The following is a 112,831-nucleotide window of genomic DNA, read 5'->3' on the forward strand; positions in this document are numbered from 1 at the left end:
ACCCGAAGTGTCGGGCCACCAGCAGACCCAGTTCGGCACGGCTGACCGCGTCCGCTCCAGCCACGTTGAGCGGGCCGGCGTCATCGCCGCCGACCAGTTCCAGCACGGCGTCGGCCAGGTCGGTGACGTCGATCGGACAACGGATCATGTCGCTGAACAGGACCGCCCGGCCGGCGAGGGCCTCCCGGCAGAGCTGGATCTGCTTGCTGCCCTCCCCCAGGATCAGCGACGTACGCACCAGTGCCGCGCCCGGGTCGATCGCGCGAACGGCGGTCTCGGCGGCCGCCTTCGCGGCACCGTACGCGTTCATCGGGGTGGGCGCGTCGTCGTCGGCGTACGGCGTGGGACGGCCGGCGTGCAGCGCGTCACTCGACACGTGCACCAGCCGGGCGCCCACCTCGGCGGCGGCGAGGGCCACGTGCGCTGCCCCGTCGGCGGTGACCGCCCAGTCCCCGTACCGGTAAGGGGTCCCCACCACTGCGTCCGGAAGCACCTGCGCGACGAGCGCACGCACGGCGGACCGGTCGGTCACGTCCAGCCGACGCGCGTCGACGCCCGGCACGGCGATGTCACCGGAGTGGAAGGTCCCCACCACCGAGAACCCGCCGTGAACGGCCCGCCGACAGACCTCCCGCCCCAGAAACCCGCTGCCCCCGACGACAAGCACCCGCATCCCCACCACTCCCCCGCAGACGATCAAGAGGTTGCGTCATCTCGCCGGGCGAGCATGACGCAAACCTCTTGATCAACCAAGCAGGGCGCGGGGGGTCAGACCGGGTCTGCCACCGGGGCGGCGGGGCCGGCGGTGCCGGCGTGGGGGGTGGCTGCAGGCTTGGGCTTGGCGTCGATGCCGGCCTCGGCGCGCTGCTGGCCGGTGATCGGCGTCGGCGCGCCGGTCAGCGGGTCGAAGCCACCCCGGGTCTTCGGGAAGGCGATGACCTCACGGATCGAGTCGGCGCCGGCGAGCAGCATGCAGACCCGGTCCCAGCCGAAGGCGATGCCGCCGTGCGGCGGGGCGCCGTACTTGAACGCCTCCAGCAGGAAGCCGAACTTGTCCTGCGCCTCCTCGGGAGTGATGCCGAGCAGGTCGAAGACCCGCTTCTGCACGTCACCCCTGTGGATACGGATCGACCCGCCGCCGATCTCGTTGCCGTTGCAGACGATGTCGTACGCGTACGCGAGGGCCCGGTCCGGCGCCTCCTCGAACCGGTCCACCCACTCGGCGTTCGGCGACGTGAACGGGTGGTGCACGGCCGTCCAGCCGCCCTCGTCGGTCTTCTCGAACATCGGCGCGTCGACCACCCAGCAGAACGCCCAGGCGCTCTCGTCGACCAGGCCGGTCCGCTTGGCGATCTCCACGCGGGCCGCACCCAGCAGCTCCTGCGCCTCCCGCGTGTTGGTGCTGGCGGCGAAGAAGACCGCGTCGCCCGGCTTGGCCCCTACCGCGTCGGCGAGGCCACCCAGGTGCTCGGCGGAGAGGTTCTTCGCCACCGGGCCGCGTGCCTCGCCGGTCTCGGCGTCCAGCACCACGTACGCCAGGCCCCGCGCGCCGCGCGCCTTGGCCCAGTCCTGCCAGCCGTCCAGCTCCTTGCGGGTCTGCGACGCACCACCAGGCATGACGACCGCGCCGACGTAGCCACCCGCGTCGATCGCCCCGGCGAACACCCGGAACTCGGTGCCGCGCAGGTACCCGGTCAGCTCGGTCAGCTCCACGCCGTACCGCAGGTCCGGCTTGTCCGAGCCGTACCGGGCCATCGCGTCGTGCCAGGTGATCCGCGGGATGGGCCTGGTGATCTCGTGCCCGGCCAGGTCCTTCCAGAGCGCCGAGACGATCGCCTCGCCGAGGTCGATCACGTCGTCCTCGGTGACGAAGGACATCTCGATGTCGAGCTGGGTGAACTCCGGCTGCCGGTCGGCGCGGAAGTCCTCGTCGCGGTAGCAGCGGGCGATCTGGTAGTACCGCTCCATGCCGCCGACCATCAGCAGCTGCTTGAACAGCTGCGGCGACTGCGGCAACGCGTACCAGCTGCCCGGCTGCAGGCGCACCGGCACCAGGAAGTCCCGGGCACCCTCGGGCGTCGAACGGGTGAGCGTCGGCGTCTCGATCTCCAGGAAGTCCCGCTCGTGCAGCACACCCCGGGCGAGCTGACTGGCCCGCGACCGCAGCCGCAGCGCGTTCGCCGGCCCACTGCGACGCAGGTCCAGGTAGCGGTACTTGAGCCGGATGTCGTCACCGGCCTCGACCTGGTCGTCCACCGGCAGCGGCAGCGGGGCCGCCTCGGAGAGCACCTCCAGCTCGGCGGCGGTCACCTCGACCTCGCCGGTGGGCAGCTCCGGGTTCTCGTTGCCGTCCGGCCGGCGGGTCACCTCACCGACGACCTTCACGCAGAACTCGTTGCGCAGCGCGTGCGCGTCCTCCTCGCGGAACACCACCTGGACCACGCCGGAACCGTCGCGCAGGTCGACGAAGATGACGCCGCCGTGGTCACGCCGGCGGGCCACCCACCCGGCGAGCGTCACCGTCGTGCCGGCGTCCGTCGCGCGCAAGCTGCCGGCATCATGGGTACGGATCACGACGTGCGTCTCCTCATCTGCGGTGCGGTCTGCCTCCGCATTCTGTCAGGAGTGCCGGAAACCGTCCGCGCCACCCGTCGACCCGGTCCGTCGATCCGGGCGGCTCGACGGGCGGCGCGGCCGGTCGGTGCGCGTCAGTTGTCCGGGATGTTCCAGGCCGTGGCACGGATGACGACCGTCCGGTCGTTGTTTATCGAAATGACCTCCATGAGCACCATCCGCCACTCGTCACGTCGTTCCCGGGCGGCGGCGTAGTTGGTGCTGAGGCAGAGCCACGCCCCCTTGCGCAGGGGCACCTCGGCCCCCTCGGCGATCGGAGACGAGCGGATGGCGTTGTAGCACTCGCCCGGCTTCATCGCCGCCGTCGTCTCACTGCCTTCCACCCCGTCGCTCAACGTGATGTTGGGAGTACCACCCTGACAGCCGGGATCGAGGCTGAACTCCCATCCGTTCGTCCCCACGTTCGCCCGGGGTTCGTCGAGGTCGACGCGCATCTTCGTGAAGCAGTCCCCCGGCCTCAGCGTCAGGCTCTGGTTCTCGTACTCCACCTCGTAGACGGCCGTTTCGGGGATGTCCGGCGGGGTTCCGGGGTCACGCGGCGAATCCTCCGGTATCGGGGACGTCTGCGGTGCGTCGCTCGGCGGGGCCGGGTCGGAGGGCGCCGGAACGCCGCCGGTGGAGCCGACCGGCCCCCGCGCGGACGCGATGTCCCGCGCGGTCTGCGCCTGGTCCAACGCGCGCCAGGACAGGATGGCGGACCCGAGGGACACCAGCAGCGCCAGGGCTGCCACGGCGATCACCACGAGATTCAGCCGGCCGCGCCGCGCGCCGGACGCCGGCGGGTCAGCCGGCCCGGGGGCCGCCGGAAACGACGGCGGTGGGCCACCACCCGGCGGCGGTGCGGTGCCGCCCGGAAACGACTGTGCCGCCCCACCGACCGGCGGGGGTCCGCCGCGACCCGGCGGTGGTGCTGTGCTGCCACCCAGGAGCGGCGGCGGGCCGCCGCCCGGAGGGGGTGACGGTGCGGCGCCGCCGCCCGGAGGGGGTGACGGTGCGGCGCCACCCGCAGGGGGCGGGGGTGGGGTGGGGGCGGGCTGCTCTGCGCGCGGATCGGGTTGGCTCACCGCTAGAACCTCCTGCATCGGCAGAAGTCAACGTCGGATAGGAGTTCGGCTCGGGATCGGCACGTTATCAGTAACTCGCCACTGCTCGGGAGAGAGTATTCTTCGCCGACGCGATCTGACCGAAGGCCGTCAGATATCAGCGGCCCGGTCCCGACGTCACTGGTGGAGTGGTAGATGCCGGATATGCAGGATTCGAGCCAGGCACCGACGCCAATGCCCGCCCGTCGCGGCGCGCAGACGGTCGTCGTTCTCACGGCGCTCGGGGTGCTCATCGCGGCGGCCTCCCTGGCCGTGACCGTCTTCGACTGGAAGGTCGGGCCGGACGGGCCGGCGACGAGCGCGTCGAGCCCCGGGAGCGCGCCGACGACGCCGTCACCGGCCAGCTCGGTCGGGAGCGCGTCGCCGACCCCGGCCCCCGTGTCGTCCGTCCGGCTGGACACCCTGGCCGTCGAGGCCGGGGCGGCCAATCTCGGGAAACTGCCGCGTCAACTCACCGGCCAGCCCGGGTACGACCGTCCGGTCGTCATCGACTGCCCGAAGAATGCCGGCCCGGACAAACAACGCGACGTCACGTATCGGCTCCAGCGCCGATATCTCGATCTCACCTCGACCGTACGACCATTCTTCTCGTCTACCGACGATCGCGACGGCATCGTTCTCGTCTATGCGCAGGTGGGGATTCGCCAGCGGGATGGGACGATCACCCGAGTGACCCGGGGGCAGCAGTTCGACGCGCGCATGGACAATCCGCAGAAGCTCGTCGCCGATGTGGAGGGGGCCGACGAGCTGACGCTGCGGGTGCAGTGCCAGTATCCGGGCGGGTCTGTCGTTCTCACCGACGCCACGGTCAGCGCGGGCTGACAGCCGGGGCGAATCCGATTCAACCGACCGTCTCGCCAGTTACCGTGGCGAAATGCGCGCCGTACCGAACTGGGCCGTCGCCACGGCGGCGGCCGCGCCCGTGCTGCTGGTGGGGGGTTGGACAGTCGCGCAGGCTCGCCAACCCGCCGGGTACGACCCGATCCGGGACACGATCAGCGAGCTGGCGGGGCAGGACGCCACCGACGCCTGGATCATGATCGTGGCCCTGGTGCTGCTCGGCTGCTGTTACGTGTCGGTTGCCGCGGTGCTGCACGCGGCCGGCCTGCCCAGCCGGTTTCTGCTCGCGGTCGGCGGGGTGGCCACCGTCGCGCTCGTGGCCTTTCCCCGGCCGCCGGTGGGTGGTTCGCTCAGTCACGGCATCGCGGCGACGGTGGCGGTGCTGGCGCTCGCGCTGTGGCCGGCCGGGTCGGCGTTGCGGCTGCCGCGCGGCCCGGACACCGCGCATCCGGATGCTCCGCAGCCGCCGTGGGCGTTCCGCCGGACCGTGGGGCTGAGTGCCACAGTGGTGCTGCTCGCCCTGTTCGGCTGGTCGGCGTTCGAGGTGACAAGTGGATCGCGGACGGGGCTGGCGGAGCGGGTGACGGCGGTGGCCGTGTCGCTCTGGCCACTGCTGGCGGTGCTGTCGGCCCGGCGGGCGCACCTGGCATCGACGGCAGCCGTCACAGCTGTCGGGCCGGCCCTGCCCGGTGTCGTACCCCCGGATCCTCTGCGGCCCGCGGACGGCCCCGACGGCCTCGCGTGAACCGGGCCACGGACGCGACGCGGGCCGCCGGAGTGTTCCGGCGGCCCGCGTGCGGTGGATCGATCAGAAGACGCTGACGCCGTAGCGGCTCAGGGCCTCGGTGACCGGCTGGAAGTAGGTGGTGCCACCGGAGGAGCAGTTGCCGCTGCCGCCGGAGGTCATGCCCAGGGCGGTGCTGCCGGAGAAGAGCGAACCGCCGCTGTCGCCCGGCTCGGCGCAGACGTTGGTGCGGATCAGGCCGGAGACCGAGCCCTCGGCGTAGTTCACCGTGGCGTTGGTCGCGTTCACCGAGCCGCTGCGCAGGCCGGTGGTGCTGCCGGAGCGCTGCACCGACTGGCCGACGGAGGCGTTTCCGGAGCCGGTGATGTCGCGGTAGCTGCCGTTGTAGAGGTAGACGTTGCCGGCCGCGTTGGCGGAGTTGCTGTGCCGCACGATGCCGTAGTCGTTGCCCGGGAAGCTGGTGCCGGTACGGGTGCCGATCAGCGAGGTCTGGCCGGAGTTCGAGTACCAGCTCGACGAGATGTTGGTGCAGTGCCCGGCGGTCACGAAGTAGTAGGTGCTGCCGCTGCGCACGTTGAAGCCGAGCGAGCAGCGCCCGCCGCCACCGGCGTAGATGGCCTGGCCACCGGAGATCCGGGTGCTCAGCACGCCGGCCTCGGCCTCGACCCGCACCGCGCCGTTGGCCCGCGCGGCGGCGGCCTTCACCCGCTCCAGCTTCGCACCGGTGACGGTGCTGTCGACGGAGACGACGACCTGGTTGGTGACCGGGTCGCTCCACCAGGCGGTGCCCGGGATCTTCGCGGAGCGCTCCAGCTCTGCGGTGGCCCGGTTCAGCTCGGCGGCGCCGCGGGTCACGTACTTGACGGTGGCGCCGGCCTTGCTCGCCTTGCGGGCGGCGGCGGCGTCGGTCACGGTGACGACGGACCGGCCGCTGGCGTCGATGTACGAGCCGGCGGACTTGTCACCGAGCTGAGCGGAGAGGGCGGCAGCGGCGTCGGGCGAGGCTGCGGGGGCAGCCTGGGCGGGTGCGCCGATGAGCGTGCCGACGACCAGGCTTCCGGCCACGGCGACGGTGGCCGCAACACGGAACGAGGACCTCGTGGGTCGCATGTAACAAACCTCCTGGGCGGGGGATACGGGTCACGCCGGGGGCGGCCGACCCGAGGGCAACCCGGCCGATCAGGGGAAACCGGCCGGGTGAACTGAAGTATTCACATGCTTAAGATCATTAACAAGACTTGGATTCGCCCGGATTCGCCGATCCTCACCGGCCACATGCCCGCAACACCCCCGACACGCCCGCCGACACCGGCCGTCACACCGAACAGGCGCCGGATCCGTTTCGGACACGCATGAGCATCGATGTCCCAGCGGGTCACGCGACAAGCGGGCGCCGGTCCGCCCGGCGATAGGCCTCAGGGGGTACGGCGGTGGGCGCCCGGACCCGGGCGGGGCAGTACGTCGCGGGGCTCGCCCACCTCGTGCCCGTCGGCGCACCGCAGCGTGACGCGCACCTCGGCTCCGCAGTCGCGGTGCCCCACGCTCAACGGCGAGCCCTCCGGATCGGCGAGGTACCTGTCACCCCAGCCGAGCACGGCGACCAGCACCGGCCACAGGTCCAGGCCCTTCTCGGTCAGCCGGTACTCGTGGCGCAGCCGGCTGCCCGGCTCCCGGTACGGCTCGCGGCGCAGCACGCCCTGCCCCACCAGAGCGGTCAGCCGATTGGTCAGCACCTGACGAGGGATGCCGGTGCGCACCCGCATGTTGTCGAAGCGCCGGACGCCGTTGAACACCTCGCGGAGCACCACAAGCGTCCACCGCTCGCCGAGGATCGCCATCGCGCGCGTGATGGTGCAGTTGTCCACCGACCAGTCCAGTGCCGCGGGTCTCATCCGCCCAGGCTAGGTCTCATTGACAGACTCAGCAACGGGCTGCCACGCTGCGTCCATGACACAGACGCAGGAGCCGGCCCGCAGCCGTACCTTCACCTGGTCGGACCCGGCGACCAACGCCGCCCAGGTCGGTCGGCGCAGCGGCCTCGAGATGCTCCGCGCGATGATCGCCGGCGAACTGGCCGGGCCGCCGGTGATGAACCTGATCGACATGGGGCGGATGGAGGCCGACGAGGGCCGGGTCACCATCGAGCTGGTCCCGCAGGAGTTCCACTACAACCCACTGGGCACCGTCCACGGTGGTGTCATCTCGACACTGCTGGACACCGCCGCCGCCTGCGCCGTGCACACCACGCTTCCCGCCGGCGTCGGGTACACCTCACTGGACCTGAACGTGAAGTTCCTGCGCCCCGTCACGGTCGACAGCGGCACCCTGCGGTGCGAGGGCACAGTCCTGCAACGCGGTCGCCGCACAGCCCTGGCCGAAGCCCGCCTCACCAGCGCCGACAACCGCCTGGTAGCCCACGCCACAAGCACCTGCCTGATCCTCCCCCTCCCCTAACCCCCGCCACCCTCTCCCCGCGACCGGTTCCCGTGGTCGATCATGAAGTTATTGCCGTGACACGCCGACGCGAGTGACAACAACTTCATGATCAACGGGGGGTGGGGGCCCCGGGGGCGGGGCGGGGTGGGGTGGGTGGGGTTTAGCGGAGGGCCAGGCGGGCTGCTCGGGCGTCGCGCTTCTCCTCGAAGCGGCGGGCGGCGTTCTCCAGGGTCTCCAGCTGGGCGGCCAGCTGCTCGCGGGCCGCCTCGCCGTCGGCGTTCAGGCCTGTCACGTTGAACACGTCCCACTGGCGCAGCACCGGCTGGAGGACCTCGTCCCGGTGCTGGCGCAGGTCGTAGATCCCGGCCAGGGCGATCGCCACCGACTTGCGGGCGAAACCGTCGATGCCGTTGCCGGGCATCTGGAAGTCGGCCACCACGTCGGCGACGGCCCGCATGGCCTGGCTCGGGGCCAGCTCGAAGGCGGCGGCGAGCAGGTTGCGGTAGAAGACCATGTGCAGGTTCTCGTCGGCGGCGACGCGGGCCAGCAGCGCCTCGCAGACCGGGTCGCCGGTGGCCTTGCCGGTGTTGCGGTGCGAGATCCGGGTGGCCAGCTCCTGGAACGAGACGTACGCCAGCGAGTGCAGCACCTCGTCGTCGTGCGCGTTGACGTACCCGGCGGACATGTGCGTCATCCGGGCCCGCTCCAGCGCCACCGGGTCGACCGCCCGGCTGACCGTCAGGTAGTCACGGATGGCCGTCCCGTGCCGGCCCTCCTCGGCGGTCCACCGGTGCACCCACGTGCCCCACGCGCCGTCGCGGCCGAACAGGGTGGCGATCTCGTGGTGGTACGAGGGCAGGTTGTCCTCGGTCAGCAGGTTCACGATCAGCGCGGTGCGCGCCACGTCGGGGATGGTGGAGTCGGTGGGTGACCATGCCTCGCCGCCGAGCGGCCCGTCGAAGGTCCGCCCCTCGCTCCACGGCACGTACTCGTGCGGGAACCACTCCTTGGCCAGTGAGAGGTGGCGGTCGAGGTTGCGGGCAACCACCGGCTCCAACTCGACGAGGAGTGCGGTCTGGCTGAGTGTGGTGCTCATGGTCACGAGAAGCTCCCTACGGTGGCGTAACTTACGCTACCGTAGGTCCCTGCGGCCGTACGCGCCAGTCAGGAAGCTCAGCCAACCGTCGGAGTCAGGTCCTCGCGGGGCGGCATCCACTCCCCCGCGACGGCCGTGACCTGCTCACCCGAGCGGATGTCCTTCACCTCGTCCGGCGCGCCGTCGGCCCCCGGGAACCAGACGTACGGGATGCCCCGCCGCTCGGCGTAGCGGATCTGCTTGCCGAACTTCGCCGCGCTCGGCGACACCTCGGTGGGCACCCCGCGCCGCCGCAGCGCCTCCGCCACCCGGTTGCTTGCCGTACGCCGCTCCTCGCTGGTCACCGCCACCACCACGGCCGTCGGCACCTCCCGGGAAACCGGCAGCTGCCCCGCGCCGAAGAGCAGCCCGAGCAGCCGGGTCACCCCGATCGAGATGCCCACCCCGGGGTACGAGGTGGCGCCCGCGCTGGCCAGGTTGTCGTACCGGCCGCCGGAGCAGATCGAGCCGAACCGCTCGTAGCCGCGCAGCTGGGTCTCGTAGACGGTGCCGGTGTAGTAGTCCAGCCCGCGGGCGATGCGCAGGTCCGCCAGGCAGAGGCCGGGCGAGTGCTCGGCCGCGGTCTCCACCACCCGGACCAGTTCCTCGATGCCCTCGTCCAGCAGCGGGTCGGTGACCCCCAGCGCGCGGACGGCGTCGGCGAACGAGGCGTCCGGCGCGGAGATCTCGGCAAGCGCCAGACACGCCTTGGCCTGCGACTCGCTCGCCCCCGCGGTCTGCGCCAGCAGCTCGGCGACCTTCGCCGGGCCGATCTTGTCGAGCTTGTCCACGGTGCGCAGCGCCGCCTCCGGGTCGGTCAACCCGATGCCCCGGTAGAAGCCTTCGTTGATCTTGCGATTGTTGACCTGGATGGTCACCGGCGGGATCGGCAGCGAGCGCAGCGCGTCGCCGATCACCAGCGGCATCTCCGCCTCGTGGTGCGGCGCCAGAGTGTCCCTGTCGACGATGTCGATGTCGGCCTGGACGAACTCCCGGTAACGCCCCTCCTGCGGCCGCTCGCCGCGCCACACCTTCTGGATCTGGTAGCGGCGGAACGGGAAGGCCAGCTTGCCGGCGTTCTCCAGCACGTACCTGGCGAACGGCACGGTCAGGTCGAAGTGCAGCCCGAGCTGGTCGTCGCCGCCGCCCTCGGCGTCGGCGTGCAGCCGCCGGATCACGTAGACCTCCTTGGAGGTCTCCCCCTTGCGCAGGAGCTGATCGAGGGGCTCCACGGCGCGGGTCTCCAGCGGGGCGAAGCCGTACAGCTCGAAGGTCGCCCGGATCCTGTCGAGCACGAACTGCTCGACCATCCGCTGACCGGGGGTCCACTCCGGGAAACCGGAGATGGGCGTGGGCTTGCTCATCGGCGTACTCCTTGCGGTGCCGCGCCCACACGGCGCGGTGATGTCGTGGGTCCGCGCGCGGCGCGGACGAAGAACTAGAGGCCCCGGGTGGGCGCGGCCGGCGACGTGCCGGCCACCTCGACGAGGTACGGGTTGCTGGCGCGCTCGCGGCCGATCGTGGTGCTCGGGCCGTGGCCGGGCAGGACGACTGTGTCGTCGGCCAGCGGGAGGATCTTGTCGCGCAGGCTGGTGAGCATGGCCGGCATGCTCCCGCCCGGCAGGTCGGTGCGGCCGATCGAACCGGCGAAGAGCACGTCGCCGGAGAGGCAGATCTCGTCCGCCTCCCAGCCCGAGCCCGCGCCGGGCAGCCGGAACAGCACCGACCCGCCGGTATGGCCCGGGGCGTGGTCGACGGCGATCTCCAGGCCGGCCAGCGTCAGGGTGGCGCCGTCGGTCAGCTCCGCCACGTCCTCCGGCTCGGTGTAACTCAACCGGCCGCCGAAGAGTGACGTCAGGTCGGTGGACAGGCCCTTGGCGGGGTCGGCAAGCATCTCCCGGTCGCCGGGGTGCACGTACGCGGTGATGCCGCGCGCGCCACAGACCGGCGCGACCGAGAACGTGTGGTCGAGGTGGCCGTGGGTCAGCAGGACGGCGGCCGGATGCAGGCGGTGCTCGGCGAGCAACGCGTCGAGCTGGTCGAGCACCCCGATGCCGGGGTCGACCACCACGCACTGCTCCCCCGGCGCGGTCGCCACCACGTAGCAGTTGGTGCCGAAGGCGTCGGCGGGAAAGCCGGCCACGAGCACGGGCGCTGTCCTTCCGTCGAACTGTCGTCCTGCCCAGCAGCCTATCCGGCCGGCCGAACCGGTTTGTCGCGTCCGTCCCGCCCGCCCCGTCCGGCACAGTGACATCGCCCGATAAACGCTGCTCGCGGAGGGGTGGACCTCGTACACCACATTCCCAGTCGCTAGCCGTACACTCTGGCGGGCGTGTGGCGCGGCACACGTGACGCCCGGACGGGCCGGGACGCCCGGCCGCCGGCGACGACCTGGCGAAGGAGAGGGGAGCACCTGTGGCTTCCAGCAGGGACCGGCAGCGCAAACTGGCGCGTGCCAAGCTCGACCGACAGTTGGCCCGCCGGGCAGCCGCCACGCGGCGGCGTCGGCAGATCCAGGCCGGTGTCGGTGCCGCGCTGGTCCTCGTGCTGATCGTGGCCGGCTCGGCGTGGGCGCTGGGGGCGTTCGACTCCGACCCGAAGCAGAACACGGCCGCGGAGGACACCTGCCTCTGGACGCCGCAGGACGCGACGGCCAACACCAACCTCAAGGACGTCGGCACGCCGGAGACCAACGGCCTGCCGACCGCCGGCACCCGGGCGATGACCGTGACCACCAACCAAGGCGCGCCCATCACCGCCGAGCTGAACCTCGCCAACTCGCCGTGCGCGGCGGCGAGCATCGCCCACCTGGCGAGCCGGTCGTTCTACGACAACACCAAGTGCCACGAGATCACCGCCGACGGGGCGCTGCGCTGCGGCGACCCCAGCGGCACCGGCCTGGGCGGGCCCACCTACTCGTTCTACGACGAGGAGGTGCCGACCGTGCCCTCGGCGTCCCCGTCGGCCAGCCCGGCGCCCGGCCAGCCGCCCACGTACCCCAAGGGGACCGTGGCGATGATCTCCAACCCACCGGGCAGCAACGGCAGCCAGTTCCTGATCTTCTTCAAGGACTTCACCACCACCGACCCCAAGTACCCGGTGGTCGGCAAGGTCACCGGCGGTCTGGACGTGGTCGAGAAAATCGGCGCCCTGCCGACCGTGGACAATGGGACCGGGGCGAAGGTCAAGCCCAAGACCGATGTGGTGATCCAGAGCCTCACGGTCGGCGAGCCGGCCACCGGGGCGGCAGCGTCGCCGTCCGGCGCCCCGGCCAGCAGCCCGAGCGCCGGCTGACCGGTCGCACCACCCACCCGAGCGGCACCCGGAAACAGACAGCCAGGAGGATCCAGGCGTGACGTCCACCAGAGAGCGGCAGCGCGCGGCGGCACGCGCCCGACTCGAGAAGGAGATGGCCGAGCGGGCGGGCAAGGCCCGCAAGCGCCGCCAGACGCAGGCGATCGTCAGCGCGGCCGCCGTGCTGGTGCTCGTGGTCGCCGGCACCGTCTGGCTCGCGACCACCCTCGGCGGCGACGACGACAAGACCGACACCGCCGCACCGGCGGCCGGCGCGGCCGAGTGCGTCTACAACGAGCTGCCGGCCGACCAGCGGTCCCCGCAGATCAAGGATGTCGGGCTGCCGAGCAACCAGCAGTCCGCCAAGGGTGTGCAGACCATGACGATCACCACGAACCTCGGCCCGATCACGGCCAAGGTCGACAGGTCGTTGGTGCCGTGCACGGCGGGGGCGTTCACGCTCCTCGCGGACAAGAACTTCTTCGACAACTCCAAGTGCCACCGCCTGGTGACCGAGGGCATCAAGGTGCTCCAGTGCGGTGACCCGAGCGCCACCGGCAAGGGTTGGCGGGACACCGACGGCACCGGCGGCCCGAGCTTCCGGCTGCCGGAGGAGAACCTGCCCACCGACAAGCGCCCGCCGTACCCGGAGGGCGTCATCGCGATGGCCAACTCCGGGCAGCCGGGCAGCACCGGCAGCCAGTTCTTCATCGTCTACGGCGACTCGCCGTTGGACCCGGCATACACGGTGCTGGGCACCGTCACCGGCGGCATGGACCTCGTCAAGGACGTGGCCAAGGCCGGTGACGACGGAGCGTTCGCCCAGCAGGCCGGTGGTGGACACCCGAAGAAGGAGGTCGTCATCACCGACCTCACCATGGGCCCGCCGCAGGGCTGACACCAGCGCAGACGACGAAGCGCCCGCCGGCTGAGCCGGCGGGCGCTGTCGTGTCCGGGGTACGCCTCAGGCGCCCGAGGTGACCCGGTACGCGTCGAACACGCCGTCGACCTTGCGGACCGTGGCCAACAGGTGGCCCAGGTGCTTCGGGTCTGCCATCTCGAAGCTGAACCGGCTCACCGCCACCCGGTCGCGGGTGGTCGTGACGGTGGCGGAGAGGATGTTGACCCGCTCGTCGGAGAGCACCCGGGTGACGTCGGCCAGCAGCTTGTGCCGGTCCAGGGCCTCGACCTGGATGGCGACCAGGAACGTCGAGGCGGACGTGAGCTTCCAGCTCACCTCGACGACCCGTTCGGCCTGCGCCCGCAGGTCCTCGGCGTTGGCGCAGTCGTCGCGGTGCACGCTCACCCCGCCGGAGCGGGTGACGAAGCCGAACACCGAGTCCGGTGGGACCGGCGTGCAGCAGCGGGCCAGCTTGATCCAGACGTCGCTGACGCCCCGGACGACGACACCGGGGTCGCTGCTGCTCTGCCGGCTGCGCGGCGGCCGGGTGGCGACGGCGGTCTCGGCGATGTCCTCCGCCGCGCCCTCCTCGCCGCCGTACGCGGCCATCAGCTTCTGCACGACCGACTGGGCGGAGACCTGGCTGTCGCCGACCGCCGCGTACAGCGACGCCACGTCGGCGAGGTGCAGGTCCCGGGCGATCGACATCAGCGCGTCGGAGGTGAGCATCCGCTGCAACGGCATGCCCTGCTTGCGCATCGCCTTGACGATCGCGTCCTTGCCGGCCTCGATCGCCTCCTCGCGGCGCTCCTTGTTGAAGTACTGGCGGATCTTCGTCCGGGCGCGGGGGCTCTTGACGAAACCCAGCCAGTCCTGCGTCGGGCCGGCCGTCTCGGACTTCGACGTGAAGATCTCGATCACGTCGCCGTTGGACAGCGTCGATTCCAGCGGCACCAACTTGCCGTTGACCCGCGCCCCGATGCACTTGTGCCCCACCTCGGTGTGCACCGCGTACGCGAAGTCCACGGGCGTCGAGCCGGTCGGCAGCGGGATGACGTCACCCTTGGGGGTGAAGACGTACACCTCCTGGCTGGACAGGTCGAAGCGCAGCGCGTCCAGGAACTCGCTCGGGTCGGCCGCCTCGCGCTGCCAGTCCAGCAGCTGCCGCAGCCAGGTCATCTCGTCGATGTGCGCCGGTGGGCCGACGATCTGGGTGCCCTTGTGCTCCTTGTACTTCCAGTGCGCGGCGATGCCGAACTCCGCGGTGCGGTGCATCGCGTACGTGCGGATCTGCATCTCCACCGGCTTGCCGGTGGGCCCGATGACAGTCGTGTGCAACGACTGGTACATGTTGAACTTGGGCATCGCGATGTAGTCCTTGAAGCGGCCCGGCACCGGCTGCCAGTTGGCGTGGATGACTCCCAGCGCCGCGTAGCAGTCGCGCACCGTGTCGACCAGGATCCGCACACCCACCAGGTCGTAGATGTCGTTGAAGTCGCGACCCCGCACGATCATCTTCTGGTAGATCGAGTAGAGGTGCTTCGGCCGCCCTGTCGTCTCCGCCTTGATCTTGGCGGCCTTGAGGTCGGTGCCGACCTTCTGGGTGACCTGGCGCAGCAGCGACTCCCGCTGCGGCTGGTGCTCCCCGATCAGCCGGTTGATCTCCTCGTAGCGCTTCGGGAACAGGGTGCCGAAGGCGAGATCCTCCAGCTCCCACTTGATCGTGTTCATACCGAGCCGGTGCGCGAGCGGTGCCAGGATCTCCAGCGTCTCCTTGGCCTTCTGCTCCTGCTTGGGGCGGGGCAGGAAGGTCAGGGTGCGCATGTTGTGCAGCCGGTCCGCCAGCTTGATCACCAGCACCCGCGGGTCCTTGGCCATCGCCACGACCATCTTGCGGATCGTCTCGGCCTTCGCCGCGTCGCCCAGCTTGACCTTGTCGAGCTTGGTGACGCCGTCGACGAGCAGGGCGACCTCGCCGCCGAAGTCGGCGCGCATCGCGTCGAGCGTGTACTCGGTGTCCTCGATGGTGTCGTGCAGCAGCGCGGCGACGAGCGTGGTGGTGTCCATGCCCAGGTTGCCCAGGATGGTCGCCACGGCGAGGGGGTGCGTGATGTACGGGTCACCGGACTTGCGGTACTGCCCGGAGTGCCACCGCGCGGCCGTGTCGAAGGCGCGCTGCAGCAGCCGCGCGTCGGCCTTCGGGTGGTTTTCCCGATGGCTCGCGATGAGCGGCTCCAGGACCTCGCTGACCTGCGAGGTCTGCCACGGCGCGTTGAACCGGGCCAGCCGGGCGCGGACCCGGCGGCCGGTGGGCGCGTTGGACAGCCCGAAGCCGCCGCTCGGAGACGGGTCGACACCGGCGTCGGTCGGGAACGGGACGACGACCCCGTCGGCACCCGCCTCCGCCGCCTGCGGAGCGCTGGCCGGGAGCACCGCGCTCTCGCCCGGGGCTCTGCCGTTGCCGTTGCCCGTCACCCGGGCCGGCGTGTCACCCGTCCGCTCGGTCACCGAGCCGTCAGCGTCGCCTGTCGGATGCACCGTGCCCTCCACCGGAGGGACGACATCGTGGGACACCGGCCTCCTCACCGCTCGCCGGAAACACACCGGCCGAACACCGGCCGGCCTGGTCTCGTGCCGCCGGACGGGGTACCGCCGGCGTCAGCAAAGGGCAATGCTACCCGCACGGACGGTCCCCTGCCGCTCCGCCGGACGGTCGACGCCCGGCCCGACCACCAGGCTCGGGCTCAAACGGTCAGCAGGGCATGGACGGGACGCGGGGCCAGCCGCTCCCGGCCGCCCAGGAAGGCGAGTTCCAGCAGCACCGTGAAACCGGTGACCGTACCACCGGCCCGCTCGACCAGATCCAGCGTCGCCTCGGCGGTGCCGCCGGTGGCCAGCACGTCGTCGACCACGAGCACCCGATGCCCGGCGGTGAACGCGTCCTCGTGCACCTCGAGGGTCGCCTCGCCGTACTCCAGGGCGTAGGAGACCGAGTGCGCCACGCGGGGCAGCTTGCCGGCCTTGCGCACCGGCACCACACCCACCCCTGCCGCGTACGCGACAGCCGCCGCGACGACGAACCCCCGCGCCTCGATGCCGACCACGACGTCGAAGCCGTCCCGCCCGTGGTACCCGACGATCCCGTCGACCACCTCGCGGAACACCTTCCCGTCGGCGAACAACGGCATCAGGTCCTTGAACAGGACGCCGGGCTGGGGAAAGTCGGGTACGTCCAGCACCCGGCTGGCGACCAGCCGGGCGGTCTCCGGGCCGCTGTCCCCGCGCGCGGCGGTGCTGTGGGTCTCCGTCACGACTGTTCCGTTCCCTTTCGACGACGACGGCGTCCGGCGATGCTGCTCGCACAGCATGCCGGACGCCGTTCGGGCGTTTCCTCCCGGGGCGGTCCCGGGGGGCCGGTCAGCGCCTCTTGGCGCCACCCGGCCGGTTGCCGCCGCCACCGGGGCGACCGCCCCGGGCGCCGGTCGGCCGCTTGCCCGCCGGCCGCGCGCCCACCTTCGGCGCGGCGCCGGCCAGCGCGGCCGCGTCCGGGTCGGGCTCGGCGGCGGTGCCGTCGGACTGGGTCGGGCTCGGTGCGCCCTTCGGCGTGACCTCACCGCGGGCCAACGCGCCCCGGCGGGCCAGCACCCGCTTGTTGTGCGCCTGGATCCGCGGGTCGTAGTTCTTCAGCAGCGCCAGCAGCGGCGTCGCCACCAGGATGGAGGTCAGGAACGCCACCGCCATACCGACGAACAGCACCAGGCCGAGGTCCTTCAGCGTGCCCGCGCCGAGCAGGCCGGCACCGATGAAGAGCAGACCACCGACGGGCAGCAGCGCCACCACTGACGTGTTCAGCGACCGCATGAGGCTCTGGTTGACGGCCAGGTTGGCCGCCTCGCCGTACGTCTGGTTGTTGTTGGCGGTGATACCCCTGGTGTTCTCCTGCACCTTGTCGAAGACCACCACCACGTCGTAGAGCGCGAAGCCCAGGATCGTGAGGAAACCGATGATCGTCGACGGGGTGACCTCGAAGCCGACAAGCGAGTAGATGCCGGCGGTGAGGATCAGGTTGGTGATCAGCGAGGCGACGGCTGCCACGGCCATCCGCCACTCGAAGCGCAGGATCAGGTAGACCATCACCAGCGCGATGAAGATGACCAGACCCAGCACGGCCCGCTCGGTGACCTGGCTGCCCCACGCCTCACTGACCTGGTTGCTGCTGATCTCGTCGACGTTGATGCCGAGGTCCTGGGCGATCTGGGCCTTGACCGCGGTGGCCTGATCGGCGCTGAGCTGCGGCGTACGCAGCTCGTACGAGTCGCCGCCCGGGCCGCCGACCTTCTGCGTGGTGGCCACCTCGACGCCGGTGTTCTCGGCGGCGAGCGCCGAGTTGACCTCGCGCTCGGCGTCGTCAAGCGTGCCGACGCTGGCCGGCACCTGGAACGAGTTGCCGCCGGCGAACTCGATGCCGAGGCTGAAGCCGCGCAACCCGAAGCTGAGGATCGCGATCAGGATCAGGACACCGGCGACGCCGAACCAGAGCTTGCGCTTACCGACGATGTTGAGACCGGCCTCGCCGTTGTAGAGGCGGCTCGCCAGACCGTTAGCAGCCATCTCAGGCCTCCTTGGCGCGCGGGTTGCGGGGCTGAGTCTGCTGGGTGCGGGCCGGGAGCGCCCGGCCCAGACCGCTGACCCGCGGGGACAGGAACGCCCGGGTCCGGGCGAACATCGTCATGATCGGGTGCCTGAAGAGGAACACCACGACGAGGTCCAGCACGGTGGCCAGGCCGAGGGCGAAGGCGAAGCCCTTGACCGTGCCGACCGAGACCACGTAGAGCACCACCGCCGAGAGCAGGGTGATCGCGTTGGCCGAGATGATCGTCCGGCGGGCGCGGATCCAGGCACGGGGCACCGCGCTGCGCGGGCTGCGCCCCTCGCGAATCTCGTCCTTCAACCGTTCGAAGTAGATGACGAACGAGTCCGCCGCCACACCGAGCGAGACGATCATGCCGGCGATGCCGGCGAGGGTGAGCGTGAAGCCGATCTGCCGGCCGAGCACCACGAGCGCGCCGAAGACCAGCAGCGCCGAGAGGATCAGGCTCAGGAAGATCACCGAGCCGAGCAGCCGGTAGTAGAAGAACGCGTAGATGATGACCAGCAGCATGCCGATGCCGGCCGCGAGCAGACCGGCCCGAAGGTGGCTGGCGCCCAGCGTGGCGGTGACGTTCTGCGCCTCCTGCTGCTCGAAGGTCACCGGCAGGGCGCCGTAGCGGAGCTGGCCGGCGAGCGCGCTGGCGTCCTTCTGGGTGAAGTTGCCGGTGATCTGGGAGTTACCGGTCAGCACACCCTGGATCTCCGGGGAGGAGACGATCTCGTTGTCCAGCACGACGGCCACCCGGCACTTGCCGTCCTGGCCCAGCGCGGTCGCGTCGCAGGCCTGGCCCTCGTTGTTGAACGCCTCACGGGTCAGCGCGGTCCACTTGCCCTGGCCGTCGCCTGTGAAGTCGAGGCTGACCACCCAGGAGTTGGTCTGGTCGAGCACCGCGTCGGCGTCGGACACGTCCGTGCCCAGCACCTTGGCCTGGTCGAGCAGGTACTTCGAGGCGCCGTCCTCGCAGGACACCACCTGCTGCTTCGGGTCGGAGATCGACGCCGGGGGGCGCTGGTCGAGCTGCGCGCAGCCGATCGTCGGCACGTTGAACTGCATCTGCGCCGGCAGCACCGCCACCTCCTGCGGCGACAGCGTGCCGAACGGCTTGAACTTGTCGGCAAGCGACGGGTCGGCGGTCAGGTCGGCCGGGGCCTGCAGGCCGTTGGCCGCCTGCCATGCGGCGGCGCCCACCTTCTGCTCGACGGCCTTGCGCTGTTCCTCGATGCTGGCCGGCACCGGCTCGGCGCTGGCGCTCGGCGTCGGCGCGGCGGCACTCGGCGAGGCCGGGGCGGATGCCGACGGGGTCGGCGCGACGCTTGGCGACGCCGGGGCCATCCCGCCCTGGCCGCCGCTGGGCGACGCAGTCGCCTTCGGCGCGTTGGCCGACGGGGTCACCGTCGGCGCGGCGCTGCCCGACGGGGCCGGCGACGCGGCGCCGGACGGGGTCGGCGTGGCGGCCGGTGGCGCCGCTGCCGCCCCACTGCCGTCGGCGGCCTTGAGCACCTTGCGGAAGCGCAGCTCGGCCGCTTCGCCGACGTCGTCGAGGTTGCGGTTCTCACCGGGCAGAGAGATGACGATGTTCCGGTTGCCCTCGGTGACCACCTCGGCCTCGGCCACGCCGAACGCGTTGACCCGGCTCTCGATGATCTGCCGGGCCTCCTCGAGGTTGTCCGCCGTCGGAGGCTTGCCGTCGACGGAGTTGGTCGCCTCCAGCGTCACCCGGGTGCCGCCGATCAGGTCCAGACCGAGCCGTGGCTCGAGCCGGTCCTTCCAACTGCCGCTGGCACCGCCCGCGAAGAACACCAGAAGGTAGAGGACCACGAAGATGAACCCGAGCACGGCGAGCTGCCGGCCGGGGCGCATCTGTCCCTGAGGTGGTGCCACGGTTGTCCTGTCTCCCTGTACGGTCGCGCCGCTGCGAGCGGCGGCGGCGAGTGTCGGGCCGGGGGCCCCGGCCGACGGGTCTGACCTGAGCCGGCGAGGTGCCGACACGATGGCCGGACGGGCCGACGCGGGACGCCGACGGTCACGGGAACGTGCCGACGCCCGGCGTCGACCCAACTATCCAGTTTTCACGTCTCGTCCGCTGCCCCGTCGGGCGCGGCGGCCCCGAGGAGGGCTCGACCCGGCCGTACGCCGGAGGGCACCACCCCGGGAGGGAAAATCAGTCCTTGACGGTGTCCGCGTCCTCAATCACCGGCTCGCTCGGCAGCTCCGCGCGGGTGACGACCCGGGCGATGGCGGGCCGGGCGTAGCGCGTCTGCACGCCGGGGGCTACCTCGATCAGGACGGTCTCGTCCTCGACGCCCGTGACCGTGCCGTAGAGCCCACCGATGGTGACGACCTCGTCGCCGGGGCCGAGCGCGGACTGCATCGCCTCCGCCTCGCGGCGGCGCTTCTGCTGGGGGCGGATCATCATGAAGTACATGACACCGAAGAGCAGGGCGATCATCAGGATCGGCGTGAAGCCGCCGGCCCCACCGCCGCCCGCTGCTAGGTAATACACAGTTACTGACCTTCCCATTGGCCACCTGCCCGGCACGGGAGTGCCGGAGCGGAGGCGGATTCTCACGTCCCGTACAGACCGCGGCGAAGTCTAATCCCTGCACCTGGGAACACCGAATGCGGCACAGATCACGTTCACATCACGGCTGATCGGTCTCCAACGAGAACAGATCGGGCACTGGTGGGACTTCTACACCAAATGTACCATTCGGGGGTGTTCGGCCCAGATGCCGCCAGGCGGCCTCGGTGGCCACCCGACCCCGAGGGGTACGCGCCAGCAGGCCGGCCCGCACCAGGAAGGGCTCACAGACCTCCTCCACCGTGTCCGGCTGCTCCCCCACCGCCACGGCGAGCGTCGACAACCCCACCGGCCCGCCCCGGAACGAGTCGACGAGCGCGGTCAACACCGCCCGGTCCAGCCGGTCCAGGCCCAGCGCGTCCACGTCGTACACCGTCAGCGCCTTGCGGGCGGTGCCCAGGGTGACCACGCCGTCGGCCCGGACCTCGGCGTAGTCGCGGACCCGGCGTAGCAGCCGGTTGGCGATCCGCGGGGTGCCCCGGGACCGACCGGCGATCTCCGCCGCGCCGTCGGCGGTGATCGGCACACCCAGGATCCGGGCCGAACGGTGCAGCAGCGTCTCCAGATCGGCAGGGGCGTAGAAGTCCAGGTGCGCGACGAAGCCGAACCGGTCGCGCATCGGCCCGGTCAACAGACCCGAACGGGTCGTCGCCCCGACCAGGGTGAACGGCTCCACGTCCAACGGGATCGCGGTCGCGCCGGGCCCCTTGCCGACCACCACGTCGACCCGGAAGTCCTCCATGGCGCTGTACAGCAGTTCCTCCGCCGGACGCGCGATCCGATGGATCTCGTCGATGAACAGCACGTCACCCTCGGCGAGGCTGGTCAGGATCGCCGCCAGGTCACCCGACCGCTCGATCGCCGGACCGCTCGTCACCCGGATGCCCGCGCCCAGCTCGGCGGCGACGATGTTGGCCAGACTCGTCTTGCCCAGCCCCGGTGGACCCGACAGCAGGATGTGATCCGGTGGCGAGCCCCGCCGCATCGCGCCCTGCAACAACAGGTCGAGCTGGTCGCGTACCCGGTCCTGGGCGATGAACTCGGCCAGCCTCCTCGGCCGGACCGTGGCCTCCACGTCCCGGTCGGCGTCGCTGACGTACGCCGAGACGAGCCCCTCGGTCTCGCTCATCGGGTACGGCCCAGCAGGCGGATTGCCTGCTTGAGCAGGACCGGCACGGGCGGCGTCGCACCGTCGATGGTCTCCGCCACGGCGGCCACCGCCTGGTCGGCCTGCCCGGCTGTCCAGCCGAGGCCGACGAGCGCCTGGCGGACCTGCTCGGGCCAGGCGCCGCCGGTAACCCCGCCCACGCCGTCCGGCCCGATCGAGACCGGGCCGATCCGGTCACGCAGCTCCAGCACCAGGCGCTCGGCGCCCTTCTTGCCGATCCCGGGTACGCGGGTCAGAGCCGCCGTGTCGGCGTTGGCGATCGCCTTGCGGACCGCGTCCGGGGTGTGCACGGCCAGCACCGCCTGGGCCAACCGTGGGCCGACCCCACTGGCGGTCTGGAGCAGCTCGAACAACGACTTGGCGTCGTCGTCCGCGAAGCCGTAGAGGGTCAGTGAGTCTTCCCGCACGATCAGGCTGGTGGCGAGACGTGCGGTCTGACCGACCCGCAGCTCGGCCAGCGTGCCGGGGGCGCAGTGCACGGCCAGGCCGACCCCGCCGACCTCGATCACGGCCTGGTCCGGTCCCGTTGCGGTCACCGTGCCGCGCACACTGGCGATCATCGTGTTCCTCCTCGTCGTGCCCGGTCGGCCGCCGCGGCCAGCTTGGAGCGGGTCCCGCCGCGCCACACGTGGCAGATGGCCAGGGCGAGCGCGTCGGCCGCGTCGGCCGGCTTCGGCGGCTCGTCCAGCCGCAGCAGCCGCGTCACCATCGCCGTCATCTGCGCCTTGTCGGCCTGACCGGAGCCGGTCACCGCCGCCTTCACCTCACTCGGGGTGTACGTCTGCACGGGCAGCCCGGCACGCGCCCCGGCCAGCACGGCGATGCCGCTGGCCTGTGCGGTGCCCATCACGGTGCGCACGTTGTGCTGGCTGAACACCCGCTCCACGGCGACGCTCTCCGGCTGGTGCTCGGCCACCAGTTTGGCAAGGGAGCGGTCCAGGTGCAGCAGGCGCAGCGCCAGGTCGTCGGCCGGATCGGTGTAGACCACGTAGTAGGCGACAAGTGTGCAGGGCCGGCCGGGAACACCCTCGACCACGCCCACCCCACACCGGGTCAACCCCGGGTCCACACCGAGCACGCGCACGCCGCCCCCTCCCCGACCATCAGCAGTACGTGTGTTCGACACCCTAACCGGCGCCCTTCCCACCAGCCCCACGGGACACGCCCTCCCCGCGCCTCGCGCCTCGCGCCTCGCGCCTCGCGCCTCGCGCCTCGCGCCTCGCGCCTCGCGCCTCGCGCCTCGCGCCCCGCGCCCCGCGCCCCGCGCCCCGCGCCCCGCGCCCCGCGCCCCGCGCCAAGATCTACGCAACTTCCCGGATGCTGCTGCCTCCGACACGCGAGAGACAGCAACATCCCTGATATTGCGCGGATCTTGACGGCGAACACCGTGCCCGACCGACGGGAGCGCGGGCCGGGGCGGGCGGCGCCATCAAGGTCACGCTCGATCCTGGATGGAGTGGCCACCGAGCGCCGGGAAGCCACTACATCCAGGATGTTGTGTGATCTTGCGACGCGACGCGAGGCGGCGCGAGGCGGCGGGGCGGCGGGGCGGCGACGCGAGGCGGGCGGGGCCGGGCGGGGTGAGGCGGCGGCGCGAGGCGGCGGGGCCGGGCGGGGCGGGTGGGCCACACAGCTTGGGACCGGAGTATGTGTCGTCGGCCCATGTGCCGGGGGTCTCACAGCTCGTAACTTCTTGCGCCATGACGGCAGAACCCGTGGCGGTCCCCCACGTCGTACAGGTCGACCTCGCCGGTCGTACCGCCCTGGTCACCGGGGGCGGGAGCGGCATCGGGCGGGCGTGCGCCCTGCGGCTGGGCGCGGCCGGCGCCAAGGTGCTCGTGGTGGACCGCAACCTGGAGGCGGCAAAGGCGGTGGCGGCCGAGGCCGGCGGCCGGGCCGAGGGCGTGGACCTGGCCGACGCCGCCGCGGTGGACCGGCTCGACGCGGACGTCGACATCGTGGTCAACAACGCCGGGCTCCAGCACGTCGCCCCGCTTCAGGACTTCCCCGTCGAACGCTTCGAGTACATCCAGCGGGTGATGGTCGAGGCGCCGTTCCTGCTGATCCGTCGGGCGCTGCCGCACATGTACGCGCGCGGCTGGGGCCGGATCGTCAACATCTCCTCGGTGCACGGGCTGCGCGCCTCGCCGTACAAGGCGGCCTACGTCTCGGCCAAGCACGCCCTGGAGGGGCTGTCGAAGGTGGTGGCGTTGGAGGGCGCCGCGCACGGCGTGACTGCCAACTGCATCAACCCGGCGTACGTGCGCACGGCGCTTGTGGAGAGCCAGATCGCCGACCAGGCCGCCAGTCACGGCATCGACGAGTCCGAGGTGATCGAGAAGATCATGCTGGCCCGCGCGGCGATCAAGCGGCTGATCGAGCCCGAGGAGGTGGCGGAGCTTCTGGCGTACCTGTGCTCGTCCCCGGCGGCCTTCATCACCGGCGCGTCGATCGCCCTCGACGGGGGCTGGACGGCGAACTAGTGCGCCCGAGCACAATGTTGACCATGTCGTCGTCGGTGGAGTTCCTGGAGCTGCTCGCCCGCGAGGCCGCACCTGTGGAGTTCGAGGGACCCCTGGTGGCCGCGCGGGCCGCCGGCCTGCCGGCCGAGCGGCTGGCCGAGTTGGAACAGGCCAGGACCGTGGCGCTGCGGGTCCGCGCGCTGCTGGAGCGCCGGCGTCGCCGGGAGACCGAGCTGTCCGGGCTGTACGACACGGTCAGTGACCTGGCCGGCCTGCGTGACCTGGACGACGTACTGCGGGCGATCGTGCATAGGGCGCGCAACCTGCTCGGCGCCGACGTGGCCTACATGACGCTCAACGACGACGAGCGCGGCGACACGTACATGCGGGTGACCGACGGGTCGGTCTCGGCCCGCTTCCAACGTCTGCGGTTGCCGATGGGCGCGGGCCTCGGTGGTCTGGTGGCCCAGTCCGGCGCCCCGTACGTGACGGCGAACTACGGCGAGGACGAGCGCTTCCACCACACCGGGGAGATCGACGCGGGGGTCGGCGAGGAGGGCCTGGTGGCGATCCTCGGGGTGCCGTTGCGGCTCGGTTCGACCTCGATCGGGGTGCTCTACGCGGCCAACCGATCCGCCCGGCCGTTCGCCAGGGAGGAGGTGGCGCTGCTGGTGTCCCTCGCCGCGCACGCCGCGGTGGCGATCGACACGGCCCGGCTGCTGGCCGAGACCCGGTCGGCGCTGGCCGAGCTGTCGGCGGCGAACACCACCATCCGGGCGCACAGTAGTTCGGTGGAGCGGGCCGCGGCGGCGCACGACCGGATGACGGCGCTTGTGCTGCGCGGCGGCGGGGTGGAGGACGTGGCCGCCGCGGTGACCGAGGTGCTCGGCGGGGCGCTGCTGGCGTTGGACGCCGAGGGGCGGCTGCTGGCCCGGGTGGGTGAGATCGACGAGCCGGACCGGACGGACATCGTCGAGGCGGTGGCCGCGTCGCGGACCGAGGGGCGCAGTGTGCGCCGCGGCCCCCTCTGGTACGCGGCGGTGGTGGCCGGCGCGGAGAATCTGGGCGCGCTGGTGCTGCGCCCCGACGACGAGTTGGTCGACGCCGACCAGCGGATCCTGGAGCGGGCGGCGCTGGTGACCGCGCTGCTGCTGCTGTTCCGGCGGACCGTGGCCGAGGCCGAGGGGCGGGTCCGTGGCGAGCTGCTCGACGACCTGATCGCCCGGCCGTTGCGGGACACCGACGCGCTGCGCAGCAGGGCTCGTCGGCTGGGTGTGGACCTGGACGCCCCGCACGTGCTGGTGGCGGTGGGCGACGACGCGATAGCCGCGACCGGTTCGGCCCGGCAGCGGGTGCTGTCCTGGGCCACCACGTACGCCTCGGCGCGTGGTGGTCTGGCGGCGGCGCGCGACGGTCGGGTGGTGCTGATGCTGCCGGGTCGGGACGCCGGTGGCAGCGCCCGCGCGGTGGCCCGGGACCTGTCCCGGGTGACCGGCCGTCCGGTGACCGCCGGTGCGAGCGGCCCGGCCACCGGGCCGACGGCGCTGGCCGGGACGTTCCAGGAGGCGGACCGGTGCCTGACCGCGCTGGGCGCTCTGGGTCGGGCGGGCCAGGGGGCGAGCACGGCGGAGCTGGGCTTCGTCGGGCTGCTGCTGGGCACGGTGGGTGACCGGGGCGAGACGGACGTGACGCAGTTCCTGCGCGCCACAGTCGGTCCGGTGGTCGACTACGACGCCCGGCGGGGTACGGCGCTGGTGAAGACGTTGGAGGCGTACTTCGGGGTGGGTGGGAGCCTGGCCCGGGCCGCCGAGCAGCTGCACGTGCACGTCAACACGGTGACCCAGCGGTTGGAGCGGGTCGGTCAGCTGCTCGGCGCGGACTGGCAGCGGCCGGAGCGGGCGCTGGAGGTGCAGTTGGCGCTGCGCCTGCACCGGCTGCGTACCCCCGCCGCCTGACCGGCGGCGGTCAACGCGCCTGGATGCCCGCCAGGACGGTGTCGACGACCTGCGTGGGCAGGGTCCGTTCGTCCAGCTCCGGGTTCCACTGGAGCACCCGATGGATCAGCATCGGCCCGGTGAGCAGCGCCATGGTCACCTCGACGTCGATGTCGGCGCGGATCACGCCCTCGTCGATGCCGCGCCGCAGCACCTCGCGCATCAACTGCCGGCGCGGGGCGATGATGCTCTGGTAGAGCCGGAAGTGGTCCGGGCTGCGGTTCACCTCGGGCACCAGGCACGGCATGATCTTCGACGCGCGCGGGTCGACGTTCCGCCCGATGGCGCCGACGAGCAGGATCAGGTCGTCCCGGACGGAGTGCCCCTCGGGTTGCGCCAGGATGCCCTTGAGGCGTCGCAGCGCGTCCAGCAGCAGCGCTTCCTTGCCGGCCCAGCGGCGGTAGATGGTGGCCTTGCCGACCCCGGCGCGGGCGGCGATCGCCTCGATCGACAGCGCCTCGATGGTGCTGCCCTCGGCGAGCAGGTCGAGGGTGGCCTCGATGATCGCCTCGTCGGCGCGGACGCTCCGCGGTCGCCCGGGCGACCGCGGAGCATCAGCAGTGGACGTCATGTCCGACATTGTTCCCGAACCTATGCCGTGCCGGCCAACTCGGGCTCGGCGACGGGCGTCACCTCGGCGCCGGTCGCCGTCTCCCGACCCGGCATCCAGCGCAGCACCACAAGCATTCCGAGCGCGGCGACCAGCGCGGAGAGGCCCGCGGCCCAGTGCATGGCGGTGACGAAGGCGTCGTTGGCCGCCGCGATCAGCGTCGGCGCCGCCGGGCCGAGCTGCCCGGCCGCCGCGTACGCCCCGGAGATCGACTCGTTGGCCGCGTCCTGCGCCTGGGTGGGCAGTCCGGTCAAGGCGTCGCTCACATCGGCGCGGTAGACCGCGGACAGCACCGAGCCGAGGACTGCCACGCCGAGCGCGCCGGCGACCTGGCGGACGGTGTTGCTCACCGCGGAGCCGACGCCTGCCTTCTCCCGCGGCAGCGCCGACATGATCGACTCGGTGGCGGGCGGCATGATGTTCGCCATTCCGACGCCCTGGATGAAGAACACGACGAGCACGATCCAGATCGGGGTGGACGCGCCGATGAAGGCGAACGCGGCGAGCGCCACCACGGTCAGCGCGAGGCCGACGGTGGCCACGGCCCGACCGCCGTAGCGGCGGACCATCGCGGCGCTGCGCGGCGCGAAGATCAGCTGCGCGCCGGCGAAGGGCAGGAAGAGCAGGCCGGTCTGGAGCGGGCTGTAGTCGCGCACGAGTTGCAGGTAGAAGGAGCTGAAGAACATCACGCCCATCGCGGCGAAGAACACGAGGCCGACGATGGCGACCGGCGCGGCGAAGCGGGGCACCTTGAACAGCCGGACGTCCAGCGACGGGTGGTCGCTGCGGCGCTCGTGCTGCACGAACCAGGCCAGCACCGCGAGCCCGACCACTATCGAACCCCAGGCCACCGGGCGGTCGAAGCCGTGCTCGCCGCCGTCGATGATGCCGTAGGACAGGGCGACCAGGCCGACCACGGAGAGCAGGACGCCGAGCAGGTCCACGCGCCCGGGCCGCGGGTCACGCGACTCGGGGACGAGCAGCGCCACCAGGACGACGCCGGCGGCCACCACCGGCACGTTGATCAGGAAGACCGAGCCCCACCAGAAGTGCTCCAGCAGCGCGCCGCCGAGGATCGGGCCGATCGCCACGGCCAGGCCGACCGCGCCGGCCCAGACTCCGATGGCCCGACCGCGCTCCCGCGGGTCGAAGACGTTGGAGATGATCGACAGCGTCACCGGCATGATGGCCGCGCCGCCGACCCCCATCAGGGCGCGGGCCGCGATGAGCTGGGCCGGGCTCTGCGCGTACGCGGAGAGAAGCGACGCCAGCCCGAACAGCACCAGACCGATCATCAGGAAGCGCTTGCGGCCGGAGCGGTCGCCGAGCACTCCGAAGGTGAACAGCAGCCCGGCGAAGACAAGTGTGTAGGAGTTGATGGACCATTCCAGCTCGCCCTGGCTGGCGCCGAGGCCGTGCACCGGGTCGGCCAGGGTGCGCAGGGCGACGTTGAGGATCGTGTTGTCCAGGACGACGACGAGGAGGCTGATCACCAGCACCCCCAGGATCGCCCACCTCCTCGGGTGTCCTGTGTTGTCGTGCAGTTCCATGCCCGGTTCTCCCCCCGGTTTTCACCCGCCGCAATACGATACGGGTCAGACTCGTAACGGCGATCAGACTACGACGGCCAATAACGATACGGAACGGTTTCGTATCTGATGTGGCGGGCGTCACGTCCAGAGCGACGTTTGGGGGGCGCGCGACCCGGTCGGGATCAGCGCGAACGCGTGCCGTCGAGGCAGACCTCGACGGCAGCGGAGAGCGTGCCCAGTCGGCGGGCCGGCGCGGCGAGCGGCTCGATCCAGCCCGGCCCGGCGCCGTACACCCGCAGGAGCGGGAAGTCCCGCGCGAACCGCACCAGGCGGTACGCGCGGCCGGTGACCGGCGTCTGCGACCAGAGCACGACGGTGTGCGGCACGGCCCGGTGCACGGCGCTCGTAAACGCCGACCAGGGCAGCGCGGGGCCGAGGTGCAGACAGCCTCGCCCCCGCTCGCGCAGCGCCGCGGCGAGCGCGTGCAGGCCGAGCGAGTGCGCCTCCTTCTCGGCGCCGGCCAGCAGCACCCCGCCGGTGGGCAGCGAGCGGCCCGGCTCTCTGCGGTACACGTCCAGGCCGACCCGGACGCCCTCGCACAGGGCGCGTTCCACGGCGATCTCGGCGGCGGTACGCCCCGACAGCTGGACCAGCAGCGGCCTGCACACCTGCTCCCACAGCGCCGGCACGCCCCACACGTCGGCGAACTCCAGCACCAGCGTGGCGACACGGCTGCCGTCCAGGTCCTCGGCCGCCAGGCGTACCTGCTTGTGCGCGGTCTCCACGGCCTCGGCCGGCATCGGATCGGTCAACACAGACGTACCCCCGGGTAGACGTTCCCTACCCGGGGGTTCGCTGAAACGACGCGCGGCGGATGCGCCGGCACGGAATTTACCGGCGGCGGCCCGCCGGCCGGTGGGGCTGCGCGGGGTCACCGGCCCGTACCGCCCATTTGACCTGACCCCCTAGGTTGATGATCCACACAGCCCAACGGAAGGTCCCCACCCCATGCCCGTCGGCTTCACCATGGCGATCGTCTTCGCCGTCGCCCTGGCGGTCGGTGCCGTCGTCGCCCTGGTCGCCCCCGCCCGGCCGCTGAAGCGGGCGGCCGCCCTCGCGGCGCTCGGCTTTCTCGCCCTCACCCTGGTGGTCGGCATCGCCTCCAGCGCCCACTCGGTGCCGATCCGCTCGGTAGGCATCGTCACCAGCTTCGGCAAGCCCACCGGCGAGGTGACCGGCTCGGGCCTGAAGTGGGTGGCCCCCTGGCAGAAGGTCGGCGAGTGGGACGCCGGCCGCCAGAAGTACGACCACATCGGCGGCAACAACTGCGTGCGGGTGCGCACCGGCACCCTCGCCGACGCCTGCGTCGAGGTGCTCGTCGAGTGGCAGGTCAAGCCGGAGAACGCGCCGAAGCAGTTCATGGACTACAAGGGCGACTTCATCAGCTTCCGGGGCCAGCGGGTGGGTGTGCAGCTCGACAGCGCCGTCAACGACGCGTTCGCCGCGTACAACCCGCTGGAGAAGATCGACGCGCGGACAGGTGACCTCAACGTCGACCTGAAGCCGTTCGCCGCGAACATCAAGACCAGCGCGGAGACCCGGCTCGCCACCGACGTGGACATCCTCTCGGTCACCATCACGCGGGTGAACCACGACGACAAGACCGAGGGCAACATCAAGGCGTTCCAGGACAAGCTGGCCCAGACCCGCAACCTGGAGCAGGACCGCAAGAACGCCGAGATCTCCAAGCAGATCACCGAGACCAACGCCAAGGTCGACAAGGTGACCCGCTGCCTGGAGATCGCCGAGAAGAACGGCGCCAACCCGGGGCTCTGCATCAACCCGGGCATCGTCACCGGCAAGTGAGAACGAGCCGGCCCACCCGTGACGGGTGGGCCGGCTCCCCGCCGTTCGATGCTCGGCTCAGGAGGCCTGTTTGTCCGCGCCGACGTGCCGCAGCGAGTACGCGGCGGCGGTGAAGGCGCCGCCCTGCAAGGCGGCGGGGTCGACCGGGTCGCGCGACCCGGGCACCCGGTCGGCGAAAACCTCCGCGTCGTCCACCGGCAGGTAGCCGAGCCGCGCCCCGGCCGTGGTGTCCCAGAACGCCCGGGTGTTGGCGGACACGGCGTAGGCGGTCACGAAGTGAACGTCGGAAGCGGTCAGAGCCGCGCGGACGAAACCGATGCCGTCGCGTGGGCTCAACCAGGTCGCCAGGTAGCGGGCCTCGTCCGGCTCGTCCTCGAAGCTGCCGATGCGCAGGCACACCACCGACAGGCCGAACTTGTCGGCGTACAGGCGCCCGAGCGCTTCGACGGCGACCTTGCTCACCCCGTAGAAACCATCAGGTCGGACCGGATCGTCAGGCCCCACCACCTGACCGACCGGGTAGAAACCCGTGACCCGGTTGCTGCTGGCCAGGACGACCCGCCCGACCCGCTGCCGGCGGGCGGCCTCCAACACGTGGTACGTGCCCAGCACGTTGCTCGCCAGCAGATCGGCCAGGGGCGCCTCGTCCGGCAGCCCGGCCAGGTGCACCACCGCGTCCGCGCCCTCCAGCGCGGCGGTCACCGCGTCGGCGTCCGCCAGATCCAGTTGAATCGCCCGGTCCGTAGGCGATTGCGGGTGCACGGGCACCCGATCGACCAGAACGAGCTGGCGAACCTCGTCGCGCAGGTGCCGGCAGACCACCGAACCGATGCGACCCGCGGCACCCGTGACCACGACAGTGCCCAGACGTGAACTCATGACGCCATCCTGCCGGCCCCCACCGACACGGTGCTCACTCCAGCGCGACCACCCAGCGGGCGCCCTCGCCCCGGGCCAGCCGGTCGAACGCCGCGGGCGCCTCGTCCAGCGTGATCGTGCCGCTGACCAGCAGACCCAGATCGAGCGTGCCGGCCGACAGCTCGGCGGCGAGCACCGGCACCTCCCGGTCCGGATCGGACGAGCCGTACACCGAGGAGCGCAACGTCCTGGCGGAGTGGAAGATGTCGAGCGCGCCGAGACTGACCATGTCGTCCTTGGCGCCCATGCCGACCACTGTCACCGCTCCCCCGCGCCTGGTGAGCCGCCAGGCGGCGCGGATGGTGGCAGCGCGGCCCACGCACTCGAAGGCGTGGTCGACGCCCCGGCTCTCGGTGCGCGCCCGTACCTCCTTGGAGAGCCTGTCGTCGGCGAGCAGGAAGTCGGTCGCCCCGGCGGCCATGGCCAGGTCCCGCTTGGCCTCGGCGACGTCCACGGCCAGGATCGTCGTGGCGCCGGCCCGGCGGGCGGCGGTCAGCACCGCGAGCCCCACCCCACCGAGCCCGACGACGGCGACGGCCTCGCCGGGCGCCACCCGGGCGGTGTTACGGACCGCGCCGACGCCGGTGAGCACCGCGCAGCCGAGCAGCGCCGCCTGCTCGGCGGGCAGCCCGGCGGGGACCGGGATGACGGCGCGCTGCGGCACCACCACCGCCTCGGCGAGCGCGCCGAGGCCGAGGGTCAGGTGCAGGGGTACGCCGTCGTCGGTCTCGCCGCGCGGCACCGTCGGGGCGGTGGTGGCGGCGCAGAGCCACGGCTCGCCGCGCCGGCACCACCAGCAGTCCCGGCAGGCAGGCGCCCAGTTGAGCACCACAGGGGTGCCGACGGCCAGGTCCACTCCCGGCCCGGTCTCGGCCACCACCCCGGTCGCCTCATGCCCGAGCACCAGCGGGAACCTCGCCGCGAGGGTGCCGTTCGCCATCGACAGGTCGGAGTGGCAGACCCCGGCGGCGGTGATCGTCACCCGCACCTCGCCGGGGCCGGGGGCGGGCAGGCGTACCCGCTCGACCCGCAGCTCGGCGCCGGACCCGCGCGCGACGAGCGCGCGGACGGTGACCGGCTCGGACACCGGCGCGGTGCCGGTCGTCGACTCGGGGGCGCTCATCGCTGGATCGCCTTCAGCTCGCAGAACTCGGCGAGCCCGTGCACGCCCAGCTCGCGGCCGAGCCCGGACTGCTTGTAGCCGCCGAACGGGGCGAGCGGGTTGAACGCGGCGCCGTTGATGTCGACAGCGCCGGTGCGCATCCGCCGGGCGACGGCGAGGGCGGCGTCGGTGTCGGTGGACCAGACCGCCCCGGCCAGCCCGTACCGGGAGTTGTTGGCGATGGCGACGGCCTCGTCGGTGTCGGCGAACGGGAGGACGGCGAGCACCGGGCCGAAGACCTCCTCCTGGGCGAGCGCGCTGTCGGGGTGCACGTCGGCGAAGACTGTCGGTGCGACGAAGTGGCCCCGCTCCGGCAGCGCCGCGTCCGGGCCGCCGGCGACGAGGCGGGCACCGTCGGCGAGCGCCCGCTCGACGTGGCCGCGTACGCGCTCGGCCTGGGCGGCGGAGACCAGTGGACCGAGCCGGGTGGCCGGGTCGAACGGGTCGCCGAGGCGGTAGCCGGCCACCGCCGTGGCGATCAGGTCGAGCGCCTCGTCGTACCGGTCGCGGTGCACGAGCATCCGGGTCCACGCCGTGCAGGTCTGCCCGGAGTTGAGCAGCGCGTTGCCGACACCGACCTTGACGGCGGTGGCCAGGTCGGCGTCGGGGAGGATGACGTTCGCGGACTTGCCGCCCAGCTCCAGGGCCACGCGGGCGAGCCGCTCGGCGGCGAGCCGCATGATCCGGGTGCCGGTGGCGGTGGAGCCGGTGAACGACACCAGGTCGACGTCGGGGTGCCCGGCCAGTGCCTCGCCGACGACCGGACCGGTGCCGGGTACGAGGTTGAGCACGCCCGGCGGCAGCCCGGCCTCGGTGACCGCGTCGAAGAGCAGGTACGCGGTCAGCGGGGTCAGCTCGCTGGGCTTGAGCACCACAGTGCAGCCGGCGGCCAGCGCGGGCGCCAGCTTCGCCATCACCTGGTGCAGCGGGTAGTTCCACGGGGTGATCGCGCCGACCACGCCGATCGGCTCGCGGACCACGAGGGAGTGGCCGATGGTCTCCTCGACCGGTGGGCGGGCGGCGAGACCGACGTGGTCCCGCAGCACGGTCAGCGGCAGCCCGACCTGCACCCGGGTGGCGAGCTTGAGCGGGGCGCCCATCTCGACGGCGATGGTGCGGGCGAGGTCGTCGGCGCGCGCGGCGAGCGCGGTGTGCAGCCGGTCGAGATGGCTGGACCGGTCGGCGGGCGCGAGCGCCGCCCAGCCGGGGAAGGCGGCACGGGCCGCGGCGACCGCGGCGTCCACGTCGGCAGCCGTGCCGGCGGGCACCTGCCCGAACAGCTCGCCGGTGCTCGGGCTCTCCACGTCGATCGCGTCGGTGCCGGCGGGAGACGTCCATTCGCCACCGATGTGCAGGTGGCGCCTGAGGCGCAGGATGTCGGGTAGCTGCGACGGCGGGGCGGCGAGGTCCATGGCGTCCCTTCGGGGGTGGGCGGGGGCGATGGTGGTGGACGATGAAACTAGCGCTGGGAGTTTGGACGCTACCCGCTCGGCCGGGCGGACTCCACCGGGCCGGCGGTGCGGGCGTACTCGGCGGTGAGGCCGTGCAGCAGGGCGTCCAGGCCGAGCGCGAACGCGCCCTCGTCGACGCTCTGCTGGTGCTCGGCGAGCCGGTGCGCGTCGCGCAGGTGCGGGTAGTGCGCCGCGTACAGCTCGGGGTCCTCGACGAACCCGCGGGCGAAGGAGCCGAGCGCCGACCCGGCCACGAAGTAGCGCAGCGCCGCGCCGATGTGGGTGGCCCGGGCAGGCGGCCAGCCGGCGCGGACGAGGCCGCCGTAGACCGCGTCGGCCATGGCGAGGGCGGCCGGCCGTCGTCCGGGACCCTGGGCCAGGTACGGCACGATGTTCGGGTGCGCGGTGAGCGCCCGCCGGTACGACCAGGCCCAGTCGCGCAGGGCGGCGACCCAGTCCCGGCTGGCGAAGCCGCTGGTGTCGACGGCCCCGGTGACCGTGTCGGCGACCGCGTCGAGGATCTCGTCCTTGGTGGCGAAGTGGTTGTACAGCGAGGGACCACGGACGCCCAACTCGGCGGCGAGCCGGCGGGTGGAGAACCCCGGCAGCCCCTCGGCGTCGATGAGCGCGGTGGCGGTGTCGACGATGAGCTGCCGGGTGAGCCGGGGCTGGCGGGGTCGGGGCACTGCGCTCCTCGCGATCGCGGCGGCCAGGTCTGGACGCGGCAAAACTTACACCGCTAGTTTAAGGGTGACCGGCCGCACCGACGCCAGGAGGACCAACGTGGACTTTTCGCTTACCGACGAGGAGCGGGCGGTACGGGACACCGTCCGGTCGTTCATCCAGCGCGAGGTGATGCCCCTGGAGGCGGAGGTGCTCCGCCGGGAGCGGGCGCACCAGCCGAGCCTGGACCACTCCGAGGTGCGCGAGCTGCAACTCAAGGCGCGCAAGTTCGGCTTCTGGGGCCTGGCCACCCCCGAGGAGTACGGCGGGATGAACCTGCCTGCCGTCCTGCAGTCGCTGATCTGGACGGAGCTGGGCCGCACGTTCGTGCCGTTCCGCTTCGGCGGCGAGGCGGACAACATCCTGTTCCACGCCACCGAGGAGCAGAAGCGCGAGTTCCTCATCCCGACCATCGAGGGCGAGCGGCGGTCCTGCTTCGCGATCACCGAGCCGGGCGCGGGCTCCGACGCGGCGAACATCCGGCTGTCGGCCCGCCGTGACGGCGACGACTGGGTCCTCGACGGCGAGAAGACCTTCATCACCGGCGGCCACGACGCCGACTTCGCCATCGTGGTCGCGGTGACCGACCGGGAGAAGGGCGCCCGCAACGGCGGGGCCACCGCGTTCCTGGTGGACAGGTCGATGGGCTGGCGTTCGGAGTTCATCCAGACCATGGGCGAGGGCGGGCCCGCGTCGCTGATCTTCGACGGCGTACGCGTGCCGCACCGCAACATCCTCGGCGAGATCGGGCAGGGCTTCACGCTCGGCATGGAGTGGATCGGCAAGGGCCGCTACACCATCCCGTCGCACGCCATCGGCATCGCCGAGCGGGTGCTGCAGATGGCGATCGAGTACGCCAACACCAGGGAGACCTTCGGCACCAAGATCGGCACCAACCAGGCCATCCAGTGGATGATCGCCGACTCGGAGACCGAACTGGAGGCGGCCCGCTGGCTGGTGCTGCGCTCGGCGTGGACCGTCGACCAGGGCATGGACCCCCGGCACGCCTCGTCGATGGGCAAGCTCTACGGCGCCGGGATGGTCAACCGGGTGGTCGACCGGGTCCTCCAGATCCACGGCGGCATGGGCTACACCCGGGAGCTGCCCATCGAGCGCTGGTACCGGCAGGTCCGGCTGTACCGCATCTTCGAGGGCACCGACGAGATGCAGCGGCTCATCATCTCCCGGGACCTGCTGCGCGGGTACACGAAGATCGGCGGTCACCTGGCCTGAGCCGGTTCACCCCGTCAACGCGGTGAGCGCCGCGTCCACGTCCGCTTCGGTGGAGTAGACGTGGAAGGAGGCGCGGACCCGCCCGGCGCGCACGGCCGCCCGGATGCCCGCCGCTTCCAGGCGCTGCTGGGCGTCCGGCACGTCGACGGAGACGATGGCGCTGTCCCCCGCTGGCCGGCCCAGGCCGGCCAGGAACCGGTTGGCCAGCGCCACGTCGTGCTCCCGGATCGCCGGCACACCGATCTGGGCGACCAGTTCCATGGCGGGGGCCGCGCCGACCCAGCTGAACCAGGCCGGGGAGATGTCGAACCGGCGGGCGTCGTCGGCCAGCCGCAGCGGCGGGCCGTAGTAGGAGGCGTGCGGGTCGCGGCCCGCGTACCAGCCGGCCGCGTCCGGGCGCAGCCTGTCGCGCAACGCCGGGGCCAGATAGGCGTACGCGGTGCCGCGCGGGTTCATCAGCCACTTGTAGCCGCCCACCGCCACCACGTCGGCGAGGCTCCCGTCGAAGGGCAGCCACCCGCACGCCTGGGTCGCGTCGACCACCACCAGCGCGCCGTGCGCGCGGGCGGAGGCCACGATCTCGTCGTACGCGGCGACCGAACCGTCGGCGGACTGCACCAGGCTGAACGCGACCAGGTCGGTGTCGGCGTCGATCGCGTCGACCAGCCGATCCGCCGGCACCGTGCGGACCGTGACACCCCGCTCCTCCTGCACCAGCCAGGGGAACAGGTTCGAGGTGAACTCGACCTCGGGCACCACCACTGTCGCCCCGGCCGGCAGCGCCGCCGCGACCGGCGCGAACATCTGGGAGACGGTGGCGCCGACCGCCACGTCGGTGTCCGGCACGCCGATCAGACCGGCGAACGCGGTACGGGAACGCTGCACCGAGTCGCCCCAGCCCTCCCACGACCTGCCGCCCACCCGCCAGTCGGACAGTGCCTCCTGCAACGCCGTCCAGGCCGGCTCGGGCGGCAGCCCGTAGGAGGCGGTGTTCAACCAGCCGGGCTCCGGCTTCCACAACTGCTGCGCCTGCGCGATCTGCATGCATCGACGCTAGGCGGGATCGCCTCGCGGCGGCACGGCCAATCGGCGACGGGCGGCCTGTGGCATGCCGCTGAGCACCGAGCCGGTCGGCGCTCGGGGCGGCAGTTTCCGAATCCTGTCGGGCCACCTCGGCCCCCTCACGGTGTCCCGTCCCGGCTGACCTCCCGGTCGGCGGGCGGACGGATCCGGCCGAGGTTGTCGGCGAGGCCGGCGAGCCACCTGTCCACCTCCACGAGATGCCGCACCGACGCGGGGTCGGCCGCGCCGAGCAGCGGACGGACCCGGTTCAACTCGTCCACACAGTCGGTCGGAACGGGCAGCGGCGCCGCCGTCCGGCCGTGTGCCACCTCGTCGGCGAGGTCGTCGTACGCCGAATGCAGGTGCCCGGCGGTGTCCCGCAGCAGGGCCGCGGCCGCGGGCCAGCCGGCGAGGCAGCCGGGCGGGTTGCGGCGCAGCAGCGACTCGACGCCCGGCACCACGCGGTGCCCGGCGCTGAGGACGACGTCCCAGCTCACCTGCTGTCGACGCGGGTCGTGCCGCTCGGAGTGGAACTGGCAGTACGACGAGTCGACCAGGACCATCCGTCGACGGATCTGGTCGATGGCCCGGCCGGGGAGGTCGGGGCCGCCCAGCACCGCCTGGACGGTCCGCTCGACCGCGTCCCCGCTGGACACCAGGAGGCGGGCGGCGTTGCGTCGCAGGTCGTGACCCGCGCCGCGCGGCCACATCGCCACCCCGGCGAACACACCTACCACCGCGCCGAGCAGGACGTCGACCAGGCGAACCTCGGCGAGCCGCCACCCTTCCGGGCTGAGCTGGGCGAACACGACAGTCAGCAGCACCGTGAACAGCGCCTGCTGCCAGACCGGCCCCAGCAGGCGACCGACACCGAAGGCCAGGATCAGGGTCACCGGCAGGACGACGGCGTAGACGACCGACTCCTCGACGACAAGCATCACCAGGCCACTGACGGCGGCGCCGGCGATGGTGCCCAGCAGCGCGGGCCGCAGGGCCGTGCGGGTGTCCGCCGCGGAGGTGCGCAGGACGGTGAGGGTGGCCAGCAGCACCCAGAAGCCGTGGGTGAGCTGCAGGAGCCCTGCCGCCACCCGGGCGACGGCCAGCGCCACGGCCAGCCGCAGCGAGCTGTGCAGGTGGGCCGATCGGGGGGCGAGGTGGGAACGGAACTGCCTCCAGTACAACGTCCACGGACTGTGCCGCGCGAACTCGAACAGCCCCGAGGGGTCGTCCGCGCCGTCGGCCCGCGACCCGGTGGCCACCCGGGCGCCGACGGCGAAGACCCGCACCTGGTCGGCGAGGGCCAGGGCCGTCGCGTCCCGACACAGGCGGGGTACGTCCGGCGCGTCCCGGCCCCCGGCGTACGCCTCCTCGGTCCGCCCGATGGCGACATCCAGGTCGCCGAGTTCGACCGGCGGGGCGCCCGGGGACAGGCTGCGGCCGGCGGCGCGGGTCGTGGCGGCGCCCGAGCGCAGCAGTCCCGCCGCGGCGAGATCCGGGATCGGCTCCGGTGGGGCGTCCGCCGCCAGACGATCCGCCTCGGCGAGCACCTCCCGTAACGCCGCCGCGCAGATCCGCAGTGCCCGGTCCTGGGCGCCCGCCGCCGTGGGCGCCCACGCCGGAGGGTTGCGGGCCAGGTCGAGAGCGGCGACCACGTCGTACGCCCGCTGACGCCGAGCCTCGCGACCACCGGGACCGGCGTGCGGGTCGGCCAGTGCCTCCGCGGCGGTGTCGAGGAACGCCGCGACGCCCTCCGCCGCCTCGGCGAGCCGCTGCCGGTACGAGACCGGCACCGGATCGGGCCAGAGGAACACCTCGGCGGCGGCGAGCAGCACGATGGCGAGGGTGACGCCGCCGAGGCGCTGCGGCAGGGTGTCCGGCTGGTACGGCGGGAAGGACGCCAGGATGTAGAACAGTTGGAACGCGCTGGCCCAGCCCACCAGGCGTGGATTGCCGACTCCCGCGAACGCCACCACGAACCCGATCACCAGCATCCCGCCGGCCGCCGCCCACGTGCTCCACGCCAACAGCGAACCCGCCGCGACCAGCGCCCACACCACGGGCAGCGACGTGACGAGGATCCGCGCCCGCTGCGGCGCCGGACCGGGCAGCTGAGCGAACGAGCCTGCCGCGATCGTGCCGAACAGGCCGTACGTGGCGAGCATCGGACTGCCCGCCCCGTACCGGCAGGCGTAGAACACCACTGACGCGACGAGGGTCAGCCGGGCGGCGCGCCGCAGGACGACGTACCCCGGGTCACGGGTGCGCAGCGCGCCCAGGAGGCTGGTTCCGCGCACGCCTGCTCCCCCGGGTCCGCCGCAGCACACCTCCCCGGCCCCCATTGTCCACGGCGCTCCTCGGAGGCGGCGCGTTTCGCGTCGGAGAGCCCGATGGCACTCGGGGACGGCACCTGGCTCACCTGCGGCGAGGACCCCTTCCACCTCCTGCTGTGGAGTCGTGAGCCGGCACGTCCACAGTGATCGACACGAGTTCGGCGATATCGGGGTGCCCTGGAGGCGGGGTCACCCCGATATCGCCGAGCCGGAGCCGATTCCGTCAGGCAGGGACCGCCGTCGCCTTCTCGTCGTCGGAACGCCGCGCCGGCGTCTCGCCCTCGTCGTCGTGCTCGTCGAGCATGGTCGCCTCGTCGAACGGGTCGTCGCCGCGCAGCACCCCCGCCGCCCGGTCCCTGTCGAACTCGCCGGTCCAGGTGCCGACGAGCACTGTCGCCACGGCGTTGCCGGCGAAGTTCGTCAACGCCCGGGCCTCGGACATGAACCGGTCGATGCCGACGATCAGCCCGACCCCGTCGACGAGGTCCGGGCGGTGCGACTGGAGCCCGCCGGCGAGCGTGGCCAGCCCGGCGCCGGTGACGCCCGCCGCGCCCTTCGAGGCGATGACCATGAACAGCAGCAGCGAGATCTGCTCCCCGACGGCGAGCGGCTTGCCCAGCGCGTCGGCGATGAACAGCGACGCCATGGTCAGGTAGATCGCCGTGCCGTCGAGGTTGAACGAGTATCCGGTCGGCACCGTGATGCCGACGACGGGCTTGCTGACGCCGAAGTGCTCCATCTTGGCGATCAGCCGCGGCAGCGCCGACTCGGACGACGAGGTGGAGAGGATCAGCAGGAACTCCCGGCCCAGGTAGCGCAGCAGCGAGAAGATCGAGATCCTGGCGATGAACCAGAGCAGCGCGCCCAGGACCACGAGCACGAAGATCAGGCAGGTGGCGTAGAAGCCCACCATGATCTGGGCGAGGCTCTTGAGGGCGTCCACGCCTGTGGCGCCGACCACTGCCGCCATCGCGCCGAACGCGCCGATCGGCGCCAGCCACATGATCATGGCGAGGACCTTGAAGACGACCCGCTGGATGACGGCGATGGCCCCGAGCACCGGCTCACCGCGCCGACCCATCGCCTGCACGGCGAAGCCGACAAGCAGCGCGACAAGCAGCGTCTGGAGCACCTCGCCCTCGGTGAGCGCGGAGAACAGCGTCGTCGGGATGATGCCGAGCAGGAACTCCACGGTCCCGCCGGCCTCGTCGCCCGCGGCTGCCTTGCCGGCGCCGGCGAGGTCCGCACCGAGGTTCAGGCCGGAGCCGGGATGGATGAGGTTGCCGACGACCAGGCCGATGGCGAGCGCGACAGTCGACATGGTCAGGAAGTAGCCGAGGGCCAGGCCGCCGACCTTGCCGACCTTCGCGGCCTGCCGGACGGAGCCGACGCCGAGCACGATGGTGCAGAAGATGACCGGGCTGATCATCATCTTGATCAGGTTGACGAAGCCGGTGCCGATCGGCTTGAGTTCCTTGCCGAAATCGGGGGCGACCAGGCCGACCACGATGCCGGCGAGCACCGCCACGATGACGGCCAGATACAGGTAACGGGTACGGTCCCGGCGAGCCGACGGCTCCGCTGTGGTGGTGGCTGCGGTGGTGTCCATGGCGACAATGTGAAGCGCGTCTCACCCGTTGACAGCCTTGCGGTCATTCTGTTCACGGCGAAAACCCCAGGAGGTGGTGGAGGTGGCCCGACGCCAGTGGAGCATCGCGGGGCAACTCTTCGCCCTTCAGGCGATCGTGGTGACGCTACTCGTGCTGGCCGGCGCGGCCGGTGCCGTGTGGCTGGCCCGCAGCGACTCCCGCCAGGCGGCGCAGGAGGAGGTGCTGTCGGTGGCGCAGACAGTGGCCGGCTCCCCCGACGTCCGCGCGGCCCTCACGACCGCCGACCCGGCCGGCGTCCTGCAGCCGTACGCCGAATCGACCCGACTCGCGACGGGCACCGACTTCGTGGTGGTGATGGCCCCCGACCGCACCCGTTTCTCGCACCCCACCCGAGACCTGATCGGCAAGCCGTTCGTCGGGGAGATCGGACCCGCCCTGGCCGGCCGACCGTTCACCACCACCAACGTCGGCACGCTCGGCGAGTCGGTGCGCGCGGTCGTCCCGGTGTACGACGAGCGGCAGCGCATCGTCGGCCTGGTCTCGGTGGGCATCACCACCCGCGCGATCGACCGTAAGCTGCTCGGCCAGTTGCCTGTGCTCCTGGGTGTCGCCGCACCGGCGTTCGCCCTCGCCGCGACCGGTTCCTGGCTGCTCAGCCGGCGGCTGCGTCGCCAGACGCACGGTCTGGGACCGGCGCAGATGACCCGCATGTACGAGTACTACGACGCGGTCCTGCACTCGGTGCGCGAGGGTCTCGTGGTGCTGACCACCGACCGGCGGATCGCCCTGATCAACGACGAGGGCCGCCGGCTGCTGGGGCTGGACGCGGACACGCCGGTGATCGACCAGCCGGCCGCCGGGATCGACCTGCCGCCCGCCGTCGCCGACCTGCTCGGCTCCGGTCGTGACGCCCGCGACGAACCAGTCCTCGCCGGCGACCGGGTGCTCGTCGCCAACCAGCGGACCACCCGCTTCGAGGGCGCAGCGCTCGGCACCGTCCTGACTTTGCGCGACCAGACCGAGCTGCGCACCCTGGCCAGCGAGCTGGACTCGGTACGGGCGCTCACCGAGGCGTTGCAGGCGCAGACCCACGAGTCGGCCAACCGGCTGCACACCGTGCTGACCCTTGTCGAGCTGGGCCGCACCGAGGAGGCCGTACGGCTCGGCACCCGCGACCTGGCCCTCGCCCAGCAGCTGACCGACCGGGTGGTCGGCGCGGTCACCGAGCCGGCCCTGGCGGCGCTGCTGCTCGGCAAGTCCGCGCAGGCCGGCGAGCGCGGAGTGGACCTGGTCATCGAACCGGACTGCCGCCTCGACGACAGCCCACTGCCCAGCGGCGACCTGCTCACCGTGGTCGGCAACCTGGTCGACAACGCGCTCGAGGCGGTGGCCGGCACGCCGGCGCCCCGCCGGGTACGCGTCTTCGTCGGCGCGGTCGACGACGAACTGGTGGTGCGGGTCGCCGACAGCGGCCCCGGGCTGGCCCCGGAACGGGTGGCCGACGCGTTCCGGCGCGGCTGGTCCACCAAGAGCACAGGTCGCGGCCTCGGCCTGGCGCTCGTCGGGCAGGTGGTACGCCGGCACGGAGGCAGCTACGAGGTGGGCCGCTCGGACGACGGCGGCAGCCTGTTCACCGTCCGCCTGCCCGGTGGAGGTGAACGACGGTGACCGACATCCGGGTGCTCGTCGTCGAGGACGAACCGCTGCTGGCCGAGGCACATTCGGCGTACACGGAACGGGTTCCCGGTTTCGTGGTCGTCGGGGTGGCACACACGGCGCGGGCGGCGATGGCGGCCCTGCGCGCCAACGACGGCGGCGACGTGGACCTCGTACTCCTGGATTTTCGGCTGCCCGACCTGCACGGCCTGGACGTCTGCCGGGCGTTGCGGGCCGCCGGCAGCAGCGTCGACGTGCTGGCGGTGACGTCCGCGCGGGACCTCGCGGTGGTGCGCACCGCGGTGTCCCTCGGGGTGACCCACTACCTGCTCAAACCGTTCACGTTCGCCGCGTTCCGCGACAAGCTGGAACGGTACGCGGACTACCGCGCGCAGGCTCTCGCCGACGGTGAGGTGGCCGCGCAGCACGACGTGGACCGGATGTTCGCCACCCTGCGCGGCACCGCCGGGCACTCGCTGCCCAAGGGGCTGGACGCGCAGACCCTCAACCGGGTACGCGCCGCCCTGACCGACGGCACTGACGCCCAGGCGGGCCTGTCGGCGACCGAGGTGAGCGCGGCGACAGGGATCTCCCGGGTGACCGCCCGCCGCTACCTGGAGTACCTGGTGACGATCGACCGCGCGGTCCGCACCCCCCGCTACGGCACCCCCGGCCGCCCCGAGGTGGAGTACCGCCCCCGCTGACCCCGTCGATCTTGCACTTTCTGCGGGGACCTTTGGCCGCAACAGCGACATTTCTTGAACAGCAACTGCAAGATCGACGGGGGTGGGGGCGGGGAATTCCGTGGCGGGGTGGGAAGCCGTTGTTAGAATTCGCGGGTTGGGTTCGCGGCACGACCAGGGAGACCAGACATGGCGGGTGACGACGACATCTCCGGGTGAGACCGGATGTGTTCGGCCACCGTTCGGCGCGCATTGGCGCAGCTGGCGTGGCCATTTGTCGTTCCACCGGTTCCCGTTGTCGTCGGGCAGCCTCGGCGCGCCCACCCCACCCTTGAGGTCACTCGCATGTCTGACGCGTTCATCGTCTGCTCGAACCTGTCCTTCTCCTGGCCGGACGACACCCCTGTCTTCTCCGAGCTGTCCTTCACCGTCCCGGGCGGTCGCACCGGCCTGGTCGCCCCCAACGGCGCCGGCAAGAGCACGCTGCTGCGGCTGATCGCCGGTGAGCTGCGGCCCAGCGGCGGCAGCATCACCGTCGACGGCCCGCTCGGCTACCTGCCGCAGACGCTGCCGCTGGCCGGCGACCTGGCCGTGGCGCAGGTGCTCGGCGTCGCCGAACGGATCGCGGCGCTGCACGCCATCGAGGCAGGCGACGCCAGCGAGGAACACTTCGCCACCATCGGCGACGACTGGGACATCGAGGAGCGCACCCGCGCCGAACTGGACCGGCTCGGCCTGGGCGAGCTGTCGCTCGACCGTCCGCTGCACACCCTCAGCGGCGGCCAGGCGATCTCCCTGGGCCTGGCGGCGCAACTGCTCCGACGCCCGGACGTGCTGCTGCTCGACGAGCCGACCAACAACCTCGACCTGGATGCCCGGCACAAGCTCTACGACGTCCTCACCGACTGGTCGGGATGCCTGCTGCTGGTCAGCCACGACCGGGAACTGCTGGACCGGATGGACCGCATCGCCGAGCTGGAACAGGGCGAGATCACCTGGTACGGGGGCGACTTCACCGCGTACACCGAGGCGGTGCAGGCCGCGCGGGAGGTGGCCGAGAGCAACATGCGCAACGCCGAGCAGGAGGTCAAGCGGGAGAAGCGGGAGATGCAGCAGGCCCGCGAACGCGCCGACCGGCGGGCCAGCAACGCCTCCAAGAACCTGAAGAACGCCGGGCTCGCCCGGATCGTCGCCGGCGGCCTCAAGCGCAGCGCGCAGGAGTCGGCCGGCAGGGCGCAGGAGACGCACTCCAACCGGCTCGGGCAGGCCAGGTCCCGACTCGACGAGGCCGGCCGGGCGCTCCGCGAGGAGGACCGGATCACCGTCGACCTGCCGGGCACCACCGTCCCGAGTGGTCGCACGGTCTTCTCCGGTACGGGAATGCAGGCCCGCTTCGACGACCGGGACCTGTTCGGCGGCGACGGCGCCGACCTGGTGATCCGGGGACCGGAGCGGATCGCGCTCACCGGGGCGAACGGTGCCGGCAAGTCGACACTGCTGCGCCTCGTCAACGGTGACCTCGAACCGGCCGGCGGCGAGATCCGGCGGGCGGACGGACGGATCGCGTACCTGTCGCAGCGGCTGGACCTGCTGGACCTCGACCGCACGGTCGCGGAGAACTTCGCCGAGTACGCGCCGAGCCTGCCCGACGCGCGGCGGATGAACCTGCTCGCCCGGTTCCTGTTCCGGGGCTCGCGGGTGAACCTGCCAGTCGGGGTGCTCTCCGGCGGCGAACGGCTGCGCGCCACCCTCGCCTGCGTGCTCTGCGCCGAGCCGGCACCGCAACTGCTGCTGCTCGACGAGCCGACGAACAACCTGGACCTGGTGAGCGTCGGGCAGTTGGAGAGCGCGCTGTCCGCGTACCAGGGGGCGTTCGTGGTGGTCAGCCACGACGAACGGTTCCTCGCCGAGATCGGCGTGCGGCGCTGGTTGCGGCTGGCCGACGGCCAGCTGCGGGAGATCGCGGCCCCCGACCGGGGCTGACCCCCGACGGCCGTGCGCGGCCCGGCCGGATTCCGGCCGGGCCGCGACCCGGCTCAGCTCACGTTGGCCGGGCCGAGGACGCTCTTCAGGTCACCCATCAGCGCGGTGGTCGCCGCGACCCGGAACGGACCCAGCCGCAGGGTGGTGGTACGACCACCATTGAGCAGCTTGACGTGCACCTCCGTGTCGCCGGGGTGCAGCACCAGGGTCTCCTTGAGGCGTTCCACGAGCGGTGGCGTGCACCTGTGCACCGGAATGGTCAGGGTGACCGGCTTGTTGGTGGCGCTGGTGCTGACGTCCGGCATGGACATGTCCATCGCCATGATGCGTGGGGTGTCGTCGCGGCGGTCCACGCGGCCCTTGACCACCACGATGGCGTCCTCGGCGATGTACTGCCCGATCACCTCGTACGTGTTGGGGAAGAACAGGGTCTCCACCCCACCGGCCAGGTCCTCAAGGGTGGCCGACGCCCACGCCCGGCCCTGCTTGGTGACCCGCCGCTGCACCCCGGAGAGGATGCCGGCGAGGGTGACCACCGCCCCGTCGGGCACCGCGCCGTCCTCGGCGAGGGAGGCGATCGTGGTGTCCGCCGCCGCGTTGAGGATGTGCTCCAGGCCGAACAGCGGGTGGTCCGAGACGTACAGGCCGAGCATCTCGCGTTCGAAGGCCAGCTTGTCGCGCTTGTCCCACTCGCTGTCGCCGATCACCGGCATCACGGTCGTGCTGCCCGTGTCGGCGTCGCCGAAGCCGGCGCCGAACAGGTCGTACTGGCCGACGGCCTCCTTGCGCTTGACGTCGGCGTACGCGTCGATGGCGTCCGCGTGCACCGCGAGCAGGCCCTTACGCGGGTGGTTCAGCGAGTCGAACGCCCCCGCCTTGATCAGCGATTCGATCGTCTTCTTGTTGCAGACCACCGCGTCCACCTTGGACAGGAAGTCGTAGAAGTCGGTGTAGTCGCCCTTCTCCTGGCGGCAGCGCATGATCGAGGCGACCACGTTCGCGCCGACGTTGCGGACGGCGGCCAGGCCGAAGCGGATGTCCTTGCCGACCGGGGTGAACGGCCCGGCCGAGGTGTTCACGTCCGGTGGCAGCACCTGGATGCGCATCCGGCGGCACTCGGACAGGTAGAGCGCCATCTTGTCCTTGTCGTCACCGACGGACGTCAGCAGCCCGGCCATGTACTCGGCCGGGTAGTGCGCCTTGAGGTACGCCGTCCAGTAGGAGACCAGCCCGTACGCGGCGGAGTGCGCCTTGTTGAAGGCGTACCCGGCGAACGGGACCAGGACGTCCCACACGGCCTGGATCGCCTCGTCGGAGTAGCCGCGCTCGCGGCAGCCGTCCCGGAAGGGGATGAACTCCTTGTCGAGGATCTCCTTCTTCTTCTTACCCATGGCCCGGCGCAGCAGGTCCGCCTGACCGAGGGTGTAGCCGGCGAGGATCTGCGCGGCGCGCTGCACCTGCTCCTGGTAGACGATCAGGCCGTGGGTGGGCGCCAGGATCTCCCGCAGCGGCTCCTCCAGCTCCGGGTGGATCGGCGTGATCTCCTGGAGGCCGTTCTTGCGCAGCGCGTAGTTCGTGTGCGAGTCGACGCCCATCGGGCCCGGCCGGTACAGCGCCAGGACTGCGGAGATGTCCTCGAAGTTGTCAGGCTTCATCAACCGCAGCAGCGAGCGCATCGGCCCGCCGTCGAGCTGGAAGACACCAAGGGTGTCGCCGCGTGCCAGCAGCTCGTAGGCCGCCGGATCGTCCAGCGGCAGACCCAGCAGGTCGAGCTTGAGGCCGTGGTTCAGCTCGATGTTCTTGACCGCGTCGTCGATGATCGTCAGGTTGCGCAGGCCGAGGAAGTCCATCTTCAACAGCCCGAGCGACTCGCAGGTCGGGTAGTCGAACTGGGTGATGATCGCCCCGTCGGCGTCGCGGCGCATCAGCGGGATGTGCTCGATGATCGGCTCGGCGGACATGATGACGCCGGCGGCGTGCACACCTGTCTGCCGGATCAGCCCCTCGATGCCCTTGGCCGTGTCGATCACCTTGCGCACGTCCGGGTCGGAGTCGTACAGGCCGCGGATCTCGCCGGCTTCGGCGTAGCGGGGGTGCTTGGAGTCGAAGATGCCGGTGAGCGGGATGTCCTTGCCCATCACTGCGGGCGGCATCGCCTTGGTGATCCGGTCGCCGACCGCGTACGGGAAACCCAGCACCCGGGCGGAGTCCTTGATCGCGGCCTTCGCCTTGATCGTGCCGAAGGTCGCGATCTGGGCGACCTTGTCCTCACCCCACTTGTCGGTGACGTACTTGATCACCTCACCGCGCCGACGCTCGTCGAAGTCGATGTCGACATCCGGCATCGAGACACGCTCGGGGTTGAGGAACCGCTCGAAGATCAGGCCGTGCTGGATCGGGTCCAGGTCGGTGATGCCCAGCGCGTACGCCACGAGCGAGCCGGCAGCTGAGCCACGACCCGGACCCACCGCGATGCCCTGCTTCTTCGCCCACTGGATGAAGTCGGCGACCACGAGGAAGTACGACGGGAAGCCCATCTGGTTGATGACGCCCAGCTCGTACTCGGCCTGCACGACGTGGCCCTCGGGGATGCCGTTCGGGTAGCGGCGGGCCAGCCCGGCGAACGTCTCCTTGCGGAACCACGACTCCTCGGTCTCCCCCTCGGGCACCGGGAAGCGCGGCATCAGGTTGTGGAACTCGAACATGCCCTTCGGGTCGACCTTCTCGGCCACCAGCAGGGTGTTGCGGCAGCCCTCCAGCCAGACGTCGGAGGAGTCGACGGCGCGCATCTCGTCGGCGGACTTGATGTAGTAGCCGCTGCCGCCGAACTTGAACCGGTTGGGGTCGGCCACGTTGCTGCCGGTCTGCACGCAGAGCAGCACGTCGTGCGCCTCAGACTGGACCTCGTGGGTGTAGTGCGAGTCGTTGGTGACCACCGGCGGGATGTCGAGCTTGCGACCGATCTCCAGCAGCCCGTCACGGACCCGCTTCTCGATGTCGAGGCCGTGGTCCATGATCTCCAGGAAGTAGTTCTCCTTGCCGAAGATCTCCTGGTACTTCGCCGCCGCCTGCAGGGCCTGGGCGCTCTGGCCGAGCCGCAGCCGGGTCTGCACCTCGCCGGACGGGCAGCCGGTGGTCGCCATCAGCCCCTCCGAGAACTCCGCGAGCAGCTCGGTGTCCATCCGGGGCCACTTGACGAAGAAGCCGTCGGTGTAGGCCCGGGAGGTGAGCTTGAACAGGTTGTGCAGGCCGGTCCTGTTGCGGGCCCAGATGGTCTTGTGGGTGTAGCCGCCGCTGCCCGAGACGTCGTCGCTCTTCTGCTCCGGTCGACCCCACCGCACCCGCTTCTTGTGGAACCGCGACTCCGGGGCGACGTACGCCTCGATGCCGAGGATCGGGGTGACGCCGGCCGCCATGGCCTGCTTGTAGAAGTCGTTCGCGCCGTGCATGTTGCCGTGGTCGGTCATCGCCACCGCCGGCATGCCCTGCCGCTTGACCTCGGCGAACAGGTCCTTCAACCGGGCCGCTCCGTCGAGCATCGAGTACTCGGTGTGCACGTGCAGATGCGCGAACGAATCGGCCATGCGTGGCGCCCCCCGGCGGTGTGGATCTTGTTGGTCGGAGCCGACCGGCACCTACCCTACCGACGTGATCTCGACGGCTCCACCGGCCGCGCCGCCCGTGTGTCGGCGGCCTCGGTCCTGGACACGACGATCCGCTCAGAGGTCCATCGCGTAGACCCGGACCCGGCGGCCGGTGTCCGGCTGTACGGTCTCGCGCTCCAGCGACATCCCCAGCTTGACCATCACCCGCGCGGACGCCTCGTTGCCGACGACGTGGATGCTGACCAGTCGCCGCAGGCCGAGCTCGGCACGAGCGTGGGCGACGACCGCCCGGGCCGCCTCGGTGGCCAGACCCCGGCCCCAGTACGCGCGGCCGAGCCGCCAGCCGATCTCCACCGCCGGCATGATCTCGGGCAGGAAGGTCGGCACCGCCAGTCCGGTGAAACCAGCCAGCTCGCCCGTCCCTCTGATCTCCACCGCGTACAGGCCGAAGCCGCGCTCGTCCCAGTGCCGCCGGTAGGTGGCCAGACGCTCCGCGGTCGCGGCCCGGTCCAGGGTGCGGCCGTCATGGATGTAGCGCATCACCTCGGGGTGCGCGTTGACCGCGGCGAACCCGTCCAGATCATCGCTGTGCCAGCGGCGCAGCAGCAGCCGCGGAGTATCCAGGGACCGGGTATGAAGAGGGCCTGTCAGGCGAGTCTCACCGTGCTCCACCGGCTGGACGTTACCCGTTGAGCGACAGCCGGGGCGTCCCGCAGGACCGACCGGTCCGGCCGGGCCCGCGCCCCCTCGACGTCGGCGGATGAGCCTAGGCTCGTCAGCATGGCGAGGTACTACGACGTGCACCCGGAGAACCCCCAGCCCCGGATCATCGGCCAGGTCGCCGACCTGATCCGCGGTGGAGGGCTGGTCGCCTATCCGACGGATTCCTGTTACGCGTTCGGCATCCAGCTGGGCAACCAGGACGGGTTGGACCGGATCCGGCAGATCCGCCACCTCGACGACAGGCACCACTTCACCCTGGTCTGCCGGGACTTCGCGCAGCTCGGCCAGTTCGTCCAGATCAGCAATGCGGTGTTCCGGCTGGTCAAGGCGTCCACCCCGGGCAGTTACACGTTCATCCTGCCGGCCACCCGTGAGGTGCCCCGCCGGATGCTGCACCCCAGAAAGCGCACAGTCGGTGTCCGCGTACCCCGGCACACGGTGACCCAGGCGCTGCTGGCCGAGCTGGCCGAGCCGCTGGTGTCGAGCACGCTTGTGCTTCCCGGCGACGACGAGCCGATGACCCAGGGCTGGGAGATCAAGGAACGGCTCGACCACCAGCTCGACGCGGTGCTGGACGCCGGCGACTGCGGCAAGGAGCCGACGACGGTGATCGACCTGTCCGGATTGGAGCCGGAGATCCTGCGCCGGGGCGCGGGAGACGTGTCCCGCTTCGAGTAGCACGGACGACGCGGCGAACGCGTTCCCCCTCGACCACCTGGCCCGACGCCCCCTGGGCGCCGGGCCACTCTCGTGTGCGCCCTCCTTTGCTCTGCTGCCACACCCGCACCGCCCGGCAGCGACCTGGGTGGCGCATCCGCAGCAGCAGTGCAAAGGAGGACCGGAGGCCTGGTCGGAGGGCCTGCGCGCCCCCGTCGCCGGGCCGAACTTCCGGCCGCCGCCGCACACCCTGGCAGACGCGACGTTATTGGCGTAGACAACAGTGTGTGCCACACAGTATGGTGTGACACATGGTTAGCGAGGACGTTCTACGGACGCATCTGCAGGAGCTGCGTCGAGGCACCGTCGTGGTGGCCAGCCTGGTGGCGCTCCGCCGACCGGACTACGGCTACGCACTACTGCAGAGGCTCACCGATCACGGCTTCCCGGTGGACGCCAACACCCTCTACCCACTGCTGCGCCGCCTGGAGGACCAGGGGCTGCTCACCAGCGAGTGGAACACCGAGGAGAGCCGGCCGCGCAAGTTCTACCGGACCAGCGACGAGGGCGAGTCGATGCTGAGCCGGCTTCTCGACGACCTCGCCGCCGTGCAGACCTCCATCACCGGGCTTATCCAAGGAGTCGACCGATGAACACCCTGACCGACCGGTACCTCGCCGCCACCCTGCGCTCGGTGCCCGCCCAGCGCCGCGACGAGATCGCCACCGAGTTGCGCGCCTCCATCGGCGACATGATCGACGACCGCACCAGCGGGGGCGCCGACGTCGCCACCGCCGAGCGGGAGGTGCTCACCGAGCTGGGCAACCCCGATCTGCTGGCCGCCCGGTACGCCGACCGTCGACTGCAACTCCTCGGCCCGACGTACTACCTGATCTGGTGGCGGCTGATGAAGCTGCTGCTCAGTCTCATCCCGGCGATCGTCGGCACGATCGTCGCCATCGTCGAGGTCGCCGAGGGCAAGGGCTTCGGCGCCATCGGGCCCGGCCTCGTCGCGGCCATGCAGACAGGGGTGCAGATCGCCTTCTGGCTCACCCTGACCTTCGTCCTCATCGACCGGTTCCAACCCGCCGTCGACCTGCCGGACTGGACCGTCGACCAGCTCCCCGACGTACCGGCACACCGGGACATCTCCCTGGTCGAGACCATCGCGTCCGTGGTCATGCTGGCAGCAACCATCGCGTACGTACCGTTGCAGCACTACCGGTCCTTCGTACGCGGCACCGACGGCGACAACATCCCGGTCCTCGACCCGGCACTCTGGTCGTTCTGGCTGCCGGCGTTGATGGTCGTCCTGCTCGCCAGCGCGGTCTTCGAGATCGTCAAGTACCGGATCGGCCGCTGGAGCTGGCCGCTGTACGGGACCAAGGCCCTGCTCAACCTGGCGTTCTCGGTGCCGGTGGTGTGGCTGGCCCTCACCGACCGGCTGCTCAACCCGGCCCTCGGCGAGCGCCTGGCCTGGTTGGCCGACGCGGACAACCGCAACACGCTCGGGGCCACGATCGCGGTGGGCGTGGCCGTGATCATGGTGTGGGATCTGATCGACACCGCCTTGAAGACGCGCCGCCAGGCGGTGTGAGCGACACCGGACACGGCGGCCCGGCGCGTACCCCGCGCCGGGCCGCCGCCCGTGGACGTGACCCGGGCCGCACCGACCCGCCAGGTCTGCCGGTACGGCGGCTGACGTGGCATCGTTCCCGGATGGCAGTCGTCGCAGAGCGAGAGGAATGGCACCGGCCCGGGCCGACGCCGCGGCAGCGCCGCAACGACGTGTGGCTCGGGCTGGCGGTGACCGGGCTGGCGCTGGTCAGCCTCACGCTGGCCCGCAGCACCGGGGCGTTCCAGCTGGGTCCGCCCCCGTCCGGGCCGGAGCAACTGTTCTGGACCGTCGCGGTGACCCTGCCGCTGATCTGGCGCCGACGCTGGCCGGCCGCCACGCTGCTGGTCGTCTCGGGGGCGTTCATCGCCGCGCAGGCACGGTCGGCCCCGGAGACCCAGTTCTCCTCGTGGGCCCTGTTCTGCGCCCTCTACACCCTCGGCGCGTGGGGGCCCGACCACCTGTTGGCCCGCCGGCTGCGGATCGGCGTGATCGCCACGATGTTCGCCTGGCTGGGCGTCTACTACGCGGTGAAGATCGACCACATCCCGCCGGACGCGTTCGCCGACGCGGTCGGGCCGGTGCCGCCGGTCCTCGCCGCGATGGTCACCGGCGTCCTGGCCAACGTGCTCGTCTTCGGGTTCGCGTACTTCTTCGGCGAGACCGCCTGGGTGGCCGCACGACGCGAGCACGAGCTTCGCGAACAGGCCGAGGACCTGCGCCGCTCCCAGGCCGAGTCCCGGGAACGGGCGGTCCTCGGTGAACGGGTCCGGATCGCCAGGGAACTGCACGACGTGGTCGCCCACCACGTGTCGGTGATGGGGGTGCAGGCGTCCGCCTGCCGGCGGGTGTTCGACCGCGACCCCGGCAAGGCCCGCACGGCGCTCACCGCCATCGAGCAGAGCGCCCGCACGGCCGTCGACGAGCTGCGCCGGATGCTCGGCGTGCTGCGCGCCCCCGGCGGCGCCGACGTCGAACAGCCCACGGCCGGCGACGTCGAGCGGATCGCCGAGCTGGTCGAGCGGGCGCGGGCCGCGGGTCTGACGGCCACCCTCGGGGTGTACGGCGACCCCGTCGCGCTGCCCGAATCGGTGTCGCAGGCGGCCTACCGGGTGACGCAGGAGGCGGTCACCAACACGCTGAAGCACGCCGGGGCGGGCCTGCTGGACGTGCGGGTCCGGTACCTGGCCCGGGAGATGGAGGTCGACGTGACAGACGACGGGCGACCCGGCCGACCCGACGCCGCCGGGCTCGGCCTGATCGGCATGCGCGAGCGGGTCACCGCCCACGACGGCGAACTGGAGGCCGGCCCCCGCGCCGGCGGCGGTTGGCGGGTACGCGCCCGCTTCCCGCTCGCGGAGCAGCCGGCCGGGCGCCGGGAGAGCACCGACGAGCGGTCCGTGACCTCCGGCGCGGGGCGGTAGGCGTGAGCGCCGAACGGGGTACCCCCATCCGGGTGCTGCTCGCCGACGACCAGCACCTCGTACGCACCGGCTTCCGGGTCATCCTCGAGGTGGAGGACGACATCGAGGTGGTCGGCGAGGCCGCCGACGGCGAGCGTGCCGTCACCATGGCCCGCGCCACCCGACCCGACGTGGTGCTGATGGACGTCGAGATGCCCGGGATGGACGGGCTGGAGGCCACCCGGCAGATCACCGGCGACGGGCCCGGCGCTCCCGCGGTGCTGATCCTCACCACCTTCGACCGCGACGACTACCTGTTCGCCGCCCTGCGGGCCGGGGCCAGCGGCTTCCTGCTCAAGAACGGCACACCTGAGGAACTGGTCGAGGCGATCCAGGTGCTCGCCCGGGGCGACGGCCTGCTCGCCCCGGAGATCACCCGTCGGGTGATCTCCACCTTCGCCCGCCCCGGTGACCCGTCCGGCACCGCCCACCGGGGGCCGGACGCCGACGCCGCGCTGCGGGAGCTGACCCCGCGCGAGTCCGAGGTGCTGGTGCTGCTCGCCGCCGGGGCGAGCAACGCCGAGATCGCCGTCGAGATGCACCTCGGCGAGGCGACTGTGAAAACCCACGTGAGCCGGGTGCTCGCCAAGCTCGGCCTGCGCGACCGGGTCCAGGCGGTGGTCTTCGCGTACGAGAACGGGGTCGTACGCCCCGGCGGCTGACCGGCATCCGTCGCGGGACGGACCCCACGAGTCAGCCCTCGGGCGGATGGCGCGCGGACGTACCCGATCTAGCGTGGGGCTCGTGACCAGCACGCTGCGCCTGGACGGCGTCGACCGCAGCTTCGGCGACCGGCAGGTACTCAGGAACGTGTCCTTCGAGGTGGCCGCCGGCCGGATGACCGGCTTCGTGGGTGCCAACGGCGCCGGCAAGACCACCTCCATGCGCATCATCCTGGGCGTACTCGCCCCGGACGCGGGTGAGGTGAGCTGGGGCGGCAGGAAGCTGACCCGGCAGGACCGGCGGCGCTTCGGCTACATGCCGGAGGAGCGGGGTCTCTACCCCAAGATGACCACGCGCGAGCAGGTGACCTACCTGGGCCGGTTGCACGGCCTGGACGCGGCCGCCGCGCGACGCGCCACCGACACCCTGCTGGAACGGGTCGGTCTCGGCGAGCGGGGCGACGACCTGCTGGAGACGCTGTCGCTGGGCAACCAGCAGCGCGCCCAGATCGCCGCCGCCCTGGTGCACGATCCGGAGGTGCTGGTGCTCGACGAGCCGTTCTCCGGGCTGGACCCGCTGGCCGTCGACACGGTCGTCGCCGTGCTGCGGGAACGGGCCTCCGCCGGAGCGCCGGTGCTCTTCTCCAGCCACCAGCTCGACGTGGTCGAGCGGCTCTGCGACGACCTGGTCATCATCGCCGACGGGGCGATCCGGGCCGCCGGCAGTCGACGGCAGCTCCGCGACACGTACACCGTGCCCCGCTACGAACTCGTCGTGGCGACCGACGCCGGCTGGGTCCGCGACGAGCCCGGCGTGACCCTGGTCGAGCTGGACGGCGCCCGTGTCGTGTTCGACCTGCCGGCGGGCGCCGACGAACAGTCCGTGCTGCACGCCGCCCTGGCCCGCGGCCCGGTCCGCGCCTTCCGCCCGGTCAGCCCCTCGCTCACCGAGATCTTCCGAGAGGTCACCCAGTGAACGTCACCCAGGCCACCCGGCTGGTCGCCGAACGCGAGATCCGGGTCAAGCTGCGCGACCGTACCTTCCTGTTCGGCACGCTGTTCTTCCTGCTGATCGCCGCGGCGGGTACGGTCCTGCCGCCGCTGCTCGCCGGCGGGCCGGAGAGCGTGGCGGTCACCCAGCAGGCCGCCGGTCCGCTGCGGGACGCCGGACTCGACGTCCGCGTGGTGGCCGACGACCGGGCCGCCGAACAGGCCGTGCGTGACGGTGACGTGGACGCCGCGGTGGTGTCCGGACCGAAGGTGCTCGCCATGGACGAGACCCCGAACGACGTGGTCCGGGCGTTGAGCAGCGCGCCTCCGGTGCAACTGCTCGACCCCGACGCGGTCGACCCGGTGGTGGCGTTCCTGGTGCCGTTCGTCTTCGCGTTCGTCTTCTTCATCACCTCGCAGACGTTCGGCCTGCAGATCGCGCAGAGCGTCACCGAGGAGAAGCAGACCCGGATCGTGGAGATCCTGGTGGCCGCCGTCCCGGTACGGGCGCTGCTGGCCGGCAAGGTGGTGGCGGGGGCGCTGCTGGCGCTGGGGCAGATCGCGCTGATCGGCGTGGTCACGGTGATCGGCATGCGGATCGGCGACAGCGGCGGGCTGCTCACGCTACTCGCCCCGGCGATCGGCTGGTTCGTGCCGTTCTTCCTGCTCGGCTTCGTGCTCCTGGCCGCGATGTGGGCAGCCGCCGGGGCCCTGGTCAACAGGCAGGAGGACATCGCCGGGGTGTCGACCCCCGTGCAGCTCGCGGTGATGCTGCCGTTCTTCGCGGTGATCTTCCTGAACGACAACGACACCGCGATGCGGGTGCTGTCCTACCTGCCGTTCTCGTCGCCCACCGCCATGCCGCTGCGACTGTTCACCGGGGACGCGGCAGGCTGGGAGCCGTTCGTCTCGCTCGCCGTCCTGCTGGCCGCCGCCGGAGCGTTCCTCGTCGGCGGCGCGCGGATCTACGAGGGGTCGCTGCTGCGGACCAACGGCCGCACGTCGCTGCGGACGGCGTGGCGGGAGCGCGAGACCATCGGCTGAGCCGACGGTCAGCGGGCCGGTGGCACCGTGTCCCAGCCGGCGGGCAGCGGGGGCGCCGTCCAGGCCGGGTCGGGCCGCCACCGCGCCCACGCCGGGTCCCACCAGCGCTCGCCGGCGTCGAGCAACGCGGCGATCCGGTCCCCCTCACCCCGGATCGCGTCCGCCATGCCCGGGTAACGCCCCTCGACGAGGCGCTGGGCGAACATCTCCACGTCCTTCCAGACGTACCCGTCGGCGTCCGCGGCCCACCACAGGTCCAGCTCGTGGTCGAGGGTGTCCACCCCGATCGGCGTACGCCGCAGCGGGTCCTGGAGGTTGAAGTACCAGCCGGCGAAGTCGCGCCGCGGCCCCGTCCAGAACACGTCGACCGAGTGCGCCTCACCGGGGCGGTGCAGCATCACCTTGCCGTGCCCCGACCACGCCCGGTGCCCCGCGGTCTCCCACGGGTGCCGCCCACACGGGAAGTCACCGGCCTGCGGGAAGCCGAACTCGGCCCCCGGCGGGAGGTAGAGGGCCAGCAGGTCGGGCGAGTCCTCGATGCAGATCGTCGGGCAGCCGAACCACACCTCGCCCCGCAGGACCTCGCGCCGGACGACCACGTCGCCCGGCGCGAACCGTCGTGCCACAGCCCTGCTCAGGCGTCCACCGCCGCCATCACGTCGTCGCTGACGTCGAAGTTCGCGTAGACGTTCTGCACGTCGTCGCAGTCCTCCAGGACGTCGATCAACTTGAAGACCTTGCGGGCGCCCTCCTCGTCCAGCGGAACGTTCATGCTGGGGATGAGGGAGGACTCGGCCGACTCGTACTCGATGCCGGCGTCCTGCAGGGCGGTGCGCACACCGATCAGGTCGGTCGGCTCGGAGACCACCTCGTACGCCTCACCGATGTCATTGACCTCCTCGGCGCCGGCGTCCAGGACGGCCATCATCACGTCGTCCTCGGTGGTGCCCTCCTTGGGGACGATCACCACGCCCTTGCGGGAGAACATGTACGACACCGAGCCGGCGTCGGCGAGGGACCCGCCGTTGCGGGTCAGCGCGGTGCGCACCTCGGTCGCCGCGCGGTTGCGGTTGTCGGTGAGGCACTCGATGAGCATCGCCACACCGTTGGGGCCGTACCCCTCGTACATGATCGTCTGCCAGTCGGCGCCGCCGGCCTCCAGGCCGGAGCCGCGCTTGACGGCGCGGTCGATGTTGTCGTTCGGCACCGAGCTCTTCTTCGCCTTCTGGATGGCGTCGTAGAGCGTCGGGTTGCCGGCGGGGTCGCCACCGCCGGTCCGCGCGGCCACCTCGACGTTCTTGATCAGCTTGGCGAACATCTTGCCGCGCTTGGCGTCGATGACGGCCTTCTTGTGCTTGGTCGTCGCCCACTTTGAGTGGCCGGACATCTTCTACCTCCGTTGCTACCCGCCGTCTGCATCGACCGCACCGCTCACGCCCCACTCCCGCCGGCGCACGCGGAGGTGCCGGTCAGCTCTGGCGGAAGCCGTGGCGGGCAGATGGCCCTGCCGAATCTCCGCAATCCTACCGACGTCCCCCGGGTCGCTGTCATGCACCGCGCGCGCCGACCCCGCCCCGCCCGCCCGGACCGGGGCAGACGGGACGAAATCCGCGATGTGTTACGACCCCACCAGCGCCCCATCCGCCTGACGAAGCACCCGCGACCAGGTCACGACCTCGGCGAGCATCGTGGACAGCTCCGCCTCCCGGCCATCACCAGGCGCGAAGCGGCCGGCGGTCCGGTCACCAGGGTCGGCCCCGGTGAAGTCGAAGTCGGTGAAGATCGACAGCGCCACTCCGGTCGGCACCACCACCGTCCGCACCTCGGTCAGGATCGCCCGCAGGTGATCGGCGGCCCGGGTCCCACCCTGTACGCCGTAGCTCAGCACCCCGGCCACCTTGCCGGCCCACTCCGCGTACAGGAAGTCGATGCCGTTCTTGAGCGCTGCCGGTATCGAGCGGTTGTAGTCCGGTGTGACGAAGACGAAGGCGTCGTAGCCGTCCACCACATCCGCCCACCGCCGGGTGTGCGGATGCCGGTAGTCGCCGAACAGCGCCGGCACCGGCTCGTCCAACAGTGGTAACGCCTGCTCGGCGAGGTCCACCAGCGCGAAGGCGGCGTCCCCGGCGCGTACTGCCTCGTGCCGCCCGGCCACCTCCATGACCCAACGGGCGACCGCCGCGCCGCGCCGGCCCGGGCGGGTGCTGCCCACGATCACACCGATCCGCAGCGGTCCTGTGCTCTGTGCGTTTCTCATGCACCGACCCTGCGAGCCACGCGGCGGTGGGGGGAGACCGCCGCGAGGATGGCCCTGCCAGGGCCACCCACCGGCCCACGCCGACTGCCAGACTGGCTCCGTGATGGACGGAGAGCTGGGCGCCTTCCTGCGCAGTCGCCGCGAGGCACTGCGGCCGGCCGAGGTCGGCCTCCCCGAGGGCCCCCGCCGGCGCACCCCCGGGCTGCGCCGAGCCGAGCTGGCGACGTTGGCGCAGGTCAGTGTGGAATACCTGACCCGACTGGAACAGGGCCGCGACACCCGGCCATCGCCGGAGATCCTCGCCGCGCTCGCCGACGCGCTACGCCTGGACAGCGCCGACCGGGAACACCTGCGGCGCCTCGCCTCGGCCCAGCACGCCCGACAGCTCTGCTCGGGCGACCGGCCGACGGTGTCCCGCACCGCCCGGCCGACGGTCCGCGCGATGCTCGACGCGCTGCGCGACACCCCGGCGTACGTGCTCAACCGGCTCGGCGACGTACTGGCCTGGAACGGGCCGTTCGACGTGCTCGCCCGCCCGCTCGGCCTGCTGGACGGGTCCCGACCGAACCTGGTCTGGTTCGTGCTGGCCGACGAGCGGGCCCGTGCGCACTATCCGCAGTGGTCGGTGCTGGCCGACCAGCAGGTCGCGGAGCTGCACCTGCTGCGCCGGGGCGATCCGACCAGCGACGCCTTCGCCGAGCGGCTGGCCCGTACGGTGGGCGCGCCGTTCGTCGACCGTTGGCGGCGGCGACCGGTCACCGCCGCGCGTACCGGCCTGCTGACGGTGCGCCATCCGGAGGCGGGTCTGTTGCGCCTCAACGTCGAGACCCTGGAGCTGGCCGACGCCGACCCGCAGCGCCTGGTGGTGCAGTTGCCCGCCGACGCCGCCACGGCGGTCGCGCTCGACCAACTGGTCGGCCGCCGACCGGGTCACCTGCGCGCGGTCGCCGGCTGAGCGAACGGGTCACGCCGTCAGGCGGCGGCGCGGACCAGGTCCACGAAGTACGCGTGCACGCGCGGGTCGCCGGTCAGCTCGGGGTGGAACGAGGTGGCCAGCAGGTTGCCCTGGCGTACGGCCACGATCCGGTCGGTGGCCGGCCCTCCGGTGACCGTGCCGATCACCTCGACCCCGGCGCCGACCCGCTCGACCCACGGCGCCCTGATGAAGACGGCGTGGAACGGCTCCCCCGCCACCCCGTCGATCTCCACCGGCGCCTCGAACGAGTCGACCTGGCGGCCGAACGCGTTGCGCCGGACTGTCATCTCGATGCCGGCGAAGCCCCGCTGGTCCGCTCGGCCGTCGAGCACCTCGGCGGCCAGCATGATCATGCCGGCGCAGGAGCCGTAGACCGGCATCCCGCCGGCGATTCGCTTGTCGATCGGCTCGCGCATCTCGAAGATGTCGACGAGTTTGCTGATGGTCGTGGACTCCCCGCCGGGGATCACCAGCCCGTCGACCGCGTCCAGCTCGGCCGGACGCCGGACCGGTCGGGCGTCCGCGCCCGCCGCGGCCAGCGCCGCGACGTGCTCGCGGACGTCGCCCTGGAGCGCGAGCACACCGATCACGGGTACGGCCACTGTCGCACCGTTCCTCTCGTTGCCGTTCCCGTTGTCAGGAAGGTGCCCTTCCTATACACCAGGCGTTAATAAGGTGCCCTTCCTTACTCACCAGCCGCGCTCGGCCAGGCGGTGCGGCTGCGGGATCTCGTCCACGTTGATGCCGACCATCGCCTCACCGAGACCGCGGGAGACCTTCGCCAGCACGTCCGGGTCGTCGTGGAAGGTGGTGGCCTTGACGATCGCGGCGGCCCGCTGGGCCGGGTTGCCGGCCTTGAAGATGCCCGAGCCGACGAAGACGCCCTCCGCGCCGAGCTGCATCATCATCGCCGCGTCCGCCGGGGTGGCGATCCCGCCCGCGGTGAACAGCACCACCGGCAGCTTGCCGCTCTCGGCGACCTCCTTGACCAGCTCGTACGGGGCCTGCAACTCCTTGGCCGCGACGTACAGCTCGTCGGCGGGCAGCGAGGAGAGCCGGCGGATCTCCTGTCGGATCCTCCGCATGTGGGTGGTGGCGTTCGAGACGTCACCGGTGCCGGCCTCACCCTTGGAGCGGATCATGGCCGCGCCCTCGGTGATCCGGCGCAGCGCCTCGCCCAGGTTGGTCGCGCCACACACGAAGGGGACCGTGAACGCCCACTTGTCGATGTGGTTGGCGTAGTCGGCCGGGGTCAGGACCTCGGACTCGTCCACGTAGTCCACGCCCAGCGACTGGAGGATCCGCGCCTCCACGAAGTGCCCGATGCGGGCCTTGGCCATCACCGGGATGGAGACGGCCTCGATGATCCCGTCGATCATGTCGGGGTCGCTCATCCGCGACACCCCGCCCTGCGCGCGGATGTCGGCGGGCACCCGCTCCAGGGCCATCACCGCGACCGCGCCCGCGTCCTCGGCGATCTTGGCCTGCTCGGCGTTGACCACATCCATGATCACGCCACCCTTGAGCATCTCGGCCATGCCCCGCTTCACGCGAGCGGTGCCGACGACGGGGGTGGTGCCGGTGGTCGGGGCAGGGGTCTCAGACACGGCTCATCGCTCCTCGGACGTGCGGTGGGGGTGGCAGAAAAAATGCTACGTACGGCACAACGCCACACCGACAGCCAATCAACCCCCCGGTGGCCTGCGGTGTGGCACCGCTCACCGCCCCGGGGTCAGCTCGCGGGCACGTCCGCCGGCACCGTCAGGGTCGGGTCGTCGATGTCGAAGTACCGCGGCCACTCGTGACCCCGCCCCATCCGCAACAACCGCACAAGCGGACGGCTGCGCGCCGAACGGGCGTCCCGGACCAGATCGGTGTGCACCTGCCGGGACAGCGCCAGCCGGCGACTCGCGGCGATCACCGCCCCGCAGTCCGGATCGGCCGGGTCCAACCGCACCGACCGCAGCTGCCGGGTCAGGTCGTTCTCCGCCGCCTCCCGCTCCTCGGGCCGCGCGTCGAGCGCGATGCGCGCCGCCGCGTACAACTCGACGCCGAAGCGGCGCTCCGCGAGCACGGCCGCGGCCGCCGCCCGGCGCAACAGGTGGGCGTCGAGAGCCCGGGCCGCCAGCTCCGCGCGGCCCTGCAGTCGCTCGACCCGACCGGCGGTCCAGATGAGGTACGCCGCGACCAGCCCCACGACCACGCTCCCGGCCACCACCCACCACATGTGCGGCATCGTAGTGCTGCTCCGTTCGCCTCCGATTGGGCGCGCTCACCCCGGTCCGCACCGGTCACGATCGCACCATCCGTCACACCGGCTCAGCCCAGCCCCACCCACTCCTGGTCGATGACCCGCCCGTCGGTCGCCTCGATCGCCGCTGCGTATACCTCCAGGACACGGCGGGCAACCACAGGCCAGTCGAAATTCGCCACCACCTGGTCGCCGCAGGCGCTCAGGGCCGCCCGGCCGGCCGGATCGTCCAACAGCTCGCCCACCGCGTCCCGCAGCCCCACCGGATCGCCGGTCGGGAACAGCCGCCCCGCCCTCCCACCGTCGAGCACCCGCCGGAACGCGTCCAGGTCGCTGGCGACCACAGTCGTACCGGCCGCCAGGGCCTCGGTGAGGATCATGCCGAACGACTCGCCGCCGGTGTTCGGCGCGACGTAGAGGTGCACACTTCGCAGCATCCGCGCCTTGTCCGGTTCGGTGACCAGACCGAGGAAGGTCACCCGCTCGTGCAGCTCGGGCGGGAACTGGTCGTACAGGTCGTCGGGGTCACCGGGGCCGGCCACCAGCAGCCGCAGCCCGGGCCGCGTGCCGGCAAGTGCCACGAACGCGTCGCGCAGCACCGGGAAACCCTTGCGCGCCTCGGTGAAACGGCCCAGAAAGCCCAGCGTGCCGCCCGTACCCGTGGCGCACTCCCCCGGCCAGCCCGGCAACGGCTCCGCGTCGGCGAACTTCGCCACCGCCACCCCGTTGGGGATCTCCACGGCGCCGCCGTCCATGTGCTCGACCTGCACCTTGCGGGCCAGCGCGCTCACCGCGATGCGGGCGGTGATCCGCTCCAGCACGATCTGGAGCACACCCTGGGCGGCCGCCAGCACCCGCGAGCGGGTCATCGCGGTGTGGAACGTGGCCACCACCGGCCCCCGCGCGGAGAGCACGGCCAGTAGCGACAGGCTCAACGTGAGCGGCTCGTGCACGTGCAGCACGTCGAAGTCGCCGTTGGTGATCCAACGTCGGACCCGGGCCGTGGAGACCGGCCCGAACGCGATCCGGGCCACCGACCCGTTGTACGGCAGCGGCACCGCCCGCCCGGCCGACACCACGTACGGCGGCAGCGGGGAGTCCTCGTCGGCCGGGGCCAGCACGCTCACCTCGTGACCGAGGGCGATCAGCGCCTCCGCGAGGTCCATCACGTGGTTCTGCACGCCGCCGGGGACGTCGAAGGAGTACGGGCAGACGATGCCGATACGCATGCGTCAGCGCCCCTCGTCCGCGGGACACCGTCCCACAGTGCCCACCCCCTTCAGGACCGGCCGGCGGACGACGGGGGCAGCGCCGTGCCGCCCCCCGACCTCCGCTGGTCCAGCCACATCCGCTGCAACATGTGCCAGTCTTCCGGATGCCTGGCGATACCCGCCGCCAGACGGTCGGCGATCAGCTGCGTCACCGAACGGACACGCTGGTCCAAAGGCCCCGCCTCGGGCCCCGGCACCGGCAGCGGACCGGCGAGCGACGCACACGCCGCGTCCGGTTCGTACCACATCGAGGCCACGTAGAGCGGCGCGCCGGTGTGCAGCGCCAACAGCGCCGGCCCGGCCGGCATCCGGGTCCTCCCGCCGAAGAAGTCCACTTCCACGCCACGGGCGGAGAGGTCCCGGTCGGCAAGCAGCGGCACCACCGCACCGGCCCGGACGCGGTCCAGCAGCACGTCGAACGCCGGACGCGGCCCACCGTGGGTCGGCAGGATCTCCATCCCCAGGCCCTCCCGGAAGGCCATGAAGCGCTCGTACACGGCCTCCGGCTTGAGCCTCTCCATGACCGTGGCGATCGGCCAACCGGTGGCCGCCACCCAGGCGCCCGCGGCGTCCCAGTTGCCGGCGTGCGGCAGCGCCACCACCGCGCCCCGGCCGGCGGCCACGTCGGCGGCGAGCAGTTCGGCGCCGTCGAGCCGGAAATTGGACAGGATCTGCGACCGGCTCAACGCGGGCAGCCGGAACGCCTCCATCCAGTACCGGGCGTACGAGCGCAGCCCGCGCCTGACAAGATCGTCCAGCTCGGCCTCGGGCAGTTCCGGGCCGACCACCCGGCGCAGGTTCGCGCGCAGGCGCTCCGTACCCCCGCCGCCGCGTCGATGGGCGCGGTCCGCGCCCGCTTGGAACGCCGCAGCCACCAGCGGCCGCGGCAACGCGCGGACGACCCGCCAGCCGGCGACGTAGCCCAGCTCGGTGAGGTTCACGCGACCCGGCCGCCGGTCGTCCGGCGCCGGGGCGGCACCGCGCCGCTCACGCCTGGCCGTCCGGCTGGAGCTGCTGGGCCTGGCGGTAGACGTGTGCCATCCGCTGCCCCACCGTGAAGATCGACACCGCGGCGAGCAGCCACAGCGCGATCTCCAGCGCCGGATCGAGGCCGACGCCGGTGAGGATCCCGCCGACCCCGACGATGAGCAGCCGCTCGGTGCGCTCGGCGATGCCCACGTTGCAGGTCATGCCGAGCCCCTCGGCGCGGGCCTTGACGTAGGAGACCAGGCCGCCGGCGGCCAGACAGACAAGCGCGGCGGCCACCCCGGAGTGGTTGCCCTGCGTGGCCAGCCAGTACGCGACAGCGCCGAAGACGGCGCTGTCGGCGACCCGGTCCATGCTCGAGTCGAGGAAGGCGCCGAACCGGGTGGAGCCGCCGCTCATCCGGGCCATCGTCCCGTCGAGCAGGTCGGTGAGCGCGAACAGGGTGACGATCAACGCGCCCGCGACCAGATGGCCGCGGGCACCGAAGCCGAGCGCGCCGACGAGCACACCAACGGTGCCCGCGACGGTGACGGCATTGGGGGTGACGCCCGCGCGCAGCAGGGCGCGGGCAATCGGCTCGACGACGCGGGTCATCCCCGCGCGGGCCGACACTTGGAAGATCTTCGCCATGGCGGTCCCCACGATAACGGTCCGCCCAGTTCCGCCGACACAGCCGGTACCGCCGACCCGCCGGGGCAGGCTTGTGTCGACCCGACAACGGGTGTGAGATCGAGCCGGGGAGGTGAGCCAGCTCACCCGTCCGCCCGTTGCGTTCCCGCTGTGCAGCAGACCACCGGAGGATATCGCCGCGCACTCGCCCCGGGCCGCTTCACCTCGCGCGGCGGTCGCCACCCACCACCGGCTGAGGGAGGTGCGCCCCATGGCGCAGAAGAATCACGAGAAGGGGTCCACCGGCGGCACGCCGGTGGTCACCGAGCCCGACCGGGTACGCAACGTGGTGCTCGTCGGGCATTCCGGCGCGGGCAAGACGACACTGGTCGAGGCGCTGCTCGCCGCCACCGGCACGATCGGGCGGGCCGGCAGCGTCATCGACGGCACCACAGTCGGCGACCACGACCCGGCGGCCGTGCGCCAGCAGCGCTCGGTGAGCCTGTCCTGCGCGCCCCTGCTGCACAACGGCATCAAGGTCAACCTGCTGGACACCCCCGGGTACGCCGACTTCGTCGGCGAGCTGCGCGCCGGTCTGCGGGCCGCCGACGCCGCCCTGTTCGTCGTCTCCGCGGCCGGCGGCATGGACGCCGCCACTGTGGCGCTGTGGGAGGAGTGCGCAGCCGTCGACATGCCCCGTGCCGTGGCGGTGGCCCGACTGGACCAGCCGCGCGCCGACTTCGACGAGTCGGTGGCGCTCTGCCAGCGAGTGTTCGGCGACAACGTGATGCCCCTGTACCTGCCGATGCTCGGCGACGACGGCGTCTCCACCGAGGGTCTGCTCGGCCTGATCACCCGCCGGGTCTTCGACTACACCGCCGGGCTGCCGGCCGACGTCCGCGACCCGGACCCGGAGCACCAGCCCGCGATCGACGAGTCCCGCAACGAGCTGATCGAGGGGATCATCGCCGAGAGCGAGGACGAGACCCTCATGGACCGGTACCTCGACGGCGAGGAGATCAGCACCGAGGTGCTCATCGAGGACCTGGAGAAGGCGGTCGCCCGGGGGCACTTCTACCCGGTGGTGCCGGTTTGCGCCGAGACCGGCGTCGGCCTGGACGCGCTGCTGGAGGTGCTGACCGCCGCGTTCCCGTCACCCCTGGAACACGAACTGCCGGCGGTCGCCGGCGTGGACGGCTCGCCCCGCCCGCCGCTGACCTGCGACCCGAGCGGGCCGCTCGTCGCCGAGGTGGTCAAGACAACAGTCGACAGGCACGTGGGCCGGGTCTCGCTGGTCCGGGTCTTCTCCGGCACGCTGCGCCCCGAGCAGACCGTGCACGTCTCCGGGCACGGCATGGCCGAACGCGGGCACCCCGACCACGACGCCGACGAACGGGTGGGGCACATCTACACACCGCTGGGTGCGACGCTGCGGGAGGTGCCGCACTGCGTGGCCGGCGACATCTGCGCGATCACCAAGTCGGGCAGCGCCGAGACCGGCGACACCATCTCGGCCAAGGACGACCCGCTGCTGATCGCCCCCTGGGAGATGCCGGAGCCGCTGCTGCCGGTGGCGATCGTCGCCCGCAGCCGCGCCGACGAGGACGCCCTCGCCCGCAACCTGGCCCGCCTGGTCGCCGGCGACCCCACCCTGCGGCTCGAGCGCAACGCCGAAACCCACCAGCTGGTGCTCTGGTGCATGGGTGAGGCCCACGCCGACGTCGTGCTCGACCGGCTCCGCGCCGGCGGCGTCGAGCTGGACACCGAACCGGTGAAGGTGTCGCTGCGCGAGACGCTCACCGTGCCGACGACCGGGCACGGCCGGCACGTCAAGCAGTCCGGCGGCCACGGCCAGTACGCCGTCTGCGACATCGAGGTCGAGCCGCTGCCCCGGGGCGGCGGCTTCGAGTTCGTCGACCGGATCGTCGGCGGCGCCGTGCCGCACAACTACATCCCGTCCGTGGAAAAGGGCGTCCGCGCCCAGCTCGACCGGGGCCTGGTCGCCGGCCACCCGGTCGTGGACCTGCGGGTCACCCTCGTCGACGGCAAGGCGCACAGCGTCGACTCGTCCGACGCGGCCTTCCAGACCGCCGGCGCGCTGGCCCTGCGCGACGCGGCCGAGCGCGGCCAGCCGGCCCTGTTGGAACCCATCGACGAGGTCACCATCCGCATCCCGGACGGCTCGGTCGGCACCGTGATGGGTGACCTGTCCGGCCGGCGCGGCCGGGTGCTCGGCACCGAACCGGACCCCGACGCCGAGGGCCGCACCCTCGTCCGCGCCGAGGTCCCGGCCATCGAACTTCTCCGGTACGCGGTGGAGCTGCGCTCGATGACCGCCGGCACCGGCACCTTCCGCCGTCACTTCGTCCGCCACGACCCCATGCCCACCCACCTGGCCGACCAGGCCCGCAAGGAACAAACCCCGTAACCCCGCCCCGCCCCGCCCCGCCCCGCCCCGCCCCGGCGATCTTGCACTTTCTGACGTCCTTATGTCGCTGTTGCCCGCGTAAGTCACCACCGGAAGTGCAAGATCGCTGGGGGCGGGGGCGGGGGCGGGGGCGGGGCAGGTTACGGGTGGACCGTGGGGTGGGTGGGGCGGGGCCAGTGGGGGCGGTCGGCGTCGCGCAGGGCGGCGGTGCGCAGGGCTGCGAGCTGACGTTCCACCTCGACGAACTGGTCAGCCGGCAGCGGGCCCCGGTGCAGGGCTGCGGCGTTCTCCTCGACCTGGGCGACCGTACGGCAGCCCGGGATCGGGATGGTGCGCCCGCTGCGCGCCCAGATCCACCCCAGCGCGCCCTGGGCGAGGGTGCGCCCGTCGGCGGTGAGCGCGGCACGGACCGCGCCGACGCGGCGCAGCCACTCCGGCGCCGGCCGGCCGCCCCGGAACCACTCCAGCCAGCCCGGCGCGAGCCCCCGCACGTCGTCGCGGGGCAGCGTCGACGCGGCCGTGTACTTGCCGGTGAGCAGGCCCATCCCGAGCGGCCCCTGGTTGATGCTGGCCAGGTCGTACTTGTCGCAGACCGCCAGCAGTTCGGGGGCGTCGCGCAGCACCGACAGGGCGTGCTGCACGGCGGTGGCCCCGGCTGCCGCCTGCCCGAACGCGGTGGCCCGGTCGGGGCGGTCGGTGCTCCACCCGTACGCCCGGATCAGGCCCTCGGCGACCAGGTCCTCGCAGGTGCCGATGAGCGCCTCCGCCCGGGGGACGGACAGGTCGGCCAGGTGCAGCTGGTAGAGGTCGATGTGGTCGGTGTCCAGCCGGCGCAGCGAGGCGGTGACGGCACGCCGCAGGTACGCCGGTGACGCGTCCTCGCCTGTCGCCTGCCGGGTCGCCTCGTCGAACGTGTAGCCCCACTTGGTGGCGATCACCGCCTCGTCGCGGCGGCCGGCGAGCGCCCGGCCGAGGACCCGCTCGCTGTGCCCGGCCCCGTACGTGTCGGCGGTGTCGAACAGGGTCACGCCCTCCTCGAGCGCGCGGCGTACGGCCCGCACCGACTCGTCGTCGTCGACCGCGCCCCAGCCCAGCGGCTGGGTACCCTCCGCCCAGGGGCCACCGATCGCCCAGCACCCCATGCCGAGGGCGCTGACCTCGATGCCGCTGCGCCCCAACGTCCGTGTCGTCACTGCCATCGGCCGATCGTGCCACCTTCGTCGGGCGGCGCGTAGCAACTCTCGGGGCGGGAACACGCGGGGCGCGGCGACGGTCACGATGCGGCATGATCTCGGTGCACTTCTGCCGTACCCGGCCGGACAAGGCGCCGATCGCCAGGCGGCTCGGGTTGACCCACGTCGTGGACGACAAGCTGGAGGTGCTGGGCTACCTGGATTCGGTGCCGCACCGCTACCTGTTCCGACCGCGCCCGGCAGAGGTCGCCGCGAACGCCGCGCTGCTGCCGCGCGTACACCGGGTGGAGAGCTGGCCGGAGCTGACCGCGCTGCTGCGCGCCGGCTGACGCCGACCGGCGCGGAGGCCGCGCGGACCTCGCGGGTCAGGACGGCCAGGCGCGGGCGAGCAGGTCGCGGGTGTCGTGCAGCAGCTGCGGCAGGACCTTGGTGCGGCCGATGACCGGCATGAAGTTCGCGTCGCCGCCCCAGCGGGGCACCACGTGCTGGTGCAGGTGCGCGGCGATGCCAGCGCCGGCGACCCCGCCCTGGTTCATGCCCAGGTTGAAGCCGTGCGCGTTGCTCACCTTGCGTACCACCCGCATGGCGGTCTGGGTGTACGAGGCCAGCTCGGTGGTCTCCGGCACGTCCAGGTCGGTGTAGTCGGCGACGTGGCGGTACGGGCAGACGAGCAGGTGCCCCGGGTTGTACGGGTAGAGGTTGAGCACCACGAACACGTGCTCGCCACGGGCCACCACGAGGCTCTCCTCGCTGGGCAGGCCCGGGGCGAGACAGAACGGGCAGCCGGTCGGCTTCTCGTAGCCGCCCTCGGGCCGGTCCTCGCCGGAGATGTAGGTCATCCGGTGCGGCGTCCAGAGCCGCTCCAGGCCGTCGGCCATGCCGCCGCTGTCGGTGTCCCGTTGTGCCCCAGTCACGAGCCGATCCTACGGAGCCGCCGGGGAGGGCGGCGACTCCCACCGTCGGGAAACTCGATGCTGCAAGTTCTTGACGGATCAATGCGGACACCTGAAGATTCCATGCATCCAAGAACTTCCATGCATTGATGGAGGGCTTCATGATCCGACGGCTCGGCCGGCTCCTCGCGGCACTCGCCCTGACCGCCGCCACCACAGTGACCGGCGTCACCCTCACCGCCGGCGCCGCACAGGCGGACGGCTGCTACACCTGGGGTCGCGCCCTGTCCCAGGGGATGACCGGCGAGGACGTCCGGCAACTCCAGATCCGGGTCGCCGGCTACCCCGGCTACGGCGCCGTACTCACCCTCGACGGCTCGTACGGGCCCGCCACCCGGTCCGCGGTGATCCGCTTCCAGCAGGCGTACGGGCTGTCCGCAGACGGCGTGGCCGGCGCGCAGACCTTCAACCGGCTCTACGCCCTCCAGGACGACGACTGCACACCTGCCAACTTCAGCTACGCCGAGTTGAACAACTGCAACAGCGACTGGTCCGGTGGCGCGGTCTCCGCGAGCACCGCGCGGTTCAACGCGCTGGTGTCGATGTGGAAGCTCCAGGCCATGCGGCACGCCCTCGGCGACGTCTCCATCGCGATCAGCAGCAGCTTCCGCAGCTACGCCTGCAACAGCGCCGTCGGCGGGGCGTCGAACAGTCGACACCTCTACGGCGACGGGGTCGACCTGGTCGGGTCTCCGTCGTTCTGCCGGCTGGCGCAGCAGGCCCGCTACCACGGTTTCGGGCAGATCCTCGGCCCCGGCTACCCGGACCACAACGACCACACCCACGTGGCGGCGGTCGGCGGCTGGTCCGCGCCGAACTGCGGCATCTGAGGACGGGGAGCCGGCCTCCCGGCTGAAGATCGCGCTCGAACATGGAAGTAGTGGCCTCCCGGCGTCGGGAGGCCACTACTTCATGGATCGAGCACGATCATGCGGCGAGCTTAGCGGCGGCGCACCGGCCGCGCGCCCGTCACTCCGCGGCGGCCGAGGGGCCGATGTTGGTACGCGAGGTGACCACGTCCAGGACGTGGGTCACCGCCTCGGCGACCGGCACCCCGTTGCGCTGCGAGCCGTCGCGGTAGCGGAAGGAGACCGTGCCGGCGGCCACGTCGTCGTCACCGGCGATCACCATGAACGGGATCTTCTGCTGCTGGGCGGTGCGGATCTTCTTCTGCATCCGGTCGTCACCCGCGTCCACCTGCGCCCGGACGCCCTCGGCGCGCAGCGCCGCGACGAAACCGTGCAGGTAGTCGGTGTGGTCCTCGCGGATCGGGATACCGACCACCTGCACCGGGGCCAGCCAGGCCGGGAACGCCCCCGCGTAGTGCTCGGTGAGCACCCCGAAGAACCGCTCGATCGACCCGAACAGCGCCCGGTGGATCATCACGGGCCGCTGCCGGCTGCCGTCCGCGGCCTGGTACTCCAGCCCGAACCGCTCCGGCTGGTTGAAGTCGACCTGGATCGTGGACATCTGCCACGTCCGGCCGATCGCGTCGCGGGCCTGCACGGAGATCTTCGGCCCGTAGAACGCCGCGCCGCCCGGGTCGGGCACCAGCTCCAGGCCGGAGGTTTCGGCGGCGGTCCGCAGCGCCTCGGTGGCCTCCGCCCAGTCCTCGTCGGCCCCGATGAACTTGGGCGAGTCGTCGCGGGTGGACAGCTCCAGGTAGAAGTCGTCCAGGCCGTAGTCGCGCAGCAGGTCGAGCACGAAGCTGAGCAGCGTCGACAGCTCGCCGGCCATCTGCTCGCGGGTGCAGTAGATGTGCGAGTCGTCCTGGGTGAGGCCACGGACCCGGGTCAGGCCGTGCACCACTCCCGACTTCTCGTACCGGTAGACGGTGCCGAACTCGAACATCCGCAGCGGCAGCTCACGGTACGACCGCCCGCGCGACCTGAAGATCAGGTTGTGCATGGGGCAGTTCATGGCCTTGAGGTAGTAGTCCGCGCCTTCGAGCTGCATGGGCGGGAACATGGTGTCCGCGTAGTAGGGCAGGTGCCCGGAGGTGTGGAACAGCTGCGCCTTGCTGATGTGCGGGCTGTTGACGAACTCGTACCCGGCGGCCTCGTGCCGCTGCCGGGAGTAGGTCTCCATCTCCCGGCGGATGATGCCGCCCTTGGGGTGGAAGACCGCCAGGCCCGAGCCGATCTCGTCGGGGAAGCTGAACAGGTCCAGGTCCGCGCCGAGCTTGCGGTGGTCGCGCCGGGCGGCCTCCTCCAACAGCTTCAGGTACGCCTTGAGCTCGTCGCGGGTCGGCCACGCGGTGCCGTACACCCGCTGGAGCTGGGGGTTCTTCTCCGACCCCCGCCAGTACGCGGCGGCCGAGCGCATCAGCTTGAACGCGCCGATCAGTCGGGTGGTCGGCAGGTGCGGGCCCCGGCACAGGTCCGACCAGCAGACCTTGTCCTCCTTGGCGTCGAGGTTGTCGTAGATGGTCAGCTCGCCGCCGCCGACCTCCATCACCTCGTCGGTGTCCAGGCCCTCGCCCTTGACCTCGATCAGCTCCAGCTTGAACGGCTCGTCGGCCAGCTCGGCGCGCGCCTCGTCGAGGCTGCCGAAGCGGCGCCGGCGGAACCGCTGCCCGGACTTGACGATCTCCTGCATGCGCTTCTCGAGCTTGCTGAGATCGTCGGGCTGGAACGGCTTGTCGACGTCGAAGTCGTAGTAGAACCCGTTCTCGATGGGCGGGCCGATGCCCAGCTTGGCCTCGGGGAAGACGTCCTGCACGGCCTGGGCGAGCACGTGCGCCGTGGAGTGGCGCAGCACGTTCAGCCCGTCCGGCGAGTCCAGGCTGACCGGCTCGACGACGGTTTCCTCGGCCGGCGACCAGTCCAGGTCGCGCAGCTGACCCTGCGGGTCGCGGACCACGACGATCGCCTTGGGGCCGTTCGCGGGCAGTCCGGCCGCGGCCACCGCGTCGGCCGCCGTCGTCCCGGCGGCGACGACGACGGGGTCGGCCACGGCGGGGGTACGGGGTGCGGACACGGTGACTCCTCCAAGCGGTACGAAACGGGGCCGATCCTCGGCTCCTGCCGATGCTATCGGTCCCACCGCCGGCACCTTCCGGACGGCCGGCGTTGAACCTTTCGCGCCTCGGAGCCGAACTAGAGGGTGTGGCCGGAAACCGGTGCCGGTCGCGTCGACACGGATGGGGGCACGAGATGGCGAGCACGGACGGTGGTGGCCGCCGGCGGCGGATCGTGGCGGTGACCGCGTTGACGGCCGCCGGGCTGCTGTTCTGGCCCGCGGCGGCGTACGCGGCGGACGTGACGACCACCCCGACCGAGGCCCGGCAGGGCGACGCGGTGCGGTTGGAGTTCAGCGTGCCGGAGGAGCGGGCGGGCACCACGACCCGGCAGATCGAGGTGCGGTTGCCGGCCGACGCGCCGGTGGCCGAGGTCTACCCGATGTCGGTCGACGGCTGGGCGCCCCGGATCAGCTCCCGCACCCTGGACAAGCCGGTGACGGGCATCCACTCCTCCGGGGTGAGCACCGTCACCACGGCGGTGACCTGGGTGCGGGTGGGCCAGGTCGCACCCGGACCGGCCCGGCTGGCGCTGTCCATGGGCCCACTGCCGCAGGCCGAGAAGCTCACCTTCGAGGTCGTCCAGACGTACGCCGACGGCACGGTGGTCAGGTGGGCGGACGCGGCCGGCCCGCACCGCGCCCCGGTGCTGGCCCTGCTGCCGGCGGCCGGACCCGTGGGACCGGCACACGGCGGGCACGGCGGTCCGGCGGCCGGTGCCGCGCCCGGGGCCGAGGCGGGCGTGGACGCCGCGCGGGCCGATGATGCCGGCGACACCGACGGGGAGTCCGGCAGCGCCGACGCCATGCTCGCGGCGGGACTGCTCGCCGGTCTCGGCGGCGGCGCGGCGATCGGCTGGCTGGTGAGCCGCTGGCGTCGACGCGACCCGGCCGAACAGAACGCGCTGGCCGACGTGACCGGCGAACCCAGGGACATGACGGCCGAGCCCAGGACCGAAGAGCCAACCCCAGCCCACGCAAGCTAACCCCCACCCCACCCCGCTGCCCCTCGCCGCCCTCGCCGCCCTCTGCCCCTCGCCGCCCTCGCCGCCCCTCGCCGCGCCGATCTTGCAGTTTCTGTTGGGGATTTGAGCGGAATACGTACTTATGTCCGGGCAGAAAGTGCAAGATCGACGGGGCGGGGCGCGGGCGGGTTAGGGGAGCCAGGTGGGGAGGGGTTCGCGGGCCGTGAGCCAGGAGTGGGGTACGCCGCCCGGGGTGCCGACGCCGGTGTACGCGGCCACCACCGCACCCGCGATGGCGGCCGTGGTGTCCACGTCCCCACCGGCGCGCACGCACGTCTGGATCGCCGCCGGATAGTCGTCGAGGTGGGTGGCGGCCACCCAGAGGGTGAACCCGACGGTGTCCTGGGCGGTCACCCGGGAGCCGTTGCCCAGCGCCGCCACCACCCGGGGCAGTGGCCGGCCGAGCAGCCCGGCCGCCCGGCTGACGCCGCGGTGCACCTCGGTGCCGGGGTCGACGGCGGCGGCGATCCCGGCGAGCAACCGCTCGGGAGCCGGCCGGTGCCCGTCGAGGCGGGCACGGGCGGCCAACGCGGCGGCCACCGCCACCGCGACCGCGCCGGCGATCCCCTCCGGGTGCGCGTGGGTCACCTCCGCCGAGGCGCGGGCCTGCGCCGCCGCGCGGGCGGTCGAGTCGGCGAAGTACGCGCCCAACGGACCCACCCGCATCGCCGCGCCGTTGCCGCACGAGCCCTCGCCGTCGAACGCGGACGCGGCAGCCAGCGGCCACGGCGTGCCGGTGCGGATGAGTCGCAGGATCGCCAGCGCGCCGGAGCCGTAGCCGCGGTGCGGGGAGCACCGGTGCGCGAACGCCAGCGCCAGCCGGTCCCGGTCGATGCCGCCGGCGTCGGCCAGCTCGGCGAGGACCGAGCAGGCCATCTCGGTGTCGTCGGTCCACTCCCAGGGCGCGGCGGGCAGCGCCTCCACGCCGAGCTCCGGGGACGCCTCGCCCGGCACGAAGTACCGAGCGCCGAGCGCGTCGCCGGTCGAGAGACCGGCGAGGCTGTCCCGGGCGAGCGCCAGGCGGGCATCGACGAACAGGGTGAACGACATCGTCGTACCAGCTTGCCCGCTTCCCAGGTACGCCGCAACGCGATCAACTTGCCACGCCAAGTACGGTCTTGTCGTGGCCTCCGTGCTCCTGGTCGAAGACGATCACGTCGTACGCGGCGCGATGCTGCGGTCCCTCACCGACCGGGGGCACGCCGTGCACGCCGTGGGCACGGCGTTGGACGCCCTGCGCCGCGTCGCCGCCGAGACACCCGACCTGGTGGTGCTGGACCTCGGGCTGCCCGACCTGGACGGTTCGGACGCGCTGCGGATGCTGCGCGGCATCACCGACGTCCCGATCATCATCGCCACCGCCCGTGACGACGAGCAGTCGGTGGTGAAGCTGCTGCGCGCCGGCGCCGACGACTACATGGTCAAGCCGTTCACCGGCGCGCACCTGGACGCCCGGATCACCACAGTGCTGCGGCGGGCCGGGCGGGCCAGCCGGACGGTGCAACCCGCGGTGCACACAGTGGGCGGGCTGCGGGTGGACGTCGGTGAGCGCAGCGCCCAGCTCGACGGGGAGGCGCTGGCGCTGACCCGCAAGGAATTCGACCTGCTGGCCTATCTCGCCGCACGACCCGGGCGGGTAGTGTCCCGCCGGGAACTCTTGGAGGAGGTATGGCGTCAGCCATCGGTCGGCGAGGATCAGACCATCGACGTTCACCTGTACTGGCTACGCCGAAAGATGGGCGAGTCCGCGGCGAAGCCGCGCTACCTGCGCACCGTGCGGGGGGTCGGGTTCCGGCTGGTGGTGCCGGACTGAGGTCCGCGCTGGCCCTACTCACGGCCGGCATGTGCAGTCTCGTCGCGCTCGCGTTCCTGATCCCCCTGGGCCTGAGTCTGCGGGAGCAGAACCGCCAGGAGGCGATCGCCGAGGCGGCCCGTCGTAGTGCGCTGGTGACCGGCGCGCTGGCCGTGAGCACCGAGCCGGCGGTGGTCGAGCGGGCCGTGGTGGCGAGCGCCGAGGGCGCGCCGACCCGTCCCGTGGTGCACGGGTTGGGGTTGGACGAGTCCGCCGGCCGGGCCGGTGCCAGGGATCTGGACCAGGCCCGCGCCGAGCGCCGTTCGATGGTCGCCGACGTCGACGGCGGGGTCGTCCGGCTCGATCCGGTGGTGCTGGGCGACCGGACGGCGGTGGTCGAGGTGTTCGTGCCCGACTCGGCGCTGGGCGGGGGCGCCGGCGGCACCTGGCTGCTGTTGTTCGCGGTGGGCGCCGCGATGACCGGCGCGGCGGTGCTGGTGGTCGACCGGGTCGCCGCCCGCGCGGTGGACGCGACCCGCGGCCTGGTCAAGGCCGCCCTCTCCATCGGCGACGGCGACCTCGGCGTCCGCGTGGAGCCGACCGGCCCCCGGGAGCTGGCCGAGGCCGGGTACGCCTTCAACCGGATGGCGGACCGGCTGGACGCGGCGCGCACCGACGAGCGGGAGCTGGTGGCCGACCTGTCGCACCGGCTGCGTACCCCGTTGACAGTGCTGCGGCTGGACGCGGAGGCGTTGGAGTCCGACGACACAAGTGTGGGGTCGTTCTCCGAGGCCGAACTGGACCGTCGGCGCGGAATCCGGCGGATCCGGCAGGCGATCGTCACCCTGGAAGGTGAGATCGACGTGCTGATCAAGACCACGCGCAAGGCGGTGGCGCACGAGGCCGGGCCGGCGATGTGCGACGTGAGCGAGGTGGTCCGGGACCGGATGGTGTTCTGGGCGGCGCTGGCCAGCGACCAGAACCGGCCGCAGCGGGTGACAGGCGCGCAGCTGCGCATCCCGGCGCCGGTGCCCCGCGCCGAGTTGGCCGCCGCGCTGGACGCGGTGATCGGCAACGTCTTCCGCTACACCCCGCAGGGCACCGCGTTCGAGGTGGCGGTGTCCCGCCGCGACGGTTATGTGGCCATCCGGATCGACGACGCCGGCCCCGGCATCGCCAACCCGGACCGGGCGCTGCGCCGGGGGGCCAGCGACCAGGGTTCGACAGGCCTCGGGTTGGACATCGCCAAGCGTGTGGCGTTGCAGGCCAACGGATCGGTGAGCATCGACCGGGCCCGGCTGGGCGGGGCGAGCGTGGTGATGCTGCTCGCCGACCCGGAGGCGACGCCCCGGCAGGTCAGCCGTTTCGGTCTGGTGGGCCGGATGGCGCGGGACGTCCGGGAGCAGAAGGCCAGCGGCCGCCGCTGGCCCCGGCAGCGCCCCACCGACGACTGAACCCCGGGCTGTGCCCCGGCGCAAGTCTTCCTTAGATCGCGGTTAACGACCGGGGTGGATCAGCCGCGGGCTGACAGGATCGACGCACGAACCCACCAGTTCCACCGACCACCGCACCGTGCACCCACCGGTCGGTGGAGCCGCGCGCGCGGCGGGAGCCACAGGTCCCCCCACACCCACGCTCCCGCCGCGCGCCCTGCTCCCCCGCCGGCCCGTTCAGCCGGCGGCGGCGAGGTACGCGTCGATCTCGGCGATGATCTCCTGCTTGCCGGCCGGGTCCAGGAACGACGCGGTCACCGCGTTGCGGGCCAACCCGGCAAGCCCCTGCGGCCCCACCCCGAGCAGCCGGGCCGCCACCGCGTACTCGTCGTTGAGGGTGGTGCCGAACATCGGCGGGTCGTCGGAGTTGATGGTGACCAGCAGGCCCGCCTCCACGAGTCGGGGCAGCGGGTGCTCGTCGAGGTTGGCCACGGCCCGCGTCCGCACGTTCGACGTCGGGCAGACCTCCATCCCGATCTGACGCTCGGCCAGGTACGCGAGCAACTCCGGATCCTGCGCGGCGGAGATGCCGTGGCCGATCCGCTCGGCGCCCAGCTCGCGCAGCGCGTCCCAGACGGTCTGCGGGCCGGTGGTCTCCCCCGCGTGCGGCACCGAGCGGAGCCCGGCCGCGCGGGCCTGGTCGAAGACCTGCCGGAACTGCGGTCGGGGTACGCCGATCTCCGGGCCGCCCAGTCCGAAGCTGATCAGCCCGTCGGGGCGTTCCTCCAGCGCGATGCGCAGGGTCTCCTCGGCGGCGGGCAGGCCGGCTTCGCCGGGGATGTCGAAGCACCACCGCAGCTCGATGCCGAAGTCGGTCAGGGCGCGCTTGCGGGCGTCCTCGATCGCCTCGCAGAACGCCGGCGCGGGGATGCCCCGCCGCACGTGCGAGTACGGCGTGATGGTCAGCTCCGCGTACCGGACCTGCTGGCGGGCCAGCTCCCGGGCGACCTCGCGGGTGAGGATCCAGACGTCCTCGGGGTCGCGGATGAGGTCGACGACGCTCAGGTAGACCTCGACGAAGTGCGCGAAGTCGCGGAACTCGAAGTAGTCGACGAGCGCCGCCGGGTCGGCCGGCACCGGGGTGCGGCCCTCGTGCCGGGCCGCCAGCTCGGAGACGATCCGGGGCGAGGCGGAGCCGACGTGGTGCACGTGCAGCTCGACCTTGGGCAGGCCGGCGATGAAGGTGGACAGGTCGGTCACGAGATCTCCTCGGCACGGTCGCCGGTCTGGGCGACGACGAAGACGCGGCGGAACGGGAAGTACACCCGACCCTGTCGGACCGGGTACGCGGCGGTGAGGCGTACCCCCAGCTCGGCGCGGAAGGCGGACCAGCCGGCGGCGTCCAGCGCGGCGCGGACCGGGCGCAGGGCGGTGCCCTCCATCCAGGTCAGCACCGGGTGGTCGGCGGCGGGCTGGGCCGGCAGCAGGTGCACGTAGGTAGTCTCCCAGGCGTCCACGGAGCAGCCGGCGGCGGTCAGCAGCTCGGCGTAGTCGATGGGGTCGTCGACCGGGTCGGCGCGCAGCAGGGGGGCCAGCTCGGCACGCCAGGCCGGACGACCGGCGACCTCGCGCAGCGCCCGGTGCGAGGGGGCGTCGAAGTTGCCGGGGACCTGCATGGCCAGCCACGCGCCGGCGGGCAGCTCGGCGGCCCAGCGGCGCAGCAGCTCCCGGTGGCCGGGGACCCACTGGAGGAGGGCGTTGGCGACGACCACGTCCTCGTCGCCGGCCGGCCGCCAGTCGCGGGCGTCGGCGACGGCGAAGTCGACGGGGGTGTCCAGGGCGGCGGCCCGTTCGATCATTTCGGGCGAGGAGTCGAGGCCGACCACGCGGCTCGCCGGCCAGCGCTCGGCGAGGGTGGCGGTGAGCTGACCGGGGCCGCAGCCGAGGTCGACCACGGTGCGGGGTCGCCCGGCCGGGATCCGGGCGACGAGGTCGTGAAACGGACGGGACCGTTCGTCCGCGTACCGCAGGTATGTCGTCGGATCCCACATCGTCGCCTCCCAAACCGTACGTTCGTTTTGTTTTAAGGTACGGCTCGCGTGGCACCCCGGCAACCCCATCACTAGGCTCGAGGCATGGAACAGCGCAGCTTCAACCGGCTCGGCCGGAGCGTCGGAGTGGTCGGCCTGGGTGCCTGGCAGCTCGGCGCCGACTGGGGCACCGTCAGCGAGTCCGACGCGACCGCCGTGCTCACCGCCGCCGTGGACGCCGGTGTCACCTTCCTCGACACCGCGGACGTGTACGGCGACGGCCGCAGCGAGCAGCTCATCGGCCGTTTCCTCCGCTCCCGCCCCGACGCCGGGCTGACCGTCGCCACCAAGATGGGCCGCCGCGTCGAGCAGCGCGCCGAGGCGTACACCCTTGCCAACTTTCGGCAGTGGACCGACCGGTCCCGGGCCAACCTGGGAGTGGACACACTGGACCTGGTCCAGCTGCACTGCCCGCCGACCGCCGTCTTCGCGTCCGACGAGGTCTTCGACGCCCTGGACACCCTCGTCGCCGAGAAGGCCATCGCCGGGTACGGGGTCAGCGTGGAGACCTGCGACCAGGCCCTCACCGCCATCGCCCGACCGGGCGTGGCGAGCGTGCAGATCATCCTCAACGCGGTACGCCACAAGCCGCTGGAGCAGGTCCTGCCGGCGGCCTCGGCGGCCGGGGTCGGCATCATCGCCCGGGTGCCGCTGGCCAGCGGACTGCTCTCCGGCCGGTACGACGAGCACACCGAGTTCCCCGCCGACGACCACCGCAACTTCAACCGGCACGGCGCCGCGTTCGACGTCGGCGAGACGTTCTCCGGCGTCGACTTCGAGCGCGGCCTGGCCGCCGTACGCCGGCTCGCGCCGCTCGTCGACGCGGACCGCACGATGGCGCAGTTCGCCCTGCGCTGGGTGGTGGACCAGCCCGGCGTCACAGTCGTCATCCCCGGCGCCCGCGACGCCGAGCAGGCGCGGCGCAACGCGGCCACCGCGGCCCAGGCGCCGCTGACCGCCGAACAGTTGGCAGGGGTACGCGAGGTCTACGACGAGCTGATCCGCCCGCAGGTGCACGACAGGTGGTGACGCGATGAGGGGTTGGCTCACGCTCAGCCTCGGCCTGCTGGCGGTCGTGGTCGGTGCGGTGTGGACGGTGCAGGGCCTCGGCTACGTCAGTGGCAGCGTGATGACCGACGAGCGGTTCTGGGCGGTGCTCGGCCCGATCGTGGCGCTTGCCGGTCTCGTGGTGATCTGGTTCGGCCTGCGGTCGCGCCGCCGACTCTGACCCGTCGGCCCCGGGACGTGGAACAGCCCCGTATCCCTTGCGGGATACGGGGCTGCACAACGACCCCTGGCCGGATCGTCCCACTGGCCGGCGGGGGCCGGCCGCACCACTCAGATGGGACGGACCTGCTCAGCCTGCGGGCCCTTCTGACCCTGAGCGATCTCGAACTCCACCCGCTGGTTCTCCTCCAGCGTGCGGTAGCCGCTGGTCTGGATGGCCGAGAAGTGGACGAACACGTCAGCACCCCCGCCGTCGACGGTGATGAAGCCGAAGCCCTTGTCAGCGTTGAACCACTTCACGGTTCCCTGCGCCATGTGTATCTCCTTCTAAAACTGGCGGCCGTGCACGCCGTGCGGCCGATTGGCCGTTTTCGAGCAGCGGCGTCTGAGGCGGCCCCACGACCGGGGCTTCTCTCAACCCACGCCATCTCGCAACAGCGTGGAACAGCAAATCACGTACGCAAAAACTCTGCACGACCTCTCCGACGAATTTCTCCGACATGTGACCTGACGGATGCCTGAGATCGCTGGGCGTCGTGCTCCCCCGTGCGAAAGGCCCCCTTCCCGTCGATACGGGAAGGGGGCCGATGTCGATGTGTCGGGTCAGTCCGGCCAGTGGCCGGTCATCCGGCGTACGCCCACCGCTCCACCCCGGTCCACTGCGGCCCGGACCACCGCGAAGATGGCCCCCTGAAGTGCCGCGGCGGCGAGGATCTCGCCCCAGCCGCGGTCCTCGTCGGTGGCGTTGGGCGCCTCACCGTCGCCCGCGGTGACCTTCCAGACCTGCCGGAAGATCGCGCCCGCCACCGTACCCGCGGCGATACCCAACAGGATGCCCGCCGGCCGGTACGCGACCCTGCCGATGCTCTTGCTCACCTACGCCTCCCCCGCACGATCATCAGCAACACCACGGCGGCCACCGCGCCGGCGGCCACCGTCGCCCACGGCACCGGATTGCGCCGGACCATGTCCCCCTTGTCGTACGCCTGCGCCCGCACGTCCTCGGCGTGGCGCACGGCCTGCCCCTTGACCCGGGCCACCGTCTGCGCCGCCTGCTCGCGCATCCGCTCCCGTGCCTGACCGGCGGACTCCTTCAGGCGCGCCTTGACGTCCGCCTTGGCGGCCAGCGCCTCCATCGTCTCGCCCAACTCGACCCGGGTACGACGGATCTCCTCGCGGAGCGCCTCCGTGTCGCCGGTCCCGTTACCCGTCATGCCCGTCCCCTGTCCTTCACCGCGGCGGCGACGGTGTCCACGTCGGCCCGCAGGCTGCGTACCGTGGCCGCCGGGACCGGTGGGACCGCACGGCTGACCTGCTTCTTGCCCACCAGGGCGAGGATGCCGGCGACCAGGAAGAGCGCCACCGCCACGATCAGTGCGGCGGCCCAGGCGGGTAGTACCAGGTCCAGCAGCAGGATCGCCGTGACGACAAGCGCTCCCAGGCCGTAGAACGCCATCGCTCCGCCGCCGCCGAACAGGCCGATCCCGATGCCGGCGTGCTTGCCCTTCTCGGTCAACTCCGCCCGGGCCAGCGCCAGTTCGTCCCGTACGAGGCGGGAGACCTGCTCGGTGGCTCGCTGCACCAGCTCGGCGGTGGAGGGCTCGCTCCCGTTGCGGGATGTGCCTGCGTTCGCCACGTCAGCCATGCTGTCCTCCTTTCCTCATCACCGCGCTGTATGCCCGGAGTCGCCGCCCGTCAATCCTAAAGCGCGGCGCGCGGGTGCCCGTCCCTGTCGTCCGGTCGCCGCGCCGCCGAAATCCGGCGCCCGGCGACCGCCCGCGACAGAGAAGTCCGGCAGCGGATCCCCCACCCAAGCCCGCCCAAACCTCTCAACCGCCCCGACTCGCGCGCGCTAGGGACGCAGGGACGCGGAGGAGGTTTCGTCGGGGCCCACGAAGGCCTCGCTGCGGGCGTCGCCGTCGTCGCTGCCGCCGAAGACGCGGGCGTCGTCGGGGGCCTCGGTGCCGCCCGGGCGGCGCACCGGCCGGCGGGGCTGCACCCACTGCCACGGCAGGTTGCTGCTGGCGTCGCCCAGCTCGGTACGCATCCGGGGCATCGCGGTGGGCCGGTTGTCCCGGATCCAGGCGACCAGGTGTTCGCGGACGAGGCAGCGCAGATCCCACAGGCTGCCGGCGTCGGCGGCGCTGACCAGCGCGCGTACCCGTACCGTTCCGCCGGTGGCGTCGGTGACCTGCAGGACGCAGACCCGCCCGTCCCACAGCTCGGTGCCCTCCACGAGGCGGCGCAGCTCCTCGCGCATGGTCTGCACCGGCACCGCCCAGTCGACGTCGAACTCGGCGGTGCCCAGCACCGCCGCCTCGGTGCGGGTCCAGTTCTGGAAGGGCTTGCTGGTGAAGTACGACGTGGGCAGGATCAGCCGCCGGTCGTCCCAGATCTGCACCACCACGTAGCTGAGGGTCAGCTCCTCGATGCGGCCCCACTCCCCCTCGACGACCACCACGTCGTCGAGGCGTACGGCGTCGCTGAAGGCGAGCTGGAGGCCTGCGAAGACGTTGCCAAGCAGGCTCTGCGCGGCGAGGGCGGCCACCACACCCACCACACCGGCGGAGGTGAGCACGCCGGCGCCGATGCCGCGCACGCTCGGGAACGTCATGAGCATCACGCCGACGGTCAGGATGACGATCACCGCGATGGTGAGCCGGCGCAGCATCACCACCTGGGTGCGGACGCGCCGGGCGTGCCTGTTGTCCGGCACGTCCACCCGGAAGCGGGCCAGCGCGGTGTCCTCGACCACGACCAGCAGCGACGCGACAAGCCAGGCGGTGGTGGCGATCACGCCGAGGACGAGCAGGTGCAGCAGCAGCTGCCGCCAGTGCTCGCCGACGGCGTACCCGGTGCTGAACCGGACGGCGAACTGCACGGCCAGGACCGTCCCGGCGACCTGGAACGGGCGGTGCGCGTGATCTGTCAGCTCGGTCGACAGCTGCGACCGGCGGCCGAACCGCCGGATGAGCCGGTGGACGACCTCGACCAGAAAGAGAGCGACCGCCGCCGCGGCGAGCGCGGCGACGGCCGTCGTGAGGTAACTCTGCACGGGTTCGGTGCTTCCCTTCGACCAGGCGTCGGCGCTTCGGGCAAAAGCCCAAGAGTGCCGCACGTAGCCGGAATCGACCAGCTCAGACCTTGCGGTACCGGGACTGGAGGAAGCAGTAGACGCCGAAGGCGGCGATGCCCAGGGCGACGAGGGCCAGCAGGAACGTGCCGTACGACTGCTCCTGAAGCGTGCGCAGCGCGGCGTCCAGACCCCGGGCCTTCTCCGGGTCGTAGTTCACCGCGGCCACGATGACCAGCAGACCGGCGATGCCGTAGGCGACGCCCTTGGCGATGTAACCGGCCATCCCGAGGCGGCGGGCCAACTGGCGGGTCTTCGGGCTCATCTCACCGGTCTTCAGGTGCTTCTCGAACTTCTTGCGGATGCCGTAGATCACCAGGCCGATGCCGATCGCGGCGAGCACCAGCCCGGCCAGACCGACCAGCCAGCGGCCACCGCTGGAGGTCATCAGCTTGCCGGTCAGCGCCTCCTGCTGGTCGGCGCTGTTAGACCCGGCGTCGGAGAAGACCTTGAACGCGGTCCAGGCGAAGTAGAGGTAGACGATGGTCCGGCCGGCCGAGGCGACCCGTTCCATGACCCGTTCCTTGTCGCGCTCGGCGCGATGCCCGACAGCCGCCTCAAGCCCCTGCCAGATCGCCATCGCGAGCAGGCCGACCGCGATGGCGATGACGAGGAACTTGCCGAGGGGCTGTTCGGAGAGGGTCCGCAGGGCGCCGGACTGGTCGCCGTCGTCGGACGACGTGCCGAACGCGATCTGCAACGCCAGCCAGGCGAAGAGCAGGTGCACGATGCCGTAGCCGATGAAGCCGGCCCGGGCGAGGAGTTCCAGCCACCGGCTGTCCGCCGTACGGGAGGCGGTGGCTTCGGCGTTACGGGTAAGTGACATGGCGCCACAATCTCCGTTTACGAAGATTTCCAAACGTCGGCCACCGCCGCCCGGGGCGGTCAGTTACCCGGGTTACGGGATACGCGGATCTTGACCTGCTGGTCGGTGACGCTGTCCAGGGTCACCGCGAAGCCGCCGGCCTCGGTGGCCTGCTGCCCGGTGGTGAGGGTCAACTGCTCGCCGGCGACCTCGATCGTCACCTGGTCGCCCTCGGCGCCCACCAGCTTGGCCTCGACGCCGAGGATTGTGGCGCTCGCGTCGACACCCCGCTCGAAGGTGACGGTGCAGGCGTCCAGCCCGCAGTCGGTGGAGGCGCCCTGGGAGCTGCAACCGGCGAGCACGGCGAGACCGAGGGCCAGACCGGCGAACAGACCGGCGGCGCGGCGGACGGGGGCGGGGGGCATGGTGGCGGGTCGGTTCGTCACCCCGCCAAGAGTACGAGACGCCGGCGACGCCAGCCGGCGACGAAGGCGCGACGCATCCCGGCTAGGGTCCGGGACATGCCCTTCGACATCGCCCGCACCCGGGCCGCCTACCCCGCCCTGACCGAGGGCTTCGTCCACTTCGACGGTGCCGGGGGCACCCAGACCGCGGCCGGTGTGATCGATGCGGTGGCCGACGCCCTGCGCAGCGCGGTCGGCAACCGCAGTGCCGCCTTCGTCCCGGGTCGCCGCTCGTTGGAGCTGGTGGCCGAGGCGCGCTCGGCGGTGGCCGACCTGCTCGACGCCGACCCGGCCGGAGTGGTGCTCGGTCCGAGCGCCACCGCGCTGACGTACACCCTGGCCCGCACGCTCGGCGCGACCTGGCGGCCGGGCGACGAGGTGGTGGTGTCGCGGCTCGACCACGACGCGAACGTGCGGCCGTGGGTGCAGGCGGCCGAGGCGGCCGGCGCGACGGTGCGCTGGGCCGAGGTGGACCGGGAGACCGGCGAGCTGCCCGCCGCGCAGTACACCGACCTGGTCGGCGAGCGGACCCGGCTGGTCGCGGTGACCGCCGGCAGCAACGCCATCGGCACCGTGCCGGACGTGCCGGCGATCGCCAAGATCGCACACGCGGTCGGCGCGCTGGTCTGCGTCGACGGGGTCCACTCGGTGCCGCACGGGCCTACCGACCTGGCCTCGCTCGGCGCCGACGTGCTGGTCACCAGCGCCTACAAGTGGTCCGGGCCGCACCTGGCGGCGATGGTGGCCGACCCGGCGCACTGGGAGGCGCTGCGCCCGGCGAAGCTGCTGCCGTCGTCCGACGCGGTGCCGGACCGGTTCGAGTACGGCACCCCGAGCTTCCCACTGCTGGCCGGCGTCACCGCTGCCGTGGACCACCTGGCCGGGCTGGACCCGGAGGCGGCCGGCGACCGGCGGGCACGGCTGCGCGCCGGACTGGCCGCCGCGCGGGCGCACGAGGAGGCGCTGCTGGAGCGGCTGCTCGCCGGGCTGGCGCAACGGCCCGCCGTCACCGTCTACGGTTCGCCGGCCCGGCGCTGCCCGACCGTGTCGTTCCGGGTCGCCGGGATGTCACCGACGGCCACCCAGGAGGCGTTGGGCGCCGCCGGTTTCTGCCTCTCGGCCGGCGACTACTACGCCTACGAGTACTTCCGACTGATGGGTCTGCGCGACAGCGGCGGCGCGGTGCGGGCCAGCATCTACCACTACAACACCGCCGACGAGGTGGACCTGTTGCTCGCCGAACTCGACGTGGTGCTCGACCGGGAAGGGAGAATGACCCGGTGAGCACCCTGGTCGAGGACAACCCCGCCAAGAACCGCTTCGAGATCCTGGTCGACGACGCGCTCGCCGGTTTCACCGCGTACGTGCCCCGGGGGGAGGTGCTGGTCCTCACCCACACCGAGGTGGACCCGGGATTCCAGGGCAAGGGCGTGGCCAGCGCGCTGATCCGGGGTGCCCTGGACGCGATCCGCGCCAGGGGTGGCCGGCTGGTGCCGCAGTGCCCGTTCGTGGCCGCGTTCGTCGACAAACACCCCGAGTACGCCGACCTGGTCGTCGAGCAGGCCTAGGTCCGGCCGGTCAGCGCCTCGGCGGCCGCCCGCCCACTGGCCCAGGTGGCGCCGTGGGTGGCCAGGTGCACCGCCCCGGTGACCAGCTCGGGTACGCCCAGCTCGACGACTACCGCGTCCGGGCGGGCCGCGACCGCCCGCCGTACGGCGTCCCGCATCCAGTCGTGCCGGTGCAGGTCGCGGACCACCAGCACGAGGGGACGCCCACCCGCCGGGGCGCCCGGGTCGGCGGGCACGTCCGGTTCGGCGTAGCGGACGGTGTCGGTGCCCGGCAGCAGCTCGCCCAGCGGCTCCCCGATGCCCCACGGGGTTTCGGCGCCGATGGCGATGTTGCGCGGCGGCTCGAACTCGACCACGTACGCGGGGCGGCTCAGTGGCAGCACGGCCGGTCCCGGTCGCGTGGTGCTGACCCGCACGGCGCGTCGGGCGGCGACGAGCCCGACGTCGGTGGCGCCGCGCGCCCCGTTCGACAGGGTGGTGCGGGCGGCGACCGTCCAGGCGGCGAGCTGACCGACCCGCTTGGCGGCCTCGGCGAGGCGTTCCTCGGGCAGCTCACCGGAGACCACGGCGGCCACGATGGCGTCGCGCAGTTCGCGGGCGTCCCGCTCGCCGGCGCGTTCACCGCCGATGCAGATCGCGTCGGCGCCGGCCGCGAGCGCGCGCACTGCCGCTCCAGCGAAGCCGTACCTGTCGGCGACGGCGCGCATCTCGACGGCGTCGGTCACGATCACGCCGGAGAAGCCCAGCTCGTCGCGGAGCAGCCCGCCCAGGATGCGCTGGCTCAGGGTGGCCGGCAGCTCCGGGTCCAGGGCGGGGACCAGCAGGTGGCCGGTCATCACCGCCTGCACCCCGGCGGCCACGGCGGCCCGGAACGGGGCCAGCTCGCAGGCGTCGAGCCGGTCCCGGTCGGCGGTGATGCGGGGCAGGTCGTGGTGGGAGTCGACCCGGGTGTCGCCGTGGCCGGGGAAGTGTTTGGCACAGGCCGCGACGCCACCGGCCTGGAGCCCGCGGACCCAGGCGGCGGTGTGCCGGGCGACGAGCGCCGGGTCCGCGCCGAAGGAACGCACGCCGATCACCGGGTTGTCCGGGTTGGAGTTGACGTCGGCGTCCGGGGCGTAGTCGAGGGTGACCCCGGCGACTGCCAGTTCGGTGCCGAGGTCGCGGGCGACCGCCTCGGTCAGCGTCGGGTCGTCGACCGCGCCGAGGGCGAAGTTGCCGGGCCGGGAGCTGCCCCGGCCGGATTCGATGCGGGTGACGTCGCCGGCTTCCTCGTCGATCGCCACGATGACGTCCGGGCGTTCGGCGCGCAGCGTGGCAGTGAGGGCCGCCACCTGGGCGGGGTCGACGATGTTGCGGGCGAACAGGACCACCGAGCCGAGGCCTTCACCGAGCCAACGGCACACCCACGGCGGTGGGGTGGTGCCGACGAACCCGGGTTGCAGGACGGCGGCGGCGAGCGCCGACAGGTCTCCGGCTGGCGCGGTCACGCGATCCCCTCGCGGTGCTGGGCGTCCGTTCCCGGCGTCGACGCGTACCCGCCGACCCGCTGGTTGCGCTCGCTCATGCGGCCCCCGTACCCCATCTCTCGCGCGCCCTCGGCGCACCGCCCGGGCAGGCGGTGCTGCCATGGTCACACCGAGCGATTGAATAGTCAATAAACCTTACAGTTGCCTGAGTGCCCGGGCCCGGGGAGAGTGCGGCTATGGATCCCGCCCTGCTGGCCGACGCCACGAGCCCGGCCGACATCCCCGGCGTACGCCTGCTCGGCCTCGTCGTCGGCGCCCTGCTGCTGCTCGCCGCGATCCGGGCCATGTTCGGCAAGCGCTGAGAAACGGCGCCACCGGTGTGACCGGAGGGCGTCGGGGTACCGCGTGGACGTCAGCAGGTACGCGCGCCGAAGGGGACACCATGAAGATCGGTTACTTCCTGTCCAGTGAGGAGTACACGCCCGAGGAGTTGCTGGAGCAGGCGCGCGGCGCCGAACAGGCTGGCTTCGAGGCGCTGTGGATCTCCGACCACTACCACCCGTGGGTGGACGCCCAGGGCCAGAGCCCGTTCGTCTGGTCGATGATCGGCGCGCTCAGCCAGGTCTGCTCGCTGCCGGTGACGACGGCCGTGACGTGCCCCACCGTGCGGATCCACCCGGCGGTGATCGCCCAGGCGGCGGCGACGAGCGCGGTGCTGCACGGTGGACGGTTCGTGCTCGGCGTCGGCACCGGCGAGGCGCTCAACGAACACATCTTCGGCGACGCCTGGCCGCAGGCCGACGTCCGGCTGGAGATGCTGGAGGAGTCCGTCGAGGTGCTGCGCAAGCTGTGGGAGGGCGGCTTCGTCAACCACCACGGCACGCACTACACGGTCGAGCACGCCCGCATCTACACGCTGCCCGACGCTCCCCCGCCGATCTACGTCTCCGGGTTCGGCCCGAAGGCCATCGACCTGGCCGCCCGCATCGGCGACGGCTACGTGAGCACCATGCCGGACGGCGACATGGTCCGGCGCTTCCGCGAGAACGGCGGCGGCGACAAGCCGTGTCAGGGCGGCTTCAAGGCGGCGTACGCGGACAGCGAGGACGAGGGCGTGCGCATCGCGTACGAGCGCTGGCCCAACGCCGGGGTGCCCGGTGAGCTGTCCCAGGTGCTGCCCTCGCCGCGGCACTTCGAGCAGGCCGGCGAGCTGGTCAAGCCGGAGATGATGAAGGAGGCGTTCGTCTGCGGAAACAGTGCCGACGCGCACCTGGAGATGATCGACAAGTACGCCAAGGCCGGCTTCGACGAGGTGTACGTGGCCAACACCGGCCCCCACTTCCAGGGTCTGTTCGACCTCTACCGGCGCGAGGTCCTGCCCCGACTGCGCTGAGACGACGAGTTACGAGCCCATGATCGTCGAAGGTGTTTCGGCGGTCATGGGCTCGGGTACCTCCGGCCCTCGATGAAACTGTCCACGCATTCGATGTCGTTGCGCCGCGCGGCGCGCAGCCTGTTCGGCTGGAACGCGCTGCGGCCCAACCAGCTGGCCGCCATGCGCGCGGTGATGAAGCGACGCGACGCGCTGGTGGTCCTGCCCACCGGCGCCGGCAAGTCGGCGATCTACCAGATCCCGGCGAGCCTGATCCCCGGCCCCACCGTGGTGATCTCCCCGCTGCTGGCCCTGCAACAGGATCAGATCGCGGCCCTCAACGAGCGGCAGCGCCCCGAGCTGCGGGCGGTGCGGATCAGTTCGAACGAGTCGGCCACCCAGCAGGCCGAAGCGATCGCCGAGGTCCGCGAGGGTCGGGCGGAGTTCCTGTTCATCACCCCAGAGCAGTTGAGCAACCCCGACCGGATGGCCGAGGTGAAGTCGCTCAAGCCGGCGCTGGTGGCGATCGACGAGGCGCACTGCATCTCGGCCTGGGGGCACGACTTCCGCCCCGACTACCTGGCGCTCGGGCACCTCATCGAGGGCATCGGCCGACCGCCTGTGGTCGCGCTGACGGCCACCGCCTCCCCGCCGGTCCGCGACGACATCATCGCCCGGCTGCGCCTGCGCGACCCGGAGCTTGTGGTGTCCGGTCTGGACCGACCCAACCTGTTCTTGGAGGTGGCGCACTGCCCCACCGAGGACTACCGGTGGCGGCGCCTGATGACCCTGCTGCGCGACGAGGGTCGGCCGGGGATCATCTACGTGCCGACCCGCCGGGCGGCCGAGGAGTTGGCCGGCCGGTTGACCGACGCCGGTTTCCCGGCGCAGTTCTACCACGGTGGGATGGCCGCCGGCCCGCGCGCCGAGCTGCACGAGGCGTTCCTCGCCGACCAGGTGCCGATCATGGTGGCCACTTCGGCGTTCGGCATGGGCATCGACAAGCCGAACATCGCCTGGGTGGTGCACATGGCGCTGCCCGACTCGCCGGACAGCTACTTCCAGGAGATCGGCCGGGCCGGCCGCGACGGTGAACCGGCCCGGGTGCTGCTGCTCTGGCAGGCCGAGGACGTGGGCCTGCAACGCTTCTTCAGCGGCGGCCTGCCCGACGAGAACGAACTGCGTGACCTCGCCGCGCTGCTGCGCCGCAAGCCGGCCACCAAGACCGATCTGCGCGAGGCCACCGGGCTGGGCCCGCGCAAGCTCGGCCAGTACCTGTCACTGCTGGAGCAGGTCGGTGCCGCCGAGCCGCGCGCCCGCCAGCGCATCGGCGCGCCCCGCTACTCCCCGAAGCCGACCGAGGCCGCCGCCGCCGCGCTGGCCGAGGCCGAACGGCAGCAGACCGTCACCCGCTCGCGGACCGACATGATGCGGGCCTTCGCCGAGACCACGGCCTGCCGGGGCCAGACCCTGCTTGCCTACTTCGGCGAGCAGATGACCGAGGTCTGCGCGCACTGCGACAACTGCCACAACGGCACCAGCGTCGCCGACCAGGGCGCGGTCGGACCGTTCCCGGTGCACAGCCGGGTCCGCCACCCGGAGTGGGGGCAGGGCATGGTGCTCAGCTACGAGGACGACAAGATGACGGTTCTCTTCGACGAGGTCGGGTACAAGACGCTGTCCGTGCGCGTGGTGTCCGAACAGGGCCTGCTGACGCTGGACTAGCCTGACCCGGGCACCGATTGACCACACAGAGCAGGGCGGAAGGGGCGTTGCCGTGATCGAGCAGCCGGCGTACACCGGTTTTGGTTTCTCCGACGGTGAGTGGGGGCTGCTCGTCGGCCTGCCGCAGTCGGTGCTGACCGCCGCCAGCGCCGCCGAGTCCGACGGCACCCGCCGGACGATGGCGGAGAACGCGGCCGGGCTGGAGACCATCGCCGCCGGCCGGGAGTCGGCCAGTGCGCTGGTCGCCGCCGTGGCCGGCGAGATCGTGACCCGCGTCGGTGACCCGGAGACCGGTGAGGAACTGCCTGTCATCGAGCCCGCCGACCCCCGGGCGTACATCGACGACGTGCTGCTGCGGGCCGGCGAGGCCGCCGCGCTGCTGGCCGCGCGCGTCGACGAGGGCGAAGCCGGCGCGTACAAGCACTGGCTGGTCACCATCGCCGAGCAGGTGGTGGGCGCCGCGTCCAGCGGTGGGCTGCTGGGCCTCGGCGGTGAGACGGTAAGCGACTCCGAGCGGCGCTTCCGGGACCGGCTGGCGCACGTCCTCACCGACTGACCGACGACACAGGCGTACCGGTCGGCTCGGCGGCGGTCACCGCCGCGGGGTCGGCCGGTCGCACACCGCGCAGCGTCAGCAGCGCGGTCGCCGCTCCCAGCAGCATCGCCGCCATGGCCGCGTACGCGGCCAGGTGCAGCCCGTCGGCGAACGCGTACCGGGCGGCATGCAGCACTGCGTCACCCAGCTCCCCCGGCAGCCCCTTGGCCACGGCGAGCGCACCGCCCAACGTCTCCCGAGCCGCGTCCCGGGCGCCCTGCGGCAGGTCGGCGGGCAGACCGTCGACGACCTCGCGCCGGTAGACGGCCGCGCCCACGCTGCCCAGGATCGCCATTCCCAGCGCGCCGCCCAGCTCGCTGCCGGACTCGGTGAGCGCGGAGGCGACGCCGGCCTGCTCCGGCGGCGCCGCGCCGAGGACCAACTCGGTGACGAGGGACATCACCATCACCAGGCCGCCCGCGTAGACGCTGGCGCCGGCCAGCAGCAGCCACAGGGGCGAGTCCGGCGTGACCCGGGTCAGCACCACGAAGCCGAGCACCGCGATCCCGAAACCCGCCCCGATCAGGTACGCCCGCTCCACGCGCTGGGCGAGCGCGGCGGCGGCCGGCGCGACACCTCCGACGGCGAGCGACGGTACGAGGCTCCACAGTGCCGCCCGCAGCGGGCTCATGCCGAGCACCAGCTGGAGGTGCTGGGTGGTGAAGATGGCGAAGCCGACGAGCGCGAACATCGCCAGCAGGTTGACCGCGAGCGAGCCGCCGAAGCCGGGTCGGCGGAACAGCGCCAGGTCGATCATCGGGTACGCGCGGGTCCGCTGCCGGCGCACGAACAGCGCCGCGACGAGCAGGCCGGCGACGACCGCGAGGACCCGCGTCGCGTCGACGCCGTCGCGAGCCATCTCCTTGATGCCGTAGATCACCGGCAGCAGCGCGCCGAGTGACAGGACCGCGCTGACCAGGTCGAACGGCCCGGCGGCCGGGTTGCGGAACTCGGGCACCAGGACCGGGGCGAGCAGGAGCAGCATCAGCATCGCCGGAATGTTGATGAGGAAGATCGAGCCCCACCAGAAGTGCTCCAGCAGGACGCCGCTTAACACCGGACCGATCGCGATGCCGCCGGTGAGCGTGGCCGTCCAGATGCCGATCGCGGTGCCCCGCTGCCGGGCGTCGTGGAACATGTTGCGGACCAGGGCGAGGGTGGAGGGCATCAGTGTGGCGCCGCCGATGCCGAGCACGGCACGCGCGGCGATGAGCGTCTCGGCGCTGTGGGCGTACGCGGCGAGCAGCGACGCCGCGCCGAACGCGGTGGCGCCGAGCAGCAGCAGTCGGCGCCTGCCGATCCGGTCACCGAGAGCGCCCATCGTGATCAGCAGGCCGGCCAGTACGAAGCCGTAGATGTCGAAGATCCAGAGCTGCTGGGTGGCGGTGGGGCGCAGTTCCTCGCTGATGAACGGGACGGCGAAGTAGAGCACCGACACGTCCATCGAGACCAGGAGCAGCGGCAGCATCAGCACCGTGAACCCGATCCACTCCCGCCGGCCCGCCCTCGGTGCCTGTGTGATCGTCGTCGTCATGATCAGATCCCTTCTGCGTATGCCGTACGCTGTAATGCGTAGACCATACGCAGAACTAGGATGGCGAAGCAAGGAGGACATGTGGCGGCGAAGAAAGACGACAGCGGGCCGGCGCTCCCCCCGGCCATCGAGAGCGCCTGGGGGCTACGCGAGCGGCCACCCAAGGGGCCCCGCCCCGGGCTGAGCGTGCCCGGCATCGTGGACGCCGCCGTACGGGTGGCCGACGCCGACGGGCTGGCCGCCGTCTCGATGAGCCGGGTCGCCAAGGAACTGGGCGCCGCCACGATGGCCCTCTACCGCCACATCGGCTCGAAGGACGACCTGCTCCTGCTCATGGTCGACGCGGGCTACGGCCCACCGCCCGGCCCGGCTGCCCCCGGCGACGGCTGGCGAGCCGGCCTGACCCGCTGGGCCCGGGCCGAACGCGACGTGCTGCGGCACCGCACCTGGCTGCTGCACGTGCCGATCACCGGCCCGCCGATCACCCCCCAGCAGCTCGGCTGGCTGGAGGACGGGCTGCGCTGCCTCGACGACACCCACCTGGCCGCGGGCGAGAAGATGTCGGTGATCCTGCTGGTCACCGGCTACGTCCGCAACGAGGCCACGCTTACCGCCCAGATCGCCGAGGGCAGCCGGGCGGCCGGCGTCAAGCCCGGCGAGATGATGCCCGCGTACGGTCGTACCGTGGCCCGACTCATCGATCCCGCGCGCTTCCCCGCACTGCACCGGGTGCTGACCTCCGGCGTCCTCAACCAGGACGACGACCCCGACGACGAGTTCACCTTCGGCCTCGACCGGATCCTCGACGGCATCGAGGCACTCGTCGACCGACGAGCGTCCTGAGGGGCGCCGATGCTGCACCGGCAGACCGTCGACACCACAGTCCTGCCCCCGGGCGAGCGGTTCGGCATGTGGCTGGACCTGGTCGCGCGTACCTCGGCGCCGATGCGGATCTCATCCGCGCACGACGACGACTTCGCCGCCCACGCCGCCTTCATCGAGCTCGGCCCGATCCATCTGGTCAAGTACCACTACCCGTCACTGGAGGCCACCCGGACCCCCAAGCTGATCCGCCAGTCGGACCCGGAGGTGTACATGCTCGCCCTCACCACCGACGGCGTCGGAACGTCGAGCCAGGACGGCCGTCACAGCGAGATCCGGGCCGGTGAGTTCACCTTCTACAACGTCTCCCGCCCGCACGACGTCGGCCACCACGCGACCGACCCCGAGCGGGAACGCGCCACCTCGGTCATCACGATGATCCCGCACGCCGCCCTGCCACTGCCGCCGCACCGGATGGCCGCGCTCTTCGGGGGAAAGATGTCCGGCCGGGAGGGCATCGGGGCACTTCTGGCACAGTTCCTGCTCCAGGTCACCGGGCACCCCGAGCAGTACCATGCCGCCGACGCCGGCCGCCTCGGCGCGGTCGGACTGGACCTGGCCACCACCATGCTCGGCCGGCATCTGGTCGCCGAGGACGAGGTGCCGACCGAGGTACGCCGCCGGGCGCTGGTCACCCAGGTGCAGGCGTACGTCCACCGCCACGTCGGCGACCCGGCGCTCAGCCCACGGGTCGTCGCCGACGCCCACCACATCTCGTTGCGCTCGCTGCACCGGCTGTTCGAGGCCCAGGAGACGACAGTGGCCTCGTACATCCGCGACGTGCGGTTGGCCCGGTGCCGGCGCGACCTGACCGACCCGGCCCTGCGTACCCAGCCCGTCCAGGTCATCGCCGCGCGGTGGGGCTTTCCCGACAAGGCCCACTTCAGCCGGGTGTTCCGGGCGGCGTACGGCGCCAGCCCGCAGGCGTACCGGGAGTCCACCTCGGATCCGGCACGGATCGTCAACCGCCCGGCATCCACCGTCAACCCGCCTCCGGCAGACTGACTGGGCAGCGGCCGGCCGTCACCCGGTGGGCCGCTAACGGGGGGCCGTGGCGAGGCGCCCGCCGCCATGCGCGGCGGGCGGCCGCCCGGTGTCCCAGGATCGCCGGCGGGCCGCTCAGGCCTTTTCCAGCGCCGCCAACACGACCCGTTCGGCCTCCTCGCGCGGCGCGCCCGGGTCGACAGGCACCACCACCCCGTCGTGGTAGAGGTCGACGACCCGAGGGTCCACGTAGGACGTCCGGGCCACCGTGGGGGTGTTGCCCAGCAGGTCCGCCACCTCACGCATCACAGCCGCCACCGCCCTGCGGCGCGCGGTCACCGAACGGGCCAGGCCGACAGTCGCCAACTCGGTCGCGGCGAGCACCGTGGCGTGCCAGGTCCGGAAGTCCTTGGCCGTCATCTCCCCGCCGCTGGCGTCGCGCAGGTAGCCGTTGACCTCGTCGCTGCGCACGTCGCGCCACTCCCGGCCGTCCCAGTAACCGAACAGCCGCTCGGCACGCCGCCGGCGCCGACGCAGGTCGACGAGCACCCCGCACAGCTCCGGATCCTCGATCCGGCGTACCTGCTCGATGCCGCCCTTGGCGGGGAACTCGAAGACCACGCAGCCGCCCCGGGTCCGGGCGTGCTCGGGGCGCAGGGTGGACACCCCGAACGTCGGGTCGTCGCCGGCCGCGTACTGCTCGTTGCCCACCCGGAACATCCCCATGTCCAGCAGCCGGGCCACCGTGGCGAGCACCCGGTCCCGGCCCAGGCCCCGTCCGTCCAGGTCCCGACCCACCCGCTCGCGCAGCGCCGGCAGCCGCCGCGCCACCTCCAGCATGCGGTCGAACTTCGCCTCGTCCTGCTTCTCCCGCCACACGGGGTGGTAGAGGTACTGCTTGCGGCCGGCCGCGTCGATGCCTGTCGCCTGGATGTGCCCGTTCGGGTACGGCGAGATCCACACGTCCTGCCAGGCCGGCGGGATGACGAGGTCCCGCAGCCGGGCCAGGACGTCGGGGTCCCTGACCGGGTCGCCGGCCGGGTCGAGAAAGAGCCAGCCCCTGCCGCGCCGGCGACGCCGGTATCCCGGCCGGCCCGGATCGCTACGCCGCAATCGCACCGGAGACCCGCACCACCCGTTCCACCTCGGCCACGGCGGCCAGCACCTCGTCGAGGCCCAGGGCCGCCAGCATCGGGTGGCTTCCTACCCCGTCCCAGCTGGGCCAATCCATCTCGCCGGCCCAGAGCACGCGATGCCGGGGGCGGTCCGGTGGTGGCCCCCAGAGCGCCGGCGGCACCGGCCCGAACAGCACCACCGACGGGGTGCCGTACGCGGTGGCGACGTGCGCCACCCCGGTGTCCCCGCTGACCACCAGGCGGGCGCCGGCCACCAACGCGGCGAGCGCGCCGAGGTCGGTCCGCCCGGCGAGCACGGCCTCGGCCGGCAGTCCGGCGTCGTCGGCCACCCGTACGGCGATAGCCCGCTCGTCGGCCGAGCCGGTGAGCAGCACCCGGTGCCCCTGGTCGGTGAGGGCGCGGGCCAGTGCCGCGAACCGGTCCGCCGGCCAGCGCTTCGCGGGGATCTTGCTGCCCGGATGCAGCAGGGTGGCCCCGGTGGGCAGTCCCGCCGGCTCGGGCCGGCGCAGGCCGAGGTCGGCGCGGTCAGCCGGGATGCCGTACCAGGACAGCAGCCGGCACCAGCGGTCCACCTCGTGTTCCCGCTCGACCCACTCCGGTCCGGCGGGAAAGCCAGCCTCCTGGTTGGCGAAGGCGAGCAGCCGCCCGGGCCGGGTCGCGGCCAGCAAACGGTGCGATCCCGGGCCGCGCCCGTGCAGGTTGACGGCGACGCGCGGCGCCGACCCGACCCGCACCGGCCGGTCCAGACCGTCGGTGTCCACCAGCCGGTCGACGCCGCCGACCAGGTCGACGAGCGGGGCCAGCCAGGCCGGCGCGGCGAGCGCCAGCTCCCGACCGGGGTACGCGGCCCGCAACGCCCGCAGCGCGGGCACGGCGGTGACCAGGTCGCCGACGCCCAGGGCCCGCAGGACCAGGATCACGGGTACGACGTCTCCTGCTCGGCGCAGACGACAAGTTCCCGTACCGCGCACCCGGCCGGCTGGTTGAGCGCGAACATGATCGCCGCGGCGGTGTCGGCGGGGTCGTTGAGGATGGCGTCCGGTCCCGGCTTGTACTGCGGGTCCCGCTCGTCGAAGAACGCCGTCCGCATCCCGCCCGGAAGCAGCAGGGTCACGCCGACCTGGCCGGCGAGTTCGGCGGCCAACGCCCGGGTGAAACCCACCACGCCGAACTTCGCGGCGCAGTACGCGGTGGCGTCGCTTACCGCCTTGACGCCCAGGGTGGAGGCGACAGTGACGACGCGGCCCCGGGAGGTCAACAGGAACGGCAGCGCGGCCCGGATCACGGCGGCCGTCGCGAGCAGGTCGACGGCCACGATCCGGTCCCACGTCTCGCCCGGTACGTCGGCGAGCCGGCCCGGCACGTCCATGCCGGCGGCAGTGACCACCGCGTCCAGGCCGCCGGCCTGCTCGGCGAGGTGCCGCGTCGCGGCCTCGGCGGCCCGGGTGTCGGCCAGGTCGCACTCGGTCCAGGAGACTCCGTCGACAGGCGGCTGCCGGTCCAGTACGAGCGGCCGGCCGCCGGCGGCGGCCACCGCGGCGACCACCGCCGCGCCGAGCCCGCTGGAGCCGCCCGTCACGAGGACGCTCGGGCCGGTGGCGGTCATCGGACCCGCTCCGGCGTCGACACCGGCGCGACCGAACGGGCGATCATGTCGGTCGTGGACCGACCGTCCAGGTAGGGCACCACCACCGTGTTGCCGCCCCACCGGCGCAGGACCTCCGCCTCCGGCAGACTCGCGGCGTCCCCTCCCCCGGTGGCGTAGTCCCCGCCCTTGACCCAGATGTCCGGCCGCAGCCACGACAACGCCGCTTCCGGGGTCGACTCGTCGAAGACCATGACCGCGTCGACGCAGCTCAGCGCCGCGAGCAGCCGCGCCCGGTCCCCCTCGGACATGACCGGCCGGTCCGGCCCCTTCAACCCGGCCACGCTGGCGTCGGAGTTGAGGCACACGATCAGGCAGTCGCCGAGCTGCCGGGCGGCCTGGAGGGTCGCCACGTGCCCGGCGTGCAGCAGGTCGAAGCAGCCCCCGGTCGCCACCACCGTGCCGCCCGCGGCACGGACCTCGGCCAGCAGCGCGGCGACGGGAGCGACGCCCACCCGGTCACCGCCGGGGCCGGGCACGGCGGCACGTACCGGATGGTTGCGGTCGCCAGCCGGCGACGGCAGGGCCGCGGCGACACCCCCACCGGCCACGTACGCGGACGCCTCCGCGACGGCCGCCTGCACCGCCTCGGAGACCAGCGCGCCCTGGGCCAGCGCGAGGCTGGCGGCCGCCGCGAACCGGTCGCCCGCGCCGCAGGTGTCCCCCTCGGCGCTGCCCGGGGTGGGCACCACCAGCGGCGTCGACCCGGCGTGGCAGAGCAACGCGCCGTCCCCGCCCAGGGTCACCGCGACCGCCCCGGCCCGCCAGCGCCGGCGCAGCCCCTGCGCGCCCCGGGACGCGGCGGCCAGCCGGGACGTCCCGGGCAGCGCCGGGACCAGCTCGCGCACCTCCGACTCGTTCGGAGTGGCCAGGTGCACGCCGGGCACCGCGGCGGGGCCACGCGGATGCGGGTCCCACACCACAGGCGCGCGGGTGGCGGCGAGGGCGTCGCGCAGCGCCGGCTGCCGGGCCACCCCCCGGCCGTAGTCGCTGACCAGCACCGCCGACGACGCGCCGATCACGCGCAACACCTCCTCGGAGGGCTGGCCCGGCTCGCCGGGCACACCGCCGCGGTCATGGCGCAGCAGCACCCGGCCCCGGGCCCGCAGCCGGATCTTCTCCGGCGTCGCACCGGACAGGGGCAGCGGGTACACCCGCACGCCGGCGGCGGCGAGCAGGGCACTCAGGCGGGCACCACCGGCATCGTCGGCTAGAGCGGTCACCAGCACCACCTCGGCGCCCTGCGCGGCGGCGAACACCGCCGCCAGACCGGCCCCACCGGGCCGGTCGGTGGCCACCGTCTCGTCGAGCACCGGCACCGGCGAGTCCGGGCAGAGGCGGTTCACCACCCCTTCCACGTCCCGGTCGAGCAGGGTGTCCCCGACCACCACCACGGGTCCCCTCACGCTTTCCTCCTCATCCTCACGCGTCGACCTGCTGTCCGGCCCCGCCGTCGAGCACCACCTCGACCCCGGTCCGAACCGGAGACGACGACGCGGTGACAGCCGACGGGGGCAGTTCCTTTTCGAGGTACTCGCAGATCAGATGACTCGTGACGAGGTGCAGCTCCTGAACGACCTGGGTGTCGGTCGACGACACGGCGAGCACCTCGTCGCACGCCTCGGCGAGGGCGTTGGGAGTCGGACCGGTGAGCGCCCACGTGGTGAGGCCGGCGTCGCGGCCGGCCCTCGCGGCGGTGAGCAGGTTCTCGCTGGCGCCGCTGGTGCTCAGCAGCAGCAGGACGTCGCCGGGCCGCCCGTGCGCGCGGACCTGCCGGGCGTACACGTCGGTGTAGCCGTAGTCGTTGGCGATGGCGGTGACCGCACTCGTCTCGGCGTGCAGGGCGATCGCCGACAACGGCTGCCGGTCGTGGTGCAGCTTGCCCACCAGCTCGGCGGTCAGGTGCTGGGCCTCGGCGGCGCTCCCGCCGTTGCCGGCGACCAGCAACCGGCCGCCGGCCGTCAGCCGGTGGGCCAACTCGGCACCCCAGCGCGCCACCTGCGGCTCGCAGAGCCGGTACGGCACCAGCGCCGCCGCCAGGTTCGTCAGGTGGGTCTCCAGCAGGTTGCCCGCCGGCATCAGGCCACCACCCGGGTCGGCCGGCGCACCGCGGCCACCTCGCCGTAGACCTCCGCCAGCCGCTCCGCGGTCGCCGCCCACGAGTACCGGGAACGGGCCCGCTCACGTGCCGCCGTGGCGTAGGCGAAGCGCCGGATCCGGTCGTCGAGCAGACCCTGGATCGCGGTGGCCAGCGCCCTCGGGTCCCGCGCCGGTACGAGATCCCCGGTCGTCCCGTCGACCACCGTGTCCCGGATGCCACCCACGGCGGTGCCGACGACCGGCACCCCGCAGGCCATCGCCTCCAGCGGGGTCAGGCCGAACGGCTCGTACCAGGGCGCGGCGACGAGCAGGTCCGCCGAGCGGTACCAGCGGCCCATCTCCTCCCGGGGCACGGCGCCGACCAGGTGCACCCGGTCGGCCACCCCGCACGTCTCGGCGAGCGCCCGCAGCCGGCGGGCGTACGGGTCGGTCTCCAGCAGCCCCTCGGGCGGGCCGCCGACCACCACGCACTCGGCGTCGGGGACCAGCGCCATCGCGCGCACGACAGTCTGGAAGCCCTTGCGCTCGACCAGCCGGCCCACGGTCAGGATCCGGGCCCGCCCGGGCTCCCGGTCGGCGGCCGGCCCGAGGGGGGCGAACGTGGAGAGGTTGACGCCGGAGGGCACCACAGTCATCCGGGACCGGGGCACTCCCATCCGGACCAGCTCGCCGACCTCGTCGCGGCACTGCGCGACCACCCGGTCCACCGAGCGGCCCAACTCCCGCTCGTACGCGATCCGGCGTGCCGGGCTGGTGTCCTGTACGCCCTGGTAGCGACGCTTCACGGTGCCCAACGCGTGGTACGTCTGCACCACCGGCACCCCGGTCTGCCGCCCGGCGGTCAACGCGGCCAGGCCACTCATCCAGAAGTGCGCGTGGATCACCTCGGGTGTCCAGTCGCCGCCCCGCCACCGCTCGACCAGCCAGCGGCTGAACTCCCGCATGTGCGGAAGCAACGCGTCCTTGGCCACCGGCTCGGCCGGCCCGGCGGGTACGTGCACCACGTCGTACCCGTCCGGGCTGCGGACCGTCACCGGCAGGTCGAGCGCGTCGCGGCGGGTGTAGACCCGCACCTCGTGGCCGGCGGCGGCGAGCGCGGCGGACAGCTCCGCGACGTGCGTGTTCTGGCCGCCGGCGTCCTCGCCTCCGAGGATGGCGAGCGGGCTGGCGTGCTCCGAGATCATCGCGATCCGCATATCTCCTCCTCCAGCAGCCGGTCCCAGTCAGCGAGGAAACGGTCGAGGCCGTATCTGTCCCGTGCGGCGGTCCGTGCCACCGCGCCGGCCTGACGCGCGGCCTCCGGTTCGGCGATGAACCGGCGGGCCGCGTCGAGCAGGGTGTCCGTCCGGGTGGCGAGGGCCCCCGCCCCCGGGGGTACGGCAGTCACCGCCTCGGTGGTGGCGAGCGCGACGACAGGCATGCCGATCGCCATGGCCTCGATGAGGCTGAGCCCGAGCGAGGTCCAGCGGCACAGGTGCAGGTACGCGCGCCGCCGCGCCAGCTCGGCGTGCATCCGGTCCTGGGGCACGTCGTCGTGGCTGGTGAGCCGGTCGGCGGGCAGACCCAGGTGGTCGGCGAGGCCGGCGACGCCCATGCCGAACACGTCGAGGGGGGCGATCTCGGCGAAGCGGGGCAGCAGGTCGGTGCCGGTGACCCGCCCCCGGCGCACCGGCTCGTTGATCACGACGGCGAGCCGGTCCAGCTCGCCCGTGTAGGACACGGCGGGGGCGACGATGCCGTGGTCGACGACTGTGGTGCGGGTGGTGCCGGTGTCCCAGAAGATCTGGTTGAAGCCTGTGACGTGGGCGATCAGCAGGTCGTCACGGTCGGCCATCGGGTGGCGCGTGTTCGGCACGTCGCCCTTGGGGGTGTTGTGCTCGACGTAGATGGCGGGGACGTCCCGGCCGGGACGGCGGCGCAGCCACTGTTCGGCCAGGTCGATCTCCTCGGGCCGTTGCAGGATGACCAGGTCGACGTCGGCGTCGGGCAGCTCGTCCGGGCTCACCTCGACTGCGGTGTCCGGCCACTGGTAGGTGCGGGCCCGGCCGAGGCCGTACGGACCCCGGTCGGGTGTGGTGGGGATCAGGTAGCGGTGACGGCCGTGCACGAACGACGTCGTCCAGGAGCCGTGCACGTGCCAGAGCAGGACGTTCATCGGCCGCCACCACCGGCAACGGCGAGCACCCGCAGCGCCTCGACCACCTCGGCCGGCTCGACGTCGCTCAGGCACGGGTGCCCGGGGACGGGGCAGCTGGCGGCCCGGGTGTCCCGGCAGGGCGCGGCGGCGTCCCCGAGTCGGACGGTCGGCACCCGGTACGGCCCCCACTGTCCGAACGGGACGGTCGGCGCGAACAGGCTCACCACCGGCACTCCGGCGGCGGCGGCGAGGTGCGCGGGGCCGGTGTTGCCGACCACCACCGCGGCGGCGTCCGCCACGATCGCGGCCAGGCCGGCCAGATCCGTCCGGCCGCCCAGGTCGATGCCGCCGGCCGCCGCGACGCGGGCGGTGACCGCTCGCTCGTCGGGACCGCCGGTGACCAGCACCCGGTGCCCGGCGGCGCTCAGCGCGCCGGCGATCCGGGTCGCCAGCTCGGGCGGGCAGGCCCGGCTCGACGCGGCCGAGCCGGGGTGCAGCACCACGTACCCGGGATCGCCGAGACCGGCCGGGAGCGGGGGCAGGGCATCCGGCCGGAGCCGGAGCACCGGCTCGTCGCCGTCGGGCAGCCGGTGGCCGGCGGCGGCGGCGAGGGAGAGCGCGCGTTCGGGCTCGGGGACGCCCACCGGCACCCGGTGGCGTACGTCCAGCAGGGAGCCCGGGTAGTCGTCGCTGATCGCCGCGATCCGGCCGATAGCGGCCATCCGCAGCAGCAGCGCCAGGGGCAGGGCCGACTGGTGGAAGGAGGTGAACACCACTGCCTGGTCCGCGTCGACGGCGGCGAGGCGCGCGGTCAGGTCGCGCACGGCCGCCGGATCGACGGGCGCCGGAGTGGGGTCGATCCACGGCAGCGGGTGTTCGATGATCTCGTCGACGCCGGGCAGCAGCTCGGCGGCGGCTCGTCCACGCGGCCCGCACAGCAGCACCACGCGCCGCGCGCCCGCCGCCACCGCACGGATCGCCGGCCCGGTGACCAGCACGTCCCCGGCCGAGTCCGACCGCACCACCAACGCCGTCCCGATCCGCTCACCGCCCGGCTCGGGGCGTACCGCCTCCTGGCGGCGCAGGATCTCCCGCACCGCCGAGGGCAGGTCGGCGGCCACCCATCCGGCGGCGGCGACCTCCTCCGGCCGGGTCACCGGTGTGGGCACCAGCACCCCCGCCGCGCCGGCGGCAAGTGCGGCGGCGACGTCCCGGCCGATGTCGCCGACCATGACGCACCGCGACGCGCTCGTGCCCAGCTGTCGGGCGGCGGCGTGCACCAGCCCGGGCGCCGGTTTGCGGCAGTCACACCCGTCGGCGTCGTCGTGCGGGCAGACCAACCACGCGTCGAAGCGGCCCAGCAGCTCCTCGACGCGGGAGTGCACCGCCCGCATCTGCTCCTCGGTGAAGTAGCCACGCGCCAGACCCGACTGGTTCGTCACCACCGCCAGTCGCAGGCCGGCGGCCCGCAACCGGTCCAGCGCCGCCCGCGCGCCCGGCACCGGCCGCACCTTCTCCGGATCACCGTTGTACGGCACGTCCTCGATCAGGGTGCCGTCCCGGTCGAGCAGCACGGCGTCGTACAGGACCCCGCGGGGGCTCCCGACGGGCCCGGACCAGGCCTGGCCAGCGCGGGCGTACACCCGGGCTGACCTGCGCTGATCCGGATCCTCCTGGTCCTGTCGCACAGGCGGCGGGTTCCCTGCGCCCCGAGGAGTAAACGTCGTCGTGGACGCGGTGGGCCAGCGCCGCCACGGGTGCCCCGCGTCGGCCTTACCCGCCGCCCGGGAGAAGCTAACCCGCAGGTCGTTAGCACCACCGCCGCGCGGGTATGGGAGCCCAGTGGCGATTGTGGAGAAAGTGATCGAAGCTCCCCCGCAGCAGGTGTTCGACGTGCTGGCCGACGGGTGGACGTACAGCGACTGGGTGGTCGGCACGGCACACGTGCGGGACGTCGACGACGCGTGGCCGCGAGTGGGCAGTCAGCTGCACCACCGGGCCGGCCCGTGGCCGTTCTCGTTGCAGGACGCGTCCACGGTGCTGGTCTGCGAACCACCGCGCCGGCTCGTGCTGCGGGCCGGTCTGTGGCCGGCCGGCGAGGCGGTCGTGTCGTTCACCCTGGAACCCGTGGGCGACGGCGCCACCCGGGTACGGATCGGCGAGGACTTCGCCGCCGGCCCGCTGCGCTGGGTCCGTAACAAGCTCAACGACCTGGTGCTGCACCTGCGTAACCGGGAGACCCTGAACCGGCTCTCGGACATCGCCACCCGTCAGAAGGGGTGACCGTGACGCAGACCGTTGTGGTGACCGGCGCGAGCGCCGGCGTGGGCCGTGCGGTGGCGCAGGCGTACGCGGCCCGGGGCGCCCGGTTGGCGTTGCTGGCCCGGGGCGAGGCCGGCCTGGCCGCCGCCGAGCGGGACTGCCGGCTGCGCGGCGCCGCCGACGTGCGCGTCCACCGGGTCGACGTGGCGGACGCGGGCGCGGTGCAGCAGGCCGCCGACGACGTCGTGCACCGCTGGGGCGGCATCGACGTGTGGGTCAACAACGCCATGGTGTCGGTGTTCGCGCCGGCGTGGGAGATCCCGGCCCGCGAGTTCCGGCGGGTCACCGAGGTCACCTACCTGGGTACGGTGCACGGCACCCTCGCGGCGCTGCGGCACATGCGCGCGCACGGTCGGGGCGCGATCGTGCAGGTGGGCTCCGCGCTGGCGTACCGGGGGATCCCGTTGCAGTCGGCGTACTGCGCGAGCAAGCACGCCGTGCAGGGGTTCAACGACTCCCTGCGGGCCGAGCTGCTGCACGACTGCCCCGGGGTGAAGCTGTCGATGGTGCAGCTGCCCGCGGTGAACACGCCGCAGTTCTCCTGGGTGCGTACCCGGTTGCCCCGGCATCCGCAGCCGGTGCCGCCGATCTTCGCGCCGGAGGTGGCCGCCCGCGCGATCGTGTGGGCCGCCGACCACGGTCCCCGGGAGCTCAACGTCGGCGGTCCGACCTGGCGTGCCCGGCTGGGCGACATCCTGATCCCCGGGCTGCTCGACCGGAAGCTAGCCCGCGACGGGTACGACAGCCAGCAGACCGGCGAGAGGATCGACCCCGGCACCTGGCGGGACAACCTGGACCACCCCGGCGACGAGGACCGGGACCGGGGTGCGGCGGGCGTGTTCGCCGACCGGGCGCGCGACCGCTCGGCGGCGCTGTGGGTGGGCACCCACAAGCCGGCGCTGTCCGGAGTCGCGCTCGCCGGTGTGGCGCTGGCCCTCACCGCGGTGGCCCGGCGACTGCGGTGAGCCGCGCTGTGGGCGCCCGCCACCATTGGGGTGACCTCGCCCGCAACGCCCGGAAGGGGAGCGTTTTCCACTCGGACGCGACAACTGGATACCCTCTCAGGTAGCCCTGTCCGCAAACCGAGGATGTCCGACATGATCGAGCCCGTGCAGCTGCCGTCGCCGTGGCGGGACGCACGCCTGACCGTCGTGGTGCCCACCTACAACGAGGCGGGCAACCTCCCGGCGCTGGTCGAGCGGCTGCTCGCGCTGCCGCTGCCGGGGCTGCGCATCCTCGTCGCCGACGACAACTCCCCCGACGGCACCGGCGAGGTGGCCGACAAGTTGGCCATCGAGCACCCGGATCGGATCGAGGTGGTGCACCGGGCCGGCAAGGAGGGCCTGGGCCGGGCCTACGTGGACGGGATCGGGCGTGCCCTCGACGGTGGCGCCGAGTACGTGGCCCAGATGGACGCCGACCTGTCGCATCCGCCGGAGGCGCTGCCGGGGATGCTCGGTGCCCTGCTCTCCACCCAGGCCGGCGTGGTGATCGGTTCCCGGTACGTGCCCGGTGGCGAGCTGGACGAGAACTGGCCGCTGTACCGCCGGGCGCTCAGCGGCTGGGCGAACCTGTACGTGCACACCCTGCTGCGGGTGCGGATCCGGGACCTGACGGCCGGCTTCAAGATCTGGCGGGCGGACGCCCTGCGGGACATCGGCCTGGACCGGGTGCAGTCCAACGGCTACAGCTTCCAGGTGGAGATGCACTACCTGGCCACCAAGCTGGGGCACACGATCCTGGAGGTGCCGATCCGCTTCGAGGAGCGGCGCGACGGCGAGTCGAAGATGACCACCGCCACCAAGATCGAGAGTGCGTTGATGCCCTTCCGCCTCCGCAACAAGCACCGCAACATCACCCGCTGACCCCGCCCCCATCTGGTTGATCAAGAGGCTTGCGTCAGATCCGGGCCGGACACCGACGCAAACCTCTTGATCAACCGGGTCTGGGGGCCGGTGGGCTTAGGTGGGGTAGACGGCTTTGTGGGCCTGGGCGATTGCGGCGGCGTAGGCGCGGCCGGTGAGCGCGCGGTCGCGGGCCAGCGCAGCGCGGGCCGCGTTCGCGCCTGGCGCGCCGTGCACCCCGCCCCCGGGGTGCGCCGACGAACTGGCCAGGAAGAGCCGGTCCACCGGGGTGTCCGCGCGGCCCAGGCCGGGGATCGGACGCAGGAACAGCTGCTGGTACGCGGCGGCCGTGCCACCGCCGAGCGCACCGCCGACCAGGCTCGGGTTCTCCTTCTCCAGGTCGGCCGGCCCGGCCACGTGCCGGCCCACGATCAGTTGCCGGAAGCCCGGGGCCGCCGCCTCCAGCACGTCCTCCATCCGCTGCACGTGCCCGACGACGTCGTCGGCCCGCCAGTCCCGCCGGAACGGCAGGTGGGTGTACGCCCACAACGACTCGGTGCCCGGCGGGGAGTGGCTCGGGTCGGCCACCGACATCTGCCCCACCAGCAGGAACGGGTCGCGGGGCAGCTCGCCTCGGGCCAGCTCGCCGGCGTAGTGGGTGAGCCCGTTCAGGTCCGCGCCGAGGTGCACGGTGCCCGAGCCGGCCACCTGCCGGTTCGTCCACGGCACCGGCGCGGAGAGCGCCCAGTCCACCTTGAGCGTCGAGCCGTCCCAGCGGAAGTGCGCCAGGTCCTCGACCAGCCGGGACGGCAGCGCCGCCGCGCCGACCAGGTCGAGGTAGAGCGCGGGGGCCGGCACGTCGGCGAGCACGGCCCGGCGGGCCCGCCACAGCGCCCCGCCGACGGTGCGGACGCCCATCGCCCGGCCTCGGGCGGTGAGCACCCGGTCGACGGCGGCGCCGTAGATGATCGTCCCGCCGCGCTCCTGGAGGCGGTCGACGAGCGCGTTGGTGATCTGCTGCGCGCCGCCGTCGGGGACCGGCCAGCCAACCTGCTGACCGAGCATGGCCAGCAGCCACCCGTACACCCCGGAGCCGGCCTCCTCCGGGGACAGGTCGGTGTGCAGGGCGCAGCCGGCCAGCAGGGCCGGCCCGCCGGGGCCGTCGAAGAGTTCGTCGCCGAGCTTTCGCACCGGCACCACGAGCCGCCGGGCCAGCCGTAGCGCGCCGGCGATCCGCAGCCGGCGCAGCAGACCCAGCCCGCCGCGTACCGGCGGGAACGGCGTGGTGATGGTGTCCAGCATCGGCTCAGCCACGTCGAGCCAGTCGGTGTACGCGTTGAGCCAGCGCTTGCCGTCACCAGGGGCGAACTGCTCGAGCGAGGCGGCTGTGACGTCCGGATCCCGGTTGATCACCGCGGCCCGCCCGTCGGGCAGCAGGTGCGCCAGCACGTCCGGGGCGTGCCGCCAGGACAGGCCGTGCCGGCCCAGATCGAGCCCGCGCAGCACCGGCGAGGCGTACCCCAGGGGGTAGAAGGAGCTGTAGAGGTCGCTGAGGTAGCCGGGCGCGGTCACCTCGCCGGAGCGGACGGCCCCGCCGGGCACGGCGGTGGCCTCCAGCACGACCACGTCCCATCCGGCGTCGGCAAGCAGGTTGGCCGCGACCAGCCCGTTGTGACCCGCCCCGACGACGACGGCGTCCGCGCTCTGCGCGCCGGTGGTAGTCATCCGATCCGGCTACCCGGCGCGCAACCGGGCGAAACGCGTTTGCCTCGCCCGGGCCCGGGCATCCAGCGCCGCATGTACACGGTTGCGCAGCTGGTGGGCGGGGTGTGGGGTGCGGGCGGCGACGGCGGTGAGCTGGTCGTGCACGACCCGGCGGACGGTTCGCCGGTCAGCGCGGCGCCGGTGGCCACCGCCGACGAGGTCGGCAAGGCGGCACAGGCGGCGCGCGGCGCGGCGGACCAGTGGGCGGCGACCGCGCCGGCCGCGCGGGCGGCGGCGCTGCACCGCGCCGCGGACGCGGTGGCGGCGGCCACCGACGAGCTGGCGGCGGCGGTCACGGCGGAGATGGGCAAACCCCTGGCGGACGCCCGCGGCGGCGTCGAGGCGGGCATCGGCACCCTGCGACAGTACGCGGAGCTGGCCCCGCTGCGCGGCGGACGGACGCTCAACGGCGCACAGGACGCGCTTGACTTCATGACCCCGCAGCCGCGCGGCGTGGTGGCCGCGATCACCCCGTGGAACGACCCGGTGGCGGTCTCCTGCGGGCTGCTCGGCGCGGCCCTGGTCACCGGCAACGTGGTGCTCTACAAGCCCAGCGAACGGACGCCGGCGACGGGTTGGCTGCTGGCGCGGGCGCTGGACGAGGCGCTGCCGGCCGGGGTGCTGTCGCTGCTCACCGGCGGGCCGCAGGTCGGTGCGGCGCTGGCCGCCCAGGAGGTCGACGTGGTGGCGCACGTGGGTTCCACGGCGACCGGGCGGGCCATCGCCGCGGCGGCGGCCCGCACCGGCGCGAAGGTGCTGCTGGAGAACGGTGGCAGCGACCCGCTCGTCGTCGACGCGGGCGTGGACCCGGAGTGGGCGGCGGAGCAGGCGGCGCTCGGCGCGTTCGCCAACGCCGGGCAGATCTGCGTCGCGGTGGAGCGGATCTACGTGCACCGGGACGTGGCCGAGGACTTCGTGGCGGCGCTGGTACGACGGGCGGGCGCGCTGCGGACCGGGCCGGGGCGGGACCCGGCCACCCAACTCGGTCCACTTGTCGACAGGCGGCACCGGGATCACGTGCACGGGCAGGTCGCGGCGGCCGTGGCGGCGGGTGCGCGGGTCCGCGTCGGTGGTGAGGTGCCGGACGGGCCGGGGGCGTTCTACCCGGCCACTGTGGTCACCGACTGCCGGCACGACATGCCGGTGGTGCGGGAGGAGACGTTCGGGCCGGTCGCCCCTGTGGTGGTCGTCGACTCGTACGAGGAGGCGCTGCGCTGTGCGGCGGACTCCCCGTACGGGCTGGCCGCCACTGTGCTCACCGCCTCGATGACCCACGCGCAGCGGGCGTGGCGGGAGCTGCCGGTGGGGACGGTGAAGGTCAACTCGGTGTTCGGCGGGGCACCGGGCGGCGCCGCGCATCCACGTCGCGCCAGCGGGCAGGGCTTCGGGTACGGCCCGGAGCTGCTCGACGAGTTCACCGCGACGAAGGCGGTGCACATCGAGGCGCCGGCCGGCGGGCACTGGTGACGAGGCACGGGCGGACGCGACGGTGCCGCGTCCGCCCGTGCGTACCGTCGTCGGTGTTCAGTCGCCGCGGGCCTTGCGGGTGGCGCGGTCGTTCGCCTTCTCGATGGCCTTGACCAGCTCCGGCTTGGTCATGCTGGACCGGCCGGGTACGTCCAGCTTGCGGGCCACCGACATCAGGTGGTCCTTGGTGGCGTTGGCGTCCACCCCGCCGGCGGTGGGCGCGCGGCGTTCCGGCCCACCGCCGGCCGCCTGCGCGTCGCTCGGGCCCTTGCGGCCCTTGGGCTCCCAGTGGTCGCCCACCTTCTCGAACTCGTGCTTCACCGCGGCGAAGGCGGTGCGGTGCGACCGCTCCCCCTCGCCGTAGGTCTCCACCGCCGAGTCGTGCGTCTTCTCCCAGGTGCGCTGCGCCTTGTCCGGGGAGCGTCGCAGCGTGCTGGGCATGTCCTCGCGCCCGGGCATCTCGTCCTCCTCCGTGTTGGTCAGATTCCCCTGTCGTTCCCCGGACACCCGCGGGCAAACAGCCTGGCGGGTTTGTCGATTTCCCGGCGCGGGTACCGGCCGGGCCAGGCCCGACCGGACGACCGGTCGTCCGGCGGCCGGGCGCACATGGGAGCGGGCATGACGACCACGGAGTCGGGTACGACGCTCGGCGGCACCTCCGGCGCACGGCTGCCCCGGCGGGTGCGCCAGTTGAACTGGCGGACCTGGCGTGGCGTGCTGGTCCGCAGCGTGCGGAACTTCGTCACCGACAACTGCTCGGACTGGGCCGCCGCGTTGACGTACTACGGCGTCCTGGCGCTCTTCCCGTCGGCAATCGTGGTGGTGGCCCTGGTCGGCCTGGTGTCCTCCGGTGAGCGGACCGTGGACACTGTGGTCGACCTCGCCAACCAGGTGGGCGCCGGGTCGGTGCTCACCGACGACGAGGGTGGCGTGGTCGGGGTGATCCGGTCGGTGGTGGTCGAACAGAGCAATCCCAAGCTGCTGCTGAGTTTCGGTCTGCTCGGCGCGCTGTGGTCGGCGTCGGGCTTCATCGGGGCGTTCACCCGGGCCTCCAACGCCATCTACGGGGTGACCGAGGGTCGGGCGGTGTGGAAGCTGCGGCCGTTGCAGATCGGTCTGGCCGCGATCACGCTTGTGCTCCTCGCGGTGGTCGCCCTCGGGCTGATCGTCAGTGGTCCGGTCACCGACGCGGTAGGCGACCTGGTCAACGCCGGCGGCCTGGCCCGCAGGGTGTGGAGCGTGGCGAAGTGGCCCGTCCTCGCCATGATCATGATGGTGCTGCTGTCGCTGCTGTTCTGGATCGCCCCGAACGTGCGCCAGCCCCGGTTCCGCTGGCTCACCCCGGGCGGCGCGGTGGCGCTCGTCTCCTGGGCGCTCGTCTCCTTCGGGTTCGGTCTGTACGTGGCCAACTTCGCCTCGTACGACGCCACGTACGGCAGCCTCGGCGCGGCCATCGCGTTCCTCGTCTGGCTCTACCTGTCGAACTCGGCGCTGATGCTGGGCGTGCAGATCAACGCCGAGGTGCAGCGCGGGCGGCAGTTGCAGGCCGGCGACCCGGACCCGGAGGAACCGGTGCTGCCGCCCCGCAAGCCCGCCGACGACTGAGCCGCCCTGGCCCCGGATGTCCGGTCCGGGGGCCGGTTCGTCATCGGGTGCCGGTTTACCGGCCCCGGTGCCGGGTAGCGCAGAAGGCATGGAGCGTGGCAACAGCAAGCACGGACCGAGGATCGACGAGCAGATGAGCCAGGAGGTCAGCGGCCTCGTACAGGGGCCGGGGACCGGGGGCTCTCGGGTCGACGAGTCGCGGGTGCCGGAGCCGGCGGGCGAGGACCAGCCGGAGACGACCACCGCCCCGGCCGGCGACCTGCGCACCGGCACCCCACAGGGGATGAGTTCCGCTGATGTCGAGCAGCGCAGCCGGCTCGGCCGGTTCATCTCGATGAGCGCTCTGCCGGGCGACCGCCTCGTCCTCATCGCCAGCGCGCGCGAGAACGAGGCGCCGGACGACATCCTGGCGGCCCTGGAGCGGTTGCCCGAGGGCACCGAGTACCAGACCGTCTCCGAGGTGTGGGCCGCGCTCGGCCACAAGAACGAGACCACCCGCTGGTGAGCCGGATCGCCCCCGATCCGAGCGCTCAGCGGCCGAAGGAGGTTCCCAGATGAGTGGCGTTACCGAACACGTCGATGTTGCCGTACCCGTCCGCACCGCCTACGACCAGTGGACGCAGTTCGAGGAGTTCCCCCAGTTCATGGAGGGTGTGCAGGAGGTTCGGCAGCTCTCCGACACGATGACCCACTGGACTGTGGACATCGCCGGGGTGAAGCGGGAGTTCGACGCCGAGATCACCGAGCAGCTGCCCGACGAGCGGGTGGCCTGGCGTTCCACGGGCGGCACGCAGCAGGCCGGTGTGGTGACCTTCCACCGCCTGGACGAGGACAAGACCCGGGTCACCCTCCAGCTCGAGTTCGAGCCGCACGGGGTGGTCGAGCAGGCCGGTGACAAGCTCGGCATCGTCGACCGGCGGGCCAAGGGCGACCTGGAGCGGTTCAAGACCTTCATCGAGCGGCGCGGTCAGGAGACCGGCGCCTGGCGCGGGTCGGTGGACCGCCCGCAGCCGTGATCCCCAGTACCACCCACGCGATGGCCGCCGGAGTTCCCGGCGGCCATCGCCCTGTCCGAGCCCGCCCGCGCGGCGCCGTTTGCGATCATCGCGCCGGGGTACGGCTGAGGACATGACCGACGACAACATCAGGGTGTGGCGGGACGAGGAACGGCTCCCACTTGAGGAGTTGGAACGCGCCGTGTCGGGCTCCAGCCTCGACGGGCAGGCCGACGACGTGACAGGAAACGACGCCGGTGAGGAGGCCGCGTTCGGGCACGGGCCGGCGGCGGCCGACCGCGCCGGGCAGGCCCGGGGCGCCGGCCGGGAGCCGACCGACCCGGAGCGCGCCTACCGCCCCTCCACCACCGGCCGGACCGGACCGGACAACGGCTGAGCCGACTCGGGCCCCGGGTGGCCGACCGGCCGCGCGGGCCGGCGGGCGCCCAGCTCGTACAGCACGAACAGCGCCACCGCGAGCACCACCAGGGCCGGCCCGAGGACCTGCACCGACAGGGCGTCGATCAGGACGCCGAGCCCACCGGGGACGAGCGCGGCACCCAGCCCGGCGGCGCCGATCTGCAGGCCGATGGCGCGGTCCGCGTGGGCCGCGCCGACCCGGTCGGCGGTGGTGAGGGTGAGCAGCGGGAACACCGGAGCGGCGGCGAAGCCGACCACGACCAGGCCGACGACGGCCAGGGCCGCCGACCCGGGTACGGCGATCAGCGCCGCACCGACGACCATCCCGGCCAGGCTGGCGCGCAGCACGAGCCGCGTGCCCAGCCGCTCGGCGACCACTCCCTGCACCACCCGGCCCACGAAGAGACTCCCCCAGTACGCGGACACGCAGCCGCCGGCCGCAGCAGCGCTGAGACCGCGCCCCTCGGTGAGCAGCAGGAACGCCCACAGGCCGGCGGACACCTCGATGGCCACGTACAGCGCGAAACCGACAGTTCCCGACCAGACCGCAGGCAGGCGCAGCGTGGCGCGTACCGGCACGCGCACCGCCGGAGTGGTCGGTGCCGGCGCGGCGCTCGGATCGGTGGGGGCGCGGCGCCAGGCGCGCACGGTGAGCGCGAACGCGGTGGCGAGGGCGAGCTGGGCGGCGGCCACGATGCCGTACCCCCAGCGCCAGGCCAGCCCGGCGCTCAACGCACCGGTCATGATCAGCGGACCGATCGCCACGCCCAGGCCGAAGAACGCGTGCATCCAGTTCATGTGTCGCGGGCCGAACGCCCCGGCGGCGTACGCGTTGAGCCCGGAGTCGATCGCGCCGGAGCCCAGCCCGAGCAGCAGCGCGCAGACGACGATCACGGCGAGCCCCGGGCTCACCGTGTAGCCGGTCAGCGCCAGGCTGGCCAGCAGGGTGCTGCCGGCGAGCAGCGCGCCCACCCCGACCCGGGCGAGCGTGAACCCGGCCAGCACGCTTGAGGTCAGGTAGCCGACGGTGCCGGCGGTGAGCAGCAGCCCGACGGCCTTTGTCGGCACCTCGAAGTCCGCCCGGATCGAGGGCCAGCCGACGCCGAGCAGGCCGTCGGGCAGGCCGAGACTGACGAACGCGAGGTAGGCCAGCAGCAGCAGGGACGCGCGGGGCGCGGGTGCGGTGGACACGGAACAGCATCCTGCCGCAGGCGCACCTTACCGGCACCGCCGGCCACGGACCTCCCACGGCAAGAACTGGTGTCCGGACGGTCGAGAAAACGGACAGCTCATCCAGAATCGGCCGATCGGAGGACGGCAAGCCGGCTTATTCGCGTAAGAATTTCGGAATGCATCAAGGCTCCGGAATCCTCTCCACGCGTCAGCGCCGGCTCGCCTGGCTCGGCTTCCTGCTCGCCGCGCTCCAGGCGCCGGTCTCGGCCCGACTCGTCTCCGACGACTCCTGGCTGTTCAGCCTCTGCGTCGCGCTGATGGTGGCCACCGTGATCATCGCTGACGACGCGGCGCGGCGTCGGCCCGCCGGCGCGACAGGGGACTAGCCGCCGCTGGTGGGCCGGGCCTCGTGCCCCGGCCTGCCCGGGCTGCGGCGGCGCTCCTTCATCTCGGCCTCGTAGAGGTGCCGCCGCCCACCCACCAACTCGTCCCGGGCCTGCTGGTCCAGCTCCCGGAACAGCGCGTGGTAGCCGTCGTCGAAGTCCTCGACGATCTGGAACGTCCACCGTCCGGCGATGACATTGCGACCCACCAGCTCGGTGGCGATCCGGTCGGCGAGCCGCTGGTGCCCGGCCGCGCGGAACTGCTCCACGGCGTCGTCGA

Annotated in this window: 109 protein-coding genes (2 of these 109 only partly in view); 45 read left to right on the plus strand and 64 right to left on the minus strand. The window is 72.5% G+C overall.

Annotated elements, in window-relative coordinates:
- The 3 genes from AB0N27_RS19120 to AB0N27_RS19130 all read right to left on the minus strand — a co-directional run.
- On the minus strand, positions 1-673 hold the 5' portion of the coding sequence (locus AB0N27_RS19120; RefSeq protein ID WP_364371159.1) for a sugar nucleotide-binding protein. 137 nt of this gene lie to the left of the window's left edge; the window shows 673 of its 810 coding nt (coding positions 1-673); it begins with the start codon at positions 671-673; its stop codon lies off the left edge, out of view.
- Between the two features lie 95 nt (positions 674-768).
- On the minus strand, positions 769-2,574 hold the full coding sequence (gene aspS, locus AB0N27_RS19125) for an aspartate--tRNA ligase (RefSeq protein ID WP_364371162.1): 1,806 nt from the start codon (positions 2,572-2,574) through the stop codon (positions 769-771).
- Positions 2,575-2,708: 134 nt separating this feature from the next.
- Positions 2,709-3,365, minus strand: coding sequence for a hypothetical protein (locus AB0N27_RS19130; protein ID WP_364371165.1), 657 nt, complete (start codon positions 3,363-3,365; stop codon positions 2,709-2,711).
- 507 nt (positions 3,366-3,872) lie between these two features.
- Between AB0N27_RS19130 and AB0N27_RS19135 the strand changes: the two genes are divergently transcribed.
- Together AB0N27_RS19135 and AB0N27_RS19140 are read left to right on the plus strand one after the other, a co-directional pair.
- On the plus strand, positions 3,873-4,559 hold the full coding sequence (locus AB0N27_RS19135) for a hypothetical protein (RefSeq protein WP_364371168.1): 687 nt from the start codon (positions 3,873-3,875) through the stop codon (positions 4,557-4,559).
- Positions 4,560-4,611: 52 nt separating this feature from the next.
- Positions 4,612-5,322: a DUF998 domain-containing protein gene (locus AB0N27_RS19140; RefSeq protein ID WP_364371171.1), complete on the plus strand. Its 711-nt coding sequence runs from the start codon at positions 4,612-4,614 to the stop codon at positions 5,320-5,322.
- Positions 5,323-5,385: 63 nt separating this feature from the next.
- Here AB0N27_RS19140 and AB0N27_RS19145 read toward each other — a convergent pair whose 3' ends face one another.
- The gene (locus tag AB0N27_RS19145; RefSeq protein ID WP_364371174.1) at positions 5,386-6,432 is read right to left on the minus strand and encodes a S1 family peptidase; all 1,047 of its coding nucleotides are present in this window, start codon (positions 6,430-6,432) and stop codon (positions 5,386-5,388) included.
- A gap of 305 nt (positions 6,433-6,737) precedes the next feature.
- Entirely contained in the window at positions 6,738-7,214 is a 477-nt protein-coding gene (locus tag AB0N27_RS19150) for a helix-turn-helix domain-containing protein (RefSeq protein WP_364371177.1), read from the minus strand.
- 55 nt (positions 7,215-7,269) lie between these two features.
- Here AB0N27_RS19150 and AB0N27_RS19155 point away from each other — a divergent pair, with 55 nt between their 5' ends.
- Positions 7,270-7,776 carry a PaaI family thioesterase gene (locus AB0N27_RS19155; protein ID WP_364371180.1) on the plus strand — a complete coding sequence of 169 codons (507 nt, stop codon included), beginning with the start codon at positions 7,270-7,272 and terminating at the stop codon, positions 7,774-7,776.
- 142 nt (positions 7,777-7,918) lie between these two features.
- Here the strand turns inward: AB0N27_RS19155 and AB0N27_RS19160 are convergent, their stop codons facing one another.
- The 3 genes from AB0N27_RS19160 to AB0N27_RS19170 form a co-directional block, all read right to left on the minus strand.
- Positions 7,919-8,854, minus strand: coding sequence for an acyl-ACP desaturase (locus AB0N27_RS19160; protein WP_364372107.1), 936 nt, complete (start codon positions 8,852-8,854; stop codon positions 7,919-7,921).
- A 77-nt stretch (positions 8,855-8,931) separates the two neighbouring features.
- Positions 8,932-10,257 carry a histidine--tRNA ligase gene (gene hisS / locus AB0N27_RS19165; RefSeq protein ID WP_364371183.1) on the minus strand — a complete coding sequence of 442 codons (1,326 nt, stop codon included), beginning with the start codon at positions 10,255-10,257 and terminating at the stop codon, positions 8,932-8,934.
- Positions 10,258-10,331: 74 nt separating this feature from the next.
- Positions 10,332-11,042, minus strand: a complete 711-nt coding sequence (locus AB0N27_RS19170; protein WP_139587296.1) for an MBL fold metallo-hydrolase — start codon at positions 11,040-11,042, stop codon at positions 10,332-10,334.
- Between the two features lie 266 nt (positions 11,043-11,308).
- Between AB0N27_RS19170 and AB0N27_RS19175 the strand changes: the two genes are divergently transcribed.
- Positions 11,309-12,187, plus strand: coding sequence for a peptidylprolyl isomerase (locus AB0N27_RS19175; RefSeq protein ID WP_364371187.1), 879 nt, complete (start codon positions 11,309-11,311; stop codon positions 12,185-12,187).
- A gap of 58 nt (positions 12,188-12,245) precedes the next feature.
- Positions 12,246-13,085, plus strand: a complete 840-nt coding sequence (locus AB0N27_RS19180) for a peptidylprolyl isomerase (protein WP_364371190.1) — start codon at positions 12,246-12,248, stop codon at positions 13,083-13,085.
- A 66-nt stretch (positions 13,086-13,151) separates the two neighbouring features.
- Here AB0N27_RS19180 and AB0N27_RS19185 read toward each other — a convergent pair whose 3' ends face one another.
- The 8 genes from AB0N27_RS19185 to ruvC all read right to left on the minus strand — a co-directional run bounded on the left by AB0N27_RS19185 (position 13,152) and on the right by ruvC (position 22,572).
- Complete coding sequence (locus tag AB0N27_RS19185; protein WP_364372110.1) at positions 13,152-15,638, minus strand: bifunctional (p)ppGpp synthetase/guanosine-3',5'-bis(diphosphate) 3'-pyrophosphohydrolase; 2,487 nt, start codon at positions 15,636-15,638, stop codon at positions 13,152-13,154.
- 194 nt (positions 15,639-15,832) lie between these two features.
- Positions 15,833-16,399, minus strand: coding sequence for an adenine phosphoribosyltransferase (locus tag AB0N27_RS19190; protein WP_364371193.1), 567 nt, complete (start codon positions 16,397-16,399; stop codon positions 15,833-15,835).
- A 106-nt stretch (positions 16,400-16,505) separates the two neighbouring features.
- Complete coding sequence (gene secF / locus AB0N27_RS19195) at positions 16,506-17,699, minus strand: protein translocase subunit SecF (RefSeq protein ID WP_364371196.1); 1,194 nt, start codon at positions 17,697-17,699, stop codon at positions 16,506-16,508.
- A gap of 1 nt (position 17,700) precedes the next feature.
- Entirely contained in the window at positions 17,701-19,620 is a 1,920-nt protein-coding gene (gene secD, locus AB0N27_RS19200) for a protein translocase subunit SecD (RefSeq protein WP_364371199.1), read from the minus strand.
- A 280-nt stretch (positions 19,621-19,900) separates the two neighbouring features.
- The gene (gene yajC, locus AB0N27_RS19205) at positions 19,901-20,260 is read right to left on the minus strand and encodes a preprotein translocase subunit YajC (protein ID WP_364371202.1); all 360 of its coding nucleotides are present in this window, start codon (positions 20,258-20,260) and stop codon (positions 19,901-19,903) included.
- A gap of 121 nt (positions 20,261-20,381) precedes the next feature.
- On the minus strand, positions 20,382-21,449 hold the full coding sequence (gene ruvB / locus AB0N27_RS19210; protein ID WP_364371205.1) for a Holliday junction branch migration DNA helicase RuvB: 1,068 nt from the start codon (positions 21,447-21,449) through the stop codon (positions 20,382-20,384).
- On the minus strand, positions 21,446-22,048 hold the full coding sequence (ruvA, locus tag AB0N27_RS19215) for a Holliday junction branch migration protein RuvA (protein WP_364371208.1): 603 nt from the start codon (positions 22,046-22,048) through the stop codon (positions 21,446-21,448). Before ruvA ends, ruvB begins: the two co-directional genes overlap by 4 nt.
- Positions 22,045-22,572, minus strand: a complete 528-nt coding sequence (gene ruvC / locus AB0N27_RS19220) for a crossover junction endodeoxyribonuclease RuvC (RefSeq protein ID WP_364371210.1) — start codon at positions 22,570-22,572, stop codon at positions 22,045-22,047. Before ruvC ends, ruvA begins: the two co-directional genes overlap by 4 nt.
- Positions 22,573-23,188: 616 nt before the next feature.
- Here ruvC and AB0N27_RS19225 point away from each other — a divergent pair.
- Together AB0N27_RS19225 and AB0N27_RS19230 are read left to right on the plus strand one after the other, a co-directional pair.
- The gene (locus tag AB0N27_RS19225) at positions 23,189-23,971 is read left to right on the plus strand and encodes a 3-hydroxybutyrate dehydrogenase (protein WP_364371212.1); all 783 of its coding nucleotides are present in this window, start codon (positions 23,189-23,191) and stop codon (positions 23,969-23,971) included.
- A gap of 14 nt (positions 23,972-23,985) precedes the next feature.
- On the plus strand, positions 23,986-25,905 hold the full coding sequence (locus tag AB0N27_RS19230; protein WP_364371214.1) for a helix-turn-helix domain-containing protein: 1,920 nt from the start codon (positions 23,986-23,988) through the stop codon (positions 25,903-25,905).
- A 10-nt stretch (positions 25,906-25,915) separates the two neighbouring features.
- Here the strand turns inward: AB0N27_RS19230 and AB0N27_RS19235 are convergent, their stop codons facing one another.
- From AB0N27_RS19235 to AB0N27_RS19245, 3 genes are all read right to left on the minus strand, one after another.
- Entirely contained in the window at positions 25,916-26,524 is a 609-nt protein-coding gene (locus AB0N27_RS19235) for a TetR/AcrR family transcriptional regulator (RefSeq protein WP_364371217.1), read from the minus strand.
- Between the two features lie 11 nt (positions 26,525-26,535).
- Positions 26,536-28,104, minus strand: coding sequence for an MFS transporter (locus AB0N27_RS19240; protein WP_364371221.1), 1,569 nt, complete (start codon positions 28,102-28,104; stop codon positions 26,536-26,538).
- 164 nt (positions 28,105-28,268) lie between these two features.
- On the minus strand, positions 28,269-28,901 hold the full coding sequence (locus AB0N27_RS19245; protein ID WP_364371224.1) for a transcriptional regulator: 633 nt from the start codon (positions 28,899-28,901) through the stop codon (positions 28,269-28,271).
- A 193-nt stretch (positions 28,902-29,094) separates the two neighbouring features.
- Between AB0N27_RS19245 and AB0N27_RS19250 the strand changes: the two genes are divergently transcribed.
- A complete protein-coding gene (locus AB0N27_RS19250) occupies positions 29,095-29,952 on the plus strand; it encodes an SPFH domain-containing protein (protein ID WP_364371227.1) in 858 nt (285 codons plus the stop codon).
- A 57-nt stretch (positions 29,953-30,009) separates the two neighbouring features.
- Here the strand turns inward: AB0N27_RS19250 and AB0N27_RS19255 are convergent, their stop codons facing one another.
- The 4 genes from AB0N27_RS19255 to AB0N27_RS19270 form a co-directional block, all read right to left on the minus strand.
- Entirely contained in the window at positions 30,010-30,831 is an 822-nt protein-coding gene (locus AB0N27_RS19255) for an NAD(P)-dependent oxidoreductase (RefSeq protein WP_364371230.1), read from the minus strand.
- Positions 30,832-30,865: 34 nt separating this feature from the next.
- Entirely contained in the window at positions 30,866-31,993 is a 1,128-nt protein-coding gene (locus AB0N27_RS19260) for an alcohol dehydrogenase catalytic domain-containing protein (protein WP_364371234.1), read from the minus strand.
- Positions 31,990-33,444 (minus strand): aldehyde dehydrogenase family protein, encoded by a 1,455-nt coding sequence (locus AB0N27_RS19265; RefSeq protein WP_364371237.1) that lies wholly within the window; start codon positions 33,442-33,444, stop codon positions 31,990-31,992. The genes AB0N27_RS19260 and AB0N27_RS19265 overlap by 4 nt, the downstream gene beginning before the upstream one ends.
- A gap of 68 nt (positions 33,445-33,512) precedes the next feature.
- Positions 33,513-34,169 (minus strand): TetR/AcrR family transcriptional regulator C-terminal domain-containing protein, encoded by a 657-nt coding sequence (locus AB0N27_RS19270; RefSeq protein WP_364371240.1) that lies wholly within the window; start codon positions 34,167-34,169, stop codon positions 33,513-33,515.
- 97 nt (positions 34,170-34,266) lie between these two features.
- On the opposite strand from AB0N27_RS19270, the gene AB0N27_RS19275 reads away from it, so the two are divergent.
- Positions 34,267-35,439, plus strand: a complete 1,173-nt coding sequence (locus AB0N27_RS19275; protein WP_364371243.1) for an acyl-CoA dehydrogenase family protein — start codon at positions 34,267-34,269, stop codon at positions 35,437-35,439.
- Positions 35,440-35,445: 6 nt separating this feature from the next.
- Here the strand turns inward: AB0N27_RS19275 and AB0N27_RS19280 are convergent, their stop codons facing one another.
- The 3 genes from AB0N27_RS19280 to AB0N27_RS19290 form a co-directional block, all read right to left on the minus strand.
- A complete protein-coding gene (locus AB0N27_RS19280) occupies positions 35,446-36,483 on the minus strand; it encodes an aminotransferase class V-fold PLP-dependent enzyme (protein ID WP_364371246.1) in 1,038 nt (345 codons plus the stop codon).
- Positions 36,484-36,620: 137 nt separating this feature from the next.
- The gene (locus AB0N27_RS19285) at positions 36,621-38,795 is read right to left on the minus strand and encodes an FUSC family protein (RefSeq protein WP_364371249.1); all 2,175 of its coding nucleotides are present in this window, start codon (positions 38,793-38,795) and stop codon (positions 36,621-36,623) included.
- 259 nt (positions 38,796-39,054) lie between these two features.
- Positions 39,055-40,440, minus strand: coding sequence for a cation:dicarboxylase symporter family transporter (locus AB0N27_RS19290; protein ID WP_364371251.1), 1,386 nt, complete (start codon positions 40,438-40,440; stop codon positions 39,055-39,057).
- A gap of 82 nt (positions 40,441-40,522) precedes the next feature.
- Here AB0N27_RS19290 and AB0N27_RS19295 point away from each other — a divergent pair, with 82 nt between their 5' ends.
- The 3 genes from AB0N27_RS19295 (at position 40,523) to abc-f (ending at position 44,763) form a co-directional block, all read left to right on the plus strand.
- On the plus strand, positions 40,523-42,109 hold the full coding sequence (locus tag AB0N27_RS19295) for a sensor histidine kinase (protein ID WP_364371254.1): 1,587 nt from the start codon (positions 40,523-40,525) through the stop codon (positions 42,107-42,109).
- Complete coding sequence (locus AB0N27_RS19300; protein ID WP_364371257.1) at positions 42,106-42,801, plus strand: response regulator; 696 nt, start codon at positions 42,106-42,108, stop codon at positions 42,799-42,801. The genes AB0N27_RS19295 and AB0N27_RS19300 overlap by 4 nt, the downstream gene beginning before the upstream one ends.
- Before the next feature lie 324 nt (positions 42,802-43,125).
- Positions 43,126-44,763 (plus strand): ribosomal protection-like ABC-F family protein, encoded by a 1,638-nt coding sequence (gene abc-f / locus AB0N27_RS19305; RefSeq protein ID WP_364371260.1) that lies wholly within the window; start codon positions 43,126-43,128, stop codon positions 44,761-44,763.
- A 53-nt stretch (positions 44,764-44,816) separates the two neighbouring features.
- Here abc-f and dnaE read toward each other — a convergent pair whose 3' ends face one another.
- Together dnaE and AB0N27_RS19315 are read right to left on the minus strand one after the other, a co-directional pair.
- Positions 44,817-48,347, minus strand: coding sequence for a DNA polymerase III subunit alpha (dnaE, locus tag AB0N27_RS19310; protein ID WP_364371264.1), 3,531 nt, complete (start codon positions 48,345-48,347; stop codon positions 44,817-44,819).
- A gap of 135 nt (positions 48,348-48,482) precedes the next feature.
- The gene (locus AB0N27_RS19315; protein ID WP_364371267.1) at positions 48,483-49,040 is read right to left on the minus strand and encodes a GNAT family N-acetyltransferase; all 558 of its coding nucleotides are present in this window, start codon (positions 49,038-49,040) and stop codon (positions 48,483-48,485) included.
- Between the two features lie 108 nt (positions 49,041-49,148).
- Here AB0N27_RS19315 and AB0N27_RS19320 point away from each other — a divergent pair, with 108 nt between their 5' ends.
- From AB0N27_RS19320 to AB0N27_RS19350, 7 genes are all read left to right on the plus strand, one after another.
- Positions 49,149-49,769 carry an L-threonylcarbamoyladenylate synthase gene (locus AB0N27_RS19320; RefSeq protein ID WP_364371271.1) on the plus strand — a complete coding sequence of 207 codons (621 nt, stop codon included), beginning with the start codon at positions 49,149-49,151 and terminating at the stop codon, positions 49,767-49,769.
- Positions 49,770-50,059: 290 nt separating this feature from the next.
- Positions 50,060-50,401, plus strand: a complete 342-nt coding sequence (locus AB0N27_RS19325; protein ID WP_110564981.1) for a PadR family transcriptional regulator — start codon at positions 50,060-50,062, stop codon at positions 50,399-50,401.
- Entirely contained in the window at positions 50,398-51,345 is a 948-nt protein-coding gene (locus AB0N27_RS19330) for a permease prefix domain 1-containing protein (RefSeq protein ID WP_364371276.1), read from the plus strand. The genes AB0N27_RS19325 and AB0N27_RS19330 overlap by 4 nt, the downstream gene beginning before the upstream one ends.
- 122 nt (positions 51,346-51,467) lie before the next feature.
- Positions 51,468-52,787 (plus strand): sensor histidine kinase, encoded by a 1,320-nt coding sequence (locus AB0N27_RS19335; protein WP_364371279.1) that lies wholly within the window; start codon positions 51,468-51,470, stop codon positions 52,785-52,787.
- Between the two features lie 2 nt (positions 52,788-52,789).
- A complete protein-coding gene (locus AB0N27_RS19340) occupies positions 52,790-53,488 on the plus strand; it encodes a response regulator transcription factor (protein WP_364371282.1) in 699 nt (232 codons plus the stop codon).
- Positions 53,489-53,570: 82 nt separating this feature from the next.
- A complete protein-coding gene (locus tag AB0N27_RS19345; protein WP_364371285.1) occupies positions 53,571-54,464 on the plus strand; it encodes an ATP-binding cassette domain-containing protein in 894 nt (297 codons plus the stop codon).
- The gene (locus AB0N27_RS19350; protein WP_364371288.1) at positions 54,461-55,522 is read left to right on the plus strand and encodes an ABC transporter permease; all 1,062 of its coding nucleotides are present in this window, start codon (positions 54,461-54,463) and stop codon (positions 55,520-55,522) included. The genes AB0N27_RS19345 and AB0N27_RS19350 overlap by 4 nt, the downstream gene beginning before the upstream one ends.
- An 8-nt stretch (positions 55,523-55,530) precedes the next feature.
- Here AB0N27_RS19350 and AB0N27_RS19355 read toward each other — a convergent pair whose 3' ends face one another.
- The 3 genes from AB0N27_RS19355 to AB0N27_RS19365 all read right to left on the minus strand — a co-directional run bounded on the left by AB0N27_RS19355 (position 55,531) and on the right by AB0N27_RS19365 (position 57,779).
- Positions 55,531-56,148, minus strand: coding sequence for a DUF402 domain-containing protein (locus AB0N27_RS19355; RefSeq protein WP_364371290.1), 618 nt, complete (start codon positions 56,146-56,148; stop codon positions 55,531-55,533).
- 8 nt (positions 56,149-56,156) lie between these two features.
- On the minus strand, positions 56,157-56,909 hold the full coding sequence (locus tag AB0N27_RS19360) for a YebC/PmpR family DNA-binding transcriptional regulator (RefSeq protein ID WP_364371293.1): 753 nt from the start codon (positions 56,907-56,909) through the stop codon (positions 56,157-56,159).
- Positions 56,910-57,140: 231 nt separating this feature from the next.
- A complete protein-coding gene (locus AB0N27_RS19365; RefSeq protein ID WP_364371296.1) occupies positions 57,141-57,779 on the minus strand; it encodes an NAD(P)H-dependent oxidoreductase in 639 nt (212 codons plus the stop codon).
- A 103-nt stretch (positions 57,780-57,882) separates the two neighbouring features.
- Between AB0N27_RS19365 and AB0N27_RS19370 the strand changes: the two genes are divergently transcribed.
- Positions 57,883-58,734, plus strand: a complete 852-nt coding sequence (locus AB0N27_RS19370) for a helix-turn-helix transcriptional regulator (protein WP_364372113.1) — start codon at positions 57,883-57,885, stop codon at positions 58,732-58,734.
- Positions 58,735-58,751: 17 nt separating this feature from the next.
- On the opposite strand, the gene pdxT is transcribed toward AB0N27_RS19370, so the two are convergent.
- The 6 genes from pdxT to pgsA all read right to left on the minus strand — a co-directional run bounded on the left by pdxT (position 58,752) and on the right by pgsA (position 63,894).
- Complete coding sequence (gene pdxT, locus AB0N27_RS19375; RefSeq protein ID WP_364371299.1) at positions 58,752-59,357, minus strand: pyridoxal 5'-phosphate synthase glutaminase subunit PdxT; 606 nt, start codon at positions 59,355-59,357, stop codon at positions 58,752-58,754.
- An 87-nt stretch (positions 59,358-59,444) separates the two neighbouring features.
- Complete coding sequence (gene pdxS, locus AB0N27_RS19380) at positions 59,445-60,362, minus strand: pyridoxal 5'-phosphate synthase lyase subunit PdxS (RefSeq protein WP_364371303.1); 918 nt, start codon at positions 60,360-60,362, stop codon at positions 59,445-59,447.
- Between the two features lie 125 nt (positions 60,363-60,487).
- Positions 60,488-60,991, minus strand: coding sequence for a hypothetical protein (locus tag AB0N27_RS19385; protein ID WP_364371306.1), 504 nt, complete (start codon positions 60,989-60,991; stop codon positions 60,488-60,490).
- An 83-nt stretch (positions 60,992-61,074) separates the two neighbouring features.
- The gene (locus AB0N27_RS19390) at positions 61,075-62,235 is read right to left on the minus strand and encodes a glycosyltransferase family 4 protein (RefSeq protein WP_364371309.1); all 1,161 of its coding nucleotides are present in this window, start codon (positions 62,233-62,235) and stop codon (positions 61,075-61,077) included.
- 50 nt (positions 62,236-62,285) lie between these two features.
- Positions 62,286-63,218 carry a phosphatidylinositol mannoside acyltransferase gene (locus AB0N27_RS19395; RefSeq protein WP_364371312.1) on the minus strand — a complete coding sequence of 311 codons (933 nt, stop codon included), beginning with the start codon at positions 63,216-63,218 and terminating at the stop codon, positions 62,286-62,288.
- A gap of 46 nt (positions 63,219-63,264) precedes the next feature.
- Positions 63,265-63,894, minus strand: coding sequence for a phosphatidylinositol phosphate synthase (pgsA, locus tag AB0N27_RS19400; RefSeq protein ID WP_364371315.1), 630 nt, complete (start codon positions 63,892-63,894; stop codon positions 63,265-63,267).
- A 250-nt stretch (positions 63,895-64,144) separates the two neighbouring features.
- On the opposite strand from pgsA, the gene AB0N27_RS19405 reads away from it, so the two are divergent.
- Positions 64,145-66,301, plus strand: a complete 2,157-nt coding sequence (locus tag AB0N27_RS19405) for an elongation factor G-like protein EF-G2 (protein WP_364371318.1) — start codon at positions 64,145-64,147, stop codon at positions 66,299-66,301.
- Between the two features lie 140 nt (positions 66,302-66,441).
- Here AB0N27_RS19405 and AB0N27_RS19410 read toward each other — a convergent pair whose 3' ends face one another.
- The gene (locus tag AB0N27_RS19410) at positions 66,442-67,500 is read right to left on the minus strand and encodes an aldo/keto reductase (protein ID WP_364371321.1); all 1,059 of its coding nucleotides are present in this window, start codon (positions 67,498-67,500) and stop codon (positions 66,442-66,444) included.
- An 86-nt stretch (positions 67,501-67,586) separates the two neighbouring features.
- Here AB0N27_RS19410 and AB0N27_RS19415 point away from each other — a divergent pair, with 86 nt between their 5' ends.
- Complete coding sequence (locus AB0N27_RS19415; protein ID WP_364371324.1) at positions 67,587-67,823, plus strand: hypothetical protein; 237 nt, start codon at positions 67,587-67,589, stop codon at positions 67,821-67,823.
- Positions 67,824-67,859: 36 nt separating this feature from the next.
- Here the strand turns inward: AB0N27_RS19415 and AB0N27_RS19420 are convergent, their stop codons facing one another.
- Complete coding sequence (locus AB0N27_RS19420) at positions 67,860-68,372, minus strand: HIT domain-containing protein (RefSeq protein WP_364372116.1); 513 nt, start codon at positions 68,370-68,372, stop codon at positions 67,860-67,862.
- Positions 68,373-68,548: 176 nt separating this feature from the next.
- Here AB0N27_RS19420 and AB0N27_RS19425 point away from each other — a divergent pair, with 176 nt between their 5' ends.
- Positions 68,549-69,277 carry a D-Ala-D-Ala carboxypeptidase family metallohydrolase gene (locus AB0N27_RS19425; RefSeq protein WP_364371327.1) on the plus strand — a complete coding sequence of 243 codons (729 nt, stop codon included), beginning with the start codon at positions 68,549-68,551 and terminating at the stop codon, positions 69,275-69,277.
- A gap of 139 nt (positions 69,278-69,416) precedes the next feature.
- Here AB0N27_RS19425 and thrS read toward each other — a convergent pair whose 3' ends face one another.
- Positions 69,417-71,426, minus strand: coding sequence for a threonine--tRNA ligase (thrS, locus tag AB0N27_RS19430; RefSeq protein WP_364371330.1), 2,010 nt, complete (start codon positions 71,424-71,426; stop codon positions 69,417-69,419).
- 176 nt (positions 71,427-71,602) lie between these two features.
- Between thrS and AB0N27_RS19435 the strand changes: the two genes are divergently transcribed.
- Positions 71,603-72,451 carry a DUF1775 domain-containing protein gene (locus tag AB0N27_RS19435; protein WP_364371333.1) on the plus strand — a complete coding sequence of 283 codons (849 nt, stop codon included), beginning with the start codon at positions 71,603-71,605 and terminating at the stop codon, positions 72,449-72,451.
- 168 nt (positions 72,452-72,619) lie between these two features.
- Here AB0N27_RS19435 and AB0N27_RS19440 read toward each other — a convergent pair whose 3' ends face one another.
- Positions 72,620-73,540 carry an ADP-ribosylglycohydrolase family protein gene (locus AB0N27_RS19440; protein ID WP_364371336.1) on the minus strand — a complete coding sequence of 307 codons (921 nt, stop codon included), beginning with the start codon at positions 73,538-73,540 and terminating at the stop codon, positions 72,620-72,622.
- A 73-nt stretch (positions 73,541-73,613) separates the two neighbouring features.
- On the opposite strand from AB0N27_RS19440, the gene AB0N27_RS19445 reads away from it, so the two are divergent.
- On the plus strand, positions 73,614-74,303 hold the full coding sequence (locus AB0N27_RS19445; protein WP_364371339.1) for a response regulator transcription factor: 690 nt from the start codon (positions 73,614-73,616) through the stop codon (positions 74,301-74,303).
- A 29-nt stretch (positions 74,304-74,332) separates the two neighbouring features.
- The gene (locus AB0N27_RS19450; protein WP_364371342.1) at positions 74,333-75,736 is read left to right on the plus strand and encodes a HAMP domain-containing sensor histidine kinase; all 1,404 of its coding nucleotides are present in this window, start codon (positions 74,333-74,335) and stop codon (positions 75,734-75,736) included.
- 216 nt (positions 75,737-75,952) lie between these two features.
- On the opposite strand, the gene AB0N27_RS19455 is transcribed toward AB0N27_RS19450, so the two are convergent.
- The gene (locus AB0N27_RS19455) at positions 75,953-76,975 is read right to left on the minus strand and encodes an adenosine deaminase (RefSeq protein ID WP_364371345.1); all 1,023 of its coding nucleotides are present in this window, start codon (positions 76,973-76,975) and stop codon (positions 75,953-75,955) included.
- Entirely contained in the window at positions 76,972-77,766 is a 795-nt protein-coding gene (locus tag AB0N27_RS19460; RefSeq protein WP_364371347.1) for a trans-aconitate 2-methyltransferase, read from the minus strand. The genes AB0N27_RS19455 and AB0N27_RS19460 overlap by 4 nt, the downstream gene beginning before the upstream one ends.
- Positions 77,767-77,850: 84 nt before the next feature.
- Here AB0N27_RS19460 and AB0N27_RS19465 point away from each other — a divergent pair, with 84 nt between their 5' ends.
- Positions 77,851-78,834, plus strand: coding sequence for an aldo/keto reductase (locus AB0N27_RS19465; RefSeq protein WP_364371350.1), 984 nt, complete (start codon positions 77,851-77,853; stop codon positions 78,832-78,834).
- A gap of 4 nt (positions 78,835-78,838) precedes the next feature.
- The gene (locus AB0N27_RS19470; protein WP_364371353.1) at positions 78,839-79,033 is read left to right on the plus strand and encodes a hypothetical protein; all 195 of its coding nucleotides are present in this window, start codon (positions 78,839-78,841) and stop codon (positions 79,031-79,033) included.
- A 110-nt stretch (positions 79,034-79,143) separates the two neighbouring features.
- Here AB0N27_RS19470 and AB0N27_RS19475 read toward each other — a convergent pair whose 3' ends face one another.
- The 7 genes from AB0N27_RS19475 to AB0N27_RS19505 form a co-directional block, all read right to left on the minus strand.
- On the minus strand, positions 79,144-79,347 hold the full coding sequence (locus tag AB0N27_RS19475; protein ID WP_007075740.1) for a cold-shock protein: 204 nt from the start codon (positions 79,345-79,347) through the stop codon (positions 79,144-79,146).
- A gap of 288 nt (positions 79,348-79,635) precedes the next feature.
- Complete coding sequence (locus AB0N27_RS19480; RefSeq protein ID WP_354819242.1) at positions 79,636-79,908, minus strand: DUF4235 domain-containing protein; 273 nt, start codon at positions 79,906-79,908, stop codon at positions 79,636-79,638.
- The gene (locus tag AB0N27_RS19485) at positions 79,905-80,246 is read right to left on the minus strand and encodes a DUF3618 domain-containing protein (protein ID WP_364371357.1); all 342 of its coding nucleotides are present in this window, start codon (positions 80,244-80,246) and stop codon (positions 79,905-79,907) included. The genes AB0N27_RS19480 and AB0N27_RS19485 overlap by 4 nt, the downstream gene beginning before the upstream one ends.
- Positions 80,243-80,677, minus strand: coding sequence for a phage holin family protein (locus AB0N27_RS19490; RefSeq protein WP_364371360.1), 435 nt, complete (start codon positions 80,675-80,677; stop codon positions 80,243-80,245). Before AB0N27_RS19490 ends, AB0N27_RS19485 begins: the two co-directional genes overlap by 4 nt.
- A 207-nt stretch (positions 80,678-80,884) precedes the next feature.
- Positions 80,885-82,087, minus strand: a complete 1,203-nt coding sequence (locus AB0N27_RS19495) for a mechanosensitive ion channel domain-containing protein (RefSeq protein WP_364371362.1) — start codon at positions 82,085-82,087, stop codon at positions 80,885-80,887.
- An 82-nt stretch (positions 82,088-82,169) separates the two neighbouring features.
- The gene (locus AB0N27_RS19500) at positions 82,170-82,991 is read right to left on the minus strand and encodes a DUF1206 domain-containing protein (protein ID WP_364371365.1); all 822 of its coding nucleotides are present in this window, start codon (positions 82,989-82,991) and stop codon (positions 82,170-82,172) included.
- 59 nt (positions 82,992-83,050) lie between these two features.
- Positions 83,051-83,416, minus strand: a complete 366-nt coding sequence (locus AB0N27_RS19505) for a hypothetical protein (protein WP_364371368.1) — start codon at positions 83,414-83,416, stop codon at positions 83,051-83,053.
- Between the two features lie 75 nt (positions 83,417-83,491).
- On the opposite strand from AB0N27_RS19505, the gene AB0N27_RS19510 reads away from it, so the two are divergent.
- A complete protein-coding gene (locus AB0N27_RS19510; protein ID WP_364371370.1) occupies positions 83,492-84,718 on the plus strand; it encodes a cysteine desulfurase-like protein in 1,227 nt (408 codons plus the stop codon).
- Entirely contained in the window at positions 84,715-85,002 is a 288-nt protein-coding gene (locus tag AB0N27_RS19515) for a GNAT family N-acetyltransferase (protein ID WP_364371373.1), read from the plus strand. The genes AB0N27_RS19510 and AB0N27_RS19515 overlap by 4 nt, the downstream gene beginning before the upstream one ends.
- Here AB0N27_RS19515 and AB0N27_RS19520 read toward each other — a convergent pair.
- The gene (locus AB0N27_RS19520) at positions 84,999-86,489 is read right to left on the minus strand and encodes a glycoside hydrolase family 3 N-terminal domain-containing protein (RefSeq protein ID WP_364371377.1); all 1,491 of its coding nucleotides are present in this window, start codon (positions 86,487-86,489) and stop codon (positions 84,999-85,001) included. The two genes, AB0N27_RS19515 and AB0N27_RS19520, sit on opposite strands and share 4 nt — an antisense overlap.
- 215 nt (positions 86,490-86,704) lie before the next feature.
- On the opposite strand from AB0N27_RS19520, the gene AB0N27_RS19525 reads away from it, so the two are divergent.
- From AB0N27_RS19525 to AB0N27_RS19540, 4 genes are all read left to right on the plus strand, one after another.
- A complete protein-coding gene (locus AB0N27_RS19525) occupies positions 86,705-86,830 on the plus strand; it encodes a hypothetical protein (protein ID WP_334628212.1) in 126 nt (41 codons plus the stop codon).
- Between the two features lie 80 nt (positions 86,831-86,910).
- A complete protein-coding gene (locus AB0N27_RS19530) occupies positions 86,911-87,861 on the plus strand; it encodes a TIGR03557 family F420-dependent LLM class oxidoreductase (protein WP_364371380.1) in 951 nt (316 codons plus the stop codon).
- Between the two features lie 72 nt (positions 87,862-87,933).
- Positions 87,934-89,565 carry a RecQ family ATP-dependent DNA helicase gene (locus AB0N27_RS19535; RefSeq protein ID WP_364371383.1) on the plus strand — a complete coding sequence of 544 codons (1,632 nt, stop codon included), beginning with the start codon at positions 87,934-87,936 and terminating at the stop codon, positions 89,563-89,565.
- Positions 89,566-89,617: 52 nt separating this feature from the next.
- The gene (locus tag AB0N27_RS19540; RefSeq protein ID WP_364371386.1) at positions 89,618-90,121 is read left to right on the plus strand and encodes a hypothetical protein; all 504 of its coding nucleotides are present in this window, start codon (positions 89,618-89,620) and stop codon (positions 90,119-90,121) included.
- Here AB0N27_RS19540 and AB0N27_RS19545 read toward each other — a convergent pair.
- Positions 90,111-91,694 carry an MFS transporter gene (locus AB0N27_RS19545; protein ID WP_364371389.1) on the minus strand — a complete coding sequence of 528 codons (1,584 nt, stop codon included), beginning with the start codon at positions 91,692-91,694 and terminating at the stop codon, positions 90,111-90,113. The two genes, AB0N27_RS19540 and AB0N27_RS19545, sit on opposite strands and share 11 nt — an antisense overlap.
- Positions 91,695-91,775: 81 nt before the next feature.
- Here AB0N27_RS19545 and AB0N27_RS19550 point away from each other — a divergent pair, with 81 nt between their 5' ends.
- Together AB0N27_RS19550 and AB0N27_RS19555 are read left to right on the plus strand one after the other, a co-directional pair.
- Positions 91,776-92,537, plus strand: a complete 762-nt coding sequence (locus AB0N27_RS19550) for a TetR/AcrR family transcriptional regulator (RefSeq protein WP_364371392.1) — start codon at positions 91,776-91,778, stop codon at positions 92,535-92,537.
- A 9-nt stretch (positions 92,538-92,546) separates the two neighbouring features.
- Positions 92,547-93,581, plus strand: a complete 1,035-nt coding sequence (locus AB0N27_RS19555) for a helix-turn-helix domain-containing protein (protein ID WP_364371395.1) — start codon at positions 92,547-92,549, stop codon at positions 93,579-93,581.
- A 114-nt stretch (positions 93,582-93,695) separates the two neighbouring features.
- On the opposite strand, the gene AB0N27_RS19560 is transcribed toward AB0N27_RS19555, so the two are convergent.
- Genes AB0N27_RS19560 through AB0N27_RS19595 form a run of 8 tightly spaced genes read right to left on the minus strand, consistent with a single transcriptional unit; the run spans position 93,696 to position 102,266 of the window.
- Positions 93,696-94,679: a DNA topoisomerase IB gene (locus AB0N27_RS19560; RefSeq protein WP_364371398.1), complete on the minus strand. Its 984-nt coding sequence runs from the start codon at positions 94,677-94,679 to the stop codon at positions 93,696-93,698.
- On the minus strand, positions 94,663-95,616 hold the full coding sequence (locus AB0N27_RS19565) for a glycosyltransferase family 9 protein (RefSeq protein ID WP_364371401.1): 954 nt from the start codon (positions 95,614-95,616) through the stop codon (positions 94,663-94,665). Before AB0N27_RS19565 ends, AB0N27_RS19560 begins: the two co-directional genes overlap by 17 nt.
- Complete coding sequence (locus AB0N27_RS19570) at positions 95,613-96,302, minus strand: SDR family oxidoreductase (protein ID WP_364371404.1); 690 nt, start codon at positions 96,300-96,302, stop codon at positions 95,613-95,615. The genes AB0N27_RS19565 and AB0N27_RS19570 overlap by 4 nt, the downstream gene beginning before the upstream one ends.
- Complete coding sequence (locus tag AB0N27_RS19575) at positions 96,299-97,747, minus strand: PfkB family carbohydrate kinase (protein ID WP_364371407.1); 1,449 nt, start codon at positions 97,745-97,747, stop codon at positions 96,299-96,301. The genes AB0N27_RS19570 and AB0N27_RS19575 overlap by 4 nt, the downstream gene beginning before the upstream one ends.
- 16 nt (positions 97,748-97,763) lie before the next feature.
- Positions 97,764-98,423, minus strand: a complete 660-nt coding sequence (locus AB0N27_RS19580; RefSeq protein ID WP_364372119.1) for an SIS domain-containing protein — start codon at positions 98,421-98,423, stop codon at positions 97,764-97,766.
- Entirely contained in the window at positions 98,420-99,637 is a 1,218-nt protein-coding gene (locus AB0N27_RS19585; RefSeq protein ID WP_364371410.1) for a glycosyltransferase, read from the minus strand. The genes AB0N27_RS19580 and AB0N27_RS19585 overlap by 4 nt, the downstream gene beginning before the upstream one ends.
- The gene (locus tag AB0N27_RS19590) at positions 99,622-100,596 is read right to left on the minus strand and encodes a glycosyltransferase (protein WP_364371413.1); all 975 of its coding nucleotides are present in this window, start codon (positions 100,594-100,596) and stop codon (positions 99,622-99,624) included. Before AB0N27_RS19590 ends, AB0N27_RS19585 begins: the two co-directional genes overlap by 16 nt.
- Positions 100,593-102,266, minus strand: coding sequence for an HAD-IIIA family hydrolase (locus AB0N27_RS19595; RefSeq protein WP_364371416.1), 1,674 nt, complete (start codon positions 102,264-102,266; stop codon positions 100,593-100,595). The genes AB0N27_RS19590 and AB0N27_RS19595 overlap by 4 nt, the downstream gene beginning before the upstream one ends.
- Positions 102,267-102,420: 154 nt before the next feature.
- Between AB0N27_RS19595 and AB0N27_RS19600 the strand changes: the two genes are divergently transcribed.
- The 3 genes from AB0N27_RS19600 to AB0N27_RS19610 all read left to right on the plus strand — a co-directional run bounded on the left by AB0N27_RS19600 (position 102,421) and on the right by AB0N27_RS19610 (position 104,765).
- Positions 102,421-102,861, plus strand: coding sequence for an SRPBCC family protein (locus AB0N27_RS19600; RefSeq protein ID WP_364371418.1), 441 nt, complete (start codon positions 102,421-102,423; stop codon positions 102,859-102,861).
- 2 nt (positions 102,862-102,863) lie between these two features.
- Positions 102,864-103,865: an SDR family oxidoreductase gene (locus tag AB0N27_RS19605; protein WP_364371421.1), complete on the plus strand. Its 1,002-nt coding sequence runs from the start codon at positions 102,864-102,866 to the stop codon at positions 103,863-103,865.
- Between the two features lie 132 nt (positions 103,866-103,997).
- Positions 103,998-104,765: a polyprenol monophosphomannose synthase gene (locus AB0N27_RS19610; protein ID WP_139586273.1), complete on the plus strand. Its 768-nt coding sequence runs from the start codon at positions 103,998-104,000 to the stop codon at positions 104,763-104,765.
- A gap of 96 nt (positions 104,766-104,861) precedes the next feature.
- On the opposite strand, the gene AB0N27_RS19615 is transcribed toward AB0N27_RS19610, so the two are convergent.
- On the minus strand, positions 104,862-106,469 hold the full coding sequence (locus tag AB0N27_RS19615) for an NAD(P)/FAD-dependent oxidoreductase (RefSeq protein WP_364371425.1): 1,608 nt from the start codon (positions 106,467-106,469) through the stop codon (positions 104,862-104,864).
- Between the two features lie 72 nt (positions 106,470-106,541).
- Between AB0N27_RS19615 and AB0N27_RS19620 the strand changes: the two genes are divergently transcribed.
- The gene (locus AB0N27_RS19620; RefSeq protein ID WP_364371428.1) at positions 106,542-107,975 is read left to right on the plus strand and encodes an aldehyde dehydrogenase family protein; all 1,434 of its coding nucleotides are present in this window, start codon (positions 106,542-106,544) and stop codon (positions 107,973-107,975) included.
- Between the two features lie 57 nt (positions 107,976-108,032).
- On the opposite strand, the gene AB0N27_RS19625 is transcribed toward AB0N27_RS19620, so the two are convergent.
- Entirely contained in the window at positions 108,033-108,434 is a 402-nt protein-coding gene (locus AB0N27_RS19625; RefSeq protein WP_364371431.1) for a ChaB family protein, read from the minus strand.
- 159 nt (positions 108,435-108,593) lie between these two features.
- Here AB0N27_RS19625 and AB0N27_RS19630 point away from each other — a divergent pair, with 159 nt between their 5' ends.
- From AB0N27_RS19630 to AB0N27_RS19645, 4 genes are all read left to right on the plus strand, one after another.
- Positions 108,594-109,580, plus strand: coding sequence for a YihY/virulence factor BrkB family protein (locus AB0N27_RS19630; protein WP_364371434.1), 987 nt, complete (start codon positions 108,594-108,596; stop codon positions 109,578-109,580).
- Between the two features lie 88 nt (positions 109,581-109,668).
- Positions 109,669-110,085: a DUF2795 domain-containing protein gene (locus AB0N27_RS19635; RefSeq protein WP_354819322.1), complete on the plus strand. Its 417-nt coding sequence runs from the start codon at positions 109,669-109,671 to the stop codon at positions 110,083-110,085.
- 49 nt (positions 110,086-110,134) lie between these two features.
- Positions 110,135-110,596, plus strand: a complete 462-nt coding sequence (locus AB0N27_RS19640; RefSeq protein ID WP_088947319.1) for an SRPBCC family protein — start codon at positions 110,135-110,137, stop codon at positions 110,594-110,596.
- 112 nt (positions 110,597-110,708) lie between these two features.
- Positions 110,709-110,972, plus strand: coding sequence for a hypothetical protein (locus AB0N27_RS19645; protein ID WP_364371439.1), 264 nt, complete (start codon positions 110,709-110,711; stop codon positions 110,970-110,972).
- On the opposite strand, the gene AB0N27_RS19650 is transcribed toward AB0N27_RS19645, so the two are convergent.
- Positions 110,927-112,186, minus strand: a complete 1,260-nt coding sequence (locus AB0N27_RS19650) for an MFS transporter (protein ID WP_364371442.1) — start codon at positions 112,184-112,186, stop codon at positions 110,927-110,929. The genes AB0N27_RS19645 and AB0N27_RS19650 overlap by 46 nt on opposite strands.
- A gap of 158 nt (positions 112,187-112,344) precedes the next feature.
- On the opposite strand from AB0N27_RS19650, the gene AB0N27_RS19655 reads away from it, so the two are divergent.
- Positions 112,345-112,554 (plus strand): hypothetical protein, encoded by a 210-nt coding sequence (locus AB0N27_RS19655; RefSeq protein ID WP_364371445.1) that lies wholly within the window; start codon positions 112,345-112,347, stop codon positions 112,552-112,554.
- Here AB0N27_RS19655 and AB0N27_RS19660 read toward each other — a convergent pair.
- A protein-coding gene (locus tag AB0N27_RS19660) for a hypothetical protein (RefSeq protein ID WP_364371447.1) crosses the window boundary here: on the minus strand, positions 112,551-112,831 show its 3' portion. The gene runs 169 nt beyond the window's last position; only the last 281 of its 450 coding nucleotides appear in the window; the start codon falls outside the window, past its right edge; the stop codon is at positions 112,551-112,553. The genes AB0N27_RS19655 and AB0N27_RS19660 overlap by 4 nt on opposite strands.

Source organism: Micromonospora sp. NPDC093244, from assembly GCF_040683695.1.
Taxonomy (GTDB): Bacteria; Actinomycetota; Actinomycetes; order Mycobacteriales; family Micromonosporaceae; genus Micromonospora.

Coding starts and splice junctions, on each gene's coding strand:
- AB0N27_RS19135 (WP_364371168.1), top strand. CDS start 3,873: ATGCCGGATATGCAGGATTCGAGCCAGGCACCGACGCCAATGCCCGCC.
- AB0N27_RS19140 (WP_364371171.1), top strand. CDS start 4,612: ATGCGCGCCGTACCGAACTGGGCCGTCGCCACGGCGGCGGCCGCGCCC.
- AB0N27_RS19145 (WP_364371174.1), bottom strand. CDS start 6,432: ATGCGACCCACGAGGTCCTCGTTCCGTGTTGCGGCCACCGTCGCCGTG.
- AB0N27_RS19150 (WP_364371177.1), bottom strand. CDS start 7,214: ATGAGACCCGCGGCACTGGACTGGTCGGTGGACAACTGCACCATCACG.
- AB0N27_RS19155 (WP_364371180.1), top strand. CDS start 7,270: ATGACACAGACGCAGGAGCCGGCCCGCAGCCGTACCTTCACCTGGTCG.
- AB0N27_RS19160 (WP_364372107.1), bottom strand. CDS start 8,854: ATGAGCACCACACTCAGCCAGACCGCACTCCTCGTCGAGTTGGAGCCG.
- hisS (WP_364371183.1), bottom strand. CDS start 10,257: ATGAGCAAGCCCACGCCCATCTCCGGTTTCCCGGAGTGGACCCCCGGT.
- secF (WP_364371196.1), bottom strand. CDS start 17,699: ATGGCTGCTAACGGTCTGGCGAGCCGCCTCTACAACGGCGAGGCCGGT.
- yajC (WP_364371202.1), bottom strand. CDS start 20,260: ATGGGAAGGTCAGTAACTGTGTATTACCTAGCAGCGGGCGGCGGTGGG.
- ruvB (WP_364371205.1), bottom strand. CDS start 21,449: ATGAGCGAGACCGAGGGGCTCGTCTCGGCGTACGTCAGCGACGCCGAC.
- ruvA (WP_364371208.1), bottom strand. CDS start 22,048: ATGATCGCCAGTGTGCGCGGCACGGTGACCGCAACGGGACCGGACCAG.
- AB0N27_RS19225 (WP_364371212.1), top strand. CDS start 23,189: ATGACGGCAGAACCCGTGGCGGTCCCCCACGTCGTACAGGTCGACCTC.
- AB0N27_RS19230 (WP_364371214.1), top strand. CDS start 23,986: ATGTTGACCATGTCGTCGTCGGTGGAGTTCCTGGAGCTGCTCGCCCGC.
- AB0N27_RS19235 (WP_364371217.1), bottom strand. CDS start 26,524: ATGTCGGACATGACGTCCACTGCTGATGCTCCGCGGTCGCCCGGGCGA.
- AB0N27_RS19240 (WP_364371221.1), bottom strand. CDS start 28,104: ATGGAACTGCACGACAACACAGGACACCCGAGGAGGTGGGCGATCCTG.
- AB0N27_RS19250 (WP_364371227.1), top strand. CDS start 29,095: ATGCCCGTCGGCTTCACCATGGCGATCGTCTTCGCCGTCGCCCTGGCG.
- AB0N27_RS19255 (WP_364371230.1), bottom strand. CDS start 30,831: ATGAGTTCACGTCTGGGCACTGTCGTGGTCACGGGTGCCGCGGGTCGC.
- AB0N27_RS19260 (WP_364371234.1), bottom strand. CDS start 31,993: ATGAGCGCCCCCGAGTCGACGACCGGCACCGCGCCGGTGTCCGAGCCG.
- AB0N27_RS19265 (WP_364371237.1), bottom strand. CDS start 33,444: ATGGACCTCGCCGCCCCGCCGTCGCAGCTACCCGACATCCTGCGCCTC.
- AB0N27_RS19280 (WP_364371246.1), bottom strand. CDS start 36,483: ATGCAGATCGCGCAGGCGCAGCAGTTGTGGAAGCCGGAGCCCGGCTGG.
- AB0N27_RS19290 (WP_364371251.1), bottom strand. CDS start 40,440: ATGGACACCACCGCAGCCACCACCACAGCGGAGCCGTCGGCTCGCCGG.
- abc-f (WP_364371260.1), top strand. CDS start 43,126: ATGTCTGACGCGTTCATCGTCTGCTCGAACCTGTCCTTCTCCTGGCCG.
- dnaE (WP_364371264.1), bottom strand. CDS start 48,347: ATGGCCGATTCGTTCGCGCATCTGCACGTGCACACCGAGTACTCGATG.
- AB0N27_RS19320 (WP_364371271.1), top strand. CDS start 49,149: ATGGCGAGGTACTACGACGTGCACCCGGAGAACCCCCAGCCCCGGATC.
- AB0N27_RS19325 (WP_110564981.1), top strand. CDS start 50,060: ATGGTTAGCGAGGACGTTCTACGGACGCATCTGCAGGAGCTGCGTCGA.
- AB0N27_RS19330 (WP_364371276.1), top strand. CDS start 50,398: ATGAACACCCTGACCGACCGGTACCTCGCCGCCACCCTGCGCTCGGTG.
- AB0N27_RS19335 (WP_364371279.1), top strand. CDS start 51,468: ATGGCAGTCGTCGCAGAGCGAGAGGAATGGCACCGGCCCGGGCCGACG.
- AB0N27_RS19360 (WP_364371293.1), bottom strand. CDS start 56,909: ATGTCCGGCCACTCAAAGTGGGCGACGACCAAGCACAAGAAGGCCGTC.
- AB0N27_RS19365 (WP_364371296.1), bottom strand. CDS start 57,779: ATGAGAAACGCACAGAGCACAGGACCGCTGCGGATCGGTGTGATCGTG.
- AB0N27_RS19370 (WP_364372113.1), top strand. CDS start 57,883: ATGGACGGAGAGCTGGGCGCCTTCCTGCGCAGTCGCCGCGAGGCACTG.
- AB0N27_RS19385 (WP_364371306.1), bottom strand. CDS start 60,991: ATGCCGCACATGTGGTGGGTGGTGGCCGGGAGCGTGGTCGTGGGGCTG.
- AB0N27_RS19390 (WP_364371309.1), bottom strand. CDS start 62,235: ATGCGTATCGGCATCGTCTGCCCGTACTCCTTCGACGTCCCCGGCGGC.
- pgsA (WP_364371315.1), bottom strand. CDS start 63,894: ATGGCGAAGATCTTCCAAGTGTCGGCCCGCGCGGGGATGACCCGCGTC.
- AB0N27_RS19405 (WP_364371318.1), top strand. CDS start 64,145: ATGGCGCAGAAGAATCACGAGAAGGGGTCCACCGGCGGCACGCCGGTG.
- AB0N27_RS19410 (WP_364371321.1), bottom strand. CDS start 67,500: ATGGCAGTGACGACACGGACGTTGGGGCGCAGCGGCATCGAGGTCAGC.
- AB0N27_RS19415 (WP_364371324.1), top strand. CDS start 67,587: ATGATCTCGGTGCACTTCTGCCGTACCCGGCCGGACAAGGCGCCGATC.
- AB0N27_RS19420 (WP_364372116.1), bottom strand. CDS start 68,372: ATGGCCGACGGCCTGGAGCGGCTCTGGACGCCGCACCGGATGACCTAC.
- AB0N27_RS19425 (WP_364371327.1), top strand. CDS start 68,549: ATGATCCGACGGCTCGGCCGGCTCCTCGCGGCACTCGCCCTGACCGCC.
- AB0N27_RS19435 (WP_364371333.1), top strand. CDS start 71,603: ATGGCGAGCACGGACGGTGGTGGCCGCCGGCGGCGGATCGTGGCGGTG.
- AB0N27_RS19440 (WP_364371336.1), bottom strand. CDS start 73,540: ATGTCGTTCACCCTGTTCGTCGATGCCCGCCTGGCGCTCGCCCGGGAC.
- AB0N27_RS19450 (WP_364371342.1), top strand. CDS start 74,333: ATGTGCAGTCTCGTCGCGCTCGCGTTCCTGATCCCCCTGGGCCTGAGT.
- AB0N27_RS19460 (WP_364371347.1), bottom strand. CDS start 77,766: ATGTGGGATCCGACGACATACCTGCGGTACGCGGACGAACGGTCCCGT.
- AB0N27_RS19465 (WP_364371350.1), top strand. CDS start 77,851: ATGGAACAGCGCAGCTTCAACCGGCTCGGCCGGAGCGTCGGAGTGGTC.
- AB0N27_RS19470 (WP_364371353.1), top strand. CDS start 78,839: ATGAGGGGTTGGCTCACGCTCAGCCTCGGCCTGCTGGCGGTCGTGGTC.
- AB0N27_RS19475 (WP_007075740.1), bottom strand. CDS start 79,347: ATGGCGCAGGGAACCGTGAAGTGGTTCAACGCTGACAAGGGCTTCGGC.
- AB0N27_RS19485 (WP_364371357.1), bottom strand. CDS start 80,246: ATGACGGGTAACGGGACCGGCGACACGGAGGCGCTCCGCGAGGAGATC.
- AB0N27_RS19490 (WP_364371360.1), bottom strand. CDS start 80,677: ATGGCTGACGTGGCGAACGCAGGCACATCCCGCAACGGGAGCGAGCCC.
- AB0N27_RS19500 (WP_364371365.1), bottom strand. CDS start 82,991: ATGTCACTTACCCGTAACGCCGAAGCCACCGCCTCCCGTACGGCGGAC.
- AB0N27_RS19510 (WP_364371370.1), top strand. CDS start 83,492: ATGCCCTTCGACATCGCCCGCACCCGGGCCGCCTACCCCGCCCTGACC.
- AB0N27_RS19525 (WP_334628212.1), top strand. CDS start 86,705: ATGGATCCCGCCCTGCTGGCCGACGCCACGAGCCCGGCCGACATCCCC.
- AB0N27_RS19530 (WP_364371380.1), top strand. CDS start 86,911: ATGAAGATCGGTTACTTCCTGTCCAGTGAGGAGTACACGCCCGAGGAG.
- AB0N27_RS19535 (WP_364371383.1), top strand. CDS start 87,934: ATGAAACTGTCCACGCATTCGATGTCGTTGCGCCGCGCGGCGCGCAGC.
- AB0N27_RS19545 (WP_364371389.1), bottom strand. CDS start 91,694: ATGACGACGACGATCACACAGGCACCGAGGGCGGGCCGGCGGGAGTGG.
- AB0N27_RS19555 (WP_364371395.1), top strand. CDS start 92,547: ATGCTGCACCGGCAGACCGTCGACACCACAGTCCTGCCCCCGGGCGAG.
- AB0N27_RS19570 (WP_364371404.1), bottom strand. CDS start 96,302: ATGACCGCCACCGGCCCGAGCGTCCTCGTGACGGGCGGCTCCAGCGGG.
- AB0N27_RS19585 (WP_364371410.1), bottom strand. CDS start 99,637: ATGCGGATCGCGATGATCTCGGAGCACGCCAGCCCGCTCGCCATCCTC.
- AB0N27_RS19590 (WP_364371413.1), bottom strand. CDS start 100,596: ATGAACGTCCTGCTCTGGCACGTGCACGGCTCCTGGACGACGTCGTTC.
- AB0N27_RS19610 (WP_139586273.1), top strand. CDS start 103,998: ATGATCGAGCCCGTGCAGCTGCCGTCGCCGTGGCGGGACGCACGCCTG.
- AB0N27_RS19615 (WP_364371425.1), bottom strand. CDS start 106,469: ATGACTACCACCGGCGCGCAGAGCGCGGACGCCGTCGTCGTCGGGGCG.
- AB0N27_RS19620 (WP_364371428.1), top strand. CDS start 106,542: ATGTACACGGTTGCGCAGCTGGTGGGCGGGGTGTGGGGTGCGGGCGGC.
- AB0N27_RS19625 (WP_364371431.1), bottom strand. CDS start 108,434: ATGCCCGGGCGCGAGGACATGCCCAGCACGCTGCGACGCTCCCCGGAC.
- AB0N27_RS19630 (WP_364371434.1), top strand. CDS start 108,594: ATGACGACCACGGAGTCGGGTACGACGCTCGGCGGCACCTCCGGCGCA.
- AB0N27_RS19635 (WP_354819322.1), top strand. CDS start 109,669: ATGGAGCGTGGCAACAGCAAGCACGGACCGAGGATCGACGAGCAGATG.
- AB0N27_RS19640 (WP_088947319.1), top strand. CDS start 110,135: ATGAGTGGCGTTACCGAACACGTCGATGTTGCCGTACCCGTCCGCACC.
- AB0N27_RS19645 (WP_364371439.1), top strand. CDS start 110,709: ATGACCGACGACAACATCAGGGTGTGGCGGGACGAGGAACGGCTCCCA.
- AB0N27_RS19655 (WP_364371445.1), top strand. CDS start 112,345: ATGCATCAAGGCTCCGGAATCCTCTCCACGCGTCAGCGCCGGCTCGCC.